Origin of the sequence: Williamsia sp. CHRR-6 (assembly GCF_018474015.1) — a bacterium.
GTDB lineage: Bacteria > Actinomycetota > Actinomycetes > Mycobacteriales > Mycobacteriaceae > Williamsia_A.
In genome coordinates this window covers 1-94,308 of sequence record NZ_JAHCSG010000008.1, presented here as the reverse complement: position 1 = coordinate 94,308, position 94,308 = coordinate 1, and the positions used below count along the sequence as shown (strand labels likewise).

At 66.1% G+C, this 94,308-nt stretch carries 90 protein-coding genes and 4 pseudogenes; 39 read left to right on the top strand and 55 right to left on the bottom strand.

What is annotated here, in order from left to right:
• Positions 1–177 precede the first annotated feature (177 nt).
• From KIK15_RS18640 to eccD, 4 genes are all read right to left on the bottom strand, one after another.
• Complete coding sequence (locus KIK15_RS18640; protein WP_214246077.1) at positions 178–2,229, bottom strand: hypothetical protein; 2,052 nt, start codon at positions 2,227–2,229, stop codon at positions 178–180.
• 672 nt (positions 2,230–2,901) lie between these two features.
• Positions 2,902–3,702 (bottom strand): hypothetical protein, encoded by an 801-nt coding sequence (locus KIK15_RS17600; RefSeq protein WP_214246076.1) that lies wholly within the window; start codon positions 3,700–3,702, stop codon positions 2,902–2,904.
• Positions 3,702–5,126 (bottom strand): type VII secretion-associated serine protease mycosin, encoded by a 1,425-nt coding sequence (gene mycP, locus KIK15_RS17595; protein WP_214246073.1) that lies wholly within the window; start codon positions 5,124–5,126, stop codon positions 3,702–3,704. Before mycP ends, KIK15_RS17600 begins: the two co-directional genes overlap by 1 nt.
• Before the next feature lie 53 nt (positions 5,127–5,179).
• Entirely contained in the window at positions 5,180–6,742 is a 1,563-nt protein-coding gene (eccD, locus tag KIK15_RS17590) for a type VII secretion integral membrane protein EccD (protein ID WP_214246071.1), read from the bottom strand.
• A 78-nt stretch (positions 6,743–6,820) separates the two neighbouring features.
• Here eccD and eccCa point away from each other — a divergent pair, with 78 nt between their 5' ends.
• Positions 6,821–10,843, top strand: coding sequence for a type VII secretion protein EccCa (eccCa, locus tag KIK15_RS17585; RefSeq protein WP_214246069.1), 4,023 nt, complete (start codon positions 6,821–6,823; stop codon positions 10,841–10,843).
• Positions 10,844–10,850: 7 nt separating this feature from the next.
• Here eccCa and eccB read toward each other — a convergent pair whose 3' ends face one another.
• A complete protein-coding gene (gene eccB, locus KIK15_RS17580; RefSeq protein ID WP_214246067.1) occupies positions 10,851–12,290 on the bottom strand; it encodes a type VII secretion protein EccB in 1,440 nt (479 codons plus the stop codon).
• A 110-nt stretch (positions 12,291–12,400) separates the two neighbouring features.
• Between eccB and eccE the strand changes: the two genes are divergently transcribed.
• Positions 12,401–14,656 carry a type VII secretion protein EccE gene (gene eccE, locus KIK15_RS17575; RefSeq protein ID WP_214246065.1) on the top strand — a complete coding sequence of 752 codons (2,256 nt, stop codon included), beginning with the start codon at positions 12,401–12,403 and terminating at the stop codon, positions 14,654–14,656.
• Positions 14,657–14,744: 88 nt separating this feature from the next.
• Here eccE and KIK15_RS17570 read toward each other — a convergent pair whose 3' ends face one another.
• From KIK15_RS17570 to KIK15_RS17525, 10 genes are all read right to left on the bottom strand, one after another.
• Positions 14,745–15,050, bottom strand: a complete 306-nt coding sequence (locus KIK15_RS17570; protein ID WP_214246063.1) for a WXG100 family type VII secretion target — start codon at positions 15,048–15,050, stop codon at positions 14,745–14,747.
• 40 nt (positions 15,051–15,090) lie between these two features.
• On the bottom strand, positions 15,091–15,405 hold the full coding sequence (locus KIK15_RS17565) for a WXG100 family type VII secretion target (protein WP_307851954.1): 315 nt from the start codon (positions 15,403–15,405) through the stop codon (positions 15,091–15,093).
• Between the two features lie 91 nt (positions 15,406–15,496).
• Complete coding sequence (locus KIK15_RS17560) at positions 15,497–16,285, bottom strand: ESX secretion-associated protein EspG (protein ID WP_214246059.1); 789 nt, start codon at positions 16,283–16,285, stop codon at positions 15,497–15,499.
• Entirely contained in the window at positions 16,282–17,256 is a 975-nt protein-coding gene (locus tag KIK15_RS17555; RefSeq protein ID WP_214246057.1) for a PPE domain-containing protein, read from the bottom strand. Before KIK15_RS17555 ends, KIK15_RS17560 begins: the two co-directional genes overlap by 4 nt.
• A 69-nt stretch (positions 17,257–17,325) precedes the next feature.
• Entirely contained in the window at positions 17,326–17,628 is a 303-nt protein-coding gene (locus KIK15_RS17550; RefSeq protein WP_214246055.1) for a PE family protein, read from the bottom strand.
• Positions 17,629–17,671: 43 nt separating this feature from the next.
• Entirely contained in the window at positions 17,672–18,919 is a 1,248-nt protein-coding gene (locus tag KIK15_RS17545; protein WP_214246053.1) for a hypothetical protein, read from the bottom strand.
• 71 nt (positions 18,920–18,990) lie between these two features.
• Complete coding sequence (locus KIK15_RS17540) at positions 18,991–19,308, bottom strand: type VII secretion target (protein ID WP_214246051.1); 318 nt, start codon at positions 19,306–19,308, stop codon at positions 18,991–18,993.
• 200 nt (positions 19,309–19,508) lie between these two features.
• A complete protein-coding gene (locus KIK15_RS17535; RefSeq protein WP_214246049.1) occupies positions 19,509–20,987 on the bottom strand; it encodes a hypothetical protein in 1,479 nt (492 codons plus the stop codon).
• Positions 20,988–21,022: 35 nt separating this feature from the next.
• The gene (locus tag KIK15_RS17530) at positions 21,023–21,343 is read right to left on the bottom strand and encodes a hypothetical protein (protein ID WP_214246047.1); all 321 of its coding nucleotides are present in this window, start codon (positions 21,341–21,343) and stop codon (positions 21,023–21,025) included.
• A 27-nt stretch (positions 21,344–21,370) separates the two neighbouring features.
• Positions 21,371–21,817: a YbaB/EbfC family nucleoid-associated protein gene (locus KIK15_RS17525; protein ID WP_214246045.1), complete on the bottom strand. Its 447-nt coding sequence runs from the start codon at positions 21,815–21,817 to the stop codon at positions 21,371–21,373.
• 231 nt (positions 21,818–22,048) lie between these two features.
• On the opposite strand from KIK15_RS17525, the gene KIK15_RS17520 reads away from it, so the two are divergent.
• From KIK15_RS17520 to KIK15_RS17510, 3 genes are all read left to right on the top strand, one after another.
• On the top strand, positions 22,049–22,489 hold the full coding sequence (locus tag KIK15_RS17520) for a DUF2694 domain-containing protein (RefSeq protein ID WP_214246043.1): 441 nt from the start codon (positions 22,049–22,051) through the stop codon (positions 22,487–22,489).
• Between the two features lie 50 nt (positions 22,490–22,539).
• The gene (locus tag KIK15_RS17515) at positions 22,540–22,896 is read left to right on the top strand and encodes a YbaB/EbfC family nucleoid-associated protein (protein ID WP_214246042.1); all 357 of its coding nucleotides are present in this window, start codon (positions 22,540–22,542) and stop codon (positions 22,894–22,896) included.
• Positions 22,897–23,005: 109 nt separating this feature from the next.
• Positions 23,006–24,094 carry an ankyrin repeat domain-containing protein gene (locus KIK15_RS17510; RefSeq protein WP_214246041.1) on the top strand — a complete coding sequence of 363 codons (1,089 nt, stop codon included), beginning with the start codon at positions 23,006–23,008 and terminating at the stop codon, positions 24,092–24,094.
• A gap of 27 nt (positions 24,095–24,121) precedes the next feature.
• Here KIK15_RS17510 and KIK15_RS17505 read toward each other — a convergent pair whose 3' ends face one another.
• From KIK15_RS17505 to KIK15_RS17480, 6 genes are read right to left on the bottom strand one after another with little or no spacing between them, the layout of a single operon-like run.
• Complete coding sequence (locus tag KIK15_RS17505) at positions 24,122–24,703, bottom strand: RNA polymerase sigma factor (protein ID WP_250324913.1); 582 nt, start codon at positions 24,701–24,703, stop codon at positions 24,122–24,124.
• The gene (locus tag KIK15_RS17500) at positions 24,696–25,064 is read right to left on the bottom strand and encodes a hypothetical protein (RefSeq protein ID WP_214246040.1); all 369 of its coding nucleotides are present in this window, start codon (positions 25,062–25,064) and stop codon (positions 24,696–24,698) included. The genes KIK15_RS17505 and KIK15_RS17500 overlap by 8 nt, the downstream gene beginning before the upstream one ends.
• On the bottom strand, positions 25,061–25,225 hold the full coding sequence (locus tag KIK15_RS17495; RefSeq protein ID WP_214246039.1) for a hypothetical protein: 165 nt from the start codon (positions 25,223–25,225) through the stop codon (positions 25,061–25,063). Before KIK15_RS17495 ends, KIK15_RS17500 begins: the two co-directional genes overlap by 4 nt.
• A complete protein-coding gene (locus tag KIK15_RS17490) occupies positions 25,225–27,000 on the bottom strand; it encodes an Hsp70 family protein (protein ID WP_214246037.1) in 1,776 nt (591 codons plus the stop codon). The genes KIK15_RS17495 and KIK15_RS17490 overlap by 1 nt, the downstream gene beginning before the upstream one ends.
• 25 nt (positions 27,001–27,025) lie before the next feature.
• Entirely contained in the window at positions 27,026–28,438 is a 1,413-nt protein-coding gene (locus KIK15_RS17485; RefSeq protein ID WP_250324912.1) for a GTPase, read from the bottom strand.
• Between the two features lie 8 nt (positions 28,439–28,446).
• Entirely contained in the window at positions 28,447–30,321 is a 1,875-nt protein-coding gene (locus KIK15_RS17480) for a dynamin family protein (RefSeq protein ID WP_307851953.1), read from the bottom strand.
• 231 nt (positions 30,322–30,552) lie between these two features.
• Here KIK15_RS17480 and KIK15_RS17475 point away from each other — a divergent pair, with 231 nt between their 5' ends.
• From KIK15_RS17475 to KIK15_RS17465, 3 genes are all read left to right on the top strand, one after another.
• The gene (locus KIK15_RS17475; RefSeq protein WP_214246033.1) at positions 30,553–31,800 is read left to right on the top strand and encodes a hypothetical protein; all 1,248 of its coding nucleotides are present in this window, start codon (positions 30,553–30,555) and stop codon (positions 31,798–31,800) included.
• A 60-nt stretch (positions 31,801–31,860) separates the two neighbouring features.
• A complete protein-coding gene (locus KIK15_RS17470) occupies positions 31,861–33,105 on the top strand; it encodes a hypothetical protein (protein ID WP_214246031.1) in 1,245 nt (414 codons plus the stop codon).
• Between the two features lie 251 nt (positions 33,106–33,356).
• On the top strand, positions 33,357–35,066 hold the full coding sequence (locus KIK15_RS17465; protein WP_214246029.1) for an Hsp70 family protein: 1,710 nt from the start codon (positions 33,357–33,359) through the stop codon (positions 35,064–35,066).
• Positions 35,067–35,333: 267 nt separating this feature from the next.
• Here KIK15_RS17465 and KIK15_RS17460 read toward each other — a convergent pair whose 3' ends face one another.
• Positions 35,334–36,542 carry a hypothetical protein gene (locus KIK15_RS17460; protein ID WP_214246027.1) on the bottom strand — a complete coding sequence of 403 codons (1,209 nt, stop codon included), beginning with the start codon at positions 36,540–36,542 and terminating at the stop codon, positions 35,334–35,336.
• 943 nt (positions 36,543–37,485) lie between these two features.
• On the opposite strand from KIK15_RS17460, the gene KIK15_RS18495 reads away from it, so the two are divergent.
• Both KIK15_RS18495 and KIK15_RS17450 read left to right on the top strand, forming a co-directional pair.
• Complete coding sequence (locus tag KIK15_RS18495; RefSeq protein WP_250324911.1) at positions 37,486–37,977, top strand: hypothetical protein; 492 nt, start codon at positions 37,486–37,488, stop codon at positions 37,975–37,977.
• A gap of 116 nt (positions 37,978–38,093) precedes the next feature.
• Complete coding sequence (locus KIK15_RS17450) at positions 38,094–38,978, top strand: hypothetical protein (protein WP_214246025.1); 885 nt, start codon at positions 38,094–38,096, stop codon at positions 38,976–38,978.
• 54 nt (positions 38,979–39,032) lie between these two features.
• Here the strand turns inward: KIK15_RS17450 and KIK15_RS17445 are convergent, their stop codons facing one another.
• Complete coding sequence (locus KIK15_RS17445; protein WP_214246023.1) at positions 39,033–39,833, bottom strand: 3'(2'),5'-bisphosphate nucleotidase CysQ; 801 nt, start codon at positions 39,831–39,833, stop codon at positions 39,033–39,035.
• A gap of 132 nt (positions 39,834–39,965) precedes the next feature.
• On the opposite strand from KIK15_RS17445, the gene KIK15_RS17440 reads away from it, so the two are divergent.
• The 4 genes from KIK15_RS17440 to KIK15_RS17425 all read left to right on the top strand — a co-directional run bounded on the left by KIK15_RS17440 (position 39,966) and on the right by KIK15_RS17425 (position 43,243).
• The gene (locus tag KIK15_RS17440) at positions 39,966–41,210 is read left to right on the top strand and encodes an EAL domain-containing protein (protein WP_214246021.1); all 1,245 of its coding nucleotides are present in this window, start codon (positions 39,966–39,968) and stop codon (positions 41,208–41,210) included.
• A gap of 87 nt (positions 41,211–41,297) precedes the next feature.
• Positions 41,298–42,095, top strand: coding sequence for a VOC family protein (locus KIK15_RS17435; RefSeq protein WP_214246019.1), 798 nt, complete (start codon positions 41,298–41,300; stop codon positions 42,093–42,095).
• A gap of 61 nt (positions 42,096–42,156) precedes the next feature.
• Positions 42,157–42,324, top strand: coding sequence for a hypothetical protein (locus KIK15_RS17430; RefSeq protein WP_214246017.1), 168 nt, complete (start codon positions 42,157–42,159; stop codon positions 42,322–42,324).
• A 181-nt stretch (positions 42,325–42,505) separates the two neighbouring features.
• Entirely contained in the window at positions 42,506–43,243 is a 738-nt protein-coding gene (locus KIK15_RS17425; RefSeq protein WP_214246087.1) for a GntR family transcriptional regulator, read from the top strand.
• A gap of 1 nt (position 43,244) precedes the next feature.
• Here the strand turns inward: KIK15_RS17425 and KIK15_RS17420 are convergent, their stop codons facing one another.
• Positions 43,245–43,742 (bottom strand): PTS glucose transporter subunit IIA, encoded by a 498-nt coding sequence (locus KIK15_RS17420; RefSeq protein WP_214246015.1) that lies wholly within the window; start codon positions 43,740–43,742, stop codon positions 43,245–43,247.
• The gene (locus tag KIK15_RS17415) at positions 43,739–43,969 is read right to left on the bottom strand and encodes a glucose PTS transporter subunit EIIB (protein ID WP_214246013.1); all 231 of its coding nucleotides are present in this window, start codon (positions 43,967–43,969) and stop codon (positions 43,739–43,741) included. The genes KIK15_RS17420 and KIK15_RS17415 overlap by 4 nt, the downstream gene beginning before the upstream one ends.
• Before the next feature lie 121 nt (positions 43,970–44,090).
• Between KIK15_RS17415 and KIK15_RS17410 the strand changes: the two genes are divergently transcribed.
• The 13 genes from KIK15_RS17410 (at position 44,091) to KIK15_RS17350 (ending at position 54,694) form a co-directional block, all read left to right on the top strand.
• Complete coding sequence (locus KIK15_RS17410) at positions 44,091–45,323, top strand: PTS transporter subunit EIIC (RefSeq protein ID WP_214246011.1); 1,233 nt, start codon at positions 44,091–44,093, stop codon at positions 45,321–45,323.
• Positions 45,320–46,537, top strand: coding sequence for an N-acetylglucosamine-6-phosphate deacetylase (locus KIK15_RS17405; RefSeq protein WP_250324910.1), 1,218 nt, complete (start codon positions 45,320–45,322; stop codon positions 46,535–46,537). The genes KIK15_RS17410 and KIK15_RS17405 overlap by 4 nt, the downstream gene beginning before the upstream one ends.
• Positions 46,537–47,262 (top strand): glucosamine-6-phosphate deaminase, encoded by a 726-nt coding sequence (locus KIK15_RS17400; RefSeq protein ID WP_214246010.1) that lies wholly within the window; start codon positions 46,537–46,539, stop codon positions 47,260–47,262. The genes KIK15_RS17405 and KIK15_RS17400 overlap by 1 nt, the downstream gene beginning before the upstream one ends.
• A gap of 69 nt (positions 47,263–47,331) precedes the next feature.
• The gene (locus tag KIK15_RS17395) at positions 47,332–47,802 is read left to right on the top strand and encodes a hypothetical protein (protein WP_214246008.1); all 471 of its coding nucleotides are present in this window, start codon (positions 47,332–47,334) and stop codon (positions 47,800–47,802) included.
• Positions 47,803–47,861: 59 nt separating this feature from the next.
• Positions 47,862–48,254 carry a hypothetical protein gene (locus KIK15_RS17390; protein ID WP_214246007.1) on the top strand — a complete coding sequence of 131 codons (393 nt, stop codon included), beginning with the start codon at positions 47,862–47,864 and terminating at the stop codon, positions 48,252–48,254.
• Between the two features lie 45 nt (positions 48,255–48,299).
• Positions 48,300–49,460: an iron-containing alcohol dehydrogenase gene (locus tag KIK15_RS17385; RefSeq protein ID WP_214246006.1), complete on the top strand. Its 1,161-nt coding sequence runs from the start codon at positions 48,300–48,302 to the stop codon at positions 49,458–49,460.
• Positions 49,461–49,545: 85 nt separating this feature from the next.
• The gene (locus KIK15_RS17380) at positions 49,546–49,911 is read left to right on the top strand and encodes a hypothetical protein (RefSeq protein ID WP_214246005.1); all 366 of its coding nucleotides are present in this window, start codon (positions 49,546–49,548) and stop codon (positions 49,909–49,911) included.
• Positions 49,912–49,963: 52 nt separating this feature from the next.
• Positions 49,964–50,299: a hypothetical protein gene (locus KIK15_RS17375; RefSeq protein WP_214246004.1), complete on the top strand. Its 336-nt coding sequence runs from the start codon at positions 49,964–49,966 to the stop codon at positions 50,297–50,299.
• 110 nt (positions 50,300–50,409) lie between these two features.
• Positions 50,410–50,742, top strand: coding sequence for a hypothetical protein (locus KIK15_RS17370; RefSeq protein WP_214246003.1), 333 nt, complete (start codon positions 50,410–50,412; stop codon positions 50,740–50,742).
• Positions 50,743–50,770: 28 nt separating this feature from the next.
• On the top strand, positions 50,771–52,549 hold the full coding sequence (locus KIK15_RS17365) for an acyl-CoA dehydrogenase (protein WP_214246002.1): 1,779 nt from the start codon (positions 50,771–50,773) through the stop codon (positions 52,547–52,549).
• A 307-nt stretch (positions 52,550–52,856) separates the two neighbouring features.
• Positions 52,857–53,201 carry a hypothetical protein gene (locus tag KIK15_RS17360; protein ID WP_214246001.1) on the top strand — a complete coding sequence of 115 codons (345 nt, stop codon included), beginning with the start codon at positions 52,857–52,859 and terminating at the stop codon, positions 53,199–53,201.
• A 39-nt stretch (positions 53,202–53,240) separates the two neighbouring features.
• Entirely contained in the window at positions 53,241–54,239 is a 999-nt protein-coding gene (locus tag KIK15_RS17355) for a sporulation-delaying protein SdpB family protein (RefSeq protein WP_214246000.1), read from the top strand.
• 122 nt (positions 54,240–54,361) lie between these two features.
• Positions 54,362–54,694 (top strand): SdpI family protein, encoded by a 333-nt coding sequence (locus KIK15_RS17350; protein WP_214245999.1) that lies wholly within the window; start codon positions 54,362–54,364, stop codon positions 54,692–54,694.
• A 505-nt stretch (positions 54,695–55,199) separates the two neighbouring features.
• Here KIK15_RS17350 and KIK15_RS17345 read toward each other — a convergent pair.
• Positions 55,200–55,841 (bottom strand): DsbA family protein, encoded by a 642-nt coding sequence (locus KIK15_RS17345; protein WP_214245998.1) that lies wholly within the window; start codon positions 55,839–55,841, stop codon positions 55,200–55,202.
• 140 nt (positions 55,842–55,981) lie between these two features.
• On the opposite strand from KIK15_RS17345, the pseudogene KIK15_RS18490 reads away from it, so the two are divergent.
• Positions 55,982–56,236, top strand: a pseudogene (locus KIK15_RS18490) (YciI family protein); the annotation flags it as partial.
• Positions 56,230–56,985 (top strand): annotated as a pseudogene (locus tag KIK15_RS18485) (acyl-CoA dehydrogenase C-terminal domain-containing protein); the annotation flags it as partial. The pseudogenes KIK15_RS18490 and KIK15_RS18485, both read left to right, overlap by 7 nt.
• 109 nt (positions 56,986–57,094) lie before the next feature.
• On the opposite strand, the gene KIK15_RS17330 reads toward KIK15_RS18485, so the two are convergent.
• Together KIK15_RS17330 and KIK15_RS17325 are read right to left on the bottom strand one after the other, a co-directional pair.
• On the bottom strand, positions 57,095–57,457 hold the full coding sequence (locus KIK15_RS17330; protein WP_214245995.1) for a hypothetical protein: 363 nt from the start codon (positions 57,455–57,457) through the stop codon (positions 57,095–57,097).
• A 401-nt stretch (positions 57,458–57,858) separates the two neighbouring features.
• Positions 57,859–58,530 (bottom strand): DsbA family protein, encoded by a 672-nt coding sequence (locus KIK15_RS17325; protein ID WP_374222877.1) that lies wholly within the window; start codon positions 58,528–58,530, stop codon positions 57,859–57,861.
• 50 nt (positions 58,531–58,580) lie between these two features.
• Between KIK15_RS17325 and KIK15_RS17320 the strand changes: the two genes are divergently transcribed.
• Positions 58,581–59,561 carry an NAD(P)-dependent alcohol dehydrogenase gene (locus tag KIK15_RS17320; protein ID WP_214245994.1) on the top strand — a complete coding sequence of 327 codons (981 nt, stop codon included), beginning with the start codon at positions 58,581–58,583 and terminating at the stop codon, positions 59,559–59,561.
• On the opposite strand, the gene KIK15_RS17315 is transcribed toward KIK15_RS17320, so the two are convergent.
• Positions 59,551–62,088 carry an ATP-dependent Clp protease ATP-binding subunit gene (locus tag KIK15_RS17315; RefSeq protein ID WP_214245993.1) on the bottom strand — a complete coding sequence of 846 codons (2,538 nt, stop codon included), beginning with the start codon at positions 62,086–62,088 and terminating at the stop codon, positions 59,551–59,553. The two genes, KIK15_RS17320 and KIK15_RS17315, sit on opposite strands and share 11 nt — an antisense overlap.
• Before the next feature lie 231 nt (positions 62,089–62,319).
• A complete protein-coding gene (locus tag KIK15_RS17310) occupies positions 62,320–62,712 on the bottom strand; it encodes a helix-turn-helix domain-containing protein (RefSeq protein WP_214245992.1) in 393 nt (130 codons plus the stop codon).
• A 110-nt stretch (positions 62,713–62,822) separates the two neighbouring features.
• On the opposite strand from KIK15_RS17310, the gene KIK15_RS17305 reads away from it, so the two are divergent.
• A complete protein-coding gene (locus KIK15_RS17305; RefSeq protein WP_214245991.1) occupies positions 62,823–63,680 on the top strand; it encodes an SDR family oxidoreductase in 858 nt (285 codons plus the stop codon).
• A 182-nt stretch (positions 63,681–63,862) separates the two neighbouring features.
• Positions 63,863–65,338 carry an acyltransferase gene (locus KIK15_RS17300; protein WP_214245990.1) on the top strand — a complete coding sequence of 492 codons (1,476 nt, stop codon included), beginning with the start codon at positions 63,863–63,865 and terminating at the stop codon, positions 65,336–65,338.
• 99 nt (positions 65,339–65,437) lie between these two features.
• On the opposite strand, the gene KIK15_RS17295 is transcribed toward KIK15_RS17300, so the two are convergent.
• The 7 genes from KIK15_RS17295 to KIK15_RS17265 all read right to left on the bottom strand — a co-directional run bounded on the left by KIK15_RS17295 (position 65,438) and on the right by KIK15_RS17265 (position 72,180).
• Positions 65,438–66,433: an SGNH/GDSL hydrolase family protein gene (locus KIK15_RS17295; protein ID WP_214245989.1), complete on the bottom strand. Its 996-nt coding sequence runs from the start codon at positions 66,431–66,433 to the stop codon at positions 65,438–65,440.
• A gap of 247 nt (positions 66,434–66,680) precedes the next feature.
• The gene (locus KIK15_RS17290) at positions 66,681–67,637 is read right to left on the bottom strand and encodes a triacylglycerol lipase (RefSeq protein ID WP_250324909.1); all 957 of its coding nucleotides are present in this window, start codon (positions 67,635–67,637) and stop codon (positions 66,681–66,683) included.
• 340 nt (positions 67,638–67,977) lie between these two features.
• Positions 67,978–68,166 (bottom strand): ferredoxin, encoded by a 189-nt coding sequence (locus KIK15_RS17285; protein WP_214245988.1) that lies wholly within the window; start codon positions 68,164–68,166, stop codon positions 67,978–67,980.
• A gap of 48 nt (positions 68,167–68,214) precedes the next feature.
• Complete coding sequence (locus tag KIK15_RS17280; protein ID WP_214245987.1) at positions 68,215–69,618, bottom strand: aldehyde dehydrogenase family protein; 1,404 nt, start codon at positions 69,616–69,618, stop codon at positions 68,215–68,217.
• An 11-nt stretch (positions 69,619–69,629) separates the two neighbouring features.
• Positions 69,630–70,421 (bottom strand): coniferyl-alcohol dehydrogenase, encoded by a 792-nt coding sequence (locus KIK15_RS17275; RefSeq protein WP_214245986.1) that lies wholly within the window; start codon positions 70,419–70,421, stop codon positions 69,630–69,632.
• Between the two features lie 61 nt (positions 70,422–70,482).
• Positions 70,483–71,736 (bottom strand): cytochrome P450, encoded by a 1,254-nt coding sequence (locus tag KIK15_RS17270; protein ID WP_214245985.1) that lies wholly within the window; start codon positions 71,734–71,736, stop codon positions 70,483–70,485.
• A 39-nt stretch (positions 71,737–71,775) separates the two neighbouring features.
• Positions 71,776–72,180, bottom strand: a complete 405-nt coding sequence (locus KIK15_RS17265; RefSeq protein ID WP_214245984.1) for an SCP2 sterol-binding domain-containing protein — start codon at positions 72,178–72,180, stop codon at positions 71,776–71,778.
• Positions 72,181–72,311: 131 nt separating this feature from the next.
• On the opposite strand from KIK15_RS17265, the gene KIK15_RS17260 reads away from it, so the two are divergent.
• On the top strand, positions 72,312–72,908 hold the full coding sequence (locus KIK15_RS17260; RefSeq protein ID WP_214245983.1) for a TetR/AcrR family transcriptional regulator: 597 nt from the start codon (positions 72,312–72,314) through the stop codon (positions 72,906–72,908).
• On the opposite strand, the gene KIK15_RS17255 is transcribed toward KIK15_RS17260, so the two are convergent.
• From KIK15_RS17255 to KIK15_RS17230, 6 genes and pseudogenes are all read right to left on the bottom strand, one after another.
• Entirely contained in the window at positions 72,905–74,176 is a 1,272-nt protein-coding gene (locus tag KIK15_RS17255; protein ID WP_214245982.1) for a M18 family aminopeptidase, read from the bottom strand. The genes KIK15_RS17260 and KIK15_RS17255 overlap by 4 nt on opposite strands.
• Before the next feature lie 2 nt (positions 74,177–74,178).
• Positions 74,179–74,859, bottom strand: coding sequence for a phosphoribosylformylglycinamidine synthase subunit PurQ (gene purQ, locus KIK15_RS17250; RefSeq protein WP_214245981.1), 681 nt, complete (start codon positions 74,857–74,859; stop codon positions 74,179–74,181).
• Positions 74,856–75,095, bottom strand: coding sequence for a phosphoribosylformylglycinamidine synthase subunit PurS (gene purS, locus KIK15_RS17245; RefSeq protein WP_214245980.1), 240 nt, complete (start codon positions 75,093–75,095; stop codon positions 74,856–74,858). Before purS ends, purQ begins: the two co-directional genes overlap by 4 nt.
• A 71-nt stretch (positions 75,096–75,166) precedes the next feature.
• Positions 75,167–75,883 carry a DUF2334 domain-containing protein gene (locus KIK15_RS17240; protein ID WP_214245979.1) on the bottom strand — a complete coding sequence of 239 codons (717 nt, stop codon included), beginning with the start codon at positions 75,881–75,883 and terminating at the stop codon, positions 75,167–75,169.
• Positions 75,884–75,952: 69 nt separating this feature from the next.
• Positions 75,953–76,444, bottom strand: coding sequence for a glutathione peroxidase (locus tag KIK15_RS17235; RefSeq protein ID WP_214245978.1), 492 nt, complete (start codon positions 76,442–76,444; stop codon positions 75,953–75,955).
• A 293-nt stretch (positions 76,445–76,737) separates the two neighbouring features.
• Positions 76,738–77,375: pseudogene (locus KIK15_RS17230) on the bottom strand (IS21 family transposase); the annotation flags it as partial.
• 433 nt (positions 77,376–77,808) lie between these two features.
• Between KIK15_RS17230 and KIK15_RS17225 the strand changes: the two are divergent.
• Complete coding sequence (locus KIK15_RS17225) at positions 77,809–78,228, top strand: TA system VapC family ribonuclease toxin (RefSeq protein WP_214245977.1); 420 nt, start codon at positions 77,809–77,811, stop codon at positions 78,226–78,228.
• Between the two features lie 49 nt (positions 78,229–78,277).
• Here KIK15_RS17225 and KIK15_RS17220 read toward each other — a convergent pair whose 3' ends face one another.
• The 7 genes from KIK15_RS17220 to KIK15_RS17190 form a co-directional block, all read right to left on the bottom strand.
• On the bottom strand, positions 78,278–78,475 hold the full coding sequence (locus tag KIK15_RS17220) for a helix-turn-helix domain-containing protein (RefSeq protein ID WP_214245976.1): 198 nt from the start codon (positions 78,473–78,475) through the stop codon (positions 78,278–78,280).
• A 73-nt stretch (positions 78,476–78,548) separates the two neighbouring features.
• Positions 78,549–79,448, bottom strand: a complete 900-nt coding sequence (locus KIK15_RS17215) for a hypothetical protein (RefSeq protein WP_214245975.1) — start codon at positions 79,446–79,448, stop codon at positions 78,549–78,551.
• 10 nt (positions 79,449–79,458) lie between these two features.
• Positions 79,459–80,313: an SDR family NAD(P)-dependent oxidoreductase gene (locus KIK15_RS17210; RefSeq protein ID WP_214245974.1), complete on the bottom strand. Its 855-nt coding sequence runs from the start codon at positions 80,311–80,313 to the stop codon at positions 79,459–79,461.
• Positions 80,310–82,073, bottom strand: coding sequence for an alpha/beta fold hydrolase (locus KIK15_RS17205; protein ID WP_214245973.1), 1,764 nt, complete (start codon positions 82,071–82,073; stop codon positions 80,310–80,312). Before KIK15_RS17205 ends, KIK15_RS17210 begins: the two co-directional genes overlap by 4 nt.
• Positions 82,070–82,927, bottom strand: a complete 858-nt coding sequence (locus KIK15_RS17200; RefSeq protein WP_214245972.1) for a short-chain dehydrogenase/reductase — start codon at positions 82,925–82,927, stop codon at positions 82,070–82,072. The genes KIK15_RS17205 and KIK15_RS17200 overlap by 4 nt, the downstream gene beginning before the upstream one ends.
• A gap of 5 nt (positions 82,928–82,932) precedes the next feature.
• Positions 82,933–84,453 (bottom strand): NAD(P)/FAD-dependent oxidoreductase, encoded by a 1,521-nt coding sequence (locus tag KIK15_RS17195; RefSeq protein ID WP_214245971.1) that lies wholly within the window; start codon positions 84,451–84,453, stop codon positions 82,933–82,935.
• Positions 84,450–84,998 (bottom strand): thioesterase family protein, encoded by a 549-nt coding sequence (locus tag KIK15_RS17190; RefSeq protein WP_214245970.1) that lies wholly within the window; start codon positions 84,996–84,998, stop codon positions 84,450–84,452. The genes KIK15_RS17195 and KIK15_RS17190 overlap by 4 nt, the downstream gene beginning before the upstream one ends.
• Positions 84,999–85,166: 168 nt before the next feature.
• On the opposite strand from KIK15_RS17190, the gene KIK15_RS18795 reads away from it, so the two are divergent.
• Positions 85,167–85,457 (top strand): hypothetical protein, encoded by a 291-nt coding sequence (locus tag KIK15_RS18795; protein WP_307851955.1) that lies wholly within the window; start codon positions 85,167–85,169, stop codon positions 85,455–85,457.
• Between the two features lie 9 nt (positions 85,458–85,466).
• Here the strand turns inward: KIK15_RS18795 and KIK15_RS17185 are convergent.
• The 3 genes and pseudogenes from KIK15_RS17185 to KIK15_RS17175 all read right to left on the bottom strand — a co-directional run.
• Positions 85,467–86,207 (bottom strand): annotated as a pseudogene (locus KIK15_RS17185) (aldehyde dehydrogenase family protein); the annotation flags it as partial.
• Positions 86,208–86,240: 33 nt separating this feature from the next.
• Positions 86,241–87,385, bottom strand: a protein-coding gene (locus KIK15_RS17180) for an IS3 family transposase (protein ID WP_374222876.1) whose coding sequence is annotated in 2 segments (ribosomal slippage) — positions 86,241–87,121 and positions 87,121–87,385 — 1,146 coding nt in all. Because the reading frame shifts where the segments join, the coding sequence is not laid out codon by codon here.
• 43 nt (positions 87,386–87,428) lie between these two features.
• Positions 87,429–88,247 (bottom strand): Imm49 family immunity protein, encoded by an 819-nt coding sequence (locus KIK15_RS17175; RefSeq protein WP_214245968.1) that lies wholly within the window; start codon positions 88,245–88,247, stop codon positions 87,429–87,431.
• A gap of 199 nt (positions 88,248–88,446) precedes the next feature.
• Here KIK15_RS17175 and KIK15_RS17170 point away from each other — a divergent pair, with 199 nt between their 5' ends.
• Positions 88,447–89,334, top strand: coding sequence for a hypothetical protein (locus tag KIK15_RS17170; RefSeq protein ID WP_214245967.1), 888 nt, complete (start codon positions 88,447–88,449; stop codon positions 89,332–89,334).
• A gap of 106 nt (positions 89,335–89,440) precedes the next feature.
• On the opposite strand, the gene KIK15_RS17165 is transcribed toward KIK15_RS17170, so the two are convergent.
• On the bottom strand, positions 89,441–91,549 hold the full coding sequence (locus KIK15_RS17165) for a S9 family peptidase (RefSeq protein WP_307851952.1): 2,109 nt from the start codon (positions 91,547–91,549) through the stop codon (positions 89,441–89,443).
• Positions 91,546–92,439 carry a phosphoribosylaminoimidazolesuccinocarboxamide synthase gene (locus KIK15_RS17160; protein ID WP_214245966.1) on the bottom strand — a complete coding sequence of 298 codons (894 nt, stop codon included), beginning with the start codon at positions 92,437–92,439 and terminating at the stop codon, positions 91,546–91,548. Before KIK15_RS17160 ends, KIK15_RS17165 begins: the two co-directional genes overlap by 4 nt.
• A gap of 93 nt (positions 92,440–92,532) precedes the next feature.
• Here KIK15_RS17160 and KIK15_RS17155 point away from each other — a divergent pair, with 93 nt between their 5' ends.
• The 3 genes from KIK15_RS17155 to KIK15_RS17145 all read left to right on the top strand — a co-directional run.
• On the top strand, positions 92,533–93,102 hold the full coding sequence (locus tag KIK15_RS17155; protein ID WP_214245965.1) for a dihydrofolate reductase family protein: 570 nt from the start codon (positions 92,533–92,535) through the stop codon (positions 93,100–93,102).
• Positions 93,103–93,154: 52 nt separating this feature from the next.
• A complete protein-coding gene (locus tag KIK15_RS17150) occupies positions 93,155–93,781 on the top strand; it encodes a putative glycolipid-binding domain-containing protein (protein WP_214245964.1) in 627 nt (208 codons plus the stop codon).
• A 66-nt stretch (positions 93,782–93,847) separates the two neighbouring features.
• A partial coding sequence (locus tag KIK15_RS17145) for a DUF222 domain-containing protein (RefSeq protein ID WP_214245963.1) occupies positions 93,848–94,308 on the top strand: 461 nt, incomplete at its 3' end.

The window sequence follows — 94,308 nt, the reverse complement described above, 5'->3', positions numbered from 1 at the left end:
GCGAACTGCAGCCAACCGTGCGAAACCCCCGGTCCAGGTCCAGTTCGCGTGGCCGGGTCGCGTTCGCACGACTTGGTTCGGTTCGCACGGTCGGAGCGCGTTCGCACCCCGCATGCACCGTGCGAACTGCAGCCAACCGTGCGAACCGTCGCACAGCGTGCGAACTGCGTGATCAGGTCAGCGGCTGGGTGCCCCGCCACCGCCGCCACGCACCGGGCGGTCGTCTGTGGTATCGAGGTTGAGCCCACCGATCACCGTCGGCGCCACCTCCTGCTCACCACCCACCAACTCTTCACCGTTGGCTTTGGAGTTCAAGTAACGGGCTGTCTTGTGGCCCTTACCTTCTCCACCCTCACCACCGGGACGGGCACCACCCATCGGCGCACCACCCATCGCCCCCGGCGCACCAGGACGACCATTCTGCAACGCAGCCTGCTCCGCAGCCACCATCCGCTCGGCAGCACCCATCGACCCCGCCCGCGCCTGCAACGCCCGCTCCGCCGCCGCCGCACCACCAAGACCGCCACCACCAGCACCACCGCCGCCGGCACCGCCACCTTTACCCAACGCAGCAGCAGCCTTCTCCGCGGCAGCCTTCTCCGCATTCGCCAACGCACTCGCCGACCGGGTGGCAGCCGAGGGCGCACCTTTACCCAACCCAGAGCCCGCCCCCGCCAAACCCTTCGCCGCGTTGCCCGCCTGCGACGCCGCCGACTGCGCAGCCGCCGCCGGATTCCCCGCCGCCGCAGCCTTGGCAGCCGCCTGCTGCGCGGCCGCGGTCTTCGCTGCAGCCTCCTTCGCCACCGCATCGGCATTCGCCGCCCGCGTCAACTGGGCAGCATTGGGCCCACCGCTGGGCCCCCCACTCGGCCCACCGGTCGGTCCGCCCGCATTCGATGAACTGGACTGCGTCTGCATCGACTTCGGTACGGGCCCGGATGTTCCCTTGTAGCCAGCTGGTGCCGGTGGGGCAGGCATGCCGGGCAGCACCATTGGGGCGGACGCGACCGGATTGTGGGGATCGGAGATGTAGGACATGCCGCCCGACGCCTCGACGACTTTCGGGTTGTAGCTCATCGTGATGAGGTCCCTGGCTAGGCGTTCGTATTCGTCTTCGCGCGCCGCCACCGCCGCCGCAGTCGCACCGCTGGCGGCTGCGGTGGTCCGCATGGTCTGACGCTCGGTCCACCACGCATCGATCTGCGGCTTGGTCAGAACTAGACCTTCACTGAAGTGCACCGCCGCGTTACCGACCGACGCCATCTCCTTAGCCACATCCTCAGCACTGGTCCGGAAACGCTGCAAACCCGCATAGATCGCCGTCGCAGCGTTACCTTCCCACCCAGCCCCACCGGAACCTGCGGCCTCGAACTGGGCCTTCGTCTGCTGCTCGAACAGGTCAAGAGCCTGCAACAAGCTGTCGGCGATACCCCGCCAGAGCGCTGCGAGCGTTGCCACCTGTGGACCATCGGCGTGCTGCAGCATTTGGTGGGCCAAGTCGAGGATCGCACCCACGGCATTCTCCGGTGCAGCCCCTACCGGATACCCACCAGCAGCCTTCCCACCCGGGATGAACTTGTTGTTGTAATCGTCGGGATCGTATTTCTTGTTCTTGAACTTGTCCTTCCAATCACCACTCGGCTTAGGATTCTTGACGATGTTCTCGTAGTGGTCGCGGGCCGCATCGTAGGTCTCGTGTTGTGAGGGCTGACCGACCTTCTCCACCTGTCGCGCACCGGCCTGCAGCGCATCATCGACCATCCCTCCGAGACCGGGTGTATGAGCGAGAAGACCAAGCGGCCACGAGTTCTTCGCATTCTTCACTGCATCCTGAGCCGCCCTGTGCTGCGGGCTTCGCTCGAGCGCATGCTTCTTATATTCATCGACACCAGCCTTGGAGATGGCATCGCGATTGCTGTCATCCTGGCCGAGAAGATTCTTCGCAGCGGACTGCACGCCCGCGTAGATCTCCGGCGCTATCTGCTCATACATTGCCAGAGCGCGCTTTGCCGCTGCCCCAAGCTTTTCCAGCGCCGCCTTGATCTTGACACCAGACGAAAAATCGCCGCATCCCTGAACACTCGAGAGAAACTCTCCGTGAACGGCAAGCTGTGATACCACCCAGTGCAATCCGTCAAGGGAAGAAAGGATTGATGCGGCGGCAGCGGGGTCGAACTGGAGCTGCGAACCACCCGCACCGGAAGGAATTGAATACAGTGGGCTACTCATCAAATCTCCGCATCTGTGAAGGACTAGAGGGATAGTACGCAGCGAGAAACGTCCACTTTCTTAGGGTCACGCACGCGGGGACAGGATCGAAAGGCCCTGCCGAAAAAGCGATTTGCGCAGACCCATAGAACGTCCCCCAATCTACGGTACAATTTCGGCGAACATCTAAACCAGCGGGATAACCTTCGTATCCCACTTGCCCTCTAGGTAGGGCTACCTTGACCCCAGTGTAGGCGGATTCCGAACTCTTCAGCATCTGATTGAGTGGCTCGGTAGACATAAAAGCCGACACAGTGAAAAATCGATTCGGTGTGTCAAATGGGCCAATCCCACAGCTCTGAATAATATCGCTCGCCAAACCTGTACCAAAGGTATCCGCACCCATGGCCTTCGCCTTATCTCTGGCTTCCTTCGGAAAGAAGGGACACATCTCAGGCATGTGCCGGTAGTAAGGACTCTGCGACGACGGTATATCGGTCACCACACCGGTCATGTCTTTGGTGGAGTTCAGGTCGCGGATGGAATCCTTGGGCACATCCGGTGGCACCGACACCGACTTCACCGACAGGGCCGAAGGACGCCCCCCTGTGGTGGTCCCCGACGAACACCCCGACACCACCGTGACCGCAACCAGCGCAGCCAACGCGAGCCGAACAGTCATACCTACCCGCATCAACCCACACTCCTCGCGTCGCTGTCGCGACGACGTTTCAACGTGTTGAACACCCGATTCAGCGTTTTCGCCACCGTAGTGGTGTCAGCACCCATCGCCACTCCCACATCATCGACCACCAGCAGATACCGACCATCCTCAGCGATGTCGTGGAACCGTAGCTCCATCTCCCAGCGCCGATCAGAACCATCGATCGCATGCACCGTCGCAAACATCTGACCAGCCAACGTGGGCGTGAGATGACGGAACACCGCCGCCGCCGTCTTGTGCGGCGCCGACTCGCTGACCACTCGAAACCGAGTGCTGCCGAGCATCGAGTCCTCGAACTGCACTGCTGGGTCAGTGGGCAGCGAACCCGCACCCACCCCGCTGGGCAAGCCGCCGACCAACTCTCGAGTCCACGCGCCCACCGAGCACCGCGAGATCTGCACCTGGCCACCCACCACATGTTTGGGCCCGGGCAGCTGGCGGGCGACGAACGCGTCATCGCCGTCTGCCCAAAAGCCGTACGCGCGCACATAGTGCGATGGATCCGTCACATCGCGAGTCACATCGCAGCCGACCAGTTCGAGCTGGTAGGTGGGTCGGCCCAGTGCCCTCAACGCCCATTGCTTACGAGGCGTAATCGACTCCCGAAACTCGGCACGTACTCGCTGATCCCACATGCGGGCCGAATCGGCGTCCTCGTGCGACGAGATGATCCCACTGGCGAACGACCGAGGAAAACGCAGCTGACCTGCCTCGGCCAACGCGTGGTAGAACTCCTGCGTCGTCAGACTCCACACCTGATCGTCGCGCATCAGTAGTCCGAACCTTCCTCCAACGAGCCGCACCGGTTGCCGCGGTTACGCAGCAGGGGCCAGGCGAACACGGCCAGCACCACCGCCAACGCGGAGATGCCCAATGCCACGTTGCGAGGCGTGTTGTCAGGCTTGCGATCGGGCGGCGGGGCGGCAAGCGGCGACGATGCGTACACATTGCGGGTGTCACCCGTGCGCGGGTCGGCCGCTGTCAGCGCCGGCGTATCCGAGGTGGTGGTGCTCAACGCCGCCACCGGATCGATCAACCCGTAGCCCACCAGATCGTCACGCCCATCCGACGGGTGATGCGCGGTGCGTGTGATCCGGTCGATCACCTGACGTGCGGTCAACGTGGGGAACCTTGCCTTGATGAGTGCTGCCAGTCCTGAGACGTATGGAGTGGCAAAGCTGGTTCCATCAATGGACACAACTTTTCCGGCTTTGGGATCACCATCAACCGTGCCGTCGATCAGTGGCGGGTTGGCGCGGGTGTTCAGGGAGACGTGGTCGGTACCGGGTGCGGTGACCGTCACCCACGGACCGGCCAACGAGAACGCCGACGGACGACCATCGGGATCCACCGAACCGACGGCCACCACATACGGCTGGAAGTACGCCGGTGACGACAGCGTCGACAACCCCGCCCACGGATCGGGCTGCCGGGCGCCGGTGGCACCCGGATTCTGGGTCTTGCACGCCCCACTGCTCTCGAGGTTGCCCGAGGCCACCACCACCACCACGTTGCGGTTGTAGGCGTAGCGCACCGCCGCCCCGAGCTGCTGATCGTTGAATGGTTCACCTGCGGGCAGGCAGGCCGTCTCGGAGATGTTGATGACCGTGGCGCCCTGGTTGACCGCACGGACGATCGCGCGGGCCAGGGTGACCACGTTTCCGTAACCCTTCGGCACGTTGGGCGTCTCGCCGGAATCATCGCGAGAATCGTTGAGCTCGAACGACTGTGACGTCTGGCGGATGGCGATGATCTGCGCGTCGGGGGCCATCCCGGCGAAACCGTCGGCAGGCGACGGCTTGGCGGCGGCGATACCGGCCACCTGCGTACCATGGCCGTCGCAGTCGTCGGTTCCGTTGCTCTTGCCCACATAGTCGCCGCCCGGGATCACCGAAAGGCGCGGATGCCGGAATACACCGGTGTCGATCACTGCGATCTTCTGTCCGGCCCCGCGCGAGAACTCCCACGCCTTGGCGATGTTGAGCATCGTGAAACCCGGTGGCGGCGTGACGAAGTCGCCGCGTTGAGCCACCATCTCAGCGCACACCTGCGCCTGACGGGTGGGATCGAGTGGCCCCACCGGGCCTTCGCCGGGTGGGCCCCCGATCACCGGCGGCGGACCAGCCTGCGGGGCCATACCGGGAACAGCCTGCCCACTGGGCGCCCCGATTGCGCCGACACCCAGGGTCAACACGGCCGCGAGAACCAGACGCGCCGCGCGCGCCGGAACGGGATGACAGCGCCCGGTCACAACCCGCGGGCCAGGGAGTACAGGCCGATCACCCACGCCGCCAACGGGACCGTGGCCCCGATGATGATGTACTCCAGGAACTCACCGATCCGGCGCAACACCGGGGAGAACTCCATGGTCGGTGTGATCACCCCGAAGGTGAACGCAAGCGCCGCACCGAACATCACCAGGGCCGCCGACAGGAACGCCCAGCGGATGTCGACCATCGACTGCACCGCGATGGCGGCCACGATGGTCAGCGCACCCAGCGAGATCATCCCGGTGGCCTGCACCAGATCCGAATGCGATCGGCCCCGAAGCAGGATGGCCGCGCCGATCAGCAACGCGAGAACGAAACTCTGCCAGTAGTAGTCGGGTTTGGGGATGGCACCGAGGACGGCCGCGCCTGCGGCCACGGTGGCCGCACCCAGCATCATCCCCGACATGTGCGCATTGGCCGATCGTGCCCGCAACTCCAACGCCGTCGCTTCGGGCAGCGCCACCGCTCCGATCGCAGCCACACCGGCGTTGATGTTGTTGTGGGTGGGCGCGTCGATCGACTCCAGCGACGCCCCGGCCGCAGGCACCGGCGGAACCGGAAGCCGCACAAGGAGGATGGTCAGACGCGGCGCGATCAACGCCACCAGCAACGCCACCACCGCGGTCACCGCGGCCACATGGTCGATCCGTTCGCCCGCGATCACTTGATACAGCGAGCCGATCGCCACCAGCGCGGTGACCGTGGACAAGAACAGGTGGGTGAACGGTTCACCGTTGGTCAGCCGCAACGCCACCACCGACACCAGGAACGCCACCCCCGAACCCAGAAGGAACTTCGGGGCGTTGTCATCGCCGGGCAACACCGCAAAACATCCGACGAACACCGACACGCAGGCACCCACCGACAGCGCAGCGCCGATCACCCGGTCGGCCGACTCGTTCGCGAAAGCCAAAGCGGCGATGGCGAACACGACAAATGCGACGAACCCGATCGCTGCGAAGTCGTAGCGGTTCTGATTCCAGGACGCGGCCATCGTCAAGGCGCCGGACAGCAGCACCGCCAGCACGAACGCCGACACACCCACCCAGCGCGCCGCCAGCGGAGTCCACGAGTTGAACTCGCGGCGGTTGATACCGGCCACCGCGTCGATGACATCGTCGTAGATGGTGGGGAGCTCTGCGGTGGTCTCCGAGCGCAGGATCAGCAGATCCCCGTCATAGATGCCGGCCTCCGACAACGACTTCCCGTCGTCGATGGGCGGCTGCCCCACCTTGCCCAACGTCCACCGCGACGCCAGGTCATCAGGGACCCGCTCGGGCTCGCCGAACTGGTTGCGCAACAGCAAGCCGGCCAACTCCGGCAACAACGACGCCACCGGCGCATCAGCGGGCAACGCGACGTCGACCTGCGTTCGACCCGACAGCACCGACACTCGGCACAGCTCAGGCTCGACGGCCCGCCCGATCCCGGCGGCTCCCGAGGACGCGAGACCGGCCCCTCGCGGCGGACCAAGTCCTCCGCCCGCCACGAGCGGCGTCAACCCATCGGCAGGAGCCGATCCGGGTGTGGATGTCGTCATATCCGACCAGACCCTCCCTGTCACCTGTGCGAACCGTACGATATCCGATGCCAACACTTCACCATAGGGAGGGCGCTCGTGACCACCGAGGGATTTGTGCGTCGAGCACGGCCACCGCGGCCCCGGCTACCCGGTGGCGAGATGGCCGTCCAGCCGCCGCCGGAGATCCAACGGAACATCCCGCCGAGCATCATCTCGCGGCTGCTGCCGCTGGTGATGGTGGTGGCGATGGTGGGAATGATGGCCCTGTTCTTCACCGCCGGCTCGGCCGCGCTGAAAAACCCCGTGACCCTGCTGTTCCCGATGATGATGTTGATGTCGATGGTCGGCATGTTCGCCTCCGGCGGTCGTGGCGGCGGCGGCCAGCGTGCCGCCGAACTCAACGAGGACCGCAAGGACTACCTGCGGTATCTGGGGCGCATCCGATCTGACGTGGACGAGACGGCCGAGAACCAGCTCAAGGCCCTGTCCTGGTCGCATCCGGCTCCCGGTTCGCTGCTACCTGCCGTGGGTTCGCGGCGCATGTGGGAGCGACGCTCAGACGACAACGACTTCTGCCACGTGCGCCTCGGCATCGGCGCCCAACGACTGGCCACACGTATCGCACCCCCGGAGACCGGCCCCCTCGAAGACCTCGAACCGGTGTCGATGATGGCGCTGCGACGTTTCGTCCGCATGCATTCGGTGGTGCGCGGGCTGCCCACCGCCATCTCGCTGCGCGCCTTTCCCGCCATCAACCTCGAAGGCCCCACACCCAAGATCAACGCGCTGACCCGGGCGATGATCATCCAGCTGTGCAGCTTTCACGGACCCGACCTGGTGCGCGTGGCCATCATCTGTTCCGACCCCGACACCGGCGAGTGGTCGTGGGCCAAGTGGCTGCCGCATCTACAGCACCCCGAACGCCGCGACGGCGCCGGCCGTGCCCGCATGCTGTATCAGTCGCTACGCGAATTCGAGGCCGACCATGAGACCGACATGCTGGAGCGACCACGCTTCTCCCGCAACGCAACTCCGGTCGACGGGCGCGCGCAGTGGCTGGTGGTCATCGCCGATGGCTACGTGGCCGGAGACGAACGCACCATCAACGACGGCGGCCTGGATTCGGTGTCAGTGCTCGACCTGACCGCACCCAAGTTCGGGTTGGCCGCACGCAAGGGCATGCAGTTGGTGATCGACGGCGACTCGGTGGGCGCCAAATCGGCCTTCGGCGTGGAGAACTTCGCCGCCTTCGACAACGTGTCGGTCGCGCTGGCCGAGGCGGTGTCGCGTCGCATGGCCCGCTACTCGTTGGCCACCGCAGCCCAGCTGGTCAACCTCGAACCAGACAGCGGCCCACGCGATCCCGGCCTGATGCGGCTGCTCAACATCAACGACGCCGGCACCATCGAGCCCGACAACGTGTGGCGTCCGCGCAGCGCGCGTGAACGCCTCCGAGTGCCGGTGGGCACCACCCAGGATGGTCAGCCGCTGGAGATCGACATCAAGGAGGCGGCTGAGAACGGCATGGGCCCACACGGGTTGTGTATCGGCGCAACCGGTTCGGGCAAATCGGAGTTCCTGCGCACGCTGGTGCTGTCGATGGTGACCACCCACTCCCCCGACGCACTGAACCTGGTGCTGGTCGACTTCAAGGGTGGCGCAACATTCCTCGGCCTCGACGGACTGCCGCACGTAGCCGCAGTCATCACCAACCTCGAAGACGAGCTGGCCATGGTGGACCGTATGCGCGATGCCTTGGCCGGTGAGATGAATCGGCGCCAAGAGGTGTTGCGCGCGGCGGGCAACTTCGCCAATGTCGGCGAGTACGAGAAGGCCCGCCTCAACGGCGCGCCGCTACCGCCGCTTCCCGCGCTGTTCGTGGTGGTGGACGAGTTCTCCGAACTGCTGTCGCAGAAGCCCGATTTCGCTGAGCTGTTCGTGATGATCGGCCGTCTGGGCCGGTCGCTGCAGATGCACCTGCTGTTGGCCTCTCAGCGCCTCGAGGAGGGCAAGCTGCGTGGCCTCGACTCGCACCTGTCTTACCGCATCGGCCTGAAGACGTTCTCCGCCAGCGAGTCTCGCACGGTACTGGGTGTGCCCGATGCCTACCATCTGCCCGCCATCCCTGGTTCGGGATACCTCAAGTGCGACTCGTCGGATCCGGTGCGCTTCAACGCCTCATACGTGTCGGGGCCATACGTACCCACCCGCGCATCGCGGACGCGGCGGGGCATCCGAGGCGGCTCGGGACCCATCGTCCCGGTCCGCATGTTCACCGCCACCGATGTGCCCGAGGTGACGGTGATGCCTGCCATCACAGTCGAACCCGAAGCGCCGCAGGAGGATCAGGCCGGCCCCATGATGGTCGAGGGCCGCACGGTCACCGAGCTGGACATGGTGGTGTCGCGGTTGGAGGGGCACGGCCGGCCCGCGCATGAAGTGTGGCTGCCACCGTTGGAGGACTCCCCCACCGTCGATCAACTTCGCGACGTCCGGGACTGGCGCGCGGCACCAGCCCAACAGCTCGCCGACCTGCGCATCCCGATCGGCATCGTGGACCGGCCCTACGACCAGCGGCGCGACGTGATGATTGTCGACCTTGCCGGCGCGCAGGGACACGCCGCGGTGATCGGCGGACCGCAGTCGGGCAAGTCCACCACGCTGCGCACCCTGATCATGGCCACCGCAGTCACCCACACCCCCCTGCAAGCCCAGTTCTACGTGCTGGACTTCGGTGGCGGCAGCCTGTCCGGTCTCACCGAGCTACCCCACGTCGGCTCGGTGGCCACGCGCCTGGAGGAGAACCGGGTGCGGCGCACCGTGGCCGAGGTGATGACGGTGCTGCGTCAGCGCGAAGCCCGGTTCCGTGAGCTCGGCATCGACTCGATGCAGGAGTTCCGCCGACGGCGGGCCGCCGGTGATCAACGTCTGGACGAGGACAAGTTCGGCGACATCTTCCTCGTGGTCGACGGCTGGTCGACAGTGCGCAACGAGTTCGAGGCGATCGAAGCGAACTTCAACGCCATCGCAACGCAGGGCTTGGCGTATGGCATCCACCTGATCATCTCCGCATCCCGGTGGATGGAGATTCGGCCGGTCATCAAAGACCTGCTGGGCACCCGCATCGAACTGCGACTCGGTGACCCCGGTGACTCCGAGGTGGACCGCAAGGTGGCTGCCACCGTGCCGGTGGGACGACCAGGGCGTGGCCTGAGTCCCGAGCGCCTGCACATGCTGATCGGTATCCCACGTCTCGACGGTTCGTCAGCAACCGAGGACCTGTCGGTGGGGGTGCAGGCCGCGGTGGAAGAAGTGCGTGCCCACTACCCTGACGACGCCGCACCCGCGGTCCGGATGCTGCCCGAGTCGGTGGACCGGACCGCGCTGCTCGAGGTGGCCTACGCGGGCCGCGAACGACGCGGCTCGCAGGTCGTCGTCGGTATCGACGAGGCCGAGTTGGCGCCGGTGTTCCTGGATTTCGCGGCGCAACCACACTTCCTGGCCTTCGCCGACACCGAGAGCGGCAAGACCACCCTGCTGCGCAACATCCTGCGCGGCCTGACCGAGAACGCTCCGCCGTCGCAGAACAAGATCGTGTTGGTCGACTATCGCCGCACGCTGCTCGGCGAGGTGGAGGGCAACCATCTGGCGGCCTATGCGACCTCGGCGCAGGCCACCGCGCCGTTGATCGCCGAGCTGGTCGAGTTGCTGCAGGGACGCACGCCTGGGCCCGATGTCACCCCGGCGCAGCTGCGCGACCGCTCGTGGTGGCAGGGTCCAGAGTTCTACATCGTCGTCGACGACTACGACATGGTCGCCGTGGCCACCGGAAACCCGCTGCTCCCCCTGCTCGACCTGCTGTCGCAGGGCCGTGACATCGGGCTGCACCTGATCTTGGTGCGGCGCTCCGGCGGTGCGTCGCGGTCGCTGTTCGACCCGATCATCGCGCGACTGCGAGATCTGTCGGTCGACGGCTTGGTCATGAGTGCCAACCGCGACGAGGGTGTGCTGCTGGGCACGAGTAGGTGTGCTCCGCGTCCGCCCGGTCAGGGCCTGTTGGTCTCCCGCCGCGGTGAGAGCCTCATGCAGGTCGCGTGGGCTGCACCCAAAGAAGACTGACCCGCGGCTAACCGCCGTCGGTGGGAGCCAGATCGTCTCGGATCACCAACGCGCCATCGCGGGCCAGTGTGGGGCCCGGAGGCAACAGTGACACCACGGCGAACGGTGCGGGCAGCGGGTCGGGCATGCCCAGCGGATCGGCGGCACCGGGGGGCACGCCGTACCGAACCCCGGTGTCGGACACCAGGAAATCGCTGGCCGACGAGGTGGTGTTCGGGTCGACCCCGGTGGACCGCACGAAGTAGCCCTTGCCGGCCGGGATGTAGGCCAGATCAGCGGTCACCCCGTCGAACTGCGAACCGACCGTGGGCACCATCGCGGTCGGATCTTTGATCGGGAAGTCGCTGGTGAGCTGCAGTCCCAGTTGGGCGGGCTGCGTGCGGTTCTTGGACCAGGTGAAGCACAACGCTTTGTTCTCGGTGCCCTTGACCAGCCGGGGCGCGTTGTCGGGGATCCCCGACAGTTGCAGGGTGGTCACCGGCGGCACGTTGGTGACCGCGTTGAGGCTCACCTCGATGGGTGTCTCGCTGCCCACCTGGCTGGCTCGGATGAGGTCAGCCACCAGGGGGGAGATCAGCTCCACCCCATCTTGAAGCACCACGTAGAGCTTCTTCTGCGTCCCGCCGCCGCTGCCCAGGCTGGACACCGAGATGATCGACCCGATTCGCGCGCCGGCCAGGTCGAAGCGAGATGGCTTGCCCGCGTTGGGGATCACCGGCGCGGCGAGCTGACGGGTGGGTGGGATGGCGTCGAGCATCGCAGTGCTGACCGCACGCGCGGCCACGTCCTGCAAGTTGAGCGACTGCTTGACGGCGTTGTCGGTGATGTCGACTGCCGCCCGGGTGTTGCGGTAGAGCAGGTAGTAGTCGTCCTGGTTGCGCACCAGCATTGCGTCGTTGGGGCCCAGCACCGAACCCTGGGGATCAGGGGTCAACGCCCCGGCGATCACCCCGACGGTGGGCCGACCCAGCGGGTCGCGCGGCTCGTCGAGACGGTCGCACGCCGCCCAGCGTGAGGTCCCCGGTGCCCCGCTGGCGCTCAGGCTGCTCGGCGCACCGGGGATCCCCAGCTGCGGGCCACGGGTGTACTTCTTGAGCAACTTGTCGGCCACCGAGTTCGGCTTCTCGGCCTTGCCCACGGCCAACCGGGCCGAGGCGAGATTGAGCACCGGATGCAGGGTGCCCTGGACCAACACGTACAGCTGGCCTGAGGACTTGCTGATGAGGATCTTGGAGTTGCCTACCGAGCCCTGCGGTTTGAAGAACGACAGTGCCACCGCACCACCGAGGACGATCATGGTCATGACCAGCCCCACGATGAGCGCCTTGACGTGGGCACCCATGGGGTCGTGGATCATCCGGATGTCGCGGCGCACCAGCGCGTGTTCGAGACGCCGGAGCAGGAAGCGATAACCACTGACTTGCGACTTGGTCGTCCGCTGAGCCATGAGTTGCTCTCCACCCCCGGATGGTCTCGGGCCTTCGATCGCGTGTCACCGCGACCACATGATTCGTACAAGCATAAGGTCGGCGAAAACCTGCTGTTAAGGTACTCGACGTGGTGGAAACTGCCGGGTTGGGTACCCGTCCCCGCGACGGCGACGCACCGATCTCGCTACCCCTGGGCTCACTGATCTGCACGCAGCTCGTCGCGTTGGGCGTCTATGCGCTGCTGGCTGTCACAGACTCCCGCCAGTCGGTGGCCATCTGGTCTGCCGTGGGGGTAGCGGTCGTCGGGGTCGCGATGGGGACGTCGTTCGGATCGCACCTGTCGGTGTTCGGTCGCATCGCGCGCCGCGCTCGCTACGTGCGCCGCGGATTCGGTGACCGAGACGATCCGCCGATCCCGTTCGACATCCCGAGCACCAACGGACCCTCCATAGGTCTGCGATGGGTCGACGGTCGCATCGTGTCCATCATCCGGTTGGTCCGCCCGGTCGAACAGCGCTCGTTGGCTCCCGGACGCAGCGTGGTGGAGACCTCGTCGTTGCGGCTCGGAGTGATCGCCCGCGCACTGCGGCAGTTCGACATCGAGCTCGAGTCGATCGACGTCGTGGCCCACGGCTGGCGCACTCGCGGCGCGGCACACCTCACCGCGCCGTACTCGACGCTCATCCGCACCCTTCCGGCCTTGTCGCAGCAGGACGTGTGGATCGTGTTGCGGCTCAACCCGTTGCACTGCCCCGACGCCATCGCCTCGCGCGGCGGCGGGCCCACCGGGGTGCTGCGAACCGCCATCGCCGCCACCCGCCGAGTGAGCAACCATCTGGCGCGCCAGGGCTTTCGACCGGAGATCCTCACCGCGAGCCAGATCAGTGCGCTCTCAGCACGGTTGCTCGACAACGTCTCACCGGACTCGGCCCGCGAAACGTGGACCGACGTGCAGTTCGGCACCTACAAGTCCAGCGCCTACTGCCTCAACCAACCGCTCAGCGAAGAAGCGCTGACCGAGATCTGGTCCACGACAACCATCTCCACCACCGTCTCGATCACCGTCACCCAGGCCGAGGGCGGCGACTACGCGCTGGCCACCGTGGTCCGCCTGGGCCGGGTGGGCGATGTGGAGTTGACCGTCCCCGAGTGCCTGTCTCGGCTCGACGGCAACCAGGCTCCGGCACTGGAGTGGACGCTGCCCAGCGTGCGCAGCGAGATCCCCCGGCTGCCGGTGGAAGTCGGCGATCTACCCACCCTCGACCGACTGCGCGTCAACGACGGCGGCAGCGGACAACTGCTGGGTGCCAACTCCTTCGGCGCCGCGGTGGCAGCACCGTTGTTCGGGCTCGAAGTTCGGCGCGTCGACGTGTACGGGCAGATGTACCTGGTCCTGCAGACCGTCCTGCGGTCGATTGCCGTCGGCGCGCGGGTGCTGGTGCGCACCGATCGCCCCGACGTGTGGCGACCGCTGTACGAGGGCGTGGGCGATCCGGCCACACTGCACATCTCGGTGGCGGCCAGCGATCAGCGACATCCGACCAGCAACTACACCGTGTGTGTACTCGACAGCCGGGAGGCCACCGAGGACCGCGCGGTACCCACCCACATTCGGGTACATCGCGAGCCCGGTCAGGTCGACGCGCTGAGCGACAACGTCGATGTCGCGATCTACCAGGACATGGCCAACCCCGGCCGAATATTCGTGGTCACTTCCAACGGAGCAACCGCACTGAGCGTGGTGTCGGTGCCTGCGGAGAACCCCTTCATCGAGGGCCCGCGCAGCGTCCGACCCAGCGATGCCCCAGCCGAACGACCGGCGCCACAACAGGTGCTGGTGGGTGCCGGCCCAGCCGGGGTGGCGGGGCCTCCGGGCGCCGCTGCTGCCGCACCTCCGCGACCTGCGTCGGGCCCCGGTCCGGGTCCGGGTGGCTCGGGTGGTTCAGGACCCGGTGGCCCGGGTCCGAGCGGTTCAGGACCCGGTGGCCCGGGTCGGGGCGGTTCAGGACCCGGTGGCCCGGGTCCTGGTGGTCCGAGGCCTGGTCCGGGTGCTCCGAGGCCTGGGGACTTCGGGCCGCGCGGCGCCGGCGGGGCGGCGGCACCTCCATCGGGGCCCACCCAACGCCCTGCGGCGGGTCCCCCACGCACCACGGTAGATCGTCGACGAGCTCCTGGGCTGATGGATCCGCCTGCGCACCTGTCGGGCCCACGCCCACCTGTTCAGCAGCCACCGCGCGGACCCCAGGGTCCTCCACCTGGCCCGCCCCCCGGACCGCCAAGCGGCGCCAGCGTGGCACCCGAGCCGCAGCCGGAGGCAGACCAGCCGGGCACCGGACGTCACAGCGGCCCGGCTGGGCGACATTCTCAGCGCGACGACAACTGATTGTTCTTGCACACAGATGACGATGGGCGGTGACCCCTTTCAGGATCACCGCCCATCGTTTGCCTGAGGGCGAAATGCAGCCGTAACCTCAGCTGTTCCAGCCGGCCGCGATGGTGTTGTTTGTCTCCTCCATCGACGTTGCCCCATGCTGCGCAGCATTGACGATCGCGTGCAGCACACCCTGCACCTCGTTTGCGCCCTCCACCCACTTTTGGTAGGTGGCCTGAAACGCTTCAGCCGAGTTCTTATCATCCCAGAGGCCTTGAGCCTTCTTGCGGACATCGTCGAGGTCCAGGTTGATCTGCGTGAGCTTCTGGTGTTGGCTTTGGATCTGGTCCAGCAAACCCCGGATTCCCTCGTAGTTGTACTTCATGACGCCGCCGTCACCGTTCATGTGGTTTTCCTGCTCTCGTGTAGTCGTTGTCGGTTTCTGATCAGGCCAGGTTGAGTCCGCCGCCAGCGGATTTCACCTGAGCTGTCGACTGCTCTTCCTGGCTGGCGTAGCTGTTCATGTTCTTGCTGAGCATCTCGGTGATCTGCTCCATCGACTGGGTCATCTTGGTCGCGGCCTGGTGGTAGTCGGCACTCACCTGCTGGAAAACCCTGTTGGAATCGCTCTGCCAGACACCCGACGTCTCGGCGACGGTATTGCTCACCTGCCCGAGGAGCTGAGTCATCTGCTCCTTGAGATCCTTGGCCCGGTTGGCCTGGGCAACCATTCCCGCTGTATCAACCGATGTACCTTGCACGGTCTGTTCCTTTCATAGCAGGCACTCGGCTGTCGAACGCCTGTGACAGAGACGCAGCGGGTGCTGCGCCCGATTCCCCTGCCGCACCGCATCAGGCGCCGCCGGGAAGATTGTGTGCGATTTGTTTGATCGCGTTGACCACCACGTGGTCATCGCCCGGGCCGATGGTGGTCCATCGCTCCCCGGACACCGACTTGACTGCCAGTGAGGTGACTCGTCCGCGCGGGGTGTCGAAGATCGCCAATACACCGCGATCGCTCGTCGAGCCGTTGTTCACCACGATCTCGGTCTGCCCCAGACAAGTAGCGAGGGTGCCGGCGATGGCACGCGCCTGCGATTCGGGCACGCCGATCGAGAACAGAGCCTCCATGTGGTCCACTTCGTCGACACACTGCGCAAGCGCAGTGTCGATCACCTCGCTGGGCATCCGGAGCTGACCCACCTGCGGCGCCCCGGGGGCCGCGCCGATGAGCGGCTTGATCTGGTTGACCAGCAGCGCCTCGTCATCGGCATCGACGACATCGGCGAAAGTGAACCCATCCTCCGAGCGAGCCGCGCTGAAACGGCGGTCCTCAAGCGCGAAGACACAGAATCGAAAAATTTGGGTGGCGTCGATCCGTCGCATTTCCACGATCCAGTCCGGTGTCGCAGCGGCGAGCATGATCCGTTTGAGGTGCGGGTCGAGGTGACCGAGACTGTCGATCATCCCACGCTTCACCAGCGCGGCGTGGCCGGCGGCTCGGAAGGTCGCCGCGTCGTGGTCGGTGGCGCATGGCTCTTCGACGCGAAGCACGGCGGGCAAGGTCTGAATCACCAGCTCATCGCACAGAGCCAACACCTCGGCGAGGTCGAGATTGAAAGAGACGGTGGTGTCGATCATGCCGACGCCTCCTTCTCCGGAACCCCGATAACCTGCGGTGAGGCGACCTGCGACCCCGAATTCATCACTTCCTGCACCTGAGCAACGTTGGTCGTGACGGGCAGCGCTGAGGAATGGTTGGACCCTGCTGCCGCGCTCATCGGCGCGGCCGGAACGAACTGAGCCTGCTGAGACACGGCGTCGGCCTTCACGACGTCACCGCCTTTGACGACGACGTTCTCGCCGTCCACCACGGTGTCGACGCGCATCTCGGTGCGCCTTGTCTGCCCTGCATACCCTTCTGACGTGTACGCGCCCAGCTTGGTTCCACCGAATGCAGAAATTTCTGCCATCAGCGCTTGCTGGCCGGCAAAAGCCTCCAGCGTCGCCTGAACCTGCGCCTTCTGCTCGGCGTCTGACCGCGCCTGTGCCAGCTGTGCCCGGTTGACCAGCTTCTCGGGAACCTTCGCCGGCTCCCACGGCTTGGACACAGGGGTGGTGGCGTGTTCGTAGGACGCCATGACACGCGCGGCCTGTGCCTTCATGCCGGTGGCTTGTTCGTCGAGTTTCGCTATGCCGCCGGCGATCAGCGAGCCAGGAGGGGCCGCGACGGCCTTCATCGCAGTCTCGAGGTTCGCCAAGGTCTTGATGGTGTCGGCGTCGGGCATCGCAGCGAGCGCCACCGTCAGAGCCACAGCCTGATGCTCGGCTGCGACGGCGTTGCGCATGGCCTGATCGGCGGTGTCGGCCACCCACTTCTCGAGCTTCTTGACCGTCGTGAGCATGTCTGCGCTGCCTTCGCCCTGGTAGCCCTCGTGGAGCAGCTTGCGGACATGACGGAAATCATCGGCAAGCTCCGAGAGTGACAGCGCCATGGCACCCCACGACATACCCGCCTCGAACAGCGGTTTCGGACCAGCGCCACGGGAGAGGTCACGGCTGAGCTGCTCAGCTTGTCGTGCCTCCCACCGGACTCCGGTGAAACCCGTCATGTCGGTTGAGCCTTTCGTGTCCTGCGGTCGTTTCGAGTTCGCTGCGGGCGTGGTGCCGGGGGTCGGCGATCAGACCTTGAGGTCGCCGGCGAGGCCCTGATCGTGGGCGGTGAGCGCGGCCAGCTGATCGCGCAACGCACCCGCGACATCGCGGATCGCGCCGACGCCGTGGGTGAACTCGCTCTCGAAGTGCTCGGCAGACGCGGTGAACGACTTCGCTGCTGCTACGGACACCTCGTCGGATCCGCCCGGAACGACACTCAGCGCAGACTTATGGGAGCCGAGGGTCTTCTCAAGGGTGGACGCGATCGAATCGAGCCGCGAGATGGCGGAGGTGAGCTGGTCGGGATCGACGGACAGGTTGCTGGTCACAGGAACTCCTCAGGTCGTTCGGTCGGGGTGTGGACGGACATCGTCAGGTCTCCATCTCGTCGGGCTCGTCCCAGATGGTCTGGGTGACAGCGGGTTCCACCGCACCCAGCACCGCTGGACTCGCCGACGCGACGTCTCCGACGATCTCGTCGGTGTGTCGGGCGTCGACCACGTGTTCGCGATCGACAGCGGAGTTGTGGGTCGCCGGGCTGGCACCACCGGCCGCACCAGCGCCCATCGGTCCCATCGGCATCGCGCTGGACGATCGCGTGACGATCTCCTCGTCGATCCCCGCCTTGCCCCCGGGGGTCCGCGCCGGGTTGGACGATGAGGCCAGCGACTCCGCAGCGGTCCGGGGAGCCAACGGTTGCGGGTTGGACCCCGAGCCCGCGCCCGCACCGGCAAAGCCGCCGCCGCCGACCCCACCCAGGCCACCTCCGGCACCCGCTGAATGGGTGTCGGCGTCGCGAACACCTTCGATGCGTCTGGCGTGCAGGCCGTTGCCACCACCCAACGCCGATCGCGCGGCCAGGCCGCCACCACCGATCCCACCGGCGCCGCCGATGAGCGACTGGATGGGGCTGGCAACCGTCTGCACTGCAGTCGAGGCCAGGCCGGGGATCTGCGCGGCGACCGTTGGGATGGCGGCCACAGGCACGGGGCGACCCGCGATGGTCATGTGCGCGGTGTGCGCGGTGATCTCGGCGCGAGTCTCGGCGACGATCGCCATCCCGGTGGACAAGTGCGCGGTCGCCGACGCCATGACCGCAGCGATTCCGGGGGGAGTGAAGATCACCGGAAGCATCGGAAGCAGCGTGGCGACGAAATCGGCGATGACACCCTGCAGCAGCGCCAACCCCTTCCCGACGGACGCGGTGGCCATGCCGATGCCGGTGGAGATGTCCACGCTCTGCGTGCTGGTGTTGGTGCCGTTGCCAGCGAGCTCAGTGCCCCTGGCCAGCGCCGCAGTCGCTGCCGGACCCGTCCACAGCGGCGCAAGCACCGACATGGCCTGACTGCCGAGTTGAACCACCCCCTCGAAGGCCTTCTGCAGGCCCTGGAACAGGTCCTGCGGGTTGAACGGCGCGTTGGCGAAGTTGCCCGAACCGAAGCCTTTGAGCAGGTCGGTGAGCGGCTTGAACAACAGCGAGAGGTCGATGGTGGGCAGCGGCGGCATGTGAGGCAGCGGCGGCATCGGTGGGATATGCGGCAGTGGTGGCAAGTTGAGCGACTTGAGGATGTCGTTCACCGGCATGTGGAGCAACGGCGCTATCGCGCTGTGATCCAGCATGTCCATGACTGTTGGGCCAGCCCCGTGATGAGCCCCTGGTCCAGGTGCCGGCACATGGCCCGCACCTGCCGTCACAGCGAGGACGCCGCGGAGCGCAGCGCGGCGGCGTGTGCGCCGTCGGTGGCTTCGTAGCTGGCTGCGGTCACCATCGCCGATGCCGCCGAACCCTGGTGGGCCGCCACCAGTGCGGCAGTCGAGGTGGCGTTGGCGAACTGAGCCAGGCCGAACGCCGCCAGGAAATCCTGACCGATCAGCCCGAATACGGGAACCATCACCGCGATGTTGGCGGCGAGATCGGTGACGCTGGCACTGTCGATGGCGGCACCGATGGCCGACGACGTGGCACCGTAGGCGCGGATGGCATTCGGGTCAGCGACGAATTCAGTCATGTGACAAACCCCTCCTGGTCAACGTCGCACAGCTGTGCGGCGTGCTGGCAAAACTGTAACGGACTGAGCCCGGACGGGCCATTTTTTCGTTAGAACTGCGCACTATGACGTGCATCGCACTGTCGCGGGTGGCTCTCACGTTCTCACATCCACGCATATAGGACGCGGTGGATACGGTTTCGGTTCCGCTCGCACAACGATCAGCGGGTCGTGCGTTCGCCCGAGGTGTCCAGGTTCAGCCTGGAGACACGTGGCTCATGATCATCGGTCGTGGTGCTGAAGTCATTGCCTGGATCTCCCGCGAAGGGCCCCGGCGTGGCAGCCATTCCCGGATTGCCACCGACTGGGGTCGACGTCGAGGACGCAACTGGCACAGAGTTGGTCACCGCATCCGCGATACCGCCCTCCGAGAACGCTGGCTGCTGCAGGGTCGAGGGCGGTGAACCTGGCGCTTCAGGAGGCGACGCCAGCGCTTGGTTGTAGAGATACTTCGCAGCCTCGCCGTTGAGTTTCGCGTTCAATTCCTCGACAGTCGGCGACTGTTCAGCCGGCGTCGGCCCCGGGATAACTCGCCCTCGGGGCGGGTCTCCATCACCGTCGTTCCGCCCGCCTGGTGTCGCACGATCAGGCGGGGCACCAGCTGGGTCGGCCGGGGACCCATCGGGAGGAGCCTGATCGCGGTCAGAGGTGCCGTCCGGAGGAGGAGTGGCCTGTTCCCGGTCAGAGCCCCGTCTAGATGAATCTTCATCCTGCGTCGATCGTCGTCCTGTCCCTGCCTGTCCGTTCCCCGGCGCACCGACCGCAGGTGGCGGACCGCCTTCTTGATCTCGTGTTCCAGTCTGGTCCTGATCTCGACGGCCGCCAGTCGCCCGGTCTGTGTCGGGGTCCGAGGCAGGAGGTGTGTCTGGTGCACCGTCACGGTTTCCACCCTCATCGTGTTGGGACCTGCGCCCGGGAGTGGGATGTGGGCCTGGCGACCCGTGGGCACCCACCGCCCCACTCACTCCGACCTCGGTCACCTTTCCAACCGCACCCTCCGCACCTCCTTTGAGCATTGCAATCCCGAGTTTGGTGCCATCAACGCCCGGCCCGAAAAACAGTCCTGCGGTGAGTTCCTTGGCCAGCTCCTTTGCCCCAGCCTGAAGTGTCGACTTGGCAACCTCTTGACCGATCTCCAGAAGCATCTCCTTCTGGATCAGCTTCAGTGCCGCCGCCTTGATCGCCTCGATAATCGCGTCGACCAACGCCCTGATGATCAGGCGCAATGATCCACCGGCGATCGCTGCATCGATGGGAATCTGAGCTAGCGACCCCCCTGCGGTGAACGGTGCTTCGGCGAGTGCCGTGGCGAGTTGGAAGAGGAAGATACCGATGGTCGCTCCGTACGCCACCTTCGCCACGATCACCGATGTCGCTGTGGTGTTACACAACCATCCACACTTCTGGAAGTTGTCTGCCAGTCCGGCAAGACCATCGGGCCCGGCGATGTCGTCGAAGTACTTCTTCATAGCGTCGTGGACGTCTCCGGCGATGACGGCCTGCAGGCTTTGAGAACCGTTAGCTACCGCGCCACCGGCGGCACGCAGGCCCGACGCTGCCTCGAAATAGGCGTTCGCCATGTCGAATAGCTGGTCCTCGTCGCCCTGCGGGTAGACGAAGCTACCCCCGATGAAGCCCATCGCGTACTCGAGGTTCGCAGGGACTGGCAGACCCACTAGCGGCCACCCTCACTCGCGACACGCGCCGCAATCTCGTCTTCTTGCGCCTCGAGCCGTGATGCGCTCTTACCCACCCCGGCAGCGGCCGCATAGAGGCGAGCCTTGATGTCCGCGAGAGTGGCCATGGCCTCGGCGTGTGCCTTCGAATAGCCATCTCCGAAGACGCCTCCGGGCTCATCGCCTCCCCAGACCGACGAGTCTCGCCCGTCCACCTCTGCGGAGATCTTGGCCTGAGATGCCGCGACGTCGTCTGCGGCCTGAAGGAACTTGCGGCCAGCCTCGCGTAGCCCTGCAATCTCAACTTCAAGGTTGGACATGTTCTACCTCCTGTCGTGGGTTCGAACTCACGATTTCCGCCGCTCGTCGGAGTCCGGATCCGACATCGACGGCACTTTCATCTGTGAGAGGTCGGCAAGTTCTGGCCCCGCCGTCGGGGAACTGAAGGTGGCGTCGGATGCCGCCTCGGCTCGGATCAGTGCGAGCTTTTCTGCCACCCGCTCTTGCGCCGTCCGCGCGGCCGCCTGTGTGACATGGAGTATCTCCGCGGCAAGCGCTTCGGGTTCGTACTCGCGGTAGACGTCCCGGTCCAACTGCAGTCGGATCGTCGTCCCCGCCGAGTTGACCCACACCTCGATCAACTGGTCGCGTGACACCGCGCTCGCCGTGATCGCCAAAGCCTCCTCGCGCACGGCGGCGACTCGTGCGATCTTCTCCTGGATCGATGACATGTTGTCTTCGACTTCTTGGATTGCCTGCCGACGGATCGCGTCGAGATCGATGTTGAACTCCATGTCGCTCCAGTAACCCCTCGGAATCAGTACTCAAACCTAGGACGCCACTGCGGCGCGAACGGTTCCACCGACTTGCGCGGGTTCTCGCACCTGTCAGCAGACCTGGTGCGCCCGTGCGTCCGTGCGACGACTATATCGACCCCATCCACAGGTGTCGTCGTATGTCTCGGGCTGTGGACGAAGGCGCACCGCACCGCTCGCGGGGTCATTTACAGATGTCATCATGGCGGGGTGAGCCAGTACGACAACTACTACGAGGAGGACGACGAGTACGCCGACTCGTCGCCTGCTCCCGATGCAGACGCAGAGCCTGACGCGCAGGAGTCGCAGTCCGAGGAGTGGTCGCTCAAGACGGTCGGCCGCGCCACCAACCCGACCGGGTCGGTGGAGGTGCGCACCACCGAACAGGGCCTGCCCACCGCGATCCGTATCGAGAAGTCCGAGATGGACAAGCCTGCGGCCACGCTGGCGCGCACCATCCTGTTGTTGTGTCAGCAGGCGGGCAAGCGCGCCGCCGCTGCACACCGCAAACAGCTGCTCGCCGAAGGACACTCGATCGAGACTCTGTCCTACCTCGACCTGCCCACCGAACGTGAGGCCGCCGACTTCGACCTGTACGTGGACTCGCAGATCGGCGACTCCGAACCTGACACCTGGATGCGCCGCGTATGAATCCCGAGCAGCATTTCGGCCCGCGGGTACCACTGCCGGACAGTCCACCGATGCCGCCGAAGACGGCCATCACCTTCGACGACCTCGAAGCGGGCGCGCGACGGGCGCTCGATCGCATGCAGACGCTGTCGGAGTCGTTTGCGCGGATCAGCACCACCGACACCGACACCGACGAGTTGGTCACGGTGACCATCGACGCCGTCGGACACATGACGGGGTTGACCATCTCCGACGCCGCGATGAACCTGGCCCCCGAAAAACTCGCCGAACTGGTGGTGCAGGTGGCCCACACCGCGGCCGGCAAATCGTTCGGGCAGATGGGGGCCCAGATCACCGCGTTCATGGCCGCCGCGGCCGACGATGACCCGATCGAACAGTTGACCCGCCGACCCGAGAACACCGACTGATCTCGCACCCGCCGGAACATCGCCTGTCCGAACTGCATCTCATCGTCAGGACCCCTGAGTCCTGACGTTCGTGACCGCGAGGTCACCAGAGATCAGATCGGATGGACTGATGGTGGATCAACGCCTGCTCGACGCGTTCCCCGACCCAACCGACCTGCATCTGCGGTGTCGTCTGCTCGCCGTTCTCGATTCTCTGTACTGCCGTTCATCCGATCGCCGAGACCGACGCCACCGCCTCATCGACCGCTGGCGACCCCGGCACGCACTGTTCACCGGGTCGGACGAGTACGGCAACCACGTCGGCATCGTGTTCGCCCACGACATCACGGTGGTGTGTGGTCGTCGCGCCACCGCCGCCGAACCGCCCGACGCGTTCCGGCCTCTGGACACCACGGGTCTGTCGGCTCAGTTCGTCGAACTGCTCGCCGACCCCGACTGCATGTCCCCCGCCCACCCACACCTCACGGTGCTGCTCTGGTCGGCCGACGGATTCGGCGGGTGGCGCAGCGCCACCGGTAGCGCCGACGACGAACCCGGTCCTGGGCTGCCGTGGACCCTGGTCGACACGACAAGCGCCATCCGGGCGCTGAGCGAGCGACATCAGGTGGTGATCGATCCGGGCACGGTCGCAGACCTGTTGCGTCAGTGCATCATCACCCCGGAGTTCGTGATGTCGTGCAATCCCGGCGCCGACGTGGCCGCTGTGCTGTCGGAGGCCGAGACGGCCGGACACCCGGTGCGGTCGGCGGCACCGACCACCCGGTTCCTCACCGACGACCCACCACCGCCACCGGGGCGACGCACGGTGAATCACGCGACCGGGATCGCGCTCATCGACGCGGTCTGCCACGACGACTCCGAGCGCGTGCGAGCCGAGTTGCGCGGCGGCACCGATCCTGAGGTCTGCGCGGGCAGCGGCTGGACCGCATTGATGTGGACCGCGCACCTCGACCACCCCGATCAAGCCGAGATGCTGCTCAACGCAGGCGCGCAGGTCGATCGCCGAGACGGGTTCGGCAACACCGCGCTCATCTCGGCCATGCTCGGCTCCAGCCCGAACATGGTGGCCCTGCTACTGGAGGCTGGCGCAGATCCCCTCTCCAGCAACAACTCCGGGGTCTCACCCGTGGTGCTCGCCGAACGGATGAGACGCTCGGATTATCGCCACCTCATCGATGAAGCCCTGCGGCGTAGGTGAATCCGGGTGCGTCCGACGATCGAGCGCTCAGTCCACCGGCACGTACTCGTAGGCCTGAAAACGCTCGGCCAGCTGCGATCTCGCCCGATTGAGACGCGATTTCACGGTCTGCACCCCGATGCCCTGATGCTCGGCGATCTCGGAGTAGGTGAGACCACTGAACTCCCGCAACACCAGGGCGGTCCGAAAGTCCTCGGGCAGCTCGGCCAACGCGATCCGCAGCTGATCTTGGATGGCCAGCCGTTCGTCGAAGGCAACGCTTGCAGTGTCATCGACGAGTACCGGACCATCGGCATCGTTGAAGTCGACGATGTCGGTGTTGGCTTTGCGCCGACGCACCACGGCCAGCGCCGCATTCGCGGCCACCCGGTGGAGCCAGGTGGAGAACTTCGCCTCACCCCGGAACTTCTCCAGGTGCTGCCAGGCCGCGATCAACGTCTCCTGCAACGCATCCTCGGCATCAGCACGATTGCCGACGATGTTGATACACACCGCCCAGATGCGGTTGCGGTGTAACCCCAACAACTCGGCAAACGCATGCTGATCGCCGTTACGCGCTGCAACCAGCAACGCCGCCTCGTCGACTGCACGAGTCATGGTGTCAGACATGCCAATCCGTTTCACCGTGATGCGAGTCGTCGTGGTGGGCGTGCGGATCGGGATCATGCGAGTCGTCGTGATGGGCGTGCGTGTGGCCATCGGCGTCGCCGTGATGCGCCGAGTCATGGTCGGCGTCTCGCGCCGGGTCGTCGTGGTCGGTCGTGGAGTGCGGTTGCACGACGTAGTCGTCGTCATCCTCAGGGAGATCACCCGAGTCGTCCATGGTGGGCACGATCGAAGCATCACTCGCAGCGGTGTTCGGGTCGAAGGCGACCGACAACATCGAGCTCCACACGTCATCGGGCACTTGGGTGTCGTCCACCCCGATCCCCAGGGACGTGATCAGCGATTCCGATCCATTCGAGCTCATGGCTTCCTCCTCGGGCCGCGCTCGGCAGCCTCATTCTCTCCCAGCATCGCCGCGATGGCATTCGCCCAGATCTGATCGGGGACTGCCAGGTCGCGGTCGATGTCGATCCCGAGTGCGGCCACCAACCCCACCGGCGGGGTGTCAAGCAGGTCGGTGGCCATCAGAACAGCCCCGCGCGTGATGCGAAGGTCCCCGCCGCCTTGGCGTCGATGAACCCGGTCACCGTCATCACCAGACCCGATGCAGAGTCGGCGTACTGCATGGTCCAGCCGGTGTTGGGATCGTCGAACACCCGAGCCGCCTTGGTCTTGCCACTACCGTCCACCAGGGTGCCCGCGCCGAACTTCCCGGTGCCGCTGGTGATCGAGTCCAGTCGCCCGGCAGCCTCACCAGAGTCGACACCGGCCGTCACTCGACTGCTGTCGAGGTTGGCCACCTCCTTGGTCAGCTGACTGTTGGAGGTGATGAGACAGACCATCAGGTAGTTCAGGCCGGCCGTAGAGTCGTATGTGCGCGCGCAGTTCTGCAGGTCCGACCGCAGCTTCGTCGGGACCACGGCCAGAATTTCTTCCTGGGTGGAGGCTCCGGACAACGGGGAGGCAACCGACGGCGCGCTGCTTGCGGCCGTGCCGGAGCCACCGTCGGAATCCGAGTTCCCCAGGACCAGGAATCCCACCGTGGCCACCACCGCGACGACGGCAGCCACACCGACGCCGATCAGGATCGGCCGCTTGCTGCGCGCGGCACCCGCCGGCGCTGGGACCGATCCGGCTACCGGGGCCGAGACCGGACGACCAGGCTCACCCCACGGCGCCGGCTGCACGCGCGTGGGAACCGACGGCGTCTGATCGGGTCGAGAGGTGAGGAAACCGTGAATGGCTCCCTGCGCCACAACGGTTTTCGGGTCGTCCAGGGTGGCCACCGGTCCGAGCTGGGACAGCATCTGGTGCACCAGCGGAATCCGCGAGGTGCCGCCCGTCAGGTAGATCGCCTCAACATCGGCGCCGGACTGCTGACGAGCGTCGGCGAGGGTGGACCGAGCGAGGTTGACCGCCGCCGACATCGCAGGCGCGATCAGTTCTTCGAGCTCGTCCCGCGTCAGCTGCAGCACCTCCCGGAAGCCGTCGCCCGCGACGGTGATGGTGGCGCTGGGCGTCTCGGAAAGCAGTTCCTTGGCGCGCCGGATGGAATCATCGAGGGCAAACCGCACACCGACCGGCGCGTCCCGCCGAAGATAGTGCTGCAGTCCAGGATTGCGGGCCTCGAGTTGCTCATCCACCCATTGCCGGATGGTCGCGTCGAAGTTCTTACCACCGAGCCCGTTGTCTCCACGCGCAGCGATGACGTCGAATCGGCCCGGGCCGGTCTTGACCAGCACCGCGACGTCGAGGGTGCCGCCGCCGAAGTCGAACACCGCGACCCGCGCACCATCAGCGAGCGTTGCCGAGCGCGCGTAATGCGCTGCGGCCGCGCGCGGCTCGGACATCAGGGTGATCCCACTCTCGGGCATCCCAGCTGACACCGCGGCTTCGATCAACACGTGGGTCTGCTCCGGTGACCAGCCTTCAGGGTGGGTGAGAACCAACCGGCTCGGCCGGGTGCCGGCATGCGCCGCGGCCGCACGCGTGAACACCATCCGCAGTACCGCCGAGATGGGCAGCGAGACCGGGATGCTGTAGCCATTGACGGCCACCGCAGGCTGGCCGACCAGTCGTTTGGGCGACGGGATGAAAGCCGCCGGATTACGCTGCGCCTCGTTGATCGCCTGCTCGCCCACGGCGATCCGGTCCGGGCTCTCGACGAACACCGACGATGACACCAGGTTGCCCACGTGTGACAGCGCCAAGGACTCGATGGCACCGCCGACGGCCGCCGAATGCGCGGCCGCTGTGTTCGACGTCCCGAAATCGACGCTCAGAATCCATTCCGAGGCCATGGCTTCCCTTTCTTCGATGATTCGCTCATCGCCGACCCGCTCCGATCAGCGCGGAGTAGGCAGAGATGACGTTGACCAACGCGGCGTCCTCGGCGGCGGTGACCGTCGACACCGCGCGGGCCTGCGCTGCTTGCAGGCGCTGCTGAGCCACCGAGGCCACCTGCTGCGGGGTCGCCTGGTCGGGCAGTCCCACCGCGGCGGCCGAGGTGCGCGCGGTCAGCAGGGTGCGCAGCTCCGCAACCAAGGGGGCCTGGGGGTCGGAGGCGATCACGCGTTGCAGATCGCCGAGCAGCGACACCCGCAGCATCGCCGGATGACGACGCATGGAGTGGGCGATCTCGCGAATGCGGTCTCGGGCGGGATGGGTGTAGGCCAGGTTGTCGACCTTGTCGAGCACCCGGCGCGCCCGGTTCATCACCGCGAACTCGCTCAGTGACGAGCTGAGCACCGAGTACAGCGCAGGCACACCCGAACGCCGGGACAACCACTCGTTGAGCGCCGCCGCCCCGCGGATGGCGATGTGACGGCCGTGCAGGACCCCGTACTCTCCCACCAGGTCGAGCAGTCGGTCACGCACCCGCACCGACACCCGTTGCGGCGCAGGGTCATCGAGTAGGTCCAGCAGATCCAGTGGCGACATGTCGGCCAGCGACGCCAGCGCACGCGCGTCGTTCTCCGACAGCGCGCCGGTGTGGCTGGTCTGGGCGAGCAGGCCCGCCACCGGGATGACCGCGCCGACGGTGTCGCCGAGTTGGCGAGCCAAAGTGGCGGTGTGGTGTGCGGCGTGTTCGATCGGATCGCGCCGACCGAACGCACCCTCGCCGAACCCGTCGGCCCGCGACAGCACACCCAGGGTGTTCAGCGGCGACAGCGGAAGTTCCTTGAGGAACGCCAATTCGTCTGCGCGCGGGGCGGAGTCGAAGAGGAACACCGCGGCGTCGGCGTCCACCGACGCCGTGCGCGTCTGCTCGAAACCGTCGATCAGCACGCGTCGGGTGGCCGCCTCGTTCTTGGTGGTCAGGGTGGCCAGACCCGGGGTGTCGATGAAGGTGAGGTCGCGGATGGCCGCCGACGGCAGCCACCGGTTGACATAGGCGATCTCCTCGTCGGGAATCGGGAACGACGAGACCTCGCCCAGCACAACGGGGACCGGATGGCGTCGGCCGTCCAGGCCCACCACCTCGGCACGTGAGGGCGCCCCGTCCTGGTACACCGCGACCACGCGCGTGGCCTCCAGCGCAGCGGTCTCGGCCACCGGGGCACCGATCAGCGCGTTGACCAACGTCGACTTGCCGGCCTTGAGCCGTCCCACCACCACCAGTCGCGGCGGCGCGTAGAGACTGGCCCCGATCTGATTGGCATGGGCCACCAGGTCGCCTCCGAAGCCGGCCATCGCACGCAGACCTTGGTCCAGGACAGAGTGGACGGGATCGGACATCGGGGCGCTCATCGCTTGTTCTCCTGAGCTCGCAGGAGCTCGATCATCCTGTCGGTCTCCGAGATCCGCTTGTTGATCACCTCGCGGTTGGTGGTCAGACGCTTGAGGTTCTTCTCCCGCTTGGCCGCATCGGCGTTCGCAGCTTCCTTGGCGACGGTGATCTCCTTCTGCAGCGCTTCGATGTTGACGCGCAGGAAATCTCGGTAACGCACCACGATGTCCGGCCGCGCCTGGGAGATGGCCATCTCCAGCAGCCGGGCGGTGGCCGTCTTGGTGATGCCGATGGTCTCGCGTAACCAGTTGAGCAGGTTGGTCTTTCCCGTCCGCATGGCTCGGAAGCCGAGGTTCACCGACACCCAGACGGTACCGACCACCGCGCCCACGCCCAACGCCGAGGACAGACCGATCAGACCACCGATCATCGACGAACCCATGACACCCATGCTCAACAGCGTGGGGTCGAGGATGCCGTGGCGCTTGGACTGCACCTGCGGGCCTTCGACCTTCTGTCCGTAGAGCGAGGCCACAATCTGCGAACAGATCAGATCCCAGATGGCCGGATCGTCGAAACGTGGTCGCACGATCTGGTGGTACAGCTGCTCGAGGAATCCCGACATCGTCGACATCAGCGCCTGCTGCAACTCGACCTGCATGTCTGCGGTGAACTTCTGCGGACTGCGCCGCAGCACCTCCATACCGTTCTTGTGGATGCGGGTGGTCCACCGATCTCGGATCTCCTCGAGGCGGTGATCGGCGTCGTCCATCGCCTTCTGGCGCAGCTGGGCGAGGTCACGCGCGAGGTACTGCTCCCACTCGCGGCTCTCCTCTTTGAGCCGCTCGAGATCGGCGAGCTGCCGGGTGAGATCGGGCAGCGTGGATCCCGAACCCTCGACGGTCTCGTATTCACGATCCACCTGCTTTTTGACCCGGGCCAGACCCTCGCGACTGGTGCGCAACGCATCCAACGCCGGGAGTTGATCGGCCAGGTCCAGTCGCCGACGGATCTCGCTGCGCAACAACGTGATCCCCGAGGCCTGTTCGCTGTGTCGGCGTTCGGCACCGGGTGGCATCTCGGCGGCGATCACCGCACGCAGGCTCGACACCCCCAGCACGGTCACCTCCCGGTCGAGGTGGGTACGTAGCAACCGGCGATTGTCCTCGACGATCGCCTTCCAGCTGCGAATGTTCTTGTCCGTCTTGGTGACCACCACGATCAGACCGTCCACCGAAGCACCGGCCGATCGGATGAAATCCATCTCCGGCGCGGTCAACGGGGTGGTCGCGTCGCACACGATCACCACCACGCACGCCTGCTGCGCGGAACTGTTGGCCAACGCAGCCATCGTCGGATCGAGGCCACCGACCCCTGGCGTGTCGATCAAGGTCACATCGCCGAGCTCAGAATGGGCGATGGGGATGCTTGCCCGAGTGGGCAGCGACTCCAGGTGCAGGTCGCGGACATGCTTGCCGTCGACGGTCACCCAGTCGGCCAGCGTGCCCAGCGGGACGCGACTGGAATGGTCAGGGAACATCAGCTCCGCGGTTCCATCCAGCGGCGGGTCGGTGGACGGGCACACCGCGATGGGGATGGTGGTGGCCACGTCCACGCCGGTCGGCGAGAGGTCACGATGCCCCACCAACGCGTTGATCAGCGAGCTCTTACCCCGTTTCACCTCGCCCACCACCACCACGCTGCGCAGCTGGCGCTCGCTCGATGCTTTGCGTTCGGCGAGGTCGGCGATGTGGTCGAGCTTGTACGCCCGCAACACCGCAGCGCCACCGGCCAGCACCTTGCGCGCCTGGGCGTTGGCCTCGTTCACCGCCGCGTCGGCGACCGGTGCCGCTGAATCGGCAGCCGACTTGGCCATGCTCTGCTCGGTCACGGTCCTCCTGTCTTCGCCGTCGCGGGCTGCGCAGCTGCTCGTCGTCAGCTCGGAGCGTACTTATCGTCGGCACGTTCCGGTGTCTCTGATGCGGTCGGACGCCTCGATGTTCCCGCGCTTCGATGTCCCGCCACCGGCCGCGACGTGCCCGTACGTGCGAACGAGACAGCAACCGTGCCCGCGGGTACAGTCTGCACGTTCGTAAAGCCTCCCCACGACAGGAGCTCACCAATGCGATCGCCTCTCCCGCGCACAGCCGGCCTGCTGGTGCTCGTCGCAGCGATCAGCGCAGCGACTGCGTGTTCGTCCGACTCATCGGACTCGGCCCGTCCGGCCTCGGCTTCCAACTCGGCGGGGTCGGGCTCGGCGGGGTCGGGCTCGTCGGCATCGGATCCGGGAGCGCTCGACACCGGCTCGTACGCCACCACCGCCCAGCCCGCGTTCGGGTTTGCGCCCGCCGACACTCGCGACGTCATCGAGAGCCAACGGATGGCCGAGTTCACCATCCTCATCCAGGAGATCGACCCGATCTTCACTGAGACCGGTTTCCCGGCCGGGACCGTCCGCTCCCTGCCTGCGATGTTCCGCAACAAAGCCAGCGTTCAAGTCTTCAAGGACAACCGGGTGGTGGCGGGGTTCCTCAGCTCCGGCAGCAACAAAGCCACGCCCGGAGGGGCGAGCACCGGTGTGACGCATGCAGTTTTCCGATTCCGCGACCCGGCCGGGGCTCGGCAGGCGAGCGACGCACTGGCCCGGTCGGTGCTCGCCACCACCACGTCGGCAGGGGCCTGGACCGAGGTGGCGGTGCCCGCCCTCCCCGACAGCCGAGTGTTGCGACGATCCGGCCTCACCCAGGTGTTCACGCCGTTCCGGGACTACCTGCTGATCGACCAGTTCAACGCGCCCACCGACCCGCCGGTACCAGCCGAGCAGATCACCGCCTGGGCCAAGCGCTCCCTCGAACTCCAGAAACCATTGATCGCCCGGTTCCCGCAGACCCCGCTGGGTGCGAACTCGCAGATCCAGCTCGATCAGAACAAGATCCTGATCTACACGTTGCGTGATCCCAAAGTCACCACCGTCGGTCTGGTCCCTGCGGTGTTCGGTCCGCGCGGCATTGCCCATCTGATCGACAACTCGCAGCGGGTGTCCGAGCTGCTGACCGCCGCAGGGTCTGACCACAACGCCATCGGCCTGACCAACGTCTATCGAGCGACCACGGCCGACAAGGCGAAGGTCTTGAAGGACGGACTGGTGCGAATCGAAACCGACGGCGGGTACCGGCCAACGTCTTCTCCGGCGGGCCTGTCGGCCGCCACCTGCCTGGCGAAGGTGAATTCCGTCAGCAGCGACTACAGCTGCCGCGTACAGGTGGGGCGTTATGTCGGCGAGGCCACGGCGAAGAAAGTCGACGACGTTCATCAGCAGATCTCGGCGCAATACCGAATCCTCACCCAGGCCGACCAAAGTGCGCAGTGAGCTCCGACCACGTCGCGGGAACATCGCGTTCTCGGGCCGCATCACATTCTCGTGACAACCATGACAAGCCGGCCCGTCCGGCTCGCCCGCTACATCGCACTGGGCCTGGCCTGCATCCTGACCGTGGTCGGATGCGCCAACAGCGTCGGCGGCTCCGCCAAGCCACGACCCGGCGACCTGGTGAACCTGAAGGCTTTGGACACCGGCACCTTTCAGACCGACCCCTCGCCCCCGTTTCCTCCGGTGACCTCGAGTACACCCGATGCTGAGCTGATCCGAGTAGAAGAACAGCGGATGGCCGAGTTCATCATCCTGCCCGCCGACGTCGACCCTGAGCTCAGGGACTACAACGAGCCCACCGGGACGATGCCCGCGACAGCCGAAGCCGTCCTCGGATCCAAGCGCGCGTACACCGATCTGCTGAAGACGACGCTCGGGGGATTCACGGCAGCAGCAGGCAGTCCCGGCACCGCCGGCAAGACCTACCCCAAACTCTCGTTGACGCTCATGGTGGCTCGCTTCATCACCCCGCAGGATGCTGCTGCTGCCGCGAAGAAGGCCATCGACACGGTGGTCGCCGACTCGACAGCCGCCCCCGCAGACGAGGTGCAACGACCGGTCGCAGTACCGGGCGTGGCATTCGCCGCCCGCATGGCCCGATCGGTATCGGGTGGGCCGGCTCTGCTGTCGGCGACTCCGTCGGGAGTCTTCGTGATATTCGCCCGCACTCTCGGCGAGCCAGACCAGGAATCCAAGCTGGCGCCGTTGTTGACCAAGGCCACGGCAGCGCAGATCACGGAGATCAAGAAGTTCCCGGCGCTTGCACGCGGGCCGAATGCACAGCTGCCGGTGGACAGCGACTCCATCCTCATCTACACCATTCCTGACGCCGACAGCGCAAACCGCGCGGGCACCACACGGGCGGTGTACGGGCCGACCGGGGCATCCCATTTCGCCGGGGACGACCAGCCCGCGGTCCGGAAACTGTTCGTCGACACCGGAACCGACCACATCGCCGTGTGGAAGACCACCGTTTTCCGATCGGCCACGGCGGCGGGGGCGAGTCGGGTCATGACCACCCAGATGCCGAACCCATCGGCCACCATTCGAGTGACCTCACCCCCCGTCGGCCTGCCCGTCGCCAGGTGTCTGAGTCGTGACACCGTGATCGGCCCGCAGTACGAGTGTTGGGTTCAGGTCGGTCGCTACCTCGGAGTCGCCACCGACAGATCTGCCGTCACGACGCGCCAGATGATCTCGGCGCAGTACAAGATCCTGCTCAAAGCCGACCAAAATCACAGCTGAACTGCGCGCGACGCCGGACCCAACGTGTCAGTTGGCACCGAGCGTGATGACCACGCCGACAGCCACAGTGGCCACGTTGACCGAACGCATCAGATGAACTCCTTCTCATGCATCAGCCCAGCAAACATAACCGCCGGCGACCAGTCGGTGGCGTGTGTACCCCTGCCGTGCGCTCGAACGAGACAGGGGCTGATGGGCCGGGTACAGTTCGCGCGTTCGCCCACACGCACCGACCAGGAACACAGCTGACGATGACCACACCCTGGCACCTGAGCATCGACTTCGGTACCTCGAACACCGCCGCCGCCCACACCGCCCCGGTCAGTGGCGCGGTGGAGACTCTGGCGCTGTCGCATGCAGGCAACCTGATGCCCTCGGGTGTCCACATGACCGGACCCGACCGCATCGCGGTCGGCGACCATGCCGCCAACGAAGCCCACCGCGACCCATGGCACTTCATCCCCTCACCCAAGCGGCTGGTCGGCCAGCCGTCGGTGATCATCGACGGGAGCCCGGCACCGACGTGGCTACCGATCTCCGCGGTGATGCGACAGGTGATCACCCGCGCCACCAACGCACACGCCGGCCAACCACCGGCATCGGTGGTGCTCACCCACCCCGAAGCGTGGACACCCGCCCAGGTGAACGTACTCATCGAGGCGACAACCCGGGCCGGCGTCGCGTCCGACACCATCTCAACCATCTCCGAGCCGCGCGCCGCGGCCGCGTACTACGCAGGTGCACAACATCTTCCAGCCAATTCCACGGTCTGCGTGTTCGACTTCGGCGGCGGCACCCTCGACGTCGCAGTACTCCGTAGTGCACCCGACGGCAGTTTCGACGTGACCGCTGCGCGCGGCGACAACTCCCTGGGCGGCAAGAACTTCGATGCCGCCGTGCGACGCTGGGTGGACGGCCAACTCGCTGCCCGCAACCCAGCACTGTTGTCGGCCTTGAACTCCGACCAGCACGCAAGCGCCCAGATCGCACTCGACGAATCCATCCAGCGGGCCAAAGAGCTGCTGTCCGACACCCCATCGGCCACCATCACCGCGGCAGCGGCCGGCCAACAGGAGACACTGCAGATCACCAGAAGCGAATTCGACGAGATCATCCGACCCGCAGTCGAGTCCGGCCGCGACCTGCTACTAGCCACACTCGCCGACGCCGACCAGACCGGGCGTACCCTCGACGCCCTCTACCTCACCGGCGGCAGTTCACGAATCCCACTGATACACGAGGTACTTCAACCCATCGGACCAGTCGCCACCCTCGACGACCCGAAAACCGTGGTGGCTCGCGGAGCACTTCGCCGTTTCCGACCGGCAAACGTCGCGCCGGTGTTCACCGACTCCACCGACCGCTGGTCAGCCACCAACCGCACTACCGCGACCGAGACAACCGCCACGCCATGGTTTCGGCGGACACCCGTCCTCGCCACAGCTGCCGTACTCGTCGTCGCGGTGACCGTCGGCACGGTGGTCCTGTTCTCCTCGAGCGGCAACAAGACCACCACCGCTGCACCGCCACCCAGCTCGGCAAGCCCACGGTCAGCAACCGCCGAACAGATACTGGCCGCACTACCCGAAAAACTGCGCCTAGCCACCCGCCGGTGCCAGTTGTCCACCACTGGCATCGCCAAGGTAGCTCAGCTCCAGTGCGGATCGAGCGCCACGCTCGGCTTGTTCGCCAACCGGACTCTCGATGAGAGCTCAGGCCCCACGGTCCTGGCATCACTCGACGACGCGAATACCCGCACACGACTCCAGGACATGACCGACGGGATCTTCGGCACCTATACCCCAGGCTCCGACGACAACAGTGGATCCTCCATCCAGGGGACCAGCTACATCACCGTGTACTACGCCAACCGCAGCACCGGATTGACCTTCTCGGTGGGCGGCCTCAAGGACGAGGCGTCGGCTCGAGCTGTCCTCACAGAGCTCGGGCTGAACCCGTGACCGAACGTCACATGTCGGCAGAACTGCACACCCCGTCCAGCGCAGTGTGAGCGTTGATCTCACTTCGTGCGGCGTCAAGGTCACCGTGATCAATCGGTCCCGGTCCAGGGTGCGGGGTCGGCTGGACCCCTCGCGCCCAGCCGGTCGCCTGGACCAACACCGCAGAGCAGATCCTCAAGAAAGCGAACCGCCCAACAACTTCGAACGCGGACCACTGGGGTCCGAACTGTCGGATTGGGTCGATTTTCCGAACTCCGGTTGCGGAGCTCAGTTAGCGTTCTGGTCGGCTTGGGTAAGGATCTTGTACTGCGCAGAAATCTGCTGGCGGGTTATCGTTGCATCCTGGTCGCCGCTCTCGCCGACGTAGCGTCCAACCTGAACGAGACAATCGTCACCTTTGCCTATGTCTCCGTCCCGCGAGAAACACTTCGCCATCGGGAGCCCTTTAGGAGGATCCGCGGGCGCGAAGCCTGCGTCGATCAGGATCCTGCCGAACTCCGCTACCAATGTCGACGCCTTGTCAGCGGTAGCCGCCCGATAGACCTGTGTCAGCCAATACGCGTTGTGGGTCGAGCCCGCATCCGTGAGCACCTGGAGGGTGCGCGCCGGTCCGATCGAAACGTGTGCGGTACCACGCGGTCCGTACACCGCGGGCGCGAGCCCACCGTTGCCTGAGGCGTCGGGACTTTCCAGCGCGTACAAAAGGATCTTGTTCTGATCGATCTTGATAGTTGCGTTCACCGCAGGTCTGGTCTTCGGGAATTTGTCGATCAAGGGTTTTTGCAGTGAGAGCGACTTGATGGCCAGACCGTAAGCCGCTTTGTGTTGATCAGTCGGAGCAAAAAACCGATCCATCAGGACGTAATCATCGTGCGGGGTGATCACCTCGGTCACCGTGTCTGACCACAGAACGAAAGACTGCGGCAGTTCTGGCGGCGTGTCCGGCTTGGTCCCCTTGAGCCTTGACAACTCCTCCTGCAAGAGACCCTGGGCCGCCGTTCTTGCGGAGGCCGCATCACGGAACCTCAATACCGCGTGCGTGACGCTTGCAGGACCATTGTTGTTGTCGAACCCTGGACGCCGCGCAGTAGTGAAAAATGCGGCAAGGATCGAGTTGTCAGTCAAGACCTTGACTCCCTTTGCCGCGCCGTCGACGAACAATCGCGGCGTTCCACTGATCGTTCCGATGGGGCGCCCCCCACTAGTGAAAGTGGGGTCGATCTCAAACGGAAGAGTCACGAACTCGGCCATTCGTTGGCTCTCGACATCACTGATGTCGGTCTTGGTAGCGGTGCCGAATTCTCTTCGCGGAGAGGTCGCGAAGGAACCGGTGTCCAACGCTGCGAGGTTGACCGACGGCGTGCCCGATGATGGCTGAGAACGCGCGGTACCGGTCTCTCCAGAAGAACACGACGCCAGACAGAGCGTTGTGATCACACCGACCAAAAATGACACATACATTTTAGGCAGTGGCATTAGATGTACTCCTTGTGGTGTGCAGGCTGCGAGCACTATACCCGTCGTCGCGACCACCCCGCTTGTCGGACGTACGGCACGTCGATATTCCGGCCGAGTCTCCGCGAACAGCGGAGTTCAGCTGCCACGCGGCAGTCCACGCGTCTTTCCCGTGCTCGCTCGTAGAATCCCTGTGCGTCCGAACGAGACAGGGGCTGATGGGCCGGGTACAGTTCGCGCGTCCGCCCACACGCACCGACCAGGAACACAGCTGACGATGACCACACCCTCCATGGTTTCGGCGGACAACCGTCCTCGCCACAGCTGCCGTTCTCGTCGTCGCGGTGATCGTCGGCACGGTGGTCCTGTTCTCCCCGAGCGGCAACAAGACCACCACCACCGCTGCGCCACCCAGCTCCGCAAGCCCACAGCCAGAAACAGCCGAACAGATACTGGCCGCGCTACCCGAAAAGCTGCGCCTAGCCACCCAGATGTGTCAACCGAGCACGTCATCAGGAGGTGTGGCACAAATCCAGTGCTCCAGCCTCGTCGATGTCAGACTTTTGGTAGATCGGAATTCGTTCCCAAACGTCGGCCCAGGCGTCGCCGCCTCCCTCGACCTCAGACTGGCGGCTTCGAAGGTGGCGGAACTTGCCTCCGGAGTCCATGGAAACCCCGGTCTCAGGACCCGACGCCAGCAGTAGCGCCGAGATCGACGGGACGTCGGAAGTGACCTTGACCTTCGCGAACCGCACCACCGGGCTCGTGTTAGAGGTAAACGACCTCAAAGACCAGGCGCCCGCGCGGGCTGTCCTCAAAGAGCTCGGGCTGACCCCGTGACCTGGCCGAACATCTCGTTCACATGTTTCGGGAACATCCGGCATCGTGACCGCATCCTACGTAGTGTGAGCGTCCAGACCTGGACCACATCGATCGGATCAACCATCTACACCTGGAGACGACCATGAGCGGCAACTCGAGCGACAACAGCACCACCACCTCGAACGACAAGACCGAGCACGCGGACAACGACGAGCGCATTCACGCGACGCGTGAGAACGGTGACGGCCAACAGCTCTGGGAGATCGACACCGACCACGACGGCCGCAACGACGTCGTCCTCACCGACACCGACGGCGACGGACAAGCCGACAAAGCCTCCTGGGACCTCAACCACGACGGCCGCGTCGACGTCGTCGCCCTCGACACCGACGGCGACGGCGTCTGGGACGACAAATTCATCGACACCAACAACGACGGCCGCGCCGACCTCGAACTCATCGACACCGACGGCGACCACTACTACGACACCGCCCGCGCCGACACCGACGGCGACGGACACGTCAACTACAGCACCGACAACTTCACCGACCCCGTCCCCCAGACCGACACCCACATCGACTACCAGGCCAACGACCCCAGCCACGAAAGCGGCGCCGGCAACTTCGGCTTCTGAGACCCGAATTTTCCCCCTGCCCGCCGGGAACATCCGACCGGTTCGGCGCATCTGATCTACGAAACCACCACGCATCTTGAGATCCTCCAGATGCCGAGCACCCCAGGAGAACCCCGATGAGCACCAACGAGACCGCAACCGACTACGACAACGACGGCACCAACGAGACGCTGGTGGCCGACACCGACGGCGACGGCAAGGTCGACCTCGTCGACGTCGACACCGACGGTGACGGCATCGCCGACGTCCGCGCTGTCGACTCCGACAGCGACGGCAAGGCCGACTACTACGAGGTCGACACAGATCGCGACGGCCGCTACGACACCAAGGGTCTCGACACCAACGAGGACGGCAAGGTGGACTCGACCAGCACGATCGACGAGGCGGCACCGCACATCGACGGAACGTCGAGCTCGTCGAGCAGCTCGAAGGACAGCGACTCGGACTCGTCCTCCCGCGACAGCAGCTCGGACTCGTCCTCCCGCGACAGCGACCGCGACGACAACGACCGCAGCGCGAGCCGCTCGACCGAGAACAACCGGTCGGAGGACAAGAGCGACGAGCGTGACTCGCAGCAGGATCGGGCTCACGAGACCCGTGAGAACGGTGACGGCCAACAGCTCTGGGAGATCGACACCGACCACGACGGCCGCGTCGACGTCGTCCTCACCGACACCGACGGCGACGGACAAGCCGACAAAGCCTCCTGGGACCTCAACCACGACGGCCGCGTCGACGTCGTCGCCCTCGACACCGACGGCGACGGCGTCTGGGACGACAAATTCATCGACACCAACAACGACGGCCGCGCCGACCTCGAACTCATCGACACCGACGGCGACCACTACTACGACACCGCCCGCGCCGACACCGACGGCGACGGACACGTCAACTACAGCACCGACAACTTCACCGACCCCGTCCCCCAGACCGACACCCACATCGACTACCAGGCCAACGACCCCAGCCACGAAAGCGGCGCCGGCAACTTCGGCTTCTGAGGCGGACACCATGAGCGGGTGGCTGTGCGGCAACGCGCAGCCACCCGTTCGTCGTCAGGTGATGGCGGCCAGGATCGGCGGGACAAGCTCGGGACGACAGATCAGCAGATCAGGCAGGTATACATCAGATCGGTTGTACTCCAACGGTGTTCCGTCGACACGGCTGCACCACAGGCCGACCGCGAGCGCCACGGCCACCGGAGCGGCCGAGTCCCACTCGGACTGTCCGCCGGAGTGGATGTACACCTGCGCCTCGCCTCGCACCACCGCCATCGCCTTGGCCCCGGCCGACCCCAGGTGCACCACCTGCGCACCGATCGCGGAGGCCACGGCGGCGGCCTCGGGAACTGGTCGCGAGGAGCTGATGACCACCCGTGGGCGAGGGGAGTTCGCAGCCGGTAGCAGCTCGTCGATCGGCAGCGTCCCAGTCGGCGGCTCCCCGGGCGGCATCGACGCACTGCAGTAGGTGACGCCGAGCGCAGGTAGGGCGACGGCGCCGACGGTCAGTCCGAGTCCGCGACGCCACAGCGCCACATGCACCGCCCAGTCCCGGCGACCGGGTCGCTGATATTCGCGAGTGCCGTCCAGCGGGTCGATGATCCACACCCGGTCGGCATTCAACCGGGAGCGGTCATCCACCGATTCCTCCGAAAGCACCGAGTCGTCGGGGCGTTGCGCCGCGAGCCGCGCGAGCAGCAGGTCGTTGGCTCGCTGGTCACCCAGGCGGCCCAGCTCGTCACCGACGACCGCACCGCCTGCGCGCAGTTCCACCAGCAGGTGGCCGGCGTCGGTGGCGAGTTCGGCAGCCAGCTGAGCATCGGCCGCATCCGAACCGACCGCATCAGATCCGACCATGATCGACCTGCTCCTTCGCCGTGTCTGGAAAGTGTGATTATTCCCCACCCATCCGTCGGCTGACCTCGACACCAGCCCGGCAGTGGATCGCAAGACGCGATTCACACCCTCGAATCGTGATACGACAAGGATGTGACCCTCAACCGCCCGGAATCACGGGGCGGACCGGCAGGCAACTACACGGCGCTGACCCGCGTCAGCCCGGTCCTGACCTCCACGTTGGAGCTTGCTGCCAACGCACTGGGCTACCCGATCGCCGCCGTGCACATCCTCGACGACCGCCAGCAGTTCGTGCTGGCCTCCTACGGCACCCCCGACGGCAGGGTCGGAAGTGTCAGCGGCCGCGACGAGACCATCTGCAGCGTGGTCGTCGACTCCGGTGAACCCGTCATGATCCCCGACGCCACTGACGCCTCGGTGGACCGACGATGTGCCCAACCGGTGCTCGACAGCGACCTGCGCAGCTACGCCGGAGTCCCGCTGTTCAGTCGTGAACACACCGCCATCGGCACCCTGTGTCTGGGCGATCCCAATCCCAACGAGCTCACCGAGACTCAGATGTCGGTGCTGGGCAAGTACGGCCGCGTGATCGAAGAGCAGCTGGAACTACAGCGCGACCGGGCCGCGTCGACGGCGCGGTATTCCGTCGACGATGTGCTCGAGGCGATGGACGCGGGCCAGATCAGCCCATGGTTTCAAGCGATCGTGGACCCGCGCACCCGGGAGATCCGCGGCTACGAGGCCTTGAGTCGGTGGATGCACCCCGATCATGGATTGGTCGGGCCGGCGGAGTTCCTGCCCGCCATCGCGAGCACCGACATCGTGCTCGACCTCGACCTGGACATGTTGGCGCGGGCGGCGACCATGATGATGCAGACCTGTCCCGACAATCGCACCTCGCCGCTGCACGTCAACGTCGACGGAGCTCACCTGGAACGCCGGTATCGGCTGGACATGCTCATCGAGGCCATCACGTCCTCGCCGTTTCCCACCGAACTGATCCGGGTGGAGTTGATCGAATCGGCCACGCTCGACGATGCATCGGCTGCGGCGTCGATCACCCGGCTGCGCGAGACCGGGGCTCAGGTGGTCATCGACGATCTGGGACGTGGATGGTCGTCGCTGAGCCGAATGATCAACTGGCCCATCGACGGATTCAAGATCGATGCATCCCTCACCGCCGGGCTCGGCACCCCGATGGTCGACCACCTGCTGACCGGGCTGGTCGAACACGCCGAGGCCAACCACCTGCTGGTCATCGCCGAGGGCATCGAGACCGACGCCCAGGTCCACTCGCTCAACGCATTGAACTGTCCCCTGGCTCAGGGCTATCGGTTCCAGGTCCCCCAACCGGCACCCAGCGCGCTGGCCGATTGATCAGGTTCGCGGCCGATCGATGAACTTTGGCCGCTGCGGCGGTCTACCTTCTCGACAACACCGGATTCGCCGAGAGGATCACTGATCATGACCGACTACACCGCACCTGCCGGTGCCCCGATCTGGTTCGACCTGATGAGCACCGACACCACCCGAGTCACCGCGTTCTACGGCCAGCTCTTCGGGTGGGACTGCGAACCGCCGCGCGAGGAGTTCGGCGGATACCAGAACTTCACGCTGCACGGACGCCGCGTGGCGGGCCTGAGCCCCTACTGGCCCGAATCCGGCGCGCCGGCGAACACGTGGGCGGTGTACCTGCACACCACCGACGCCGCCGCATCGGTGGCAGCCGCCGAGGCGGCCGGGGCCACCGCCGTGACACCGCCGATGACAGTGGGCGAGGAGGGGACGATGGCGGTGGTCACCGACCCGGCCGGGGCGAGCATCGGCTTCTGGCAGCCGAACACACACGCCGGTTTCACCGAGTGGGGCGTGCACGGCGCGCCGTACTGGTTCGAGTGCATGAGTCACGACTACGCGGCCTCGACGGCGTTCTACCCGAAGGTCGTCGACACCCGACTGCTGGAGATCGGCACCGGTGGTGACCCGGAGAAAGAGGGCCCAGATCATTACTCGCAGTTGATGTTCGGCGATGTGAGCTACGGCGGGATCATGGCGGCAGGCGACCTGCTGCCAGCCGGAACCCCGTCACACTGGTCGGTGTACGTCACGGTCGACGATGTGGCCGCGACCGTGGCCGCAGCCACCGCGCTGGGTGGATCGGTGCTGATGGCGCCGGAGGTCACCCCGTACGGGACCCTGGCTTCGATCACCGATCCATGTGGTGCGGTGATCAACCTCGGCCATCCGCCGATCGGGATGTGATCCGACCGGTCGGGCGAGCCGGCTGGACCGAGCTGGCTAGACCGAGCCGACGACCAGCAGCATGCCGATCACCAGCCCGACGAGCGGGGCGATCATCGCCACCACCCGCCAGACGCGCACCGAGGTGGAATGGGGGTTCTCTGAAGGCAGGCTCGCGGACATGATCACGCTTCCTTTCCGCCGGGGCATCGTCGACCCGGATACGGGTGATCGCTTGGACTACCAGTGAACAGAGTGACAGAAGTAACGGAAGTTGACTGTCATTGCGGCGCGTGTCGCGGACTCACGATTCCGACGCCGAGGCACCTCGCAGCCTCTCCCGACGCCGGGCCCCCTCAGCTGACCTGAACTGGTAATGACCACAGGTACCATCTGAGTCAGTGCGCACCGGGCGTACGCCGCAGACCGGGATGGGTGACGTGTCCGAATCCACCATCGTCAACAGCATGGTCCCCAAGCATGAGCAGGTGCGCGCCCATCTCGAGCGGATGTGTACCGACGACCTCGCGCCCGGCGACATGTTGCCCAGCGAACGCCAGCTGTGTGTGGACTTCGGGGTCAGCCGCATCACCGTGCGAGACGCGATCGGACAACTGGTGAACGACGGCATGCTGGTGCGGGTACGCGGTAAGGGCACCTACGTCGCCGAGCGACAGGTCCGATCCCGGTTGCACCTCGCCTCGTTCCATGAAGACATGCGCCGCCAGGGCCTCAACCCGACCACGGTGGTCATCCGCGTCGAGACCTGTCCGCCACCCCCGCGAACCGCGGTGGCGCTGGGCCTGCGCGCCAGCGACCCCGGCCATCACATCGTGCGCTTGCGCATTGCCGACGGCCAACCGATATCGGTCGACGACGCCTGGTACCACGGGCCGCACCTGCCCGACCTCGTCGACACCGACCTCAGCGCCTCGATCTACGAGACGCTTTCGCACCGGTTCGGCACACCCATCGACCGGGCCGAGCAGACCGTGGCAGCTCGCGAAGCACCCGAGTGGATCGCGACGATGCTCGGGATAGCCACCGGTGCACCAGTTCTCGCGTTCGACCGCATCGGACGTCACGGCGAACAACCACTGGAGCACACCTGCTCGTGGTATCGGGCCGATCGCTACGAATTACACATGGAGCTGCGCGAGGACGCCTGACTCAGGCGAGGCGACCGCGCGCGGTGGGGGCCCAGGCGAACAACTCTGCACCGCGGGCGATCTCGACCGGTGGTTCCGAACGCACCTGACCGGGCGCGGAATCCATCACCACCACCGGGCACGAGGCGCAATAGCCCTGCGCGCGAACCGCATCGGGATCCCAGGTGATCATCGGACAGCCCACCTCGACGTGAGTCGCGTCCGCGGTGTGCACGGTGAATCCGGACCCACCCAGTCGCACGGTGTCGATTCCCAGATGCACCAACACCCCGACACCGGATTCGGTGAGGATGACGAACGCATGGGGGTGCACCTTCACCAGGCGACCTGACACCGGGGCCACGACCTCCACCGGCCCGAGCCCGACCGCCGGTTCGATGGCCCGACCTGACCCGACCATCTCGGTCGCGAACACCGGATCGGGAACCTGCGCAAGCGCAGTCGCGGTCCCACCCAGCGGGGCCCGGACCGACAGCGCCGGCTCAGCCGACCCCGTCACAGCAGATCGCTGATGTCGTCAGCCAACATGTCGGCCTCGGGACCCACCACCACCTGCACGACCGAGCCGGCGGCGATCACCCCGTGCGCCCCTGCCTTCTTCAACGCCGCGTGGTCGACCTTGCCCGCGTCGGCCACCTCGGTACGAAGCCGGGTGATGCACCCTTCGATCTCGACGACGTTGCTCGCACCCCCGAGCGCGGCGAGTATGTCCTGAGCCTTCGACACGGTGGTTCCTCACTTCGGATGTGTTGACAAGTCGGTCGGGCAAAACCATGCTAACTGGTTATAACCTCGCCGCACGTCGTGATGTTCGAATCCGTCACCCTCACCGAGCAAAGGCCCCGAGATGACCACCTCCGCTGACCGCGCCTCGGCGCTGAAGAACTCCAGCCTGGTTGCTGCACAACGACTCGGGCGCAGCCTGATGCTGCCGATCGCGGCGCTGCCCGCGTCCGGCCTACTGCTCCGCATCGGCCAGGACGACATGCTGGGCCGGTTCTCCACCTTCAAGGACACCGCCAGTGTCATCTCGGCCGCCGGTGGCGCCCTCTTCGACAACCTGCCGCTGTTGTTCGCCGTGGGTATCGCCATCGGCTGGGCCAAGAAATCCGACGGCTCCACGGCGCTGGCCGCCGTGGTCGGCTACATCGTGTTGGCCGGGGTGTTCAAGGCGATGTCGCCCATCGTCCTCAAAGGCGATCTCGACTCCAAAGGCCAACAGTCCCTTGTCGATTACGGCGTGCTCGGCGGTGTGGTCGTCGGCCTGGGCACCGCCATGCTGTGGCAACGGTTCCACCGCACTGCCTTGCCGCCCTATCTCGGATTCTTCTCCGGGCGCCGACTGGTGCCCATCCTCACCGCGCTGACCATGTTGTTCGTCGGGGTCGCGCTCAGCCTCGCCTACGCCCCGTTCCACTCGGGTCTCAACTGGGTCGGCAATCAGGTCAACGAGAACAGCGTGGTCGGCGGCGGCATCTACGGCTTCTTCAACCGGCTGCTCATTCCGCTGGGCCTGCATCACATCCTCAACTCGGTGGTGTGGTTCGTGGTGGGCGACTACAACGGCACCCACGGCGACCTGACCCGCTTCTTCGCCGGCGACCCGAATGCCGGAGTGTTCATGACCGGCTTCTTCCCGATCATGATGTTCGGACTTCCCGCTGCGGCCCTTGCCATCTGGCACGAGGCCAAGCCTGCGCAGCGCAAGGTGGTCGGCGGGCTGATGCTGTCGGTCGGGCTCACCTCGTTCCTCACCGGCATCACTGAGCCACTGGAGTTTTCGTTCGTGTTCGTCGCCTGGCCGCTGTATCTGGTGCACGCGGTGCTGACCGGAAGCTCTCTGGCGCTGTGCAATGCACTCGGCATCCGCGACGGGTTCACGTTCTCAGCCGGATTCTTCGACTATCTGCTCAACTTCGGTAAAGCCGAACACCCGTTGCTGCTCATCGTGATCGGGTTGGGATACGCCGTCGTCTACTACGTGCTGTTCCGATTCGTCATCCGTCGCTGGAACCTGCGCACCCCCGGCCGCGAGGAGGACAGCTCCGAGCTTCCTCCCGCTGCCGCCGACACACCATGACCCAACACACCATGACCCGACGCTTCGACCACATCCTGCGCGGCCGACTGGTGTCGGCGAGCGTCTGCGTCGATGACGGGATCGTCGCCGTCGCCAACGGCTCGATCGCGTGGGTCGGTCCGGTCGATCAATGGCCGGAAACCACACCCCCGCAGGCACTTCCGAGTGATCAGGCCATTGTGCCCGGACTGATCGACGTGCACTGCCACGGGGGTGGCGGCTGGGGTTTCCCCGAGTCCGACGGTCCCGGCTGTGCTGCCGCAGCCGACTTCCATCGCCGCGCAGGCAGCACCTCGGTGCTGGCCAGCCTCGTGTCGGCGCCGGTGGCCGACATCGACCGTCAGATACGTGAGCTGGCCGAGCTGGCGGAGTCGGGGGTGATCAGCGGGATCCATCTGGAAGGTCCGTTCCTGGCCGTCGCCCGCTGCGGTGCCCAAGACCCGCGACACATCATCGACGGTGATCCCGCCATCCTCGATCGCCTGCTCTCGGCGGGCCGCGGGACGGTGGCGGCGGTGACGCTGGCGCCGGAGACCGCGCGGTTCGGCGAGCTGGTCGACGTCGCCCGCGACCACGGCGTGATGGTGGGTCTAGGGCACTCCGACGCGTCGTATTCCGTTGCCGCCGAGTCCATTGCCCGTTCGGCCGAACGCCCACTGCTGGCCACCCACCTGTTCAACGGGATGGCACCGCTGCACCATCGGGAGCCGGGTCTGGCGGGTGCGTGTCTGGCCGCGGCAGGTCGGGGCGAACTGGTGGCGGAGTTGATCGCCGACGGTGTCCATCTGGCCGACGGAACTGTCGCGATGATCTTCGACCTCCTTGGGCCACACCGGATCACACTCATCAGCGACGCGATGGTGGCCACCGGGATGGCCGACGGCCGATACCGTCTGGGTCCGCAGGACGTCGACGTGGTCGAGGGCGTGGCCCGCCTGTACGCCGACGACGAACAAGTCGGCTCGCTGGCCGGCAGCACCAGCACGCTGGCCGATGTGTTGGCGCGCACAGTGACTCACGCCGGCGTCCCGTTGCAGGCCGCAGTGGTCGCCGCCACGCACACGCCCGCCCGACTCTTGGGGGTCGACGCCGGAGTCGGTGACCTACGCGCCGGGATGCGCGCCGACCTGCTCGTGCTCGACGGGGTCGACCCGTCGGCCGCCGCGCCCATGTCGGTGCGCGCGGTGATGAACCACGGCAGCTGGGTCGACTGATGGACCTGATCACCGTCGACGACCCAGCCGAGGCCGGGGTGGTGATGGCCGACATCGTCTGCGAGGCAGTTGATTCGGGGATACGGTACCTCGGGTTGGCCACCGGTTCGTCGCCGCTGCCCGCCTACCGAGAGCTGATCGCGCGACATCGAGCCGGGCGGGTGTCGTTCGCCGGCACACAGGCCTATCTGCTGGACGAATACGTTGGCCTGCCTGCGGGGCACCCGCAGTCGTACGCTCAGGTTATCCGCGACGAGTTCACCGACCACATAGACATCGACGCGGTGCACGGCCCCGACGGCACCGCCGCCGATCCGGCGCAGGCCGCGCAGGCCTATGACGCCGAATTGTGCGCGATCGGTGGGGTGGATCTGCAGATCCTCGGCATCGGCGCCAACGGGCACATCGCGTTCAACGAGCCATCATCGCCACTGACCTCCCGGACGCGGCCGGCGACGCTCACCGAACAGACCAGGGCCGACAACGCCCGGTTCTTCGATCACCCCGATGACGTTCCACGCCTGGTGATCACCCAAGGATTGGCCACCATCTCCTCGGCCGCGCATCTGCTGCTGGTGGCCACCGGCACACACAAGGCCCGAGCGATCGCCGACGCCGTGGCAGGACCGGTGTCCCCGGCATGCCCAGCTTCGGTGCTACAGGCCCATCCCCACGCCACCGTCGTGGTCGACACCGCAGCCGCCGGGATGCTGCTGCACCACTGACAGCGCAACGGTCCCGGCCACCGCCACGAGCCCTGAACACCATCCCCGACGACGATTGAAAACCGAACCATGCCGAAGCCACCTCTGCCCGACGGGTCTGTTCTCATCCGTACCGACTTCAGCGACGACCACGCCTGGCAGCAGCTGGTGATCGATGCCCAGGCACCGCAGACATCCGACGAGTTCACCGCCAACTTCATCGCAATCGACGACAAGGCATGGCATGGAACCACTCCGGAGAGTTTCGTGGCCGAGGTTGGGCCGCCTCCGCCCTACTACGTGTTCTTGGCCGACCTGGTCACCTTCAGCGACCCGGAGCACCCGATCCTGGCGGTCGACACTGGTCCGCTCGAGTCCGGCCATGAACCCGGCCGCACCGTGCGGGTGATTCCTTCGCAGATGTGGTCGATCGAGAACAATCTGAGCCTTGGGAACATGGATTTCTGCGAGTTCGCGGACCATGCGGGCCCGGATGGCGTCTACCGCGGGTTCTTAAGACGGGTGCGACATCACGTCTCACCCTGCACTGGGCTTGAGTAGTTCTGGGCGTGAGTAGTTCTGCGCTGTTGCCGACGGGCTGGGGGTCCTACATTTCCCCCATGCAGCCCCATCAGCCCGCCCCGCAGATGCAGCCATATCAGCCACATCCGAAGGTCAAGGAGTCCGCCGGTCGGCAGGCCGACCTCGTGGTGTCCATCGTCCTGACGATGCTCTACGGCACTGCGATGGGGCTGATCTGGTTTCTCAGCCTGTTCCTCTCGGCGTTCGCCACCGACTCGTGCGGAGCGCAGACCTGCCGCTACGAGTACCTCGCCTGGGCGTTGGGCATCACCGACATCGGCGGGGGCGTGGTGCTGTTGGCCGTCCTCATCGCAGTGGCGGTGCGGTTGGGCCGCCGCCGGACAGCGTGGTGGATCCCGCTGGTCGGCATCGGGATTCAGGTGATCCTGATGGCCATCTCGCTGCAACTGATCGAGCAGATACCCGGCTGACTCAACCGGCCCACCGCCGACGCTCCGACATGGCACGGTGTGTTCATGGTTGCTTCCATCGCACTCCCCCGTTTTGCCCGCATCGGTCCCGGCGCCCTCGACGAGATCGGGGCGGTGGTCTCGACCTTGGGCGTCAGCCGTCCGATCGTCGTCACCGACCAGTTCATGGTGACGACCGGCGTGGCCGAGCGAGTCCTGGGCCTGTTGCGCGCTGCGGGCACCACCCCGACTCTCTTCGACGGCACCGTCCCCGACCCCACCACCGACTCGCTGGTTGCCGGGGTGGCCGCGGTGGCGGCCGCGGACGCTGATGCGGTGATCGGGTTGGGCGGTGGCAGTCCGATGGACACCGCTAAGGCGTTGTCGGTGTTGCACGCCAACGGCGGCACCATGGGCGACTACCGGGCGCCCGGCCCCTACGCCGGACCGGCTCTTCCCATCATCGCCATCCCCACCACCGCCGGATCTGGTTCGGAGGCAACCCAGTTCACCGTCATCACCGACAGTGCCACCGATGAGAAGATGTTGTGTCCCGGGTTGTCGTTCCTGCCGGTGGCCACCATCATCGACGTCGAGTTGACCATGTCGATGCCTGCCCGACTGACCGCCGACACCGGCGTGGACGCGTTGACCCACGCCATCGAGGCCTACGTCAGCCGCAAGGCCAACGCCTTCAGCGACGGATTGGCTCTCACCGCCATGCGCACCATCGCCGGGGCGCTGCGTCGGGTGTACGCCGACGGATCCGACCGAGACGCACGCGCGGCGATGATGATCGCCTCCACCCAGGCCGGGATGGCCTTCTCCAACGCCTCGGTTGCGTTGGTACACGGCATGAGTCGACCGATCGGCGCACATTTCCATGTCGCGCATGGGCTTTCCAACGCCATGCTGCTGCCCGCGGTCACCCGGTTCTCCGTCGATGCGGCGCCAGATCGCTACGCCGACTGTGCCCGCGCGATGCGCATCGTCGGTGAGTCGGCCTCCGATGACGTCGCCGCGCACGCCCTGGTCGCCGAACTGACCCAGCTGTGTCTCGACGTCGAGGTCCCCACGCCCGCGGTCTACGGCGTCGACGAGGCCACGTGGACCGGCAAGCTGGAAGTGATGGCCGAGCAGGCCTTGGCGTCGGGATCACCCGCCAACAATCCCCGCATCCCCGACGCCGCCGAGATCGTCGAGCTCTACACCGCGATCTATCGCTGAGCAGGCGCCCGCGGGTGGATTCCCCGGGTGAAGCTGAGTAGTTCTGCGGAGTCGGCAGCACAACCCAGTTCGTAGCGTCATCGCCATGACCTACGCCGTGCATCCCACCCACACCGGCTACTCGCCATCGTGGCGCGCCGTCGACTCCACGCTCACCGCGATCGGCGCCGCCGCGTTGACCGGCTACGTCGTGGTGACCGCACTGATCAGCCTCACCTGGCCCGATAGGGCCGCCGCGGCGTGCCGAAGCGACGGCTGTGTGAACGTCGACGCCGCGACCGCGATGGCCTACGTCGACGGTGTCGGTGTGCTGGCCCTGCTGCTGGTGGCGACGGTGTCGCTGCTGCTGATCTCGCGACGCTCACCGGCACTGTGGGTGCCGATCGTGGGCATCGCGGTGCACACCGGCCTGTGGATGGCCGCACAGCAGTTGCTGCCGGCCGCGGCGTGATTGCGTATTTTCCCCGATGTACACCCGACCGAACGGACCTAGCGTGAACGTCATGAACAACTACCCGCCCGCACCCCGCCGACGCGGGAACACGGCCATCATCCTGCTGATCGTGCAGGTCGGCGTCTATCTGGTCGCGGGCGTGATCGGAGCCGGCGTCGCCATGAGCGCCGATGTGTCCAGCGGGACCCGTTCAGACAAGTCATTCGTGGTCGACACCGCCTTCGCTCTGACCGGCGTGGGCGGGACGCTGGTCCTGCTGGCCGGCATCATCGCCGTCATCGCACGAGCGCAGCATCCCAAGATTCGCGTCGTGCCCATCGTCGGTATCGCCACGCACGTGGTGTTGGCCCTCGCCGCCATCGTCGTCTTCAACGTTGTCCTGTGATCCCACCCCCGTCGGCGCAGGTTCGGGCACCGCTCCCTTCAGGGTTTCCGCCGCCCCCTCCCGTGTACTGGCCGACACAGCGGCCACCAGTACGGTTCGCACTCACGCTGGTGCTGGTCCTGGCGCAGACCGGGCTGCTGATGTTGACCTTCATGGCCTCGCTCTTCGAAGGCATGGTGACTGATGCCTGTTCCAGCGAAACCGATTGCGACTTCGACAAACTCGGTCTCGCGATGAAGCTCCAACTCGGCGGCGGAACGCTCGTCGTGCTGAGCTCGATCGTGCTCTCCGTCGTGTTGGTGGCGCGTCGCCGGCCAGCCGCCTGGGTGCCGCTCGTAGGAATGTCCATCCAGATCCTGCTGGTCGTCATCGCCTTCCACCTCCTGGGTCAGGTGGTGGAAGGCGACGTGAGGGGCAACGTGGCCTTACCGGGGATGACGTAGGAGCGCCGCCAGGGGCATCATGAGGGACATGGCTGAACCACTCTCCCGTCGCGACATCGAATTCCTGCTCTACGAATGGTTGGACGTCACCGCGTTGACCAGTCGCGAACGGTTTGCCGAGCATTCGCGCGAGACCTTCGATGATGTCTTGTCACTGAGTGCCGACATGGCCATCCAGCTGTTCGCCACACACAACAAGAAGGCCGATCAGAACGAGCCCTACATCGGCGAGGACGGCCGGGTGGTGCTGATCGACGAGGTGCACACTGCCCTGGCCGAGTTCACCAAGTCCGGTCTCGTCGCCGGGTCGTTCGACGAGTCGGTGGGCGGCATGCAGCTGCCGACCGTGGTGAGCCGCGCATCCCTGGCGTGGTTCCAGGCCGCCAACCCGTCCACGTCCTGCTATCCGTTTCTCTCGGTGGGCAACGCCAACCTGCTGATGGAGTACGGCACCCCCGAGCAGATAGACACCTGGGTGCGACCGATGATCGAGGGACGCTTCTACGGGACGATGTGCTTGTCCGAGCCGCAGGCGGGATCGTCGTTGGCCGACATCACGACCAAAGCTGTTGCTACCGAGGACGGTTCGTATCGGATCACCGGTACCAAGATGTGGATTTCGTGCGGTGAGCACGAATTGTCGGAGAACATCGTGCATCTGGTGCTGGCCAAGACCCCGGGCGGTCCGCCCGGGGTGAAGGGCATCTCACTGTTCATCGTGCCCAAGTACCTCGCCGACGGCACCCGCAACGACGTTGCGCTGGTGGGGTTGAACCACAAGATGGGCAACCGTGGCACCACCAACACCCTGTTGAACTTCGGCGACGGCACGCACGGTCCGGCACCGGAGAAGGGCGCGGTCGGTTATCTGGTCGGCGAAGAGAACCATGGCCTGATGTACATGTTCCACATGATGAACGAGGCCCGCATCGGTGTCGGATTCCTCGCCACCGCAATCGGTTACGCCGGATACCTGGCCTCGCTGGAATACGCGAAGGTCCGCACCCAGGGCCGTTCGGTGGACGACAAGGACCCCAGCTCACCGCCGGTCGCCATCATCGAACACGCCGATGTTCGGCGAATGTTGTTGGCGCAGAAAGCCTACGTGGAAGGCGCTCTGGGGTTGGGCCTGTACGCGTCCACCCTGCTCGACGAGGAGCAGACCACCACCGGTGCGGCACGCGACAACGCACATCTGCTGCTCGAGGTGCTCACCCCCATCGTCAAGAGCTGGCCGTCGCAGTGGTGTCTGGAGGCCAACAGCCTGGCCATCCAGGTGCACGGCGGCTATGGCTACACCAAGGAATTCGACGTCGAGCAGTTCTACCGCGACAACCGTCTCAACCCCATTCACGAAGGGGCACATGGTATTCACGGCCTGGATCTGCTGGGCCGCAAGGTGGTGATGAACGGCGGCGCCGGCCTGAAACTGCTGATCTCCACCATCACGGCGACCATCGATCGGGCCGAAGCCGCCGGCGGCGAGGCAGGCGAGTTCGCGGCGCAGCTGCGCGCAGCCACCGAGCGACTGGCCACGGTCACCCTCGCGGTGTGGTCGGCCGGGGATGTGAAGGTGTCGCTGGCGAACTCCACGGTGTACCTCGAGGCAGCCGGTCACGTTGTGGTGGCTTGGATCTGGTTGGAGCAGTTGTTGGCGGTCGGTGTGAAGCAGGGCGACTTCTACGACGGCAAACGCGCTGCCGCGCGGTACTTCTACCGGTTCGAGCTGCCGAAGACCGGGCCGCAGTTCGACCTGCTGCAGTCGTTGGATCGCACCACCCTCGACACCGAGCCCGCCTGGCTGTAACCGCCTGCTGCCAGATGTACCGGGTCTTCTCGGCGTTCCCATCTCTCCTGCGCAGCTCGTCGTGGCAACCGTTGCACGGTCGACCCCCACCGGGCACCATACGAACACGTATTCGATCGATCGGGGGTGGACATGTGTACTGCGGCTGTCGCTTATGTGGTGGCACGGTTGACCGACGTCGATTCCGAAGCGGCTTCCATCGACGCGTTGACTGCGCTGGAACAGCTGAAGTCGGCGGCCGCGGCAGCGCAGGCACACGTCACCCGGCAACTCGAGGCGATGCGGCGGGCTGCCGAAACCGCGCGGGGTGGAACGGCAGTGTCGTGGTCTGGCTGCGGAGATCGCTCTGGCCCGGGGAGTCTCGGCGCATGCTGGTGGCCGTCACCTGGGGTTCGCGCGGGCGATGGCGGAGATGCCGCACACCGCGGCCGCGCTGGCGGCGGGGCGGCTCACCGAATGGCGGGCCACCATCCTGGTCCGCGAAACCGCTTACCTCGATCGGGCCGACCGGGCGTTGGTCGATCAACGGTTGTGTGCTGACCCCGCTACCCTCGCGGGCCTGGGTGACCGGGCGGTGGAAGCCGAAGCCAAAGCGGTGGCCTACGAACTCGATCCGCACGCTGTCATCGATCGCAATGCTGCGGCCCGCTGAACACAACGTGTCCCGCGCCGCCCACATACAGGTCGACTGTTGACCACGCTGTCGCCCGCCACGAACTGGGCGTTCACCTTCGATCCTCGAACACGCTGGTTCGGGGTCAGCCGCAGCCTCATCGCCATCGCCCAAGCGGTGACACTGCTCCTCACCCCGGCCCGATACCTGATCGTGCCGCTCGACGGCGCACCCACTGCGGAACCCAAATGCTCCGGGCCCGCTGCGCTGAGTGCGTACTGCCTCGGCGGTAACGACCACTCCCAGGTGCGCCAATGGATCATCGTGGCGATCCTGCTGGTCGTGGCCGGCGGCTACCGGCCGCGGTGGACCGCACTCCCCCACGCCTACGCGGCCTATTCGATCGTCCAGTCCATTTCTCTGCCCGACGGAGGCGAATCAGTCGCCGCGAACATCACCCTGATCATCCTGCCGCTGGCGTTCATCGACAACCGTCACTGGCACTGGACAACCCGTACCGATGGTGAACTCGGACCTACCGCCCTGAGCGTCAGCGCCGCGGCGGCGTGGGCCGCACGAATACAGGTGGCCTACATCTACCTCGACAGCGCGATTAGCAAATTTGGGGTAGCAGACTGGGCCAACGGATCGGCCGAATACTACTTCGTCCGCGACAACCTGTTCGGTGCCACACCAGTATTCAAGTGGATCGCTGACCCCATCACCCGGCAACCCTGGGGCACAGCAGCCATGTCCTGGGGCGCCATCGTCATCGAAATCGTCATCGCCGTACTCGTTCTCATGCGGTTCCGCCTCCGCACCATCGCGCTCGACCTAGACCTGGCGCTACACGGTTCCATCATCTTGTTGATGGGGCTGTGGAGCTTTTCGGCGATCATGATCGGTGCAGTCATCATCGCTGCCAGCCCCTCACGCACCGACACCAAGCACGAACCGAAAGGACCAACTGATCATGGCCAAAAGTGGAAAGAAGGGCGGCGTTCCATACGACTTCAGCGCTCCCACAGGGGAAAAGGTGCGCCAGTCCTACTGGAACCCGAACGGCAAACTGCTTGAAAAGAAGGTCACCGGCGTAGGCTGGACCCTGAACTTCGGGCGGATCGCGAGCGCCTTGCGACTCACCCGAAAGTCCTCCTAAACCACACCAGGAGAGTGCCGAGATGGGCGTCCAACTGATCATGACGGTGCTGTCGATCGTCGCTTTCGCGGCGTGTCTATCAGCTGCTCGCGGCAACCTCGAACCCAACAACGCTGTCGGGATTCGAACGGCCGCAACTCTATCGAGCGGTAAGGCGTGGAAGTCAGCACACCGTGCCGCATGTGGAATCCTTGCGGTCGTAGTCGTCGCCCAGCTCGGCGGTATCGCCGCCGCAGCAACAACGCACCTGTCGGTCGATATGCGCTACGTCAGCCTGGGACTCATTCTCGTCGGGCTGACGATCGCCACCATCACCGCCCAGATCGCAGCAATGAAGACGGCGAGAACCGCTAACACGCACCCCGTCCGCTAACTCGAACGCCTCGGCGAAGAAGCGCCCACCCCGAACTCCGGGTGGGCGCTTCTCCGTCTTCGTAGCAGTCCTGGCACCTGTACGAGGCGCGGACCACCCTCAACCAAAACGGTGCGAGCTAATGCTTCCCGGGCATTTCAAGCCCCACTGACCCGCACCGATCCCGGGCCGAAGTAGGTGTTCGAACACATGCCGCACTTGACGAACACACAGGAACCCTCACTGCGACGCCCCGATCGCCGAATACGACCACATCCACCCCCACCAGCACGGTGGAGCCACCACCGCCGACAACGGTGACGGACTGTGCCTGGCACACAACCGGGCCAAACAAAACCCCGGCTGGCACACCACGGTCCGCGCCGGCCCCGGCCGCCACACCATCGACATCACCACCCCCACCGGGGCCGCCCACCGTTCTACTGCGCCACACCCGCCCGGCGACCGCACCTTCGACAGCCATATCGAAAAATGGCTACACGCGGTACTCACACCCTGAGACGCATCACCCATCACCGAGCGCATAGTGCAACAGCTGCGCGAACACATCCTCCGGCTGCGCACCCGACACCGCGGCCTGTCGGTTGGCGACGAAGAACGGCACACCGGTCACCCCCATCGCACCTGCCAGTGCGAGGTCGGCGCGCACCTCATCTGCGGCCTCGTCGGTGTTCAGGCGCGCACGGATGTCGCCGGTCATCCCCGACTCGGCGGCTATGTCGGCCAACACATCTCGATCGTCAACCACCCGACCCTCGACGAAATGCGCGCGGAAGAGGCCGTCCAGCACCTGTGTCTGATGCTCGCCGGCCATGGCGACCAACCGGTGCGCGTCGAAGGTGTTGGCCGAGATGGTGGTCTCGAAGTCGATCGGCAGTCCCGCTGCCTCGGCGGCATCGGCCGCCGAGGCAAACATGCCGCGCGCATGATCGGGGCTGATACCGCGCGAGGCCACCAATGCGTCGAGCTCTGGTCGACCGGCACCCACGGGGCTGTCCGGAGCCAGCTGATAGGCGCGCGGGATCACCGTGATCTCGTCGTGGCGATCCAGGCGCGCCAACGCCCGTGCAAACCGGGCCCGCCCGATGTAGCACCAGGGGCAGGCGATGTCGGAGAAGATCTCGATCTGTGCGCTCAGGTCAGACATCGTCGGACACCTTTCGAGAAAATTCTCGGGACTGTTGTCGATTTCGGCGATCGCCGTTCGACGTACGGATGAGCCCACCAGAATGGCGGGCTCGACACAAACACCCGACAGCTATACACGAGAAGTGAGGACCATCCACCATGAAGTACATGCTGATCATCCGCAGCACCGACGAAGCGAACGCGGCCGGAGCCGAGGTGGACTTCGACGAGATCATCACGGCGATGGGCAAGTACAACGAATCGCTGGTCAACGCCGGTGTGCTGCTCGAAGCCGAAGGTCCGACCGACGCGAGTGAGGGTTTCGTTGTGGAGTTCACCGACGAGGAGCCGCTGGTCACCGACGGGCCGTACGGCGAGACCCATGAGCTGTTCAACGGGTTCTGGATCCTGCAATCGAACACGCCGATGTTCGGCGAATGTTGTTGGCGCAGAAAGCCTACGTGGAAGGCGCTCTGGGGTTGGGCCTGTACGCGTCCACCCTGCTCGACGAGGAGCAGACCACCACCGGTGCGGCACGCGACAACGCACATCTGCTGCTCGAGGTGCTCACCCCCATCGTCAAGAGCTGGCCGTCGCAGTGGTGTCTGGAGGCCAACAGCCTGGCCATCCAGGTGCACGGCGGCTATGGCTACACCAAGGAATTCGACGTCGAGCAGTTCTACCGCGACAACCGTCTCAACCCCATTCACGAAGGGGCACATGGTATTCACGGCCTGGATCTGCTGGGCCGCAAGGTGGTGATGAACGGCGGCGCCGGCCTGAAACTGCTGATCTCCACCATCACGGCGACCATCGATCGGGCCGAAGCCGCCGGCGGCGAGGCAGGCGAGTTCGCGGCGCAGCTGCGCGCAGCCACCGAGCGACTGGCCACGGTCACCCTCGCGGTGTGGTCGGCCGGGGATGTGAAGGTGTCGCTGGCGAACTCCACGGTGTACCTCGAGGCAGCCGGTCACGTTGTGGTGGCTTGGATCTGGTTGGAGCAGTTGTTGGCGGTCGGTGTGAAGCAGGGCGACTTCTACGACGGCAAACGCGCTGCCGCGCGCTACTTCTACCGGTTCGAGTTGCCCAAGACCGGGCCGCAGTTCGACCTGCTGCAGTCGTTGGATCGCACCACCCTCGACACCGAGCCCGCCTGGCTGTAGTCGACGTCGCCGATGGACGTGATGGCACCCGAGGTCACGCCCTCGACCTCCACCGCACACGGCCCGGGAGAGGTGAGCGATCACGTCCCCCGGGCCGCCCGCAGGTCGGTCAGAAGAGCCGGAAGACGGCGTCGCCGGCGGGATCCAGGCGCACCGAGCGGAAGATGATGTTCACGGTGCAGTTGGGTGAGGCGAAGGCAGCCGCCGAGGCCACCCGGTTGCGATCGGTGACGACCCCGGTGTCGCGCAGACCCGGAGCACGCCGGAAGTTCTCCAGGCAGGTGGTGAACGGCCCGTTGTCGCCCCAGCCTGCGATGTAGACGCTTTCGAAGGCAACCGGCGAGTCGATCTTGATCGTCGTCTGCCAGGGTTGGAGTTCGGCAGCGGCGGGGCCGGCGGCGCCGACGGTCATGGCGATGCCGCCCAGCGCGGCAGCGGTCGCAGCGGCCGCGGTCTTGATAATTCGGTTCATCGGCTATGTCCCTCGTTCGGTCTCGACCTCCGCCGGATCCCCGATGGACCGGCGTCAGGCGTCCAGAGGCTAACAGTTAGCAAGTCTCCACATCTAGTCTCTGTCCGAGATGCGGCACTTGCTCCACGACGGCTTCGCCTCCGACGTGGCGTCTCGGACCAGATTGCCCCACAACGGATTCCAGGCTTGACTCGGTCCCGAACCGGACACTGCGCGAACACCTACCTGCTGCTCTGCGACGACGATCGTGCCCGTGAACTGTGCGGCCGAGGCCGAGGGGTTCCCGGCCTGGCCACACGAGACACACACCCCAAGGCGTGACGCGTCACGGGCAGCGGCGCAGTGTGGACACCATCGGGCCGATCAGCTCGGGACCGGTATCAACGTTCGGCGGTCACCGGTCACCGGTCACCGAGAGCAAAGTGCAACAACTGCGCGAACACGTCCTCGGGCTGAGCCCCGGAGACGGCGGCCTCGCGGTTGGCGACGAAGAACGGCACGCCGGTCACCCCCATCGCCCCGGCCAACGCGAGATCATCCCGCACCGCATCGGCGCCCTCGTCACTGTCCAGCCGCGCACGCATGTCGCCGCCCAAACCCGACTCAACGGCGATGTCGGTCAACACATCTCGATCATCAATCATTCGACCGTCGACGAAATGCGCGCGAAACAGGTTGTTCAACAGCTCATCCTGCCGATCTCCGGCCATGGCGACAAGTCGATGCGCGTCAAAGGTGTTGGCGGAGATGGTGGTCTCGAGATCGATGGGAAGTCCCGCTGCGGCCGCCGCTTCGGCCACCGAAGCGAACATCCCGCGTGCTTGGTCGGCGGTGATGCCGCGCAAGGCCACCAACGCGTCGATCTGCGATCGGCCCGCACCCACCGGTGCGTCCGGGGACAGCTGGTAGGCCCGCGGGATCACCGTGATCTCGTCCTGGCGATCCAGCCGCGCCAAAGCACGCGCGAAGCGGGCCCGACCGATGTAGCACCAGGGACAGGCGATGTCGGAGAAGATCTCGATCTGCGCGGGCATGTCAGGAGCACACCAGACCAACCGATGGAAGACAAACATCAGGGTGTTCCCCGATGTGGTGATGAGCCGACCGGTCATACGGTCACCACATGAAAGCAATTGTGCGAGACCGATACGGCGACCATTCGGCGATCCAGGTGGCCGAGATCGACACCCCGACCGCAGCCGCCGGCGAGGTGCTGGTGGATGTGTCCGCAGCCTCCATCGGCCAGGACATCTGGCACATCCTCACCGGGTTACCACTGTTGAGCCGCCTGGCCTTCGGACTGCGTCGACCCCGATCCCACCGGCTCGGCAACGACTTCGCCGGAGTGATCCGCGCGGTCGGCACGGGCGTCGACAGGTTCGCCGTCGGTGACCGGGTTGTGGGTACGGTTCGCGGCGCGTTCGCCGACACCCTCGCGGTGCCCGCCAACCGCCTCGTCGCGCTGCCCGACACCGTCGACGAGCGAGAGGCGTCGTGTCTGCCGGTGTCGGGCTGCACCGCGTTGGCTGCGTTGGCCTCGGCCGGGCTCGACGGCCCCGATGCTACGGGCATCACCGTTGCGGTGATCGGGGCGGCAGGCGGCGTGGGCCATATCGCGCTACAGGTGGCGGCACACCGCGGTGCCACGGTGACGGCGGTCTGTCGGGGCGCGGCCGCCGATCTGATGACAAATCTCGGGGCCGCCGACTGCATCGACTACACCGCGACCGACCTCGTCGCCACGGGTCGCCGATGGGATGTCATCATCGACACCGCCGGCCGACGACCCGTCGGCCGACTCCGAAAAGTGTTGTCCCCACGAGGAACCATCGTCGTGGTGGGCGGCGAAGGTGGCGGACGACTGCTGGGTGGCTTCGGCCGCGAACAACTGTCCCGTCCCGCAGCCCGGCTGGCGGGTCAGCGGGTGCGCGGACTGTTCAGCACCGAATCGACCGAGGGCATCTCCACACTGGTGGGGCTGATGGCGGACGGACACCTGATGCCGGCCATCGACACCGTGCTCCCCATGCACGCGGCCGCCGACGGAATCGTGAGACTCCGCGGCGGCCGCCTGCAGGGCAAGGTCGTGCTCGTCACTCGCTAGTGTCGGCCGCCTTGGTCAGCTCGATCGGCGACTCGGGCAACTCGACCGGCTTCTTCTCACCCTTGAAGGTGAACTTGGCCTCGTCGCCGTCGCCCTCGCCGTCCCAGTTCTCGACGTCGACCAGCACGATCTGACCGGGGGTCAGCTCGTTGAACAGGATCTTCTCCGACATCTGGTCCTCGATCTCACGCTGGATGGTGCGACGCAGCGGCCGCGCACCCAACACCGGATCGAAACCGCGCTTGGCCAACAAGCTCTTGGCCTTGTCGGTCACCTCCAGCGCCATGTCCTTGTTCTTCAGCGCCTTCTCCACCCGGTTGAGCATCAGGTCGACCATCTGGATGATCTCGTCCTGGGTGAGCTGGTGGAACACGACGATGTCATCGATGCGGTTGAGGAACTCAGGCCGGAAATGCTTCTTCAGCTCGTCGTTGACCTTCTGCTTCATCCGCTCGTAGTTCGAGCCAGTGCCATCACTGGAGGAGAAGCCCAACCCGACGGCCTTGGAGATGTCGGAGGTACCCAGGTTGGAGGTGAAGATCAGCACGGTGTTCTTGAAGTCGACCGTACGACCCTGACCGTCGGTGAGACGACCGTCCTCCAACACCTGCAGCAGGGTGTTGTAGATCTCCGAGTGCGCCTTCTCGATCTCGTCGAACAGCACCACCGAGAACGGCTTGCGGCGGACCTTCTCGGTCAGCTGGCCACCCTCCTCATAGCCCACGTACCCGGGAGGGGCACCGAACAGCCGCGACGCGGTGAAGCGGTCGTGGAACTCGCCCATGTCGATCTGGATGAGCGCATCGTCCTCACCGAAGAGGAAGTTGGCCAGCGCCTTGGACAGCTCGGTCTTTCCGACACCGGACGGACCGGCGAAGATGAACGACCCCGACGGACGCTTGGGGTCCTTCAGCCCGGCGCGGGTACGGCGGATGGCCTTCGACACGGCCTTGACCGCCTCGACCTGACCGATGATCCGCTTGTGCAGCTCGTCCTCCATGCGGAGCAGACGGGTGGTCTCCTCCTCGGTGAGCTTGAAGACGGGGATGCCGGTCCAGTTGCCCAGCACCTCGGCGATCTGCTCGTCGTCGACCTCGGCCACGACGTCCATGTCACCGCTGCGCCACTGCTTCTCGCGCTCGGCCCTCTCGTTGACGAGCTGCTTCTCCTTGTCGCGCAGCCGCGCGGCCTTCTCGAAGTCCTGGGCGTCGATCGCCGATTCCTTCTCCTTGCGGGCGGCGGCGATCTTGTCGTCGAACTCGCGCAGGTCTGGCGGCGCAGTCATCCGACGGATGCGCATCCGCGCGCCCGCCTCGTCGATGAGGTCGATCGCCTTGTCCGGTAGGAAGCGGTCGTTGATGTAACGGTCGGCCAGGGTGGCCGCCGCGACCAGAGCGCCGTCGGTGATCGACACCCGGTGGTGGCTCTCGTACCGGTCGCGCAGACCCTTGAGAATCTCGATGGTGTGCTCCACCGACGGCTCACCCACCTGCACCGGCTGGAAACGACGCTCGAGGGCGGCATCCTTCTCGATGTACTTGCGGTACTCGTCGAGGGTGGTGGCACCAATGGTCTGCAGCTCGCCACGGGCCAGCTTCGGCTTGAGGATGGAGGCGGCGTCGATCGCGCCCTCGGCGGCACCCGCGCCGACGAGGGTGTGCAACTCGTCGATGAACAGGATGATGTCGCCGCGGGTGTTGATCTCCTTGAGCACCTTCTTCAGGCGCTCCTCGAAATCTCCGCGGTAGCGGCTGCCGGCCACCAGCGACCCGAGGTCGAGGGTGTAAAGCTGCTTGTCCTTGAGTGTCTCGGGCACGTTGCCGTTGACGATGGCCTGCGCGAGACCCTCGACGACCGCGGTCTTGCCCACGCCGGGCTCGCCGATGAGGACCGGGTTGTTCTTGGTGCGGCGCGAGAGCACCTGCATGACCCGCTCGATCTCCTTCTCGCGACCGATGACCGGGTCGAGCTTGGCCTCGGCCGCCGCAGCGGTGAGGTTGCGACCGAACTGGTCGAGCACCAGCGAGGTCGACGGGGTACCGGAGTCGGAGCTGCGGCCACCGGTACCGGCTTCCTGCGGCTCCTTGCCCTGATAGCCCGAGAGGAGCTGGATGACCTGCTGGCGGACCCGGTTGAGGTCGGCGCCGAGCTTGACCAGCACCTGGGCGGCGACGCCCTCACCCTCACGGATGAGACCGAGAAGGATGTGCTCGGTGCCGATGTAGTTGTGGCCGAGTTGCAGCGCCTCACGCAGCGACAGCTCGAGGACTTTTTTGGCGCGGGGGGTGAAGGGGATGTGACCGGACGGGGCCTGCTGGCCCTGACCGATGATCTCCTCGACCTGGCTGCGCACGCCCTCCAGCGAGATGCCCAGCGACTCCAGCGACTTGGCGGCTACGCCCTCGCCTTCGTGGATCAGCCCGAGCAGGATGTGCTCGGTGCCGATGTAGTTGTGGTTGAGCATCCGCGCTTCTTCTTGGGCGAGAACGACAACCCGGCGGGCGCGATCGGTGAACCGTTCGAACATTGTTCTCCCTTACCTGTGGGGTGCGAGGGCTGCGGTCGAGGTGCTCCGCAGGCTCCGCACCCACTTCAAAGCCTTGCGTTCACTGTAGTGGGCGGTGGTCGGTGTTACCCAGGATGGATCCACTCGCAGTCATCAGCAGCGACGGGGATCGCTGTTGCAGATGTCAACGGTGCAGGTCGTGCGACTGTTCCGCCCGCGCTACGCCGTGAGCGAACCGGCTGGTCGGCAGACTCAGCGGTCGGGGTCGGCGGTGTTCGACTCGTGGGCGGCCCGAGCGTCGAGCACCTGCGGCAGCGAGGTCTGCACCGTCTCGATCAGGTCGAGCACAACCGCACCGATCCGACGTCCGAGTTCGGTGAGGGAGTACTCGACGATCGGCGGGATGGCCTGCACCACCGTGCGGGTGACGAAGCCGTCGCGCTCAAGGGCCTGCAGCGTCTGCGACAGCATGCGTTCGCTCACCCCGTCGACGCGTCGACGCAGCGCGTTGAACCGGAAGTCGTCTTCCATCAACGCACCGATGGTCAACATGCCCCAACGACTGGTGAGCCCGAACAGCACGTCGCGCGAGTCGCACCGGCGCGAGAACACGTCCGGTTCGAAGTCGTCGACCTGCTGATCCATACCCGCCAGCGTAACGCACTCATTGCGATGCACATGACTCGGTGTTTGCACTAGTACTTTTGTAAGTGCTACACCTTGAGTAAGCAACCCCGCGACGAAAGGCAATTCTCATGACCACCTACGCAGTCACCGGCGCCACCGGTTCCCTCGGCCGACTGGCCGTCGAGGCACTGTTGGCCTCCGACGGGGTCACGCCATCGGAGGTGATCGCCGTGGTCCGCGACGCCGCGAAAGCACAGCCTCTGGCCGACTCCGGGGTCACCGTGCGCGTAGCCGACTACGACGATCCCGCCACCCTGACCACCGCCTTGACCGGGGTGGACCGATTGCTGCTCGTCTCCGGGTCGGAGATCGGCAAACGAGTTGCCCAGCACACCAACGTGATCGAGGCTGCGGTCGCCGCCGGGGTGGGAATCCTCGCTTACACCTCGATCCTCAACGCCGAGACCAGCACCCTGCAGATCGCCGCCGAACACCAGGCCACCGAGAAGCTGCTCGCGAGCAGTGGACTGACGGTGATCCTGCTGCGCAACGGGTGGTACTCGGAGAACTACACCGGCGGACTTGCACACACCGTGGCCGGCGGGGTCTTCTACGGCACCGGTGCGGGTGGTCGGGTGGCCCCGGCCGCACGAGCCGACTACGCCCGCGCCGCGGTGGCCGCGCTGATCGATGGCACCCCGCGCGCCTACGAGCTGGCTGGGCCACAACACCTCACCTACCCCGACATCGCGGCCGTCGTCGCCGAGGTCTCCGGTTCGCCGGTGCGATATCAGGACGTCTCGGAGGCCGACTACGCCGCCAACCTCGTCGCCGTCGGGGTCCCGCAACCGGTGGCCGAGGTCCTCGCCGACGCCGACCACGGGGTGTCGCGCGGTGAACTCGACAGCACCTCCACCGACCTCACCGACCTCATCGGCAACGATCTGGTGCCGTTCGCGGAGGTGGTCCGCACCGCGCTCGGCTGAGCGAATCTGTGAAGCGGCGGGGCCGGCCGGGCCCGGCCGGTTCGAGGACCTGACGGTGGTGGGTTGCACGACGAACGGTCCGTGCCGTCCTCGGCGCTCCCGAACGAGCACTCGGTTTCCTGGCCCCGCCGACCTGTGCGAAGGGGCGATTTCCAGGTCAGCGGGGTAATCTCCGATGCGCCATGGCTGACTCATCTGCCCCTCGGGGGGCCGCAGAATCCGACGTCGTCCCGGGGCCCGAGGCCACCGCAGCAGACCTCGCGTCGCCGCAGACATCCGCGCCGAAGCCGAAGTCGACCGAGGACAAGCACCTCCACCAGATCGACTTCGTGCGGATGGTCACCTTCGGCGGAGTGATCCTCGACCACGTCATGCTGGGCGTTGCCCCACTGGCCAGCACCGCCGCCGGCGCCGTGGAGCTGCTGCTGCGCTACACCCGGTACGGGTTCTTCGCCCTCACCGGATTCGTGCTCACTTATCAATATCGGCACAAGCAGCTCAAGCCGGTGCAGTTCTGGCGCCGCCGCTTCAAGCTGATCGGGTTGCCGTTCCTCACGTGGAGCCTGTTCTACTGGTTCTACCTGCGGTACGTGAACGCGGGCACCGACGGGATCACCAACGCGTTCAACACCTTCGAGGCCATCAAGCTCTCGGTCAAGAGCCTGGGCTATGACTTGATCACCGGTCGCGCCGAGTACCACCTGTACTTCCTGTCGGTGTCCATGCAGATCTATGTCGTCTTCCCGGCGTTGCTGTGGTTGCTGCGCAAGACCGACGGGCACCACCGCTACCTGCTGCTCGTCAGCGGACTTCTCAACGGCTGGCTGTTCTACGGGATGCTGCGCCCGCAGGACGGCTTCCTGGTCGAGGGTGTCGTGGGGTGGGTGTGGCGCCACCTGGAGATCACCCTGTTGCCGTATCAGTTCTTCGTGTTGGCCGGCGCGGTGGCCGCGTTCCACTTCGAGGCGTTCCACTCCTTCATGACCCGTCGGCGGCTGGCGGTCTTCGGGGTGGCCGCGATAGTCATCACCGCGACACTGCTGTACTACCTGCACGTCATCGACAAGGGCGGCGACCAGTTCACCCTGAAGGACAACCCCGTCGACGCGGTGTTCCGCGCCACCAACGCGTTCGCGCTGCAGAACGCGTTCGCATTCATCGCGATCATCCTGACGCTGTACGGGCTGGGCACCATCTGGCGGGAGCGTCGTCGGCCCGGGTCCACCGCAGCCAACACCATGCGCACCGCCGCCGATCGCTCCTTCGGCATCTACCTCGCCCACGCGGTGGCCCTCGACGTCGTGATGCGGACCATCACCCCGAAGCTGCGCAACAACGACATCCTCTCGGTCGGCAACGTGGCCGCGCGGATCGTCATCGTCTACGCGTTGACCGTCGCGCTGACCGTGTTCATCGTCGAGGTGCTGCGTCGCAGCCCCATCAGCCTGATCACCACCGGGCGTGAGCGGTTGGACTGGAAGACCCAGAACGGGGTGAAGTCGCTCGCCGTCGCGGTGATCGCCCTGGCCTTCGCCGTCCCCGCCTACGCCTATGACCACCTGCTGGGCAAGGCGATCGCCGGTGTGGCCGTGCTGCTGGCGATCTCTGCCGTCGCGGTGTTGAACAAGCAGCGCGCGGCCAAGCTCCCGGTCAGCTGATTCCCGGTCAGCTGATTCCCGATCAGCTGGCTTCGGGTCAGCTGGTGTCGGGTCAGCTGGTGTCGGGTCAGCTGGTTTCGGATCAGCTCGGGGTCCCGATCAGCTGGGGATGGGCGGTTCCTGCAGCGAGGTCTGGCGCAGCGCATCGATGACCATGCCCGCCATCGCCTGACGTCCCGCCCGGTTGGGGTGATACGGAGCGGGTCTGCGATATCCGTACACCCACGGCTCGGCCGAGCACGCCGTGTGGTTGGCCCCCTGCGCAGAGGCGTCTACCAGCAGGGCACCCGAGGCTGCCGCGGCCGCCCGCGTGGCACCGATGAGCGCGTTGTAGGTCTGGACCGTCTGCACCAGCTGTTCGCGGGTGAGTGGCACCGACGCGCAGGTACGGCTCACATCGACCACCGGCAGGTAGTCGACGATCATCACCACGGCCTTGGGCGCGCGCGCCTTCACCGCCGCCACCACCTGCACCAGGCCGCGTTCGAGCTCGCGGTAGTCCAACTGCGTGGCCGGGTCGGTCGCGTCGGGCAGGTTGGTCTGTGGTCGACACCGCTGGCTGAGGATCTGCGAGGCGTCGGTTTGCAGCACGTTGAGGCAGCTGGCCGAGGTCAACCGCCCGATGTAGTTCACGTCGTTGCCACCGGTGGTGATGGTGACCAGGTCGGTGTCTGCGGTGACGGCCTCGATCTGCGGTGCCTGCGCCCGATTGCGCTGGGGCATGCTCAAGATGTTGTCGATGGTCGACCCCGAGCAGGTGACGTCGGTCAGGTCCATCCGCCAGGCTGCGGCGACCTGGTGTGGGTAGTCGTTGGCGGTCCGTAGGCACTTCTCGTCGACGATGCCGTGGGAGTCGGGGCCGGCGGCGTACGAGCTGCCCAGGGCCACGTACCGGATCGCCTCAGGCGCGGGACGCGGCGGTGTCGACGGCGGGGTGCTGCGGTCGGTGCGACCGGTCGTACTCGGGGCTCCGCTGGAGGTGGTGTCGCCGGAGCTCACGCGCGGCAGCACCATCAGGATCACCGCGAGGGTGCTGATGACCACCGAGGTCACCGTCGCGGCCACGAAGGCGCGACTGACGGGCCGAAACCTCACGTGCGCTGGGCTTCCTCTCGAACTCGGTGGCCCAACCTAGCCGGGCGTTGCGGTACCGGACGGCATCCTTGCGGAGCGCTGCTCAATCGATTTCAGCGCGGAGCGATCATGATCTCACGAGCCCCCACGGCACACCGCCCGACCTGGGTCCGTAGCGGTCGGGCCAAGCGTAGCGAGTTTCTCGCCGATCGCACATCTGGCCGGGGGCGTGGCGCGCGCCGCCGGTGGCCTGCGTCGCCGATCGTCGTCAGCCCGGCAACGCCGGGCCGATCGGTAGGCACGGCACCGCGGGCGGGTGCCGGGGGTCCAGCGCGCCGAGTACCAGTGCCGCCGCCCGGCGGGAGGCCACCAGCGAGAGGTGATCAGAGCGGTCGGCTGGGCATCGGTCCTGCACAACGATGTTTCGGGTGCGTGGACCTGGCACGTATCCGTCGGTCCACGGCACCACCAGGCCATCGAATCGGGTCATGATGTTGGTGTAGCTCACGCGCGGGTCATAGGGGGTGCCGCCGGCGTTGACCGCACGCATGAACGGGCTGCCGTACTGCTCCTGGGCGCATTCCGGGCACGGCAGCACCCGCTTGGGATCCAACCCCAACCGTGCGACCACCGCCTCCAGCCGCAGATAGTCCGAGTAGTCCTGGCCCTTCCAATACGGCGCCAACGAGATGTAGCGGTCCACCACCCCACCACCGCCGAGATAGCGGACGTAGTAGTCCGGCATCAGGGTGCCCTCGGAATGCCCCACCAGGTCGACCTTCGCCGCACCGGTCGCTGCTCGCACCCCATCGACGAACGCGCGTAACTCGGCAGCGCTGTCGACCATGCTCGACAAGCCGCCCAGAGCACTCAACGGATAGGTCGCCGCGGGTAGCCGACCGTAGGTGAGAGCGAACACGCAGTACCCGGCGTTGTGCAGCACCGGAGCCATGGTGGCCCAGTTGGTCTGCCGGTTGGCCGCGGTGCCGTGCACCAGGATCACCGGGTGGGGGTGGGCGGCACTGGGCCGACACGAGTAGTCGTTGGTGCCCGGCAACGACCCACCCGGCCGGGCGAGCTCGGCTCGCACCCCGTCGAAGAAGTCGTAGCTCACCGGCAGCTGGGCTGACGGGCTCGCCTGGGCCGACCCGCCCACCAACCCAGACGCCGCGAGCCAGGTCAGTGTCATCACTACGGCCCAGGCGGGGCGAACGCGGGTGCGCATGAGGATCAGTGTGCCCGCACATCGAGGTGCCCGACGGAAAACCCTTCACCTGCGAGACCTTCGCGGCCACGATGGACTCCGCCCGGCGTGCTGATTCACCTGAGCCGAACGTCGGTTGCCTGATCGCGGCCCATCCAGCTGGACATGGCGACCGCCCCTGCCTCACCGTGCACACCCCGGACAGTCAGGCGATGCGCGACTTCTAAGCGCGGTGTTGGGGTGGCAGTTCACTCCGGGCGTGGTGACCGCACCACCGACGACCATGCCCTTGCGAGGGTCGCCGAATGCGTCGACGATCCGGGCGTGCCGTTCTACCTGGGCCAGTACTGAGCGCGGGGTGTTACTCGCTGAGACTCAGTGCCTGCGTGGGGCATTCGATGATCGCGCGACGCACCTTGTCGATGTTGGCGTCGACGGCGGCGTCGTTGACCTGCACCTCACCGCTGTCGGCGATGGTGAACACCTCCGACACCACCGATTCGCACATGCCTGAGGCACAACACATGTCACGGTCCACGTTCACCTTCATCGAGGCTCCTCACGTCGTCGGTGCCCCCAGTGTGGCACAGGCCCACGGTCAGAAGAGTCGCCGCAACCACTTCATGTCACGCGCCGAGTACGGCGGGTACTGCAGCCGCAGATCAGGCTTGGTTGGCTTGGCCAACACCGACTTTCGGTGGCTCAACGCCTCGAAACCCCATTTGCCGTGGTAGGCACCCATCCCGCTGTCACCCACACCGCCGAACGGAAGCTGCGGTATGAGGACGTGGATGGCGCAGTTGTTGACCACTGCACCACCCGACGGGATGGCGTCGATCATGCGCTGCGCCAACGACTTCGACTTGGTGAAGACATAGAACGCCAGCGGCTTGGGCCGCGAGTTGACGAAGTCGATGGCCGCCTCGGGTGAGTCCACGGTGATGATCGGCAGGATGGGACCGAAGATCTCGTCCTGCATCAACGCGTCGTCAGGTGCGGGATCGATGACGATGGTCGGTTCGATGCCACAGCTCGCGGCGTCGGTTCCCCCGCCGAGAGCCACCCGGCCAGTGGTCGAGGACAGGTAGGCGTTCAGGCGCGCGAACTGCCGCTCGTTGACGATCCGGGTGGTCGACTCGGACTTGTCGGCGCGGAACTCAGCAATGGTGGACTTGATCTTGTCCACCAGCGCGTCGGCGATGGAGGAGTCGACCATGATGTAGTCCGGCGCGATGCAGGTCTGGCCCGAGTTGAGGAACTTCGACCAGGCGATGCGGCGCGCGGTCACGGCGAGGTCGGCGTCGGCGGCCACGAAGGTGGGGCTCTTGCCGCCCAGTTCCAGGGTGACCGGGGTGAGGGTGGGCGCAGCTGCGGCCATCACCTTGCGACCCACCTCGGTGCCGCCGGTGAACACGGCGTGGTCGAAGCCCAGGGCCAGCAGCCCCTGCGTGACCGCAGCGTCGCCCTCGACCACCTTGATGGCGTCGGCGTCGAGGTAACGCGGGACCAGGTCGGCCATCAACTTCGAGCTGACGGGGGCCAGCTCGGAGGGCTTGAGCACCGCGCAGTTGCCTGCGGCGATGGCCGCGACCAGCGGGCCCAGGGTGAGGTACACCGGGTAGTTCCACGGTCCGATGACCAGCACCACGCCCAGCGGCTCGAACTGCATCCACGCCCGACCCGGCAACTGGGTCATCGGCAGCGAGGCCCGCTGCTTGCGCATCCACTTCTTGAGGTTCTTGCGCGCGTACACCGCCTCGCCCTTGGTGGAGGCGATGTCGCCGAGCCACGCGTCGAACCCGGCCCGACCCAGGTCGGCCTCGATGGCCGCGGAGATGTCGGCCTCACGCTCTTCGAACAACCGGATCAGGGCATCGAGCTGGCCCAGCCGCCACTCGAGGGTCTTGGTGCGGCCGGTGGCGTAGGTGCGGCGCAGGTCGGCCATCAACGACGGTGGGAACGCCTCGTCGGTCGATTGCGGGGGCAGAGTGGGTGCAGCCATGGTCAGTCTCCTCAGATCTCGGGTGCCGGGACGACACCACTCAAAACACCACCGGTGAGCCCGCCGTCGGCGACCAGTGCGTGGCCGTTGATCCAGCGTGACTGCGGCGACGCCAGGAACAACACCGCATCGGCGATGTCGCCGGGTTGGGCGTGGCGGCCCAACAGTCCCTTGACGCCGTCGAGAGTATCTTTGCCCATCGTCTCCTCGAAGTCGGCGAGAATGGGCGTTTCCACCGGTCCGGGCGTGACGGCGTTGATCCTGATCCCGGTCGCCAACAGGGGGACCGCCATGTACATGGCGTACACCGTGGCCACCTCCTTGGAGAAGTTGTAGGCGTTGCCCTCCTGCGGGTGCTCCTTGAACCAGGCCGCCCCCTCCTCGAAGGTTTTGGTGGCCAGCAGTTCTCGGATCTGTTCGAGCCGCGCGGGCCAGTTGTAGCCGGCGGTGGAGGACACGACGACCACCGACCCGCCGCGTTCGATGCGCCCGACCAGCAATTCGGTCAGGTGCCGTACGGCCAACGCGTTGACCGCGACCACCGCCTCGGCGGGCGCGGTCCCGGGGATGCCGGCCACGTTGATCAGCCCGGTGAAACTGCCCTCGAGGTGCTCGAGGGCGGCGTCGATACTGCGCGGGTTGGCCAGGTCCACCTCGGTGTGGGTGGTCACCGCGGCGCTGGGGGTGTTGCGGTCGAGACTGTGCACCTGCGCGCCGGCGGCGAGCAGCTTCTCGGCCACCGAAGCGCCGATGCCGGATGCGGTGCCGGTGACGACGAACCGGGCAGAACTGAAGTCGGTCATGGGTTTTCCTCTTCGTCGAGGTGATCAGGGGTTGGGCGTGGCGCCCGGTTCGAGCGGTTGGTCAGCCCAGCGTGTAGGGCATGGCGCGAACCGCGTGGACGAAGTTGCCCACCAGGTATTCCGGCTGTCCGAGCACCAGATTTGGCGCGCGGGTGATCAGTTGGCCGAAGATCTCGCGCAGCTGCGTCTTGGCCAGGAACGAACCCATGCAGTAGTGCGGGCCACCGCCACCGAAACCCAGATGCGGGTTGGGTGAACGGGTCAGATCGAATCGGTGTGGGTCGTCGAACACGCGCTCGTCGAAGTTTCCCGACGGGTAGAGCAACAGTAGCCACTCGCCGGCCCGAATGGCCTGACCACCGATCTCTGTGTCCACCAACGCTGTTCGCCGAAAGGTCATCACCGGGGTGGCGTAGCGGACGAACTCCTCGATCGCGGTTGCGATGTGGGCGTCGAAGTCGTCGACCAACAGTTGCCGCTGATCCGGGTTGTCCTGCAGCGCACGGGCGATGACGCTGATGGTGTTGCGGGTGGTGTCGTTGCCTGCCACCGACAGCAGCACGAAGAAGGCGGCGATCTCGTCGTCGGTGAGGTGCTGCCCGTCGACCTCGGCCTGCACCAGGTTGGTCATCAGGTCATCACGCGGCTCGGCTCGGCGCTGCTCGGCCAGCTGCAAGGCCAGACCCAGCAAGCCCACCAGCGACTCGTTGAGCACCTCGCCGGGCTCGCGGCCTGCGGCCACCTCGGGGTCGTTCCACGACACCATGCCGTCGGCGTGGTGCGCGGCCTCCTCCCGATACTCGGGATCGAGACCCATCATCTCGTAGATGGTCCACATGGGCAGCCGCTTGGACACCTGATGCACGAAGTCACCGGATGTGGTGGTCAGCAACTCGTCGACGATCTCGCGGGATTGCCGGGCGATCTGCTCTTCGATCAGCTTGATCTGACGCGGGGTGAACGCCGAGCTGACCAGGCGGCGCAGCATGGAGTGACGCGCCCCGTCCATGGCCAGGAACGACATACCCGCCTCGAGGATCTCCTGGGGCACCTCTTCGACCATCACCCCGTCCGCAGAGGTGAACAGCTCAGGATGCTTGCTGATGTAGGAGATGTCGGCGTGGTGGGCGACGGCCCAGACGCCAGGCTGCTCGGGCGGCATCAGTGCGCCTTCGATGGGCGGATGCCAGCTCACCGGGGCGTGCGCGCGCAGGATGGCGAAGGTCTTCTCGCGTTCGGCCGAGCTGGTGGCCCAGAAACTCAACGGCGAGATGCTGTGTGGGTAGAAGGTTCGTTCAGCGGTGGGTGCGCTCATGGGTGCCTCTCGGGGAAAACCGTTGTGGGGAAAAGTGATTCAGACCAGAAGATCGGTGCGGCCGTCGCTTCGCAATCGCTCGATGTAGGCGGGGAACAACTTCTTCGACAGCGGCGCCAGCTTGAGCAGGGCCGCGATGTTGCCATTCACGGTCACCTTTTTCTTGGCCATGGCCATCGGGAGGTTCACCTTGCCCTGCCAGTAGGCGTTGGAGGTCTCCGAGCTCATGGACATGCTGGCCGTGGGGGCCGGGGCACCAGCGGTGTCGGTGAACACCGTGGAGCTGGTGGTGTCGACGACGAGATGCGACTCGGGCTCGCTCATCGTGATCTCCAGAACGATCCCGGTGCCCGCCAACTTGGGCCCGAGTTCGGGGTCGGCGAAGGCGGACTCGAAGATCCCACCGATGTATTTCTGCGCCTCTGCGGCGGAGCTGAAGGGCATCGTTGCCACTCCCATTCGTGTCGGGGACATCACATGGTCGGACTGGGGTGTTGCGCATCACAGTACATAACCGCACTTACGGATGCTAGGGGGCCAGGAGTACGAATCACCGAACACCTAGGGTGTGGGGCATGGCCACCTCCACCTCTCGCCAGGCCTACCTGGACACAGGCCTGGCTGTGCTCGCCGACCTCGGCTACGGCGGGCTGAAGTTGGCCGAGGTGTGTCGTCGGCTCGGGGTCACATCCGGCTCGTTCTATCACTTCTTCGAGAACTGGGGTGGCTACACCACCGAGCTGATCACCTACTGGCGCGACGAGCAGACCACCGCGCTGATCAACGAGGTGCTCTCCGAACCCGATCCACGCCAACGCCTTTGGGTGCTGCGCAGCATCGGCCTGTCGCTGCCGTATCGGGCCGAGGGCGCCATCCGCACCTGGAGCAACGTCGACCCCGAGGTGCGGGTGATCCAGACGGAGGTGGATGCGGCCCGATTCGCCGCCCTGTCGGACTCAGCGTTTGCGCTGTGCGGTGACCGGGCGCGAGCCGACATGTTCGCGCGGTGGTCGATGTATCTCCTGGTGGGCTACGAGCAGATCACCACCGCCGACGACCCCGCCGCGCTGGGCTGGTTGTTCTACCAGGCGCAGTCGGCGCTGGAGAACGGCACGATCGTAGACCTGCCCGAACCCGGCGCCACCGAACACACTCCGCCGCGGCGCGACTAGCCTGCTGGGTTCAAGAACGCCTGCAGCGCCGCGGAATAGCTGGTGATGTCGGTCGCTCCCATCAGCTCACGCGCGCTGTGCATGGCCAGCTGCGGCGCACCGACGTCGACGGTGGTCAACCCGGTGCGCGTGGCGGTGATGGGACCGATCGTCGAGCCGCACGGCAGATCCGCGCGGTGCACGTAGCGCTGCAACGGTACGTCAGCCTGTGCGGCCGCCAGGGCGAACAACCCTTCGCCATGAGCATCGCTGGCGTAGCGCAGGTTCTGGTTCACCTTCAGCACCGGACCCCCGTTCACCTCGATGGGGTGTGCGGGCTCGTGACGGTCAGGATGGTTCGGGTGCGTGGCGTGCGCCATGTCGCCAGAGGCGCAGGCGCTGGCCGCCATGGTCCGCAGGAAGTCGGCACGATCGCCGTTGCGGGCCAACACGATCCGCTCCAGGGTGGTGATCAGGAAGTCCGATGCCGCGCCGCGATCCGAGGCACTGCCCACCTCCTCGTGGTCGAACAGGGCCAGCACCCGGGTGGGTCCGTCGCCGGTCGCATCGAGCAGCGCGCGCAACCCGGCGTAGCAGGTGCCCTGATTGTCCAAACGTGGCGCACTCAGCAGGTCGCCGTGGGCTCCGATCACCGAGCTGGGCGCCAGATCGTGAGTCATCAACTCCCAGCCCAGCAGATCACTGCGATCCACATCGATTCGCCCGCACAGCCATTCAAGGAAATCGGCGGGAGCGCCGTCATCGACACCCCACACCGCGTTCACGTGGCGCTGCGGATCCAGCGACACCCCGCGCCGGTCCTCGGACAGGTGGATGGCCAGCTGCGGCACCCGTAGCACCGGGTCGTCGATACGAACCACCATGTGGCGCAACGAGTTCTGATCACGCACCGACACCCGCCCGGACACACCCAGGTCGCGGTCGAGCCACGAGTTCAGCCAGGCCCCACCGTAGGGCTCGAGGCCCACCATCCGCAGGCCCGCACTCCGCAGCTCGGGATGCTGTTTCAGCCGCAGGTTGGGGCTGTCGGTGTGGCCACCGACGATGCGGAACGCAGGCTCGCCCCCGCGAGCGTCCCAGGCGATGATCGACCCGCCACGAACGACGAAGTGCGCGCCCGACACGTCCTCCCAGGCCTGCGCCTCGACAAGCTCGGTGTATCCGGCCGACACCAACTCCTGCGCGACGGTGGCACACACGTGAAACGGCGACGGCGAGGCGTCGACGAACGCACACAACCCGGCAGCATCAGCGGTCGTGGCGATCATGATCAGGCGTCGGCCAGCACGGCATCGAGGGCGGAGTAGAACAGACCCAGCCCGTCGTCGCTGGGGCCGGTGAGCGCTTCGGTGGCGTGTTCGGGATGCGGCATCAGGCCGACGGTTCGCCCGTTGGCGCTCGCGATGCCTGCGATCGCCCGCATCGAGCCGTTCGGGTTGTCACCGGCGTAGCGGAACACCACCCGACCCTGCCCCTCGAGCTCGTCGAGGGTGCGCTCGTCGGCCACGTATCGACCCTCGCCGGACTTGAGCGGGATCAAGATCTCCGCGCCGGGCTCGTAGCGGCTGCTCCATGCGGTGGCCGTGGAATCGACCCGCAGCCACTGATCGCGGCAGATGAAGTGCAGGTTCTCGTTGCGCGTCAACGCCCCCGGCAGCAGTCCCGCTTCGCACAGCACCTGAAAGCCGTTGCAGATCCCCAAAATCGGCGTTCCGCGTTCGGCGGCGGCCATCACCGCGCCCATCATCGGGGCGAACCGGGCGATGGCGCCTGCGCGCAGGTAGTCGCCGTAGGAGAACCCGCCGGGCACGATCACCGCATCAACCCCGGACAGGTCGTCGTCGGCGTGCCACAGCTCCACAGCGTGCGCACCGGCGATGCGGACCGCCCGCGCAGCGTCTACGTCGTCGAGGGTGCCGGGAAAAGTGATGACCCCGATCCGTGCCGTCACGACGGCACCCGGGTGACGGTGAAATCTTCGATCACCGTGTTGGCCAACAGTTCCGCCGCGATCCGCTCCAACGACGCGTCGTCGACGCTGTCGTCGACGTCGAGTTCGAAGCGCTTGCCCTGGCGTACCTCGGCGACCCCGACGAAGCCGAGGCGTCCCAGCGCGCCCACGATGGCCTGGCCCTGCGGATCGAGGATCTCCGCCTTGGGCATCACGTCGACCACCACACGTGCCATTGTCGTCAGCTCCTCATCGCCGGATGCGTACGCGACAAGACTCTACCGGTGACGCGCAGCGTGCTCGGCGCTCAGGCCGCGCCGCGGGTGCCCAGCGATCGGACACCGGCCAACGCGCGGTACGTGGTCGGCGTGAGGCCCTGGTCCAAACCGTGATCCACCGCCGCGAGCAGGGTGGAGCGCGCCGGGGTCTCGCCGCGCAGATGTTTGGCCGCCACCGACAGGCGCACGATCCCACCGCGGCGCGCGGTGAGTCCGGTGCCCGCGGCCACCATCCGGCACCACCAGGCGTCAGTACGGAAGCCGTCGCCGAATCCCAGCACCCGTGCCCGGGTGAACTCGCCGGTCACCAGATCGTCCCAGCCGGTGAAGCCCAGGTTGACCCGAAAACCAGCCTGCGGCAACGCTTTCAGTGCACCCTGCGACGACGTCCAGCGTGGAGCGGCGAACAGGCGGGTACGTAGCCCGGCGGTCTCCATCACCCGATCGGCCGCGGCCAGGCGCAGTCGCGCCTCATGCGCACCGACCACCGCGAACTCGGCGCGACGGCTCTTGGTGGGGGCCTGGTCGTATCCGTGCAACACGATCGCGTCGGCACCGGAGCGCCGATGGCGCAGCCATCGAACCGTGTCGGGATCGTCGAGCAGCCGGTAGCCGTGCTTGAGCCGAGGCGACACCAGCAACGACACCGGCACCCCTCGATCGGCGAGCGCCGCGGTGAACTCCTGCGCGGCGTCGAGGGTGTCGGCACGAATACCGGACAGGGAGACGAACAGCAGGCCACTCATGCCTCAAGTGTCATCGGTGCAGGTGAGAGACCGGTGACGCCGACATGTACTGGGATCGAACGGGCCGTGTCAGGCGGGGCGAACCACCGTCTCGATGGCCTCGATCACCTCGGGGGCGTCGGGCTCGGTGCGCGGACGGATGCGCTTGACCACGGTGCCGTCGGCGTCGACGAGAAACTTCTCGAAGTTCCACTGGATGTCGCCGGCCTCGCCGGTGTCATCGGCTACCGCGGTCAGCTCCGCGTACAGCGGGTGCCGCCCGGCCCCGTTCACCTCGGTCTTCTCCAGCAGGGGGAAGGTGACGCCGTAGCTGGTCGAGCAGAAGGTCTCGATCTCGTCGGCAGTGCCCGGCTCCTGGCCACCGAACTGGTTGCAGGGCACACCGATGACGGTCAGGCCGCGGTCGGCGTAGTCCTGCGCGAGCTTCTCCAGCGCCGTGTACTGCGGGGTGAGACCACACTTGCTGGCCACGTTGACCACCAGCTTGGCGCCGTCGATGGCTCCCAGCGTGGTCGGTTCGCCTTTGAGCGTGGTCAGTGCGATGTCGTTGATCGAAGTCATATCGCCCAGGGTAGCCATCCCCACCGCTCTCCGACCCCGTCGACCGTGCCCAAATGTGGCGTCCAGCGTGCCGAAATGAGCCGTCGAGCGTGCCGAAATAAGGCGTCCACCGTGCCGAAATGAGCCGTCGAGCGTGCCGAAATGGGGCGTCGACCGTGCCGAAATGAGGCGTCGACCGTGCCCCGATCAGACATCGCCTTCCACGATGGTCACTCCCAGCCAGGTGGCGTCGAGATGGAAACGCGGTACGGCGCAGCGGTACTGCAGCCGCGCATCTTGGCGTGCGGTGGTCATATCAACCTGGTGGCCAGGGTGCCGCAGAACCCCGACACCCCCACCGCGAGCTTCCCCCGCCGGCCGATACCGGCCTCGTTGTCCCACAACAATGTTCGCGGGACCGCGCCGACCGATTCGGAGATCAGCAGCCACATCCCGGCCAACAGATCCCCCGTCACCCGCGAGGGCAACATCATCGCGGCGATGAACCGTGAATACGTCGCGACCATCACCAACACCGGAAACGACGCCAACCTCCCGTGGTGATCAGGGACCAACGGGCCCGGGAACATCAGATCGCACTGCACCTGCCCCCCGGAAGATGCACCAGCCGGTCCGCGGGGTCGGCAGGGGCGTACTCCGGACGTATCCGGGCCACGTTCTCCGCGAACCACGACCGGCCTCCCGGCCAGCCGATCCGCTGCGCGATCACCGTCGCCGGCATCGCCGGATACCTCGACAACAACCCCCGCACCGCCGGCTCGGCGGCAGACCACGCCGAATCCGTGGCACGCGCCCGCTCATGCCGCGGCGGCTCCGAGGAGGCCAACGCCCTGGCCACCGTGTTGCGCGACACCCCCAACTGCCGCGCGATCTGCGCCTTCGACACCCCCTCCGTGCCAAATAACCGACGAATCATTGCCCAGTCCTCCATCGTGATCACTCCTCGATCGTCTCGACAAGTGCTCACTTTTCGACCGGACTACATGCTCAATTTTCGACCGGAACCGACATTCGTACGCCGCCGGCGCACAGGACATGTGTTCCGGTGAAGTGTTCGCGGGTGACGGCAGCGGTCCATGTCCAGACGTCGAAGGTGACGTGTGCGGGTCCGAGGGCGAGTCCGAAGCACCGGTCGCGATCGAACCGGCCGACGTCGGGCGCGGCGTCGCGGGCGTGCTCGACGGCGTCCTCGAGCAGGTCGTCAAGGCTGGTTTGTGCTTGCGTGTAGAAGTCTGCGATCAGGTTGGTGTGCTGTTGCGTACGTGCCCGTTCTGCTTCGGCGTTTGCGTTGCCCGGAGTCCCCGGACGCCCCGTGACCGACGAAGTGGTTGCTGCGTACCTCGATGACGAGCCGGACGCAGGCGATGTTGCTTGACGTCAACGTCCTCCTCGCTCTGACCTGGGACCAGCATGTCCATCACGCGGTTGCGCATGACAAGTTCGCCGAGCTCGATGCCTGGAGCACGTGTCCGTCCACCGAATCGGGTCTGCTCCGACTGCTGTTGACCGAGCAGGTTGTTGGGCGGAAGGTCAGCGGCGGCGAGGCGCTCGGGCAGCTGGCGGCAATACGTCAGGTGCCGGGGTGGAGCTTCCTCGCCGACGCCGCCTCGCTGGCCGCACCGGCAATCGACACCCGCGTACTGATGGGCCGTCGGCAGGTCACAGATCTCCAGCTCGTCAATCTGGCCGCGTCACACGGCGTACAGCTGGTGACCTTCGACAGCGCGATCGAGGCGGCGCTCATGCCTGAGGATCGACGCTGGATCAACGCCTGGTTCGGCTGACGAGGCCTCTTGTGGCCTACCCCTACCCCTGCCCCAAACCTCGCCACGCTCAGCCGTCTCCCGAATCGAGCTCTCTCCCGAGCATCCACCACGTCAACACCAGATCGTCGGTGACCTCGAGGTCGAGCCCGGTGAGCGCACCGAATCGAGCAACGCGATTGCGCACGGTGTTGCGGTGCAGGAACAGTGCCCGAGCGGTCTCGTCGATCCGCCGGTTGTGAACCAGGAACGCCTTGACGGTCTCCATGATTTCGCGGCCGCCGTCACCTCGTTCGCGCAGCGGTGCCAGACGGGCATCGGCGACCGCCGATGCCGCGTCGTCATCGGCGACGAGAAGTGGAAGTGCCCAGATCGGCTGGACTCAACACTCCCCGACGGCCGAAGCGCTGTGCGATCTCGAGTGTCCGCCGGGCCTGTCGATACGAGGCCCCGATGTCCGACGGCGGCGTCGGCGGTCCGACTGCAACGAGGGCACTCACCTCGAGGTCGGCGGGGACCGTCGGTAGGAGTGCGACGACGCACGCGTCGACGACGGCGTCGAACACCGGCGCGCCTGCGAGCCCGCATCGCACTCGCAGGCGCGCCAGGACCTCGGAGGTGAAGTCGGGATCCTCCGCGTCGGCCACTGCGACGTGGTACGTCCGGTCGGCGTCTATCCCGTTCTCGGCCAACACTGCGGGCAGAGACAAGGACGGGTGGGCTCGCTCGATCAGCCGTCGCATGAAGGTGCTGCGCCGTGCCGCCGTGGACACAGCGTTCTCCTGCAGGACCGAGTTGATCACCGCGGCGTAGGACGTGGCCCAGTGCCACATGATGTCCTGCAGGTCGTCGATCACCGCGCTGGAGAATCCACGCTCGGCCGCCCTGGCTCGGATGACCGTGGCCAGCCTGCGGGCTCCCACCTGAATGCTGTGCGCGACGAACTCCAGTGGAATCTGCTGGGCGGACCACCGGCGGGCCAGCATTGCCAGCTCCGATTCGTTGATCCGTGGGCTGTCGCTGCGGACCTGGCGGACCACGATGTCGAGAACCGCGCGTGTGTTGCGTTCGATGTCGTCACGCGCGACCAGTGCGTACACGGGTATCCGTTCCCGGTACAGCGACGTGAGGTCGGCGGCGAGCGTGTCGATCTCAGCGTCGATACCGTCGAGCAAGGAGGCGATTCGTGTCGCCGCCGTCATCTCCCGCTGCTGCGGGTCGTCATCATCGGTCAGTCTCACGTACCCGGTGTCACTCTTGCGGTGTCATGGCTGGGGCTCCTGCTTCGCGGGTGCTGAGTCGGCGGATCGTCGGCGCCACCATTCTGCTGCGGCGTGTGAGAAGTCGGGTGGGAAGGGCAGTTCTTGCCAGGAGCAGCACCCATCCGGCTCGAGGGTGGATCATTCGACGCGAGCGAGATTCGAGTGCGCGCGTCAAGTGCGGCACGATGGCGGCCGTGGTGCTGACCGAGCCGAACGGGCCGGGCAGGGACTGCAGGAGTGCGGCGAACGCCTGCTGACCCAGCTTCGAGGTCACCATCGTGGTGTCGATCCACCCGGGATGGTAGGAACCGACCTCCACCCCGGTGCCGGCCAGTTCGGTCCGAAGCGAGTTGGCGAAGGCCTCGAGGCCTGCCTTGGCCGCGGCGTAGGCCGTGTGACCGGGCTGATGCGCGAACGAGGCCCACGAACACGTCATCGCCACGTAGCCGCGGGATTCGATCACGGCCGGCAGCGCTGCCCGAACAATGTTGTGGGCACCGATGAGGTTGACCTCGTTCACCTGTTGCCACGCACGGTCGTCCAGGAGATCGACCGGCCCGAACACCGAGACACCGGCATTGGCCCAGACGATGTCGATGCGGCCGAACTCGCCGACCACCCGCGCCACCACGTCGGCGCATGCGCGCGCGTCGGTGACGTCGAGGACGTAGGTGGTGGCAGCAGCGCCGATGGTCTCGGCGGCTCGTGCGAGAGCCGCGGCGTCCCGATCGAGCAGCACCACGCGGGCGCCCCTGGCGGCGCACTCGACGGCAGTGGCCGACCCCAGTCCCCCACCACCTCCGGTGATCAGTACGACCTTGCGGTCGAGTGCAGAGACGGTCATCGCGCTCCTTTCCGAGAGGGGTGATCGATCACGGCCAGTGCGGACTCGGTGATGCTTCCCAGCACCAGGTGCGAGCCGGTGCTCACCACGGAGGTCACCATCGAGAAACTTTCCGAGCTTTCCTGAAGATCGTGGACCACCGTTCCGTCGCGGTCGACTGCCATGACCCAGGTGGTCGCGGTCCATGCCCGCAGCGACGGTGGCACCGAGTAGGCGCGCCGACGCACGAACGTAGGTAGCCGCGCGGCAACATCGAACAGACGGTCACGAGGGTTGGCCAGCGAGATCCACGTCAGGTCGCCCTCGTCGGAGATGTTGTCGGGGAAGCCCGGCAGGTTGTCCACGAGCGGTGTCGTCGCCACCACGTCCGAACCGTTGACCCGGTACCGCGCCAGGCGGAAGTCGCCGGTCTCGGCCACCGTGATCAGGCTCTCGTCCCGCGAGACCGACAGGCCGTTCGCGAACGCTATGCCGTCGACGAGGGTGCGCACAGCACCGTTCGGCTCGAGTGCCAGCACTCGACCGGTACCGGAGTGCTCGAGCAGATCGGCGAGGTAGTCCTCGAAGTCGAAGCGTGTGGTCGACGCCGTGAAGTAGATCCGCCCCGACTCGCCTCGAACCACGTTGGAGGCGAAGTTCAGGTGGTGCCCGTCGACACTGTCGACCAGGACGGTGACCGCACCGGAATCGATGTCCACCTTCAGCAACCCGCGGCGGCTGTCGCAGACCAGCAGCGTGCGATCGTCGACGATCGCAATGCCCAGGGGTCGACCACCGGTGTCGGCCAGCGTCTCCACCGCCGGAGACGAATCGAGTGTGACCCGCAGGATGCGGCCGTCCTCGATTCCGGTGATGATGCGTCCCTGCGAATCGACGCGCACATCCTCCGGCCCCCGTCCGGGGAGTTCGATCCGACGAAGCGATGCCAGTGGCTCACCGCTCGCAGTTCGGTGTGCGCGTTCGGGTATCGGCGGCGGACGCCACGGACGAGGATCGAGAACCGGGTCGGCGCGGCGGACGGGCGTGATCGCCGAGGTCGGCGGGCGATGCCCGGCCACGATGTCGGCGACGATGCCCGCCGATGTCCATGGTGCGCCGTGACCTTCGTGGGCCAGGGGGAAGGCGCGAACACCGTCACGGGCGGCGCAGCGCGCCATGGCGGCAGCGTCGACGCGCCCGTCCTCGAGTCCGTACACCACGTCGATCGGGCATCGCAGCCCCACCACACGCTCGTCGAGTGGCGCTGCCTCCAGGTAGTGCTCGATGCCGTCGCCGGCGGTGATGAAGTTCCGGTGCCCCGTACGCGCGAGGTCGTCGACCGCGAACTGCGGCACTCGAGGATCCGGCGAGAATGCCGTACCCAACCCGCGACGGAGGGCACCGGTGGGAACCACCCGCCACAGGGCGGGCCCGAGGAGCGGTACCCGCAGCAATCGCTCGGACAGGTTCCGCGCGGTGAGGCGACTCGCGAGGGTGGGCGGTGCAGACACCAGGACCAATCGCTCGACCAGGCCGGGATAGAGCTCGGCCACTGCCGTCGCCACCAATCCGCCGCGGGAGTGGCCCACCAGCGTGGCCGGCCCCGCAGTGGTGGCGCGGATTGCGCGTGCCACGGTCAGAGCGTCGTCCTCGATCGAGCCGAGACCACAGAGGTCGGGCGTGATCACCGTTGCGGTGGGCTCGAGAAGCGGCTGGACGCGGCTCCAGGTTCGTGGCGATCCCGCCAGGCCATGGATGAGAACGATGCACCTGCCGCTCACGCGGACGCCTCCGCGCGCAGGGCGCGGATCTCGCGCTCGAGCGCGGGGACGGTCGCCGATGCCTGCAGGCCCACCACCACGTCCCACAGTCTGCCGGTGAACACGCCGCGAACCTTGTCCACCGCTGCCAGAGCTGCGGGCACGTAGATCTTCCTGCTCCGCGCTTCGATACCCGCGACGAAGGCGTCCGCGCACTCCCCCACATCGGTGACCACGCCGAACGGCCAGGGCAGCTTCTCGATGCCGGCACGGACAGCGTCGATCGAGTTCTGTGCGCTGTACATCGGGGTGCGAATCCACGCAGGGTGGGCAACCCCGACACCGACGCCGCGGTGCGCCAACTCGAGCCGAAGAGCACCGCCGAACGCTTCCACACCCGCCTTCGACGCCGCGTACGCCGATCCGCCGGGCACGTTCTTCAGTGCTGCCGCGGAGGACACCAGAAGGAAGTAGCCACGCTGCGCGCAGACGTGCTCGAGGGTGGCGTGCACTGTGCGAATCAGTCCGGTGAGGTTGACCTCGACCGTCCTCGCCAGGGTTTCGACGTCGCTGACCGCGACCGTCCCGGCCTCGGCCACGCCGGCATTCGCGACGACGACGTCGATGCAGCCGTAGTGGTCGATCACGGCCTCCACGGCAGAAAGCAGTGACGCGCTGTCTGTGACATCGGCACGCAGACCCAGGTGCCGACTGCCCGGAGTCGTCGGCAGCGTGGCGGCGACGGCGTGCGGATCCTCCCGGTCGAGGAGGACGACGTGCGCTCCCCTGGCAGCAGCAGCGTGAGCGGTGGCGGCGCCGATCCCGGACGCTCCCCCGGTGATGACGACGACCTTGCCGTTGATGGATGTGCTCATGGTGGTCAGGCTTCCTTGACGATGCGTGTGCGGTGGTCGGTGGTTCGGAACTTCGATGCCCGCCGCCGATAACCGAAGATGCTGGCGGGCCAGAGGTTGCTGTTTCGCCCGGTGGCGTCGAGATACCAACTCGTGCACCCGCCGCTGGTCCAGACCGTGCCGTCGGTGAGCGCGTCCACCAGCCGGCCGAACTTGGCCTGGGCGTCGACAGTGGGTTCGACGGTGGCCACCGCGCGCTCGGCGCACCACCGCATGGCCTTGTTGATGTAGCGCAGTTGGGACTCGAACATCATGATCACCGACGTGTGCCCGAGTCCGATGTTCGGCCCGTGCATGAGGTAGAGGTTGGGGAACCCGGCTACCGACGTGCCCATGTACGCGCGGGGCGATTCCCCCCAGTGCTCGGCCAGCGAAGTGCCGTCGGGTCCGACCACCGAGTCGGTCAACGGTAGGCGTTTGGTTTCGAACCCGGTGCCGAAAATGACCGCGTCGACCTCGTGGGTGACACCGTCCTGGTCCACCAGTCCGGTGCGCGTCGCACGTTCGATCCCAGATGTCCGCACCGATACGTTCGGTTGCGAGAGCGCGGGATAGTAGTTGTCCGACAGCAGAATTCGCTTGCAGCCCATCGAGTAGTCCGGTGTGAGCTTTGCGCGCAGCGCGGGGTCCGAGACCGCCCCCTCGAGATGGTGGCGTCCCTCCTTCTCACCGATGGCCATCAGGGCCGGATGCCGGAACGCGGCGAGCTTGACCTCGCGGGTGGCGAACACCGCGGCGCGTCGCAGTCGCTGAAGCCATGGCAGCAGAGCGGCGGTCGAGCGCTGCGCTCGCGAGATCGCCGCGTCGTGGCGCGGCATGACCCACGGTGCGGTGCGCTGGAACAGCGTCAGTGACCGAACCACGGGCTGGATCTGCGGGACGAACTGGATGGCCGACGCCCCGGTGCCGACCACGGCGACGCGCTTGTCGGACAGATCGACGGAATGATCCCAGCGGGCGGAGTGGAAGACGGGACCGTCGAAGGCCTCCAGATCAGCGATGTCCGGAATCACCGGGTCGGCCAGCGCGCCGGTGGCGAGCACCACGTGGTCTGCGGTGACGACTCCCTCTTCGTGGTGCAGGACCCACCGCAGATTCGGCACGTCCCAGATCACCGAGGTCACGGCGCAGCTGGTACGCAGATGCGGGATGAGCCCGTTGTCGCGAGCGACCCGTTCGAGGTACGCGCGGATCTCCTCCTGCCGGGCGAACGTGTGCCGCCACCGTGAACTCGGCGCGAACGAGAAGGAGTACAGCGCGCTCTGAACATCGCACGCAGCCCCGGGGTAGGTGTTGTCGCGCCAGACGCCACCGACGGTCTCGGCTCGCTCGAAGATCACCACACTCCCCTCGTGGCGATCGGCCAACCGGACCGCGGCACCGATGCCGGCGAAACCCGAGCCCACGATCGCCAAACGGTAGTGCTCGGTGTCGGCGACCGGTGGGTTCGAGGCCTCCGGGGTGGGGTCTGTCGGTGGAATCGTCATGAGCTGCCTCCGAGGTGGGAATCGATGGTTGTGTCCGCGCCGGCGTTGGTCGTGGTGTCGGCGGCGGTGTGCATGGAAGCCACCCATGAGACGACCCACGGCGGCAGTGTGGACGGAACCGAGAAGGTGACCGGAAGGGCGCGGATGAGATCCGGGGTGACCGACGATCCGCGCGAGTCGAGAATTCGAACGGCGACGACGGCGTGGGCGTGAACGGTCGCTTCGACCCGGAACGTCTGTTGGTAGTAGACGTTTCGCGTGTCGAAGCCGAGCGGCGTGGTGACGACCTCGTATCGCACACCCAGCGTCAGTGGTCGCCGATAACTGATGGTTTGCGCGACGACCACCGGGTGCCACCGGCGCCGGCGAAGGTGCCGCCACAGGCCGGTTCTGGCCATGTAGTCGATGCGAGCGGCGTCCAGTATCGACAGGTACCGGCCGTTGGTCATGTGACGAAGCATGTCGAGGTCGGACAGGCCGACCCGGAAGCGAGCGACCAGGCTGTGGCCGAACGACGAGCGGGGTCGGCGGAACTGCGATCGCATCGCGAGGATCCATCGGATCGTCATCATCCCGCGCGGCCCCTCTCATCCTGTGCGGTCAGGAGATGATCCTCCGTGGCCGAACCGTCTGCGCCCAGGGCTGGAGGAACAGAATCGAGTACCCGGCGCAGTGCACCGTGCACAGGCGTCCCCGGATCAGGCGGTGTTCACGTGCTCCCCGCCGCGCCACCTCCGCCGGCAGCGCCGACACCCGACACCGTCGATGCCGTGGAGGTGGGGGCGACGATCACCGTGGCGAACACTGCCCACGGGACAGCCCCGGAATTGGTGCCGACGAGCGTCTGCAGTGGCGATGGGCTGCCCGGTTCGGTGGCCGATTCCAAGTACGGGCGATACGTGTTCGCCAGTCCGAAGGCCACGATGTCCGGTAGTGCCGCGTCGAGGTCGATGGTCGGCGTCGTCGAGGATCACGGTCGCCGACTTGCCGCCGAGTTCGAGTGACACCGGACGAAGCAGCTGACCACACGTCTGCGCAATGGACCTACCCACTTCGGTCGAGCCTGTGAACGCCACACGGTCCACACCGGGATGGCCGACGATGGCCTGCCCGACCTCGGCGTCGCCGAAGACGATGTTCGCGACACCGGCGGGCAGGCCTGCCTCCTCGAGCGCGTCGACGATCAGCAGGGAATCGAGAACAGTCTCGGGCGACGGCTCTACCACGACGACATTTCCGGTTGCCAGGGCAGGTGCAATCTTCATCCATGCCAGAGTCTGCGGGAAATTCCACGGGACGATGACGCCGACTACGCCCATCGGCTTGCGAACGAAATCGATCTGGCCACCGAGCAGACCGGCTCGTCGAGTCACGGTCGGCTGGTCGGCGACCAGGCCTGCGTAGTAGCGAAGAAGCAGCGGCGGGAACCCTGCTTCGAGACCGGTCAAGACGGCGATCGGCATCCCGTTCTGCCGGGAGACCGACTCGGCGATCTCCGATCCCCGCTTCTCCAGCGCGTCAGCCACTCGCTCGAGTGCCTCTGCGCGCTCGGCGTTGGTCAGTGACGACCATGGCCCGAGTGCCCGCCGTGCCGCCTCGACAGCACGATCGACGTCGGACTGCGTTGCCACGGTGACAGTGCCGAGACCGACCTCGGTACTCGGGTTGACGACGTGGATGAGCTCGGTGCGGTCGCTCGGCGTCCACTTACCGTCGATGAAGAGATGGTGGCGAGTCCCCGTTACTGAGTCCACCCGGTTCTGGAGTCGGGTTGGTGTGATCCGTTCTCAGTTGATGCTGCAGGCCACCGGGGTGTGGGTGCACCTGCACGCGGCAGCGTGCTCGGCCGGCGTCCGGTAGCCCAGCGCCGAGTGGCGGTGTCGGTGGTTGTGCTCGGCCTTGAAGTCGCCGATGACTACGCGGGCCTCGAACAGGGTGTTCCAGTGGTTGCGGTTGAGGCACTCCTTGCGTAGGCGGTTGTTGAACGATTCGATGTAGCCGTTGTCCCACGGGCAGCCCAGCGGGATGTACACCATGCCGGTCTTGTTCTCGCAGAACCGTTGCAGCGCTTGCGAAACCATCTCCGGCCCGTTGTCCATCCGCAGCACCTGCGGTGGGCCGCCGGCAGCGGCGAAGGCCTTCTCCAACTCGAACACCAGCCGCTCGCCGGTGATCGAGCGTTCCACCACGTGCAACAGCGACACCCGGATGTGTTCGTCGATCATCGACGCGATCTTGATGGCCTTGCCGTCGATGGTGGAGTCGAACTGGAAATCGAGCGCCCACACCACGTTCGGGGCGTCGGCTTCCACCGGGGGCACCGAGGAGATCCCGGCCCGCTTACGCGGGCTGTGCGCACGCACCTGCAGGCCCTCTTCGCGCCAGAGCCGGTGGATCTTCTTCTTGTTGACCTCACGGTGCTCGTCGAAGCGCAACGCCGCCCAGGCACGCCGGAACCCGTGACACGGGTGTTTGGTGACGTAGGCGCGCAACCAGGCCCGCATTTCGGCATCGGGATCATCAGGGGTCTGCCCGAGCGGCAGGCGGCGATAGGTGGAGCGGGCCAGCCCAACGGCCCTGCACGCCAACCGTTGCGACAAGCTCATGGTGTCTTTGAGCATGTCCACGGCGCGGCGCTTGGCAGCTGGGCTCAGAATTTTCCCTTCGCGACCTCCCGCAACGCGTCCTTCTCGAGTTCGGCCTCGGCCAGCAGCCGCTTGAGGCGGGCGTTCTGCTCGCGCAGCTCCTTGAGTTCCTTGGCGGCGTCGGTGTCCATCCCGCCGTAGGTGCGCCGCCAGTTGTACAGCGTGGCGGGTGAGACACTCAGCTCAGCGGCGATCTCCTCACCGTTCTTACCCTCGGCAGCCAGCTCATCCGCACGGCGCAACTTGCGCACGATGTCCTCCGCGGAATGCCGTTTGCGACCAGCCATGTGTTTCATCGTCCCTTTCGGCCCGACCTCGGGCCACAGGACTCTAAAACCGGTTGGACTCATTCACCGGGACCACGCCAAGACCACTGCGGCGGACCATGGCGGCGACCGCGGCAACCGGCAGCGCGAACATCCCGCGTGGATCGCGCCTGCGCTCAGCCGTGGCGGTCCAGTAACTGCGGTGCGCGGCCAGCGCGGCACCCGTGTCCCGGGCGAGGTCGGCTTCGTCGCTGTTCCACGCCGCGACAAGCATGTTGATCAGCGGACGCTCGAGGAGCCACACCTGCTCCGCCACTGATTCGTCTCCCGCCGTGGCCTCTTCATCATCGGGCATCGCGGCGGAGGCCTTCATCAGCCCATCCACCCAGGGTCGGTCGCCAACTGCCGTCAGCAACATCTCGCGAAAGGTATCGCGGTGGGGATGCGGCGCCGACGGGAGCGGGTGGGTCATGATCGACCGCATTGCTTCGGTTGCATAGCCGTTCCAGCTCAGTTGCGACCACCAGAACAGGCGAGTCCACGCCTCCACGGTGTGCACCTCAGTGGTGCCGGTGTAGGGGATGACGCTGCAATAGTTCGCGATTGGCGGGTCGACGGGCTCTCCACCCGGCAGCCTGGTGTTGAACAACGCGCTGTAGAGGAATGTCAGGTCCTCGCCGGCTTCGACGGTTGCATCGCTGTACGCGCCGGGGTCGGAAACCAAGAGCAGACACAGCAGCCGTTCACCGAGGGTGATGGTCTCGGTGACCGACGCGCCCTCACCCACCGCGCGGGCGTGGGCGAAGAAGTCTGCGCGGGCCGCCTCCAGCTCGGCAGCCACGTCGAGTTCAAGCTCATGACGATCGACACGGACTGGAATCATTCGCAGTCACCTCCAGGTAGTCAGCAAATATTCAATGCTTAGACGCGGCGAATCGGCCGATGGTTCCCACAGACGTCGAGCGTGCCGAAATGAGGCGTCGAGCGTGCCGAAATAAGGCGTCGAGCGTGCCCAAACGAGGTTGTTCACAGGCTCACAGATGGGATGAAACCAATCCCGGTGTCGGATGCGTCCAATACGCATGGACACCTCACCACAACATGACTTCTGGGGCCCGACGCCGCTGTTTCGTCGCGCCGACCTCGACGAGACCGGCCGACGGGAAATGCGACGGATCCACCGCGACGTCTATTTCGACCCGACCGCTGAGACCACCCCGACCGACCTCATCAAGGCTGCGACGCTGCGAGCCGGTCCTGGCGCGGTGGTCGCCGGGACCAGCGCAGCGATTCTGCACGGGACCCGCTACGTCAACCAAACCGATGTCGAGCTGATGCGTAATGCACAGGGGCAAGCACGAAACCGTAACGCGGTACGCATCATCCGCTCGGATCAACTCGACCCCGTCGACATTGTCACGATTGACGGCATGGCGGTGACCAGCCCAGTCCGCACCGCATATGACCTGGGGCGCCGATTCCCTGATTGGCAGGCGCTGGCTCGGCTCGACGAATTGACGGCGGTGACCGACCTCGACCTACGGTCGCTGTGGGCCTATATCCGCGATCATCCGCGGACTCGTGGAATCTGCCAGATCCGCGAACTGATCAAGTGGATCGATCCCCTTGCCGAATCACCACAGGAGAGCCATCTGCGCTACGCCATCATCAAAGATCAATACCCGCAACCGGAATCACAGGTCGAGCTGATCGAACGGGGACGGATCATCGCGCGCTTCGATCTTGGCTACCGCCGGTACAAGCTCGGGATCGAGTACGACGGATACGACTACCACTCGTCACCGCAACAACAAGCCGCCGATGCCGCACGCGATCGAGACGCCGCGCGACTGGGGTGGAAGACGATCCGTGTCCTCGGCCCCGAACTGCGAGACGAGCCGTTCGCGGTGACCGCTCGAATAGGTCGTGCACTCACCGAACGGGGTTGGCGCCGAGGCTCCACGGCCTGATGTCGGCACGGTCGACACCGCACTTCGGCACGATCGACGGGTGATATCGGCACGGTCGACACTGCACTTCGGCACGGTCGACGGGTGATTTCGGCACGGTCGACGGTCAGACGGCCCCGGTCTGGCGCAACACCCAGGCGTGCTCGAAGGCCACTTCCTCCCACTTCTTGTATCGACCGCTGACGCCGCCGTGGCCGGCCGACATTTCCGTCTTCAGCAGGATCGGGTTCTGCGAGGTGGTGTGCGCCTGCAATGCGGCCACCCATTTGGCTGCCTCGGTGAACAGCACTCGGGTGTCGTTGAGCGACGTGAGGGCCAGGATCGGGGGGTACGCTTTCGCCGCCACGTTCTCATACGGCGAGTACGACTTCATGTACTCGTAGACGTCCTTGTCCGCCAACGGGTTGCCCCACTCATCCCACTCGATGACGGTCAGCGGCAACGACGGATCGAGGATGGAGGTGAGCGGGTCGACGAAGGGCACCACGGCGAGAATCCCGTTGAACAGCTCCGGCGCCAGGTTGGCGACTGCACCCATCAGCAGCCCACCAGCCGACCCACCCTCGGCCACCAACTGCGCAGGCGTAGTGGCCCCAGAGTCGACGAGATGGCGTGCAGCGTCGACGAAGTCGGTGAACGTGTTCTTTTTGGTCAACGTCTTGCCGGTGTCGTACCAGTGCCGACCCATCTCACCGCCGCCACGGACGTGGGCGATCACGAACACCACGCCGCGATCCAGCAGCGACAGCCGAGCGATGGAAAAACTCGGGTCGATGGACGACTCGTAGGACCCGTAGCCGTAGATCAGGGTGGGCGCCGGACGCTGCACACCTTTCTTCGCCACGATCGACAGCGGAACCTGGGTGCCGTCGGTGGCGGTGGCCCATTCGCGATGCTGCTCGTAGTCGGCTGGGTCGAAGCCACCGAGAACGGGCTGGCGCTTCAACAGGATTCGCTGCCCGGTGGCCACGTCGAGCTCGAACAGTTCGCTGGGTTCGATGAAGCTGGTGTAGCCCAGGCGTAGACGCGGCGCCGCCCATTCCGGGTTGCCGCCCAAGCCGACCGAGCAGAGCTCCTGGTCGAATTCCACTTCGGTGAAGGCGATCTCGGCTCCCGGGTCGGCTCCGCGCAGGTCAGCAATCGACACCCGCGGGATGGCACCACGGCGGTAGCTGAGCACCAGCTGATCGGCGAACGCATCCACGCCCTCGATCCGCACGTCCGCCGAATGCGGCACCAGCACGCGAGTGGCGGTCGGGTCGGTCACCGGCGCATCGAGGACCTCGAAGTTCTCGGCGTTCTCGTTGTGGGTGATGAGGAATCGGTCTTCGCCGGCGATAACCGCATGTTCCACGTCGTATTCGATGCCCTCGCGGCGCGGCCAGACGACGGTGAACTCACCGGTCGGGTCGTCGGCGGGCAGTACGCGTACCTCCGAAGTGATCTTGGAGCCCAGAGCGATCATCAGATACTTGTCGCTGCGGGTGGCTCCGATGCCCACCCAGTACCGCTCGTCTGGTTCGTGGAACACCTGCACATCAGGTGTGCCTGCCCCGATGTCATGACGCCACACGGTGTCCGGGCGCCACGCATCGTCGACGGTGAGGTAGAAGACGTGGCGGCCGTCGTGCGACCAGGTGGCTCCGCCCGCGGTGTTCTCCACCACGTCATCCAACAGCTGCCCGGTGCGAAGATCTTTGAACCGCAACGTGTATCGCTCGTCGCCCACCACATCGGTGCTGTAGGCCAGCACCGAACCGTCGTCGGTCACCGAGAACGCGCCGAGGCTGTAGAAGTCGTGGCCGTGGGCGTCGACGTTGGAGTCGAGCAACAGTTCCTCACCGGGCAGCGGCGCGTCACCCTCGACTGAGGGTGGGGTCCAGTCGTCTGGTCCGCTGATGGGACAGCGGCAGCGCAGCGCGTACTGCTGCCCTTCGACGGTGCGCGCGTAGTACCAGTGGTTTCCGCGGCGCGACGGCACCGACATGTCGGTTTCCTGTGTGCGCGATTTGATCTCGGCAAAGAGCGTGGCGCGCAAGTCGGCCAGGTCTGCGGTGGCGGCTGCGGTCACGGCGTTCTGCTGCTCCAGGAACGCGATCACCTCGGGATTGTCCTTGTCCCGCAACCATTCATAGTCGTCGATCACGGTGTCACCGTGATGGGTGCGCTCGGTGGGCACCTTCGCGGCGACGGGGACGGCAGGGCTCTCGGTCACTGATCTCCCTTCGGCCAGTCGGCGAACGACTGGCCTGACAAACGTTGGTATGCCTCGATGTAACGGTCACGGGTGCGCTCGACCACCTCCGACGGCAACGCCGGTGGTGGCCCGTCGCCGGTGCGATCCCAACCGGAATCGGGACCGGTGAGCCAGTTGCGCACGATCTGTTTGTCGTAGCTGGGTTGCACCTGCCCGGGCGCATAGGCCGTGGCATCCCAGTAGCGTGAACTGTCCGGCGTCAGCACCTCATCGGCCAGCACCAGGCTGCCATCGGCGGCCGTACCGAACTCGAACTTGGTGTCGGCCAGAATGATTCCGCGCGATGCGGCCAATTCGGCACCGCGCCGGTAGATGTCGAGGGTCAACTCGCGCGCCGCGTGGGCCACCGACTCCCCCACTGTGGCCACCACCTGATCGAACCCGATGTTCTCGTCGTGCGCACCGAGGTCGGCCTTGGCCGCAGGGGTGAAGATCGGTTCTGGTAGCTGTGCGGCCTCACCCAGTCCGTCGGGAAGCTCGATGCCGCACACACCACCGGTTGCCTGGTAGTCCAACAACCCGGAGCCGGTGAGATAGCCCCGCGCCACGCATTCCACCGGAAGCATCGGCAGCCGCTGCACCACCATCGCCCGCCCCACCAACTCGGCCGGGATCCGCTCGTCGGTGGGTCCACCGGCCAGATGGTTGACCACGCCCAGGGTGTCGAACCAGAAGAACGACATCGCGGTGAGCACCCGACCCTTGTCCGGGATGGGCGTAGCCAATATGTGGTCGTAGGCCGAGATGCGGTCGCTCGACACCATCAGCAACGTCGCGTCGTCGATCTCGTACAGTTCACGCACCTTGCCTGAGGCGACGTGACGATATGACTTCAGGGTGGGCCGCATACCCCGAGGTTAATCGCTGGCGCCGCCACCCCGATCAGTGGCAGGGTGGCCGCGGCCGAGCACCAGCGCGGCGGACACACAACCGAAGGACATATGCGAAACCTCGTCTACTACGTGGCGGTCAGCATCGACGGTTACATCGCCGACCCCGACGGCGGATTCGACGCCTTCTCGGTCGAGGGCGATCATGCGTCGGTGGTGTTCGGTGAGTACGCCGACGCCCTGCCCGCGCACGCGCACGCCGCGCTCGGCATCACGGCACCTGGTACCCGGTTCGACACCGTGATCATGGGATGGAACTCCCTGGTCCCGGCGTTGCAGGTGGGCATCAGGAGTCCCTATCCGCATCTGCGGCAGTACGTGGCCAGCCGATCCAACCGCGACGTGGACCCGGCGGTCACACTCACCGACGATCCCGCACGCACAGTTCGCGAGCTGAAACAGCTGGCGGGCCTTGACATCTGGTTGTGTGGCGGCGGCACACTCGCCGGTGCGTTGCTGACCGAGATCGATCGACTGGTGCTCAAACGCAACCCGGTGGTGTTGGGTGCCGGAATCCCGTTGTTCGGCAACGGGACTGCGCACGAGACGAGGCGGTTCACACTCGCTTCGGCGCGCCCGTTCACATCCGGAGTCGTGATCGAGGAGTACACGCGCAGCTAACTGCTGCGCCGACTGGTTCCCGCCACGACACTGCACCGCTACGCTCGTCGCCATGCCGGGCAACCAGACCCACACCACCGGTGAGCCGCCCACCCGATGCTGGTGGCGGGGCACCGACGATCCAGCGCGGGTGGATTCCGCCGTGCTCGCCTTCACCACGACCGGATTGCTCGGCTACGGCACCTCGATCACTGCCGACTACTCCTTGAGTTGGGGCCTTGACGTCGACTCTCACTGGCGCACAAAGCGACTCGATGTCTGTGTCCATGCCGCCGGGTGGGCCCGCTCGCTGCACCTGATGCGCGGGAACCTCGGGCACTGGTCGGCGACGACGGCGGTCAACGGAGAGGTCGACCTGCCCGATCCAGGTATCGCCGACCCAGATGCGCTTGTCGGCGTGCTTGATTGCGATCTCGGACTCTGCCCGGCCACCAACACGATGCCGATCCGGCGGCTCGGTCTCCTCGACGGTGTCGTTGCGCCGATCACCATCCGCGCCGCCTGGGTCGACGTTCCGTCGTTGCGGGTGAGCGCCTCAGATCAGATCTATTCGGCTGCCGACGGATTGGTCGATTTTGCCCTCGCCGATGAATCCTTCCGCGCCCAGCTGACCGTCGATGCCGACGGGGTGGTGATCGACTACCCAGGCCTGGCCCAGCGGGTCGACGTGCACCCCTGACGCCTTACGATGTTCGAATATATGTTCTATAGTATGCGTACAGTCATAGTTGGGAGGGGGTGCCTCATGAGTGGAACACTGATCGAGCAGTACGCGCAGCTGCATGCCCTGCTCGATGACATCGCCGCGGCCACCTCGAATGCATGTTCCGAAGCCGAGGTCGCAGAACTGGCGATCACCCACGAACACGCCGTCCGAAGATTGGGTTCTGTGGGGCTGCACCGCATCCTCGACGTCTCCGACCGCGACGCCCACCGGGCCGTGCACTGCTCAACACTCATCGAGTTCGTCGCCCAACGCCTACGGATCACCAACCCGAAGAAACGGTTACGGCAGGTCAGCGCACTGTCCCAACTACACGCGGCGACCGGGGAAAAACTCCCACCCCGCACTCCTGCGACCGCCGCCGCCATGGCCGACGGCGCGTTGGGCCACGACCACGTCGACGCCGTCCTCGACGTGCTGGCGAAAATCCCCTCGGCCACCGCACCAGAACTACGCGACCTCGCCGACACCCACCTCGCCGA

Bases quoted from the DNA above. Each gene is read 5' to 3' on its own strand.
- KIK15_RS18640 (WP_214246077.1), bottom strand. From the start codon at position 2,229: ATGAGTAGCCCACTGTATTCAATTCCTTCCGGTGCGGGTGGTTCGCAG.
- KIK15_RS17600 (WP_214246076.1), bottom strand. From the start codon at position 3,702: ATGCGCGACGATCAGGTGTGGAGTCTGACGACGCAGGAGTTCTACCAC.
- eccD (WP_214246071.1), bottom strand. From the start codon at position 6,742: ATGACGACATCCACACCCGGATCGGCTCCTGCCGATGGGTTGACGCCG.
- eccB (WP_214246067.1), bottom strand. From the start codon at position 12,290: ATGGCTCAGCGGACGACCAAGTCGCAAGTCAGTGGTTATCGCTTCCTG.
- KIK15_RS17570 (WP_214246063.1), bottom strand. From the start codon at position 15,050: ATGAACGGTGACGGCGGCGTCATGAAGTACAACTACGAGGGAATCCGG.
- KIK15_RS17560 (WP_214246059.1), bottom strand. From the start codon at position 16,285: ATGATCGACACCACCGTCTCTTTCAATCTCGACCTCGCCGAGGTGTTG.
- KIK15_RS17555 (WP_214246057.1), bottom strand. From the start codon at position 17,256: ATGACGGGTTTCACCGGAGTCCGGTGGGAGGCACGACAAGCTGAGCAG.
- KIK15_RS17545 (WP_214246053.1), bottom strand. From the start codon at position 18,919: ATGCTGGATCACAGCGCGATAGCGCCGTTGCTCCACATGCCGGTGAAC.
- KIK15_RS17540 (WP_214246051.1), bottom strand. From the start codon at position 19,308: ATGACTGAATTCGTCGCTGACCCGAATGCCATCCGCGCCTACGGTGCC.
- KIK15_RS17535 (WP_214246049.1), bottom strand. From the start codon at position 20,987: ATGGGCTTCATCGGGGGTAGCTTCGTCTACCCGCAGGGCGACGAGGAC.
- KIK15_RS17530 (WP_214246047.1), bottom strand. From the start codon at position 21,343: ATGTCCAACCTTGAAGTTGAGATTGCAGGGCTACGCGAGGCTGGCCGC.
- KIK15_RS17525 (WP_214246045.1), bottom strand. From the start codon at position 21,817: ATGGAGTTCAACATCGATCTCGACGCGATCCGTCGGCAGGCAATCCAA.
- KIK15_RS17515 (WP_214246042.1), top strand. From the start codon at position 22,540: ATGCCGCCGAAGACGGCCATCACCTTCGACGACCTCGAAGCGGGCGCG.
- KIK15_RS17510 (WP_214246041.1), top strand. From the start codon at position 23,006: ATGGTGGATCAACGCCTGCTCGACGCGTTCCCCGACCCAACCGACCTG.
- KIK15_RS17505 (WP_250324913.1), bottom strand. From the start codon at position 24,703: ATGTCTGACACCATGACTCGTGCAGTCGACGAGGCGGCGTTGCTGGTT.
- KIK15_RS17500 (WP_214246040.1), bottom strand. From the start codon at position 25,064: ATGAGCTCGAATGGATCGGAATCGCTGATCACGTCCCTGGGGATCGGG.
- KIK15_RS17495 (WP_214246039.1), bottom strand. From the start codon at position 25,225: ATGGCCACCGACCTGCTTGACACCCCGCCGGTGGGGTTGGTGGCCGCA.
- KIK15_RS17490 (WP_214246037.1), bottom strand. From the start codon at position 27,000: ATGGCCTCGGAATGGATTCTGAGCGTCGATTTCGGGACGTCGAACACA.
- KIK15_RS17485 (WP_250324912.1), bottom strand. From the start codon at position 28,438: ATGTCCGATCCCGTCCACTCTGTCCTGGACCAAGGTCTGCGTGCGATG.
- KIK15_RS17475 (WP_214246033.1), top strand. From the start codon at position 30,553: ATGCGATCGCCTCTCCCGCGCACAGCCGGCCTGCTGGTGCTCGTCGCA.
- KIK15_RS17470 (WP_214246031.1), top strand. From the start codon at position 31,861: ATGACAAGCCGGCCCGTCCGGCTCGCCCGCTACATCGCACTGGGCCTG.
- KIK15_RS17465 (WP_214246029.1), top strand. From the start codon at position 33,357: ATGACCACACCCTGGCACCTGAGCATCGACTTCGGTACCTCGAACACC.
- KIK15_RS17460 (WP_214246027.1), bottom strand. From the start codon at position 36,542: ATGCCACTGCCTAAAATGTATGTGTCATTTTTGGTCGGTGTGATCACA.
- KIK15_RS18495 (WP_250324911.1), top strand. From the start codon at position 37,486: ATGAGCGGCAACTCGAGCGACAACAGCACCACCACCTCGAACGACAAG.
- KIK15_RS17450 (WP_214246025.1), top strand. From the start codon at position 38,094: ATGAGCACCAACGAGACCGCAACCGACTACGACAACGACGGCACCAAC.
- KIK15_RS17445 (WP_214246023.1), bottom strand. From the start codon at position 39,833: ATGGTCGGATCTGATGCGGTCGGTTCGGATGCGGCCGATGCTCAGCTG.
- KIK15_RS17435 (WP_214246019.1), top strand. From the start codon at position 41,298: ATGACCGACTACACCGCACCTGCCGGTGCCCCGATCTGGTTCGACCTG.
- KIK15_RS17430 (WP_214246017.1), top strand. From the start codon at position 42,157: ATGCCGATCACCAGCCCGACGAGCGGGGCGATCATCGCCACCACCCGC.
- KIK15_RS17425 (WP_214246087.1), top strand. From the start codon at position 42,506: ATGGGTGACGTGTCCGAATCCACCATCGTCAACAGCATGGTCCCCAAG.
- KIK15_RS17410 (WP_214246011.1), top strand. From the start codon at position 44,091: ATGACCACCTCCGCTGACCGCGCCTCGGCGCTGAAGAACTCCAGCCTG.
- KIK15_RS17405 (WP_250324910.1), top strand. From the start codon at position 45,320: ATGACCCAACACACCATGACCCGACGCTTCGACCACATCCTGCGCGGC.
- KIK15_RS17400 (WP_214246010.1), top strand. From the start codon at position 46,537: ATGGACCTGATCACCGTCGACGACCCAGCCGAGGCCGGGGTGGTGATG.
- KIK15_RS17395 (WP_214246008.1), top strand. From the start codon at position 47,332: ATGCCGAAGCCACCTCTGCCCGACGGGTCTGTTCTCATCCGTACCGAC.
- KIK15_RS17390 (WP_214246007.1), top strand. From the start codon at position 47,862: ATGCAGCCCCATCAGCCCGCCCCGCAGATGCAGCCATATCAGCCACAT.
- KIK15_RS17385 (WP_214246006.1), top strand. From the start codon at position 48,300: ATGGTTGCTTCCATCGCACTCCCCCGTTTTGCCCGCATCGGTCCCGGC.
- KIK15_RS17380 (WP_214246005.1), top strand. From the start codon at position 49,546: ATGACCTACGCCGTGCATCCCACCCACACCGGCTACTCGCCATCGTGG.
- KIK15_RS17375 (WP_214246004.1), top strand. From the start codon at position 49,964: ATGAACAACTACCCGCCCGCACCCCGCCGACGCGGGAACACGGCCATC.
- KIK15_RS17365 (WP_214246002.1), top strand. From the start codon at position 50,771: ATGGCTGAACCACTCTCCCGTCGCGACATCGAATTCCTGCTCTACGAA.
- KIK15_RS17350 (WP_214245999.1), top strand. From the start codon at position 54,362: ATGACGGTGCTGTCGATCGTCGCTTTCGCGGCGTGTCTATCAGCTGCT.
- KIK15_RS17345 (WP_214245998.1), bottom strand. From the start codon at position 55,841: ATGTCTGACCTGAGCGCACAGATCGAGATCTTCTCCGACATCGCCTGC.
- KIK15_RS17330 (WP_214245995.1), bottom strand. From the start codon at position 57,457: ATGAACCGAATTATCAAGACCGCGGCCGCTGCGACCGCTGCCGCGCTG.
- KIK15_RS17325 (WP_374222877.1), bottom strand. From the start codon at position 58,530: ATGTTTGTCTTCCATCGGTTGGTCTGGTGTGCTCCTGACATGCCCGCG.
- KIK15_RS17320 (WP_214245994.1), top strand. From the start codon at position 58,581: ATGAAAGCAATTGTGCGAGACCGATACGGCGACCATTCGGCGATCCAG.
- KIK15_RS17315 (WP_214245993.1), bottom strand. From the start codon at position 62,088: ATGTTCGAACGGTTCACCGATCGCGCCCGCCGGGTTGTCGTTCTCGCC.
- KIK15_RS17310 (WP_214245992.1), bottom strand. From the start codon at position 62,712: ATGGATCAGCAGGTCGACGACTTCGAACCGGACGTGTTCTCGCGCCGG.
- KIK15_RS17305 (WP_214245991.1), top strand. From the start codon at position 62,823: ATGACCACCTACGCAGTCACCGGCGCCACCGGTTCCCTCGGCCGACTG.
- KIK15_RS17300 (WP_214245990.1), top strand. From the start codon at position 63,863: ATGGCTGACTCATCTGCCCCTCGGGGGGCCGCAGAATCCGACGTCGTC.
- KIK15_RS17290 (WP_250324909.1), bottom strand. From the start codon at position 67,637: ATGCGCACCCGCGTTCGCCCCGCCTGGGCCGTAGTGATGACACTGACC.
- KIK15_RS17285 (WP_214245988.1), bottom strand. From the start codon at position 68,166: ATGAAGGTGAACGTGGACCGTGACATGTGTTGTGCCTCAGGCATGTGC.
- KIK15_RS17280 (WP_214245987.1), bottom strand. From the start codon at position 69,618: ATGGCTGCACCCACTCTGCCCCCGCAATCGACCGACGAGGCGTTCCCA.
- KIK15_RS17275 (WP_214245986.1), bottom strand. From the start codon at position 70,421: ATGACCGACTTCAGTTCTGCCCGGTTCGTCGTCACCGGCACCGCATCC.
- KIK15_RS17270 (WP_214245985.1), bottom strand. From the start codon at position 71,736: ATGAGCGCACCCACCGCTGAACGAACCTTCTACCCACACAGCATCTCG.
- KIK15_RS17265 (WP_214245984.1), bottom strand. From the start codon at position 72,180: ATGCCCTTCAGCTCCGCCGCAGAGGCGCAGAAATACATCGGTGGGATC.
- KIK15_RS17260 (WP_214245983.1), top strand. From the start codon at position 72,312: ATGGCCACCTCCACCTCTCGCCAGGCCTACCTGGACACAGGCCTGGCT.
- KIK15_RS17255 (WP_214245982.1), bottom strand. From the start codon at position 74,176: ATGATCGCCACGACCGCTGATGCTGCCGGGTTGTGTGCGTTCGTCGAC.
- purS (WP_214245980.1), bottom strand. From the start codon at position 75,095: ATGGCACGTGTGGTGGTCGACGTGATGCCCAAGGCGGAGATCCTCGAT.
- KIK15_RS17240 (WP_214245979.1), bottom strand. From the start codon at position 75,883: ATGAGTGGCCTGCTGTTCGTCTCCCTGTCCGGTATTCGTGCCGACACC.
- KIK15_RS17235 (WP_214245978.1), bottom strand. From the start codon at position 76,444: ATGACTTCGATCAACGACATCGCACTGACCACGCTCAAAGGCGAACCG.
- KIK15_RS17225 (WP_214245977.1), top strand. From the start codon at position 77,809: ATGTTGCTTGACGTCAACGTCCTCCTCGCTCTGACCTGGGACCAGCAT.
- KIK15_RS17220 (WP_214245976.1), bottom strand. From the start codon at position 78,475: ATGGAGACCGTCAAGGCGTTCCTGGTTCACAACCGGCGGATCGACGAG.
- KIK15_RS17210 (WP_214245974.1), bottom strand. From the start codon at position 80,313: ATGACCGTCTCTGCACTCGACCGCAAGGTCGTACTGATCACCGGAGGT.
- KIK15_RS17200 (WP_214245972.1), bottom strand. From the start codon at position 82,927: ATGAGCACATCCATCAACGGCAAGGTCGTCGTCATCACCGGGGGAGCG.
- KIK15_RS17195 (WP_214245971.1), bottom strand. From the start codon at position 84,453: ATGACGATTCCACCGACAGACCCCACCCCGGAGGCCTCGAACCCACCG.
- KIK15_RS17190 (WP_214245970.1), bottom strand. From the start codon at position 84,998: ATGCGATCGCAGTTCCGCCGACCCCGCTCGTCGTTCGGCCACAGCCTG.
- KIK15_RS17175 (WP_214245968.1), bottom strand. From the start codon at position 88,247: ATGATTCCAGTCCGTGTCGATCGTCATGAGCTTGAACTCGACGTGGCT.
- KIK15_RS17170 (WP_214245967.1), top strand. From the start codon at position 88,447: ATGGACACCTCACCACAACATGACTTCTGGGGCCCGACGCCGCTGTTT.
- KIK15_RS17160 (WP_214245966.1), bottom strand. From the start codon at position 92,439: ATGCGGCCCACCCTGAAGTCATATCGTCACGTCGCCTCAGGCAAGGTG.
- KIK15_RS17155 (WP_214245965.1), top strand. From the start codon at position 92,533: ATGCGAAACCTCGTCTACTACGTGGCGGTCAGCATCGACGGTTACATC.
- KIK15_RS17150 (WP_214245964.1), top strand. From the start codon at position 93,155: ATGCCGGGCAACCAGACCCACACCACCGGTGAGCCGCCCACCCGATGC.